Annotated in this window: 92 protein-coding genes and 2 pseudogenes (2 of these 94 only partly in view); 47 read left to right on the forward strand and 47 right to left on the reverse strand. The window is 60.0% G+C overall.

All coding sequences use genetic code 11. From position 1 onward, the window contains the following. Window positions 1-1,497: the 5' portion of a phosphoethanolamine transferase CptA gene (locus tag AC1Q6Y_RS08125; protein WP_492624348.1), read on the reverse strand. Its footprint begins 240 nt before the window's first position; only the first 1,497 of its 1,737 coding nucleotides appear in the window; its start codon is at window positions 1,495-1,497; its stop codon lies beyond the left edge, outside the window. Between the two features lie 198 nt (window positions 1,498-1,695). Further along, window positions 1,696-1,878 carry a DUF6026 family protein gene (locus AC1Q6Y_RS08130; RefSeq protein ID WP_340312014.1) on the reverse strand — a complete coding sequence of 61 codons (183 nt, stop codon included), beginning with the start codon at window positions 1,876-1,878 and terminating at the stop codon, window positions 1,696-1,698. A 272-nt stretch (window positions 1,879-2,150) separates the two neighbouring features. Between AC1Q6Y_RS08130 and gnd the strand changes: the two genes are divergently transcribed. Together gnd and zwf are read left to right on the forward strand one after the other, a co-directional pair. Further along, the gene (gene gnd, locus AC1Q6Y_RS08135) at window positions 2,151-3,131 is read left to right on the forward strand and encodes a phosphogluconate dehydrogenase (NAD(+)-dependent, decarboxylating) (protein WP_057714731.1); all 981 of its coding nucleotides are present in this window, start codon (window positions 2,151-2,153) and stop codon (window positions 3,129-3,131) included. Then, on the forward strand, window positions 3,128-4,651 hold the full coding sequence (gene zwf, locus AC1Q6Y_RS08140) for a glucose-6-phosphate dehydrogenase (protein WP_492624349.1): 1,524 nt from the start codon (window positions 3,128-3,130) through the stop codon (window positions 4,649-4,651). The genes gnd and zwf overlap by 4 nt, the downstream gene beginning before the upstream one ends. Before the next feature lie 171 nt (window positions 4,652-4,822). Here zwf and nhaB read toward each other — a convergent pair whose 3' ends face one another. The 3 genes from nhaB to AC1Q6Y_RS08155 all read right to left on the reverse strand — a co-directional run bounded on the left by nhaB (window position 4,823) and on the right by AC1Q6Y_RS08155 (window position 8,246). Then, entirely contained in the window at window positions 4,823-6,325 is a 1,503-nt protein-coding gene (nhaB, locus tag AC1Q6Y_RS08145) for a sodium/proton antiporter NhaB (RefSeq protein ID WP_492624350.1), read from the reverse strand. A 78-nt stretch (window positions 6,326-6,403) separates the two neighbouring features. Further along, window positions 6,404-7,693, reverse strand: coding sequence for an NHL repeat-containing protein (locus AC1Q6Y_RS08150; RefSeq protein WP_407515520.1), 1,290 nt, complete (start codon window positions 7,691-7,693; stop codon window positions 6,404-6,406). Between the two features lie 286 nt (window positions 7,694-7,979). Next, window positions 7,980-8,246, reverse strand: coding sequence for a hypothetical protein (locus AC1Q6Y_RS08155; RefSeq protein WP_492624351.1), 267 nt, complete (start codon window positions 8,244-8,246; stop codon window positions 7,980-7,982). Between the two features lie 342 nt (window positions 8,247-8,588). Between AC1Q6Y_RS08155 and AC1Q6Y_RS08160 the strand changes: the two genes are divergently transcribed. Then, entirely contained in the window at window positions 8,589-9,914 is a 1,326-nt protein-coding gene (locus AC1Q6Y_RS08160) for a sigma-54 dependent transcriptional regulator (protein WP_057714736.1), read from the forward strand. 60 nt (window positions 9,915-9,974) lie between these two features. Here the strand turns inward: AC1Q6Y_RS08160 and fapF are convergent, their stop codons facing one another. From fapF to pnuC, 8 genes are all read right to left on the reverse strand, one after another. Beyond that, on the reverse strand, window positions 9,975-11,264 hold the full coding sequence (gene fapF, locus AC1Q6Y_RS08165) for a fibril amyloid transporter FapF (protein ID WP_057714737.1): 1,290 nt from the start codon (window positions 11,262-11,264) through the stop codon (window positions 9,975-9,977). A gap of 46 nt (window positions 11,265-11,310) precedes the next feature. Continuing rightward, entirely contained in the window at window positions 11,311-12,072 is a 762-nt protein-coding gene (gene fapE, locus AC1Q6Y_RS08170) for a fibril amyloid subunit FapE (RefSeq protein WP_079246748.1), read from the reverse strand. A gap of 26 nt (window positions 12,073-12,098) precedes the next feature. Beyond that, entirely contained in the window at window positions 12,099-12,779 is a 681-nt protein-coding gene (gene fapD, locus AC1Q6Y_RS08175; protein ID WP_057714739.1) for a fibril amyloid maturation endopeptidase FapD, read from the reverse strand. A gap of 61 nt (window positions 12,780-12,840) precedes the next feature. After that, window positions 12,841-13,707, reverse strand: coding sequence for an amyloid-like fimbrin subunit FapC (gene fapC, locus AC1Q6Y_RS08180; RefSeq protein ID WP_057714740.1), 867 nt, complete (start codon window positions 13,705-13,707; stop codon window positions 12,841-12,843). A gap of 63 nt (window positions 13,708-13,770) precedes the next feature. Continuing rightward, entirely contained in the window at window positions 13,771-14,349 is a 579-nt protein-coding gene (fapB, locus tag AC1Q6Y_RS08185; RefSeq protein ID WP_340312001.1) for a fibril amyloid subunit FapB, read from the reverse strand. Window position 14,350: 1 nt separating this feature from the next. Continuing rightward, complete coding sequence (fapA, locus tag AC1Q6Y_RS08190) at window positions 14,351-14,788, reverse strand: functional amyloid chaperone FapA (protein WP_057714742.1); 438 nt, start codon at window positions 14,786-14,788, stop codon at window positions 14,351-14,353. A gap of 357 nt (window positions 14,789-15,145) precedes the next feature. Next, the gene (locus tag AC1Q6Y_RS08195) at window positions 15,146-15,670 is read right to left on the reverse strand and encodes an AAA family ATPase (protein WP_340311999.1); all 525 of its coding nucleotides are present in this window, start codon (window positions 15,668-15,670) and stop codon (window positions 15,146-15,148) included. Then, window positions 15,667-16,230 (reverse strand): nicotinamide riboside transporter PnuC, encoded by a 564-nt coding sequence (pnuC, locus tag AC1Q6Y_RS08200; protein WP_429521061.1) that lies wholly within the window; start codon window positions 16,228-16,230, stop codon window positions 15,667-15,669. Before pnuC ends, AC1Q6Y_RS08195 begins: the two co-directional genes overlap by 4 nt. 294 nt (window positions 16,231-16,524) lie before the next feature. Between pnuC and AC1Q6Y_RS08205 the strand changes: the two genes are divergently transcribed. Further along, window positions 16,525-17,355, forward strand: coding sequence for an undecaprenyl-diphosphate phosphatase (locus tag AC1Q6Y_RS08205; protein ID WP_492624352.1), 831 nt, complete (start codon window positions 16,525-16,527; stop codon window positions 17,353-17,355). Beyond that, entirely contained in the window at window positions 17,352-17,780 is a 429-nt protein-coding gene (locus tag AC1Q6Y_RS08210; protein WP_492624353.1) for a DUF1294 domain-containing protein, read from the forward strand. The genes AC1Q6Y_RS08205 and AC1Q6Y_RS08210 overlap by 4 nt, the downstream gene beginning before the upstream one ends. An 11-nt stretch (window positions 17,781-17,791) precedes the next feature. On the opposite strand, the gene AC1Q6Y_RS08215 is transcribed toward AC1Q6Y_RS08210, so the two are convergent. Together AC1Q6Y_RS08215 and AC1Q6Y_RS08220 are read right to left on the reverse strand one after the other, a co-directional pair. Next, window positions 17,792-18,151, reverse strand: coding sequence for an MmcQ/YjbR family DNA-binding protein (locus AC1Q6Y_RS08215; protein WP_057714747.1), 360 nt, complete (start codon window positions 18,149-18,151; stop codon window positions 17,792-17,794). After that, window positions 18,148-19,056: a LysR substrate-binding domain-containing protein gene (locus AC1Q6Y_RS08220; protein WP_090455344.1), complete on the reverse strand. Its 909-nt coding sequence runs from the start codon at window positions 19,054-19,056 to the stop codon at window positions 18,148-18,150. Before AC1Q6Y_RS08220 ends, AC1Q6Y_RS08215 begins: the two co-directional genes overlap by 4 nt. A 131-nt stretch (window positions 19,057-19,187) precedes the next feature. Here AC1Q6Y_RS08220 and AC1Q6Y_RS08225 point away from each other — a divergent pair, with 131 nt between their 5' ends. Both AC1Q6Y_RS08225 and AC1Q6Y_RS08230 read left to right on the forward strand, forming a co-directional pair. Then, on the forward strand, window positions 19,188-19,799 hold the full coding sequence (locus AC1Q6Y_RS08225; RefSeq protein ID WP_492624354.1) for an FMN-dependent NADH-azoreductase: 612 nt from the start codon (window positions 19,188-19,190) through the stop codon (window positions 19,797-19,799). 167 nt (window positions 19,800-19,966) lie between these two features. Continuing rightward, the gene (locus AC1Q6Y_RS08230; RefSeq protein ID WP_090455340.1) at window positions 19,967-21,004 is read left to right on the forward strand and encodes an alpha/beta hydrolase family protein; all 1,038 of its coding nucleotides are present in this window, start codon (window positions 19,967-19,969) and stop codon (window positions 21,002-21,004) included. Window positions 21,005-21,030: 26 nt separating this feature from the next. On the opposite strand, the gene AC1Q6Y_RS08235 is transcribed toward AC1Q6Y_RS08230, so the two are convergent. The 3 genes from AC1Q6Y_RS08235 to AC1Q6Y_RS08245 form a co-directional block, all read right to left on the reverse strand. Further along, a complete protein-coding gene (locus AC1Q6Y_RS08235; protein ID WP_090455338.1) occupies window positions 21,031-21,462 on the reverse strand; it encodes a tail fiber domain-containing protein in 432 nt (143 codons plus the stop codon). Window positions 21,463-21,633: 171 nt separating this feature from the next. Next, a complete protein-coding gene (locus tag AC1Q6Y_RS08240; RefSeq protein WP_492624355.1) occupies window positions 21,634-22,821 on the reverse strand; it encodes an MFS transporter in 1,188 nt (395 codons plus the stop codon). 282 nt (window positions 22,822-23,103) lie between these two features. Then, window positions 23,104-24,690, reverse strand: coding sequence for an ABC-F family ATPase (locus AC1Q6Y_RS08245; protein ID WP_033052720.1), 1,587 nt, complete (start codon window positions 24,688-24,690; stop codon window positions 23,104-23,106). Window positions 24,691-25,179: 489 nt separating this feature from the next. Between AC1Q6Y_RS08245 and lpxO the strand changes: the two genes are divergently transcribed. Further along, window positions 25,180-26,079, forward strand: a complete 900-nt coding sequence (gene lpxO, locus AC1Q6Y_RS08250) for a lipid A hydroxylase LpxO (protein WP_090455335.1) — start codon at window positions 25,180-25,182, stop codon at window positions 26,077-26,079. A gap of 54 nt (window positions 26,080-26,133) precedes the next feature. Here lpxO and ku read toward each other — a convergent pair. Next, window positions 26,134-26,984: pseudogene (ku, locus tag AC1Q6Y_RS08255) on the reverse strand (non-homologous end joining protein Ku). Window positions 26,985-27,177: 193 nt separating this feature from the next. Here ku and AC1Q6Y_RS08260 point away from each other — a divergent pair. Both AC1Q6Y_RS08260 and AC1Q6Y_RS08265 read left to right on the forward strand, forming a co-directional pair. Next, window positions 27,178-27,525, forward strand: a complete 348-nt coding sequence (locus AC1Q6Y_RS08260) for a hypothetical protein (protein WP_057714754.1) — start codon at window positions 27,178-27,180, stop codon at window positions 27,523-27,525. A 67-nt stretch (window positions 27,526-27,592) separates the two neighbouring features. Beyond that, window positions 27,593-28,744, forward strand: a complete 1,152-nt coding sequence (locus AC1Q6Y_RS08265) for a PQQ-dependent sugar dehydrogenase (RefSeq protein ID WP_057714755.1) — start codon at window positions 27,593-27,595, stop codon at window positions 28,742-28,744. 140 nt (window positions 28,745-28,884) lie between these two features. Here the strand turns inward: AC1Q6Y_RS08265 and AC1Q6Y_RS08270 are convergent, their stop codons facing one another. Then, complete coding sequence (locus tag AC1Q6Y_RS08270) at window positions 28,885-29,220, reverse strand: DUF2834 domain-containing protein (RefSeq protein ID WP_407515511.1); 336 nt, start codon at window positions 29,218-29,220, stop codon at window positions 28,885-28,887. Between the two features lie 247 nt (window positions 29,221-29,467). On the opposite strand from AC1Q6Y_RS08270, the gene ilvA reads away from it, so the two are divergent. Continuing rightward, window positions 29,468-30,481 carry a threonine ammonia-lyase, biosynthetic gene (gene ilvA / locus AC1Q6Y_RS08275; protein WP_492624356.1) on the forward strand — a complete coding sequence of 338 codons (1,014 nt, stop codon included), beginning with the start codon at window positions 29,468-29,470 and terminating at the stop codon, window positions 30,479-30,481. A gap of 64 nt (window positions 30,482-30,545) precedes the next feature. Here ilvA and eco read toward each other — a convergent pair whose 3' ends face one another. Beyond that, window positions 30,546-31,028, reverse strand: a complete 483-nt coding sequence (gene eco / locus AC1Q6Y_RS08280) for a serine protease inhibitor ecotin (RefSeq protein WP_090455325.1) — start codon at window positions 31,026-31,028, stop codon at window positions 30,546-30,548. 277 nt (window positions 31,029-31,305) lie between these two features. On the opposite strand from eco, the gene AC1Q6Y_RS08285 reads away from it, so the two are divergent. Further along, window positions 31,306-31,572 (forward strand): DUF1652 domain-containing protein, encoded by a 267-nt coding sequence (locus AC1Q6Y_RS08285; RefSeq protein WP_057714758.1) that lies wholly within the window; start codon window positions 31,306-31,308, stop codon window positions 31,570-31,572. Here the strand turns inward: AC1Q6Y_RS08285 and AC1Q6Y_RS08290 are convergent. The 13 genes from AC1Q6Y_RS08290 to AC1Q6Y_RS08350 all read right to left on the reverse strand — a co-directional run bounded on the left by AC1Q6Y_RS08290 (window position 31,569) and on the right by AC1Q6Y_RS08350 (window position 45,285). Further along, a complete protein-coding gene (locus AC1Q6Y_RS08290; protein ID WP_340311983.1) occupies window positions 31,569-31,964 on the reverse strand; it encodes a hypothetical protein in 396 nt (131 codons plus the stop codon). The genes AC1Q6Y_RS08285 and AC1Q6Y_RS08290 overlap by 4 nt on opposite strands. Window positions 31,965-32,055: 91 nt before the next feature. Continuing rightward, on the reverse strand, window positions 32,056-32,322 hold the full coding sequence (locus AC1Q6Y_RS08295; protein ID WP_218495713.1) for a DUF2790 domain-containing protein: 267 nt from the start codon (window positions 32,320-32,322) through the stop codon (window positions 32,056-32,058). Between the two features lie 307 nt (window positions 32,323-32,629). Further along, on the reverse strand, window positions 32,630-33,574 hold the full coding sequence (locus AC1Q6Y_RS08300; protein ID WP_492624357.1) for a carbohydrate kinase family protein: 945 nt from the start codon (window positions 33,572-33,574) through the stop codon (window positions 32,630-32,632). Window positions 33,575-33,587: 13 nt separating this feature from the next. Beyond that, window positions 33,588-35,084, reverse strand: a complete 1,497-nt coding sequence (gene xylB, locus AC1Q6Y_RS08305) for a xylulokinase (RefSeq protein WP_492624358.1) — start codon at window positions 35,082-35,084, stop codon at window positions 33,588-33,590. Window positions 35,085-35,239: 155 nt separating this feature from the next. Continuing rightward, on the reverse strand, window positions 35,240-36,712 hold the full coding sequence (locus AC1Q6Y_RS08310) for a mannitol dehydrogenase family protein (protein WP_492624359.1): 1,473 nt from the start codon (window positions 36,710-36,712) through the stop codon (window positions 35,240-35,242). Between the two features lie 16 nt (window positions 36,713-36,728). Beyond that, window positions 36,729-37,832 (reverse strand): ABC transporter ATP-binding protein, encoded by a 1,104-nt coding sequence (locus AC1Q6Y_RS08315; RefSeq protein ID WP_057714764.1) that lies wholly within the window; start codon window positions 37,830-37,832, stop codon window positions 36,729-36,731. Between the two features lie 164 nt (window positions 37,833-37,996). Beyond that, a complete protein-coding gene (locus tag AC1Q6Y_RS08320; RefSeq protein ID WP_492624360.1) occupies window positions 37,997-38,827 on the reverse strand; it encodes a carbohydrate ABC transporter permease in 831 nt (276 codons plus the stop codon). Window positions 38,828-38,835: 8 nt separating this feature from the next. Further along, on the reverse strand, window positions 38,836-39,762 hold the full coding sequence (locus AC1Q6Y_RS08325) for a carbohydrate ABC transporter permease (RefSeq protein ID WP_046042047.1): 927 nt from the start codon (window positions 39,760-39,762) through the stop codon (window positions 38,836-38,838). Window positions 39,763-39,915: 153 nt separating this feature from the next. Continuing rightward, window positions 39,916-41,226 (reverse strand): ABC transporter substrate-binding protein, encoded by a 1,311-nt coding sequence (locus tag AC1Q6Y_RS08330; RefSeq protein WP_057714766.1) that lies wholly within the window; start codon window positions 41,224-41,226, stop codon window positions 39,916-39,918. Window positions 41,227-41,586: 360 nt separating this feature from the next. After that, window positions 41,587-42,492 (reverse strand): AraC family transcriptional regulator, encoded by a 906-nt coding sequence (locus AC1Q6Y_RS08335; RefSeq protein ID WP_090455307.1) that lies wholly within the window; start codon window positions 42,490-42,492, stop codon window positions 41,587-41,589. A 61-nt stretch (window positions 42,493-42,553) separates the two neighbouring features. Continuing rightward, on the reverse strand, window positions 42,554-43,444 hold the full coding sequence (locus tag AC1Q6Y_RS08340) for a phosphatidylinositol-specific phospholipase C domain-containing protein (RefSeq protein ID WP_492624361.1): 891 nt from the start codon (window positions 43,442-43,444) through the stop codon (window positions 42,554-42,556). Window positions 43,445-43,549: 105 nt separating this feature from the next. Beyond that, the gene (locus AC1Q6Y_RS08345; RefSeq protein ID WP_492624362.1) at window positions 43,550-44,848 is read right to left on the reverse strand and encodes a glycosyltransferase; all 1,299 of its coding nucleotides are present in this window, start codon (window positions 44,846-44,848) and stop codon (window positions 43,550-43,552) included. Between the two features lie 74 nt (window positions 44,849-44,922). Beyond that, window positions 44,923-45,285 (reverse strand): response regulator, encoded by a 363-nt coding sequence (locus tag AC1Q6Y_RS08350; RefSeq protein WP_407515501.1) that lies wholly within the window; start codon window positions 45,283-45,285, stop codon window positions 44,923-44,925. A 247-nt stretch (window positions 45,286-45,532) separates the two neighbouring features. On the opposite strand from AC1Q6Y_RS08350, the gene AC1Q6Y_RS08355 reads away from it, so the two are divergent. The 5 genes and pseudogenes from AC1Q6Y_RS08355 to AC1Q6Y_RS08375 all read left to right on the forward strand — a co-directional run bounded on the left by AC1Q6Y_RS08355 (window position 45,533) and on the right by AC1Q6Y_RS08375 (window position 51,659). After that, entirely contained in the window at window positions 45,533-49,024 is a 3,492-nt protein-coding gene (locus AC1Q6Y_RS08355) for a response regulator (protein ID WP_492624363.1), read from the forward strand. Continuing rightward, complete coding sequence (locus tag AC1Q6Y_RS08360) at window positions 49,024-49,857, forward strand: CheR family methyltransferase (protein ID WP_057714771.1); 834 nt, start codon at window positions 49,024-49,026, stop codon at window positions 49,855-49,857. The genes AC1Q6Y_RS08355 and AC1Q6Y_RS08360 overlap by 1 nt, the downstream gene beginning before the upstream one ends. Beyond that, window positions 49,854-49,982 (forward strand): annotated as a pseudogene (locus tag AC1Q6Y_RS08365) (chemotaxis protein CheB); the annotation flags it as partial. The gene AC1Q6Y_RS08360 and the pseudogene AC1Q6Y_RS08365, both read left to right, overlap by 4 nt. A gap of 41 nt (window positions 49,983-50,023) precedes the next feature. Next, window positions 50,024-51,205 (forward strand): hybrid sensor histidine kinase/response regulator, encoded by a 1,182-nt coding sequence (locus AC1Q6Y_RS08370; RefSeq protein WP_492624364.1) that lies wholly within the window; start codon window positions 50,024-50,026, stop codon window positions 51,203-51,205. Between the two features lie 76 nt (window positions 51,206-51,281). Continuing rightward, window positions 51,282-51,659 carry a response regulator gene (locus tag AC1Q6Y_RS08375; RefSeq protein WP_057714773.1) on the forward strand — a complete coding sequence of 126 codons (378 nt, stop codon included), beginning with the start codon at window positions 51,282-51,284 and terminating at the stop codon, window positions 51,657-51,659. A gap of 4 nt (window positions 51,660-51,663) precedes the next feature. Here AC1Q6Y_RS08375 and AC1Q6Y_RS08380 read toward each other — a convergent pair whose 3' ends face one another. The 3 genes from AC1Q6Y_RS08380 to AC1Q6Y_RS08390 form a co-directional block, all read right to left on the reverse strand. Then, window positions 51,664-53,334, reverse strand: a complete 1,671-nt coding sequence (locus AC1Q6Y_RS08380) for a response regulator (RefSeq protein ID WP_492624365.1) — start codon at window positions 53,332-53,334, stop codon at window positions 51,664-51,666. Then, window positions 53,331-54,833 carry an ATPase domain-containing protein gene (locus AC1Q6Y_RS08385; protein ID WP_492624366.1) on the reverse strand — a complete coding sequence of 501 codons (1,503 nt, stop codon included), beginning with the start codon at window positions 54,831-54,833 and terminating at the stop codon, window positions 53,331-53,333. The genes AC1Q6Y_RS08380 and AC1Q6Y_RS08385 overlap by 4 nt, the downstream gene beginning before the upstream one ends. A gap of 116 nt (window positions 54,834-54,949) precedes the next feature. Further along, window positions 54,950-56,005 (reverse strand): tetratricopeptide repeat protein, encoded by a 1,056-nt coding sequence (locus AC1Q6Y_RS08390; RefSeq protein WP_057714776.1) that lies wholly within the window; start codon window positions 56,003-56,005, stop codon window positions 54,950-54,952. Between the two features lie 215 nt (window positions 56,006-56,220). Between AC1Q6Y_RS08390 and AC1Q6Y_RS08395 the strand changes: the two genes are divergently transcribed. The 3 genes from AC1Q6Y_RS08395 to AC1Q6Y_RS08405 are packed head-to-tail and all read left to right on the forward strand — an operon-like array spanning window position 56,221 to window position 59,516. After that, entirely contained in the window at window positions 56,221-58,356 is a 2,136-nt protein-coding gene (locus AC1Q6Y_RS08395) for an FUSC family protein (protein WP_492624367.1), read from the forward strand. Beyond that, complete coding sequence (locus AC1Q6Y_RS08400; RefSeq protein WP_032829912.1) at window positions 58,346-58,546, forward strand: DUF1656 domain-containing protein; 201 nt, start codon at window positions 58,346-58,348, stop codon at window positions 58,544-58,546. The genes AC1Q6Y_RS08395 and AC1Q6Y_RS08400 overlap by 11 nt, the downstream gene beginning before the upstream one ends. 4 nt (window positions 58,547-58,550) lie before the next feature. Next, on the forward strand, window positions 58,551-59,516 hold the full coding sequence (locus tag AC1Q6Y_RS08405; protein WP_492624368.1) for an HlyD family secretion protein: 966 nt from the start codon (window positions 58,551-58,553) through the stop codon (window positions 59,514-59,516). Window positions 59,517-59,723: 207 nt separating this feature from the next. Here AC1Q6Y_RS08405 and AC1Q6Y_RS08410 read toward each other — a convergent pair whose 3' ends face one another. The 4 genes from AC1Q6Y_RS08410 to AC1Q6Y_RS08425 all read right to left on the reverse strand — a co-directional run bounded on the left by AC1Q6Y_RS08410 (window position 59,724) and on the right by AC1Q6Y_RS08425 (window position 66,824). Then, window positions 59,724-61,145: an efflux transporter outer membrane subunit gene (locus AC1Q6Y_RS08410; protein ID WP_492624369.1), complete on the reverse strand. Its 1,422-nt coding sequence runs from the start codon at window positions 61,143-61,145 to the stop codon at window positions 59,724-59,726. Then, window positions 61,145-64,324 carry an efflux RND transporter permease subunit gene (locus AC1Q6Y_RS08415; RefSeq protein ID WP_492624370.1) on the reverse strand — a complete coding sequence of 1,060 codons (3,180 nt, stop codon included), beginning with the start codon at window positions 64,322-64,324 and terminating at the stop codon, window positions 61,145-61,147. The genes AC1Q6Y_RS08410 and AC1Q6Y_RS08415 overlap by 1 nt, the downstream gene beginning before the upstream one ends. Before the next feature lie 12 nt (window positions 64,325-64,336). Next, window positions 64,337-65,590: a multidrug efflux RND transporter periplasmic adaptor subunit MexE gene (mexE, locus tag AC1Q6Y_RS08420; RefSeq protein WP_057714781.1), complete on the reverse strand. Its 1,254-nt coding sequence runs from the start codon at window positions 65,588-65,590 to the stop codon at window positions 64,337-64,339. 316 nt (window positions 65,591-65,906) lie between these two features. Beyond that, window positions 65,907-66,824, reverse strand: coding sequence for a LysR family transcriptional regulator (locus tag AC1Q6Y_RS08425; RefSeq protein ID WP_090455287.1), 918 nt, complete (start codon window positions 66,822-66,824; stop codon window positions 65,907-65,909). Between the two features lie 270 nt (window positions 66,825-67,094). Here AC1Q6Y_RS08425 and AC1Q6Y_RS08430 point away from each other — a divergent pair, with 270 nt between their 5' ends. From AC1Q6Y_RS08430 to pgm, 4 genes are all read left to right on the forward strand, one after another. Beyond that, window positions 67,095-68,117: a zinc-dependent alcohol dehydrogenase family protein gene (locus AC1Q6Y_RS08430; RefSeq protein ID WP_090455285.1), complete on the forward strand. Its 1,023-nt coding sequence runs from the start codon at window positions 67,095-67,097 to the stop codon at window positions 68,115-68,117. Window positions 68,118-68,665: 548 nt separating this feature from the next. Next, a complete protein-coding gene (locus AC1Q6Y_RS08435; RefSeq protein WP_492624371.1) occupies window positions 68,666-70,156 on the forward strand; it encodes a hypothetical protein in 1,491 nt (496 codons plus the stop codon). A gap of 40 nt (window positions 70,157-70,196) precedes the next feature. Then, the gene (locus AC1Q6Y_RS08440) at window positions 70,197-71,597 is read left to right on the forward strand and encodes an aminotransferase-like domain-containing protein (protein WP_057714785.1); all 1,401 of its coding nucleotides are present in this window, start codon (window positions 70,197-70,199) and stop codon (window positions 71,595-71,597) included. A 112-nt stretch (window positions 71,598-71,709) separates the two neighbouring features. Continuing rightward, window positions 71,710-73,356 (forward strand): phosphoglucomutase (alpha-D-glucose-1,6-bisphosphate-dependent), encoded by a 1,647-nt coding sequence (pgm, locus tag AC1Q6Y_RS08445; RefSeq protein ID WP_218495762.1) that lies wholly within the window; start codon window positions 71,710-71,712, stop codon window positions 73,354-73,356. A 91-nt stretch (window positions 73,357-73,447) separates the two neighbouring features. Here the strand turns inward: pgm and AC1Q6Y_RS08450 are convergent, their stop codons facing one another. Then, window positions 73,448-74,143, reverse strand: coding sequence for a pirin family protein (locus tag AC1Q6Y_RS08450; protein ID WP_492624372.1), 696 nt, complete (start codon window positions 74,141-74,143; stop codon window positions 73,448-73,450). Between the two features lie 279 nt (window positions 74,144-74,422). Here AC1Q6Y_RS08450 and AC1Q6Y_RS08455 point away from each other — a divergent pair, with 279 nt between their 5' ends. Further along, entirely contained in the window at window positions 74,423-76,897 is a 2,475-nt protein-coding gene (locus tag AC1Q6Y_RS08455; protein ID WP_492624373.1) for a UvrD-helicase domain-containing protein, read from the forward strand. Window positions 76,898-77,067: 170 nt separating this feature from the next. On the opposite strand, the gene AC1Q6Y_RS08460 is transcribed toward AC1Q6Y_RS08455, so the two are convergent. Further along, the gene (locus AC1Q6Y_RS08460) at window positions 77,068-77,340 is read right to left on the reverse strand and encodes a DUF1652 domain-containing protein (protein ID WP_057716601.1); all 273 of its coding nucleotides are present in this window, start codon (window positions 77,338-77,340) and stop codon (window positions 77,068-77,070) included. Between the two features lie 266 nt (window positions 77,341-77,606). On the opposite strand from AC1Q6Y_RS08460, the gene AC1Q6Y_RS08465 reads away from it, so the two are divergent. The 4 genes from AC1Q6Y_RS08465 to AC1Q6Y_RS08480 all read left to right on the forward strand — a co-directional run bounded on the left by AC1Q6Y_RS08465 (window position 77,607) and on the right by AC1Q6Y_RS08480 (window position 81,407). Then, a complete protein-coding gene (locus AC1Q6Y_RS08465) occupies window positions 77,607-78,422 on the forward strand; it encodes a helix-turn-helix transcriptional regulator (RefSeq protein WP_090455277.1) in 816 nt (271 codons plus the stop codon). Window positions 78,423-78,472: 50 nt separating this feature from the next. After that, window positions 78,473-79,879: an NAD(P)/FAD-dependent oxidoreductase gene (locus AC1Q6Y_RS08470; protein ID WP_492624374.1), complete on the forward strand. Its 1,407-nt coding sequence runs from the start codon at window positions 78,473-78,475 to the stop codon at window positions 79,877-79,879. Window positions 79,880-79,908: 29 nt separating this feature from the next. Further along, entirely contained in the window at window positions 79,909-80,250 is a 342-nt protein-coding gene (locus AC1Q6Y_RS08475) for a cupin domain-containing protein (RefSeq protein WP_492624375.1), read from the forward strand. Between the two features lie 71 nt (window positions 80,251-80,321). Beyond that, window positions 80,322-81,407, forward strand: coding sequence for a polyamine ABC transporter substrate-binding protein (locus AC1Q6Y_RS08480; protein ID WP_492624376.1), 1,086 nt, complete (start codon window positions 80,322-80,324; stop codon window positions 81,405-81,407). A gap of 43 nt (window positions 81,408-81,450) precedes the next feature. On the opposite strand, the gene AC1Q6Y_RS08485 is transcribed toward AC1Q6Y_RS08480, so the two are convergent. Continuing rightward, window positions 81,451-82,107 carry a lysozyme inhibitor LprI family protein gene (locus AC1Q6Y_RS08485; RefSeq protein WP_057714793.1) on the reverse strand — a complete coding sequence of 219 codons (657 nt, stop codon included), beginning with the start codon at window positions 82,105-82,107 and terminating at the stop codon, window positions 81,451-81,453. 573 nt (window positions 82,108-82,680) lie between these two features. Between AC1Q6Y_RS08485 and AC1Q6Y_RS08490 the strand changes: the two genes are divergently transcribed. The 8 genes from AC1Q6Y_RS08490 (at window position 82,681) to AC1Q6Y_RS08525 (ending at window position 96,168) form a co-directional block, all read left to right on the forward strand. Further along, the gene (locus tag AC1Q6Y_RS08490) at window positions 82,681-84,138 is read left to right on the forward strand and encodes a serralysin family metalloprotease (RefSeq protein ID WP_492624377.1); all 1,458 of its coding nucleotides are present in this window, start codon (window positions 82,681-82,683) and stop codon (window positions 84,136-84,138) included. 81 nt (window positions 84,139-84,219) lie between these two features. Further along, window positions 84,220-84,633, forward strand: coding sequence for an AprI/Inh family metalloprotease inhibitor (locus AC1Q6Y_RS08495; RefSeq protein WP_492624378.1), 414 nt, complete (start codon window positions 84,220-84,222; stop codon window positions 84,631-84,633). A gap of 161 nt (window positions 84,634-84,794) precedes the next feature. Then, window positions 84,795-86,570, forward strand: coding sequence for a type I secretion system permease/ATPase (locus AC1Q6Y_RS08500; protein ID WP_492624379.1), 1,776 nt, complete (start codon window positions 84,795-84,797; stop codon window positions 86,568-86,570). Window positions 86,571-86,605: 35 nt separating this feature from the next. Further along, complete coding sequence (locus AC1Q6Y_RS08505) at window positions 86,606-87,916, forward strand: HlyD family type I secretion periplasmic adaptor subunit (RefSeq protein ID WP_492624474.1); 1,311 nt, start codon at window positions 86,606-86,608, stop codon at window positions 87,914-87,916. Between the two features lie 2 nt (window positions 87,917-87,918). Further along, the gene (locus AC1Q6Y_RS08510; protein WP_090455261.1) at window positions 87,919-89,286 is read left to right on the forward strand and encodes a TolC family outer membrane protein; all 1,368 of its coding nucleotides are present in this window, start codon (window positions 87,919-87,921) and stop codon (window positions 89,284-89,286) included. A gap of 154 nt (window positions 89,287-89,440) precedes the next feature. Then, a complete protein-coding gene (locus AC1Q6Y_RS08515; protein ID WP_492624380.1) occupies window positions 89,441-92,488 on the forward strand; it encodes an autotransporter domain-containing protein in 3,048 nt (1,015 codons plus the stop codon). A gap of 23 nt (window positions 92,489-92,511) precedes the next feature. After that, window positions 92,512-94,212 (forward strand): polyurethane esterase, encoded by a 1,701-nt coding sequence (locus tag AC1Q6Y_RS08520; RefSeq protein ID WP_492624381.1) that lies wholly within the window; start codon window positions 92,512-92,514, stop codon window positions 94,210-94,212. Window positions 94,213-94,314: 102 nt separating this feature from the next. Next, window positions 94,315-96,168: a polyurethane esterase gene (locus AC1Q6Y_RS08525; RefSeq protein WP_218495786.1), complete on the forward strand. Its 1,854-nt coding sequence runs from the start codon at window positions 94,315-94,317 to the stop codon at window positions 96,166-96,168. A gap of 122 nt (window positions 96,169-96,290) precedes the next feature. On the opposite strand, the gene AC1Q6Y_RS08530 is transcribed toward AC1Q6Y_RS08525, so the two are convergent. Further along, entirely contained in the window at window positions 96,291-96,515 is a 225-nt protein-coding gene (locus AC1Q6Y_RS08530) for a YgdI/YgdR family lipoprotein (protein WP_057714802.1), read from the reverse strand. A 197-nt stretch (window positions 96,516-96,712) separates the two neighbouring features. Here AC1Q6Y_RS08530 and AC1Q6Y_RS08535 point away from each other — a divergent pair, with 197 nt between their 5' ends. The 4 genes from AC1Q6Y_RS08535 to AC1Q6Y_RS08550 all read left to right on the forward strand — a co-directional run bounded on the left by AC1Q6Y_RS08535 (window position 96,713) and on the right by AC1Q6Y_RS08550 (window position 103,701). Further along, window positions 96,713-98,380 (forward strand): VRR-NUC domain-containing protein, encoded by a 1,668-nt coding sequence (locus AC1Q6Y_RS08535; protein ID WP_492624382.1) that lies wholly within the window; start codon window positions 96,713-96,715, stop codon window positions 98,378-98,380. Further along, entirely contained in the window at window positions 98,377-100,656 is a 2,280-nt protein-coding gene (locus AC1Q6Y_RS08540) for an ATP-dependent DNA helicase (RefSeq protein ID WP_492624383.1), read from the forward strand. The genes AC1Q6Y_RS08535 and AC1Q6Y_RS08540 overlap by 4 nt, the downstream gene beginning before the upstream one ends. A 125-nt stretch (window positions 100,657-100,781) precedes the next feature. Further along, window positions 100,782-101,684: a zeta toxin family protein gene (locus AC1Q6Y_RS08545; protein WP_492624384.1), complete on the forward strand. Its 903-nt coding sequence runs from the start codon at window positions 100,782-100,784 to the stop codon at window positions 101,682-101,684. A 100-nt stretch (window positions 101,685-101,784) separates the two neighbouring features. Then, complete coding sequence (locus AC1Q6Y_RS08550) at window positions 101,785-103,701, forward strand: hybrid sensor histidine kinase/response regulator (RefSeq protein WP_492624385.1); 1,917 nt, start codon at window positions 101,785-101,787, stop codon at window positions 103,699-103,701. Here AC1Q6Y_RS08550 and AC1Q6Y_RS08555 read toward each other — a convergent pair. Then, complete coding sequence (locus AC1Q6Y_RS08555) at window positions 103,679-105,040, reverse strand: cation:proton antiporter (RefSeq protein ID WP_492624386.1); 1,362 nt, start codon at window positions 105,038-105,040, stop codon at window positions 103,679-103,681. The two genes, AC1Q6Y_RS08550 and AC1Q6Y_RS08555, sit on opposite strands and share 23 nt — an antisense overlap. 198 nt (window positions 105,041-105,238) lie before the next feature. After that, entirely contained in the window at window positions 105,239-106,393 is a 1,155-nt protein-coding gene (locus tag AC1Q6Y_RS08560) for a MalY/PatB family protein (protein ID WP_154909072.1), read from the reverse strand. Between the two features lie 289 nt (window positions 106,394-106,682). On the opposite strand from AC1Q6Y_RS08560, the gene fdnG reads away from it, so the two are divergent. The 6 genes in view from fdnG to selB are tightly spaced (at most 51 nt apart) and all read left to right on the forward strand, a layout consistent with a single transcriptional unit that may run on beyond the window. Then, window positions 106,683-109,748, forward strand: a complete 3,066-nt coding sequence (fdnG, locus tag AC1Q6Y_RS08565) for a formate dehydrogenase-N subunit alpha (protein ID WP_223502529.1) — start codon at window positions 106,683-106,685, stop codon at window positions 109,746-109,748. Continuing rightward, window positions 109,749-110,684: a formate dehydrogenase subunit beta gene (gene fdxH / locus AC1Q6Y_RS08570; protein ID WP_057714811.1), complete on the forward strand. Its 936-nt coding sequence runs from the start codon at window positions 109,749-109,751 to the stop codon at window positions 110,682-110,684. Continuing rightward, the gene (locus tag AC1Q6Y_RS08575) at window positions 110,681-111,346 is read left to right on the forward strand and encodes a formate dehydrogenase subunit gamma (protein WP_349734228.1); all 666 of its coding nucleotides are present in this window, start codon (window positions 110,681-110,683) and stop codon (window positions 111,344-111,346) included. Before fdxH ends, AC1Q6Y_RS08575 begins: the two co-directional genes overlap by 4 nt. A 3-nt stretch (window positions 111,347-111,349) precedes the next feature. After that, the gene (gene fdhE / locus AC1Q6Y_RS08580; protein ID WP_492624387.1) at window positions 111,350-112,276 is read left to right on the forward strand and encodes a formate dehydrogenase accessory protein FdhE; all 927 of its coding nucleotides are present in this window, start codon (window positions 111,350-111,352) and stop codon (window positions 112,274-112,276) included. A 51-nt stretch (window positions 112,277-112,327) separates the two neighbouring features. After that, on the forward strand, window positions 112,328-113,758 hold the full coding sequence (gene selA / locus AC1Q6Y_RS08585; RefSeq protein WP_057714814.1) for an L-seryl-tRNA(Sec) selenium transferase: 1,431 nt from the start codon (window positions 112,328-112,330) through the stop codon (window positions 113,756-113,758). Further along, window positions 113,755-115,343 carry the 5' portion of a selenocysteine-specific translation elongation factor gene (gene selB, locus AC1Q6Y_RS08590; protein WP_492624475.1) on the forward strand. The gene runs 319 nt beyond the window's last position, so the window shows 1,589 of its 1,908 coding nt (coding positions 1-1,589); the start codon lies at window positions 113,755-113,757; its stop codon lies beyond the right edge, outside the window. The genes selA and selB overlap by 4 nt, the downstream gene beginning before the upstream one ends.

Below are 115,343 nucleotides of genomic sequence, written 5' to 3' on the forward strand. Positions count from 1 at the left end.
GGTTGCGCGCCATTTCGGCGATGCCCAGGCCATGAACGGAATGGTGTACATCGGTGCTGTCGGCTTGTTCTCGTTGCGCCCCAAGGTGTTGTGGCCCACGGAATCGAACACGTCCTCGCCATGGTCGGACAGGTACAGCAGGAAGCCGTTCGGATCGGTCCTGGCGTAGTCCTTGATCAGGCTGGACACCACGAAGTCGTTGTACAGCACGGCATTGTCGTAGCTGTTGTACGTCGGCAACTGGTCATCGCGAATCCCGGCAGGCACGCCCTCACGGTCCTGGAACTTGTCGAAGGTCGACGGGTAACGGTACTGGTAGCTCATGTGCGTGCCGAGCAAATGCACGACGATGAGTTTGCGCGGTGCCCCGTCGGCCAGGGCCTTGTTGAAGGGCTCGATCACGTCGCCATCGTACTGGGCGGCGTTCTGGTTGCGGTTGTTGTTCAGGTACACCTGTTCGTCGGCCTGTTCGGAAAAGGTCGTGAGCATGGTGTTGCGCTTGGTCATGGTCTGCTGGTTGGTGATCCAGAAGGTCTTGTAACCTGCCTGTTTCATCATGCTGACCAGCGATGGCGTCGACAGGTACAGGTCGGGGTTTTCTTCGTCGGCGAAGGTCAGGACCTGCTGCAGCGCCTCAATGGTGTAGGGGCGCGGCGTAATGACGTTGTCGAAAACGTCCAGTTGATCCTTGAGCTTGTCCAGTTCCGGCGTGGTTGCCCGGGGGTAGCCGTACAGGCTCATGCGCTGACGGTTGGTGGATTCACCGATCACCAGCACCAGGGTCGCAGGCGTGTTGGCCATTGCGTCCTTCAGGTTGTGCAGCGGTGGAATCTTGCTGGCGTTATTGAGCATGTCCTGCATGCCGGCCAGGGTTTCCAGGTAGCGGTGATAGGCCACGGCCATTTGCCATGGCACCGCCGGCTCGATGCGGGTTTCGAACTTGTCGAAGCCTTCGGCGAAACTGCCGGTGCGTGCGGTTTGCTTGATCAGCGGATAACCGACGACCGCCACGACAATGGCCACCGCGGCCAGGATTGCCTTGCCACGGGACAGGTACACCGGGCGCAGGCGTGTCCACAGGAACCAGGAAAAAGCGGTGTGGGCCAGGAACGCCGGCACCATCCACCAGGCAAAGTACTGGGTCATGTATTCGCCGGCTTCAGCCACGTTCGACTCAAACATGATGAAGATGACGCTCTGGGAAAACTCCTGCTGATAAATGAAGAAGTAACCCAGGCTCGCCATGGAGCACGCCCACAGTACGACGCCGATCACGGCAGCCATGACGCGGGTTTGCCGGGGGAACAGCAACATCGGCGCCAGCCAGAAGGCGCTCATGACGAAGGCCTGGCGGAATCCGCTAAAGCCGGAGGTGCCAGTCAACTGGATCAGTAGTTGGGTGATGCCGGAAAAGTACCAGAAGAATACAAACAGCCAGACAAATCCGGCCCAATCAAAACCTGCCGCAGTCGTGTTGCTGCGTTTAAACAAAGACATTCAGCGCTCCAGCCGAGAGTTCACTACCACCGCCGAGACTTGGATATCACGGACGACGAACGAGGGCCGCGCGGAATCGGGCGACCTAAACGAGTAATTGTCGTGTAACAATTGTGAAAATTTTGTGAGTTGCCAGGGATGGCAGGGCGTGAGCCGGTGCGGAAGCAGTGCAGACTGCTCCCGCTTCAAAGGAGGGGGTCAGGCGAATGGGGTGTGTTGCACCACAGCCAGGGGCTGCGCTTGATTGGTTTGCAGCAGCAGCCGCAATTGCGCCAGTTCCTGCTTCAACTGATCGCGTTCGTCTTTCAACTGGCGCAATTCGTCACGACGGATTGTGACGTAAAGGGTTTGTGCTGGCAGTGCGGTATGTACTGTGCCCATTGCTCACCTCGCAAATGGCGTGTCTCAACTGTAGGTACGCCTCGAAATCCGGGGCTGACCTACTATCGGCGCCAATTTTGATTTCTTTTGCCCCAGAAGGGAACTTTTTTATTTTTCATGGTCGTTGTGTCTTCGGTTTGATTCCCGACGTTATCCATCAGGATCGGGCACAATGCCCGGAAACTTCGTGCCAACGCTCTGGACTAACCTCATGAGTCGCGTTGGGCTATAACCTTTGACACACTTTAATTTGTAGTAGGGAGCATCAGCACATGCAACTCGGGATTATTGGACTGGGCCGCATGGGCGGCAATATTGCGCGGCGCCTGATGCTCAACGGGCACACCACCGTTGTTTACGATCGCAATACCGCCTTTGTCGAAGCCTTGGCTACAGAGGGCTCCACGGGCGTCACCGATCTGCCGGCGCTGGTCGCCGGCCTGGCCAGGCCGCGTGCGGTCTGGGTCATGCTGCCAGCTGGCGCGCCGACCGAAGAAACCATCGACACCCTGAGCACCTTGCTCGACGCCGGCGATACCATCATCGACGGCGGCAACACCTTCTATAAAGACGATATCCGCCGGGCGAAGACCCTGTCGGAAAAAGGCCTGCACTACATCGACGTCGGTACCTCCGGCGGTGTCTGGGGCCTGGAGCGCGGTTACTGCATGATGATCGGCGGCGATGCCGAGACTGTTAAGCGCCTCGACCCGCTGTTCGCCACCCTGGCCCCTGGCCTGGGCGACATCCCGCGCACCAAGGACCGCAAGTCCGACGACGATCGTGCCGAGCGTGGTTACATTCATGCAGGTCCGGCCGGTTCCGGGCACTTCGTGAAGATGATCCACAACGGCATCGAATACGGAATGATGCAGGCGTTCGCAGAAGGCTTCGACATCCTCAAGACCAAAAACAGCGAGAGCCTGCCGCAAGACCAGCGTTTCGACCTGAACGTCGCCGATATCGCCGAAGTGTGGCGCCGTGGCAGCGTGGTGTCCTCGTGGTTGCTGGACCTGACTGCCGACGCCTTGGCCAGCGATCCGAAACTCGACGGTTTCTCCGGGTCCGTGGCCGACAGCGGTGAAGGTCAATGGACCATCGAAGCTGCCATGGAACAAGCGGTGCCGGTGCCGGTGCTGTCGAACTCGCTGTTCTCGCGCTACCGTTCCCGTGGGCAAGGCACCTTTGGCGACAAGATTCTCTCGGCCCAGCGCTTCGGCTTCGGCGGCCATGTGGAGACCTCGAAAAAATGACCCACGCGATCCGCAGAAAATCCAAGGCTGAACCCGCGCCGCCGACCACGCTGTTCCTGTTCGGCGCCCACGGCGATCTGGTCAAGCGCCTGCTGATGCCGGCGCTGTACAATCTCAGCCGTGACGGTTTACTCGGGAATGGACTGCGGATCATCGGCGTTGACCACAACGCCATCAGTGATGAAGGCTTCGCGAAAAAACTCGAAGACTTCATCCGCAACGAGGTGGCCACCAGGACCGGCAAGGGCGATCAAGCCCTTGACCCGGCGCTGTGGGCCAAACTCGCCAAAGGCATCAGCTACGTTCAGGGCGATTTCCTGGACGACAGCACTTATCAAGCGCTGGCGGCAAAAATCGCCGACAGCGGTACTGGCAATGCGGTGTTCTATCTGGCCACCGCGCCGCGTTTCTTCAGTGAAGTGGTGCGCCGTCTTGGCTCGGCCGGCTTGCTGGAAGAAAACCCCGAGGCCTTCAGAAGGGTGGTGGTCGAAAAACCCTTCGGTTCCGACCTGCATACGGCCGAAGCCTTGAACGCTTGCCTGCTCAAGGTGATGACGGAAAAGCAGATCTACCGCATCGACCATTACCTGGGCAAGGAGACCGTACAGAACATCCTGGTCAGCCGGTTCTCCAACAGCCTGTTCGAAGCGTTCTGGAACAATCACTACATCGACCACGTCCAGATCACCGCCGCCGAAACCGTGGGCGTTGAAACCCGTGGCAGTTTCTATGAGCACACCGGCGCGCTGCGGGACATGGTGCCCAATCACCTGTTCCAGTTGCTGGCGATGGTGGCGATGGAGCCGCCCGCCGCGTTCGGCGCCGATGCGGTGCGCGGCGAGAAAGCCAAGGTCGTTGGCGCGATCAGGCCCTGGACGGTGGAGGAAGCCCGCGCCAACTCGGTGCGCGGCCAATACACCTCCGGTGAGATCGACGGCAAGGCACTGCCGGGCTACCGCCAGGAAAACAACGTCGCACCCGACAGCAATACCGAAACCTATGTGGCCCTCAAGGTCATGATCGATAACTGGCGATGGGTCGGCGTGCCGTTCTATCTGCGTACCGGCAAGCGCATGAGTGTGCGTGACACCGAGATCGTGATCTGCTTCAAGCCGGCGCCCTATGCGCAGTTCCGCGATACCGAGGTCGATGAGCTGCAGCCGACCTATTTGCGCATTCAGATCCAGCCGAACGAAGGCATGTGGTTCGACCTGCTGGCCAAGCGTCCCGGTCAGGCCTTGAAAATGGACAACATCGAGCTGGGGTTCGCCTACAAGGACTTCTTCGAGATGCAGCCTTCCACCGGCTACGAAACCCTGATCTACGATTGCCTGACGGGTGACCAGACGCTGTTCCAGCGCGCCGATAACATCGAAAACGGCTGGCGCGCCGTGCAGCCGTTCCTGGATGCCTGGCAGCAGGATTCCAGCGTGCAGAGCTACGCTGCCGGGGAAAACGGCCCCAAGGCCGGCGAAGAACTGCTCACCCGTGACGGTCGCGTCTGGCACCGCCTCGGATAACACCTATCTCCAGTAGGAGCGAGCTTTTGTGGCGAGGGGGCTTGCCCCCGTTCGGCTGCGAAGCAGTCGCCATTTCATCACTCGGTGTACCTGCTACAGCGTAGTAGTAGGTTTTGGGGCCGCTGCGCAGCCAACGGGGGCAAGCCCCCTCGCCACAAAGGCTCGGCGGTGTCAGAGCCAGTAGCTTACCGCATACCAGCCCAATGTCCCCATCACCACGGTGTACGGCAGCGCCATCCAGACCATCCGCCCGTACGACAGACGCACCAGCGGTGCAATCGCCGAGGTCAGCAGGAACAGAAACGCCGCCTGACCGTTGGGCGTCGCCACGCTCGGCAGGTTGGTACCGGTATTGATCGCAATCGCCAGGGTTTCGAAGTGCTCACGGGTCATCTCACCCGCCATGAACGCGCGCTTCACTTCGGTGATGTAAATGGTTGCAACGAACACGTTGTCGCTGATGGCGGACAGCAGGCCGTTGGCAATGAACAGCATGCCCGGTTGTTGGTCTGCCGGGAGCGTCAGCACCCAGTGGATCAGTGGGGCGAACAGTTGCTGGTCGTGAATCACCGCGACCACGGCGAAAAACACCACCAACAATGAGGTGAACGGCATGGCGTCCTTGAACGCTGTGCCCAGGCGGTGTTCGTCGGTGATGCCGGTAAAGGCGGTAATCAACACGATCACCATCAAACCGATCAAACCCACTTCGGCGATGTGGAACGCCAGCCCGGCAATCAGAATCAATGCGGCAAAGCCTTGCACCAGTAGCGCTGCTGCTTGGCGCGTGGTGCGCTCGGCATTGTCTTCGGCGGCGTAGTTGGCCAGCACCGCACGAACGTTATCCGGCAGCAGCGTGCCGTATCCGAACCAGCGCAGCTTTTCCAGGAGGACGCAGGTTACCAGCCCGGCAACCAGTACCGGCAGGGATACCGGCGCAACCCGGGTGAAGAACTCAGCGAAGTGCCAGCCCATTTCATGGCCGATCAGCAGGTTCTGCGGTTCACCGACCAGCGTACAGACACCGCCCAGCGCGGTGCCCACGGCACCGTGCATCAGCAGGCTGCGCAGGAAGGCGCGGAACTGTTCCAGATCACCGTGATGCAGGGTGGGCAGATGTTGGTCGTCGCTGAACTCGCTGTCCTGGCGCGGATCGTTGCCCGAGGCGACGCGGTGATACACCGAGTAAAAACCTACGGCGGCACTGATGATCACGGCGGTCACAGTCAAGGCATCGAGGAACGCCGACAGAAACGCCGACAGAAAGCAGAACATCAGGGACAGCAGGGCTTTGGAGCGGACCCCGAGCAGCAGGCGCGAGAACAGGTAAAGCAACAGGTCCTTCATGAAATAGATACCCGCCACCATGAACATCAGCAGCAGGATCACCGGGAAGTTGTGCAGCAACTCGTCGTACAGCGCCTGGGGCGTGGTCATCTTCAGCAGCAGGGCTTCAATCAACAGCAGGCCGCCGGGCATCAGCGGATAGCATTTGAGTGCCATGGCCAGGGTGAAGATGAACTCCAGCACCAGTAGCCAGCCGGCAACCACCGGGCCTGCGGTCCAAAGCACCAGGGCATTGAGGATGAGAAAGCCGACGATGCAGGCCTTGTACCAACGGGGCGAGTGCCCGAGAAAGTTGTGCGCGAACGCCTGGGCCATTGAACCGGACATCGGCTGCTCCTTGTCTTGAGAAGCGCGCAAGTTGCCGCAAGCGCGCGAGAAGATCAAGCGCAGGAAAAATGCCGGTGTTTATCCCTGGAAACGAGCGATGACCGCCTTGTAGTTTCCGTGCAGCGAATAGCCTCCCACTACAATGTTTCCATCGGCGTGCGCGGCGACACAGGTGGCGGTATCCAGGCTGGGGCCCAGGCGCGTACGTGTATAGCCGCTGCCTTTGCCAAAACGGCGATCGGGAAGGCCGTTGGGCAGGTATCGCCCGAGAATGAAGTCTGCTTCGACGCCGCCGATGGTGGCGCCCGCCGTGAGCACACTGCCATCAGGTTGTAACTGTGCGGCGGTCCACTGGCATCCGCTGTAACCGATTTCCCGCCGCTGCGGATGTCCTCCGTTGCAATGACTGTCGGGGCGCCCGTTGCTGTGCATCTTAAATGTCAGGCAGTGCATCGGCTCGCGACTGCTGCCAAAACACAGGATTTCGCCTTCGTTTTGCTGGACCACCCGGCTGACCCGGGCGCCATGCCCTTGCGCCTTGAAGGTCATGAATCCATCCACGGCAAATCGGTCGTCGAGGCGCCCGTCCGGGTGATAGCGTGCCAGTAAGCCTTCCTCGGGAAAATTGATCGATCCACCGACCAGGATTCGGCCATCACGTTGTACCGTCAGGCTGCTGAGCCAGGTATTCATCAGCAGGTGCCTGACCATCACGAAGCCGCGGTCGTTGAACGAGCAGTCCAGCGAGCCTTCGACATCCAGGCGTATCAACATGCCGACGTGATCGGCCAGTTCGTAGTGATGGTTGGCCAGGATCAGGATCCGGCCGTCTTGCTGTATGGCCACATCGCAGGCTTCTGCGCCCGGCACACCCAGAGGCAACCGGATATCGCGCATGCCCAGAGACAGATCGCCAGGCAATCGCACGACACGGCGGCCATTATCGCCAAAGCCTTGCACCAGGCGGCCATCTTGATCCAGCAATGCCAGGGCCGGGAGCGTGCGGTGCGCGTTTACGTATTGCAGGCCAGCCAACAGGATGTTGCCGTCGGGCAGGATCAGGACCTTGGTGCCCATGGCTTCGAACCCCGGTTCGAATTGCCCGATGACACTGCCTTGTTTGCCGAACGTCAGGTCTGCGCAACCATCCGCCAGCAAGCGGGCCAGGCCAAAGCGGATGCCATCGGCCATGCCGACTTTTGCGGCTACCAGCAAGCGACCTTGCGCATCGATCGCAACGTCATTGGCCAAGCTGAAAAGGCTGTCGGCGAAATAGACCTGGGTTTTGCCGTTGGCGGCAAACGTCGTATCGAGGGCCCCGGCGTTTTTCCGGGCTGCGGAGTAGGCAAAAGCGGACTGGCTTGACATGCACCGCATCTCCTTGCGAGTCGTCCTGATCCGGAAGTTTGGGTGGCGACTTGATAGGAAGATTATTCAATCCCTGAATGAAGGGATGCACAACGGTAAGAACTAACAGACGGAGGGTCGCTGTGTGCCACAACAGTGTCTTTTCGAACCAATGGCGAGCCTGCAAAGTATCAGGCGTAAGTGAAGTTCGAATTAAACAGTGTCACGTAGTGTGCACGGCCAGAAAAAACTGCGAACTAAAGACAGGGAAAAGGCGCGGATTACCCCGGAGTAATCCGCAAAACGATTAGTGCGGCATCGACCACGACTGCAGTGTGTAACCTTCCTCGCTCAATTCGGCGCGAGCCTGTTCCAGCAGCAGTTCGAGTTGCGCGGGATCGGAATAGGCGCTGCTTGGGATCTGCTTGCGGCCAATGCGGGTGCTGGTGCGGTCGATAACGGTCAGGCTGAGTTCGCCATTGCCGTCTTGTGGGGCCCAGGCCACGCATTTGAATGGTTTAAATGCGCAGTCGGCAATCAGAAGTGCTTCGTTGATACGGAGCGGGGCGTTCATAGGGTCTTCTCTCTGTATGCCCAATCAAGTGATAGGCCGACGGTTGGGCTTACCGTTCAGCTGGTTACTTGTACTGATGCCCGCAACCGGGGTTCGGGTCACACACAATCAAAAGAAATTTCCACTTTATTTCACAGATTCAAGGAAGAGCCTGACATTGAAAGCTGAATGAAAGGAAAGAGTCGTTAGGCAACTAACGTAATCGCAACTTATAACTGGTTTTGTGACATCCCTATAGTCAAACAGTACAAGGCCCTGTCAAATTCTTGCTAATGTTACAGCCAGGTCTGCCAAATGACTGTTTTTATTAAATTTTCATAAATTTGGCGCCAAGGATCAGTCATGAGTGATGCGCCTGCCTTACGACGTTTGTTAGTGGTGGACCCCTGTGACGATTGCTATCGCCTGGTCCCTGGATTGCGCGCCATCGGTTGGGACGTTGACAGCTGCACGCTGGAGAACGCCGTTGACCGAACCTGTGACGTGGGCTTGCTGCGCTTGCAGCCTTATCACCTTGAGCACCCGGAGGCCGTCAAAGAGCTGATCAGCCGCAGCGGCACCGAGTGGATAGCCGTACTCAACCAGGAAGTACTGCGGTTGCAAAATGTCGGCGACTTCGTCTGTGAGTGGTTTTTTGACTTTCATACCTTGCCGTTCGATGTGTCCCGGGTCCAGGTAACACTGGGCCGGGCGTTTGGCATGGCGCGTTTGCGCGGGCAGGGCACGGTCTATGTCGACCAGCCCGAGCACGAATTGCTGGGCGACAGCAAACCTATTCGTGAGCTGCGAAAGCTGTTGAGCAAACTGGCTCCGACCGAATCTCCGGTGTTGATTCGCGGTGAAAGCGGCACTGGCAAGGAACTGGTCGCACGAACGCTGCATCGTCAGTCCCAGCGTCACAACAAACCCTTCATTGCGATCAATTGTGGTGCGATTCCCGAGCATTTGATCCAGTCCGAGTTGTTCGGCCATGAGAAAGGCGCATTTACCGGCGCGCACCAACGCAAGGTCGGACGGATAGAAGCCGCCAACGGTGGCACCCTGTTTCTCGACGAGATCGGTGACCTGCCACTGGAGTTGCAGGCCAACCTGTTGCGGTTCCTCCAGGAAAAACACATCGAGCGGGTGGGTGGCAGTCAGCTGATTCCGGTGGATGTGCGGGTTCTGGCGGCAACGCATACCGACCTTGAAGCCGCCATCGAGAAGAAGCGCTTTCGCGAAGATTTGTATTACCGCTTGAACGTACTGCAAGTGGCGACCGTTCCGCTGCGCGAGCGCCATGGCGACCTGGCGGTGTTGGCCAACCACTTCTCCCATTTCTATAGCCATGAAACCGGGCGCCGGCCACGCAGTTTCAGCGAAGACGCGTTGATTGCCATGGGCAAACACGACTGGCCAGGCAATGTTCGCGAACTGGCCAACCGCGTTCGTCGCGGGCTGGTGTTGGCCGAAGGCCGGCAGATCGAGGCCCGTGACCTGGGGTTGATCAGTCAGCATACGTTGGCAGCGCCGATGGGCACCCTTGAAGAATACAAGTCTCGGGCCGAACGCCAGGCGTTGTGCGATGTATTGAGTCGCCACAGCGATAACCTGAGTGTCGCCGCCAAAGTATTGGGTGTGTCGCGACCGACCTTCTACCGGTTGTTGCACAAGCACCAGATTCGCTGAACCCCGGCCGCAAACCAAAACCCCGCTGCGATTGCAGTTGCAGCGGGGTTTTTGTTCGGGTCAGAAGTAGTAGGGGAGTTTCAGGCTGAACTGGAAGTCCGGGGCATCGTCCGTCATGCCGATGGACAGGTTGGGCACGATGGTCAGGCTGTCGGTGGCCGCAATGGTCATGCCGATGTTGAAGTAACCAGCGTTGGCATCGCTGGAGACCACCGCTTGCCAATCCCCGCCATCTTCCTTGAGCTTGCTTTTGCGTTGCACCAGATCAGAGACCGAGAACGACATACTCATCTTTTCGTTCAAGGCGAACGCAATGCCGGCGCCGATCTGGAAGCTGTCGCCAATGCGGACTTTGCCCGGTGTCTCGACCGCCGGGTTGGAGCTGATGTCGTCGAAAGACTCTTCCATGTTGTACGTGTAGGACAGGCTGCCGAACAGCACCGCCGGGTCGAACGTCTTGACCAGGGAGATCCCCGGCGTAATCGACCAGACGCCGTTACCGGTAGGCAAGGATTCAGGCACGGCCAGGTTTGAGTTATCGGCCACCCGAACCAGCTTGATGCCGAACGGGTCTTTGCCGGTGGGCGCCTTGACGCGCAAGGTCACCACGGCATCCGGCGTGTTGGCCGATTCGTCGAGGAATTTGTAGGCGACACCGAAGTTGACGTCACCTATGGTCGGGTCTTCCTTGACGGTGTCTTCGGTCGTGACGTTTGCGGCGCCGCTATTGCCGCCACCGGACTGGTACGTGGACTCACGGTAGACAACCGGTACGTTCAGGTCGAACTGCCAGCGATTGTTGAAGTTGTAGCGACCGGTGAGGTCAAGCGTCCAGGTGTCGGCCTTGATCCGGTCCAGGTTGATAGCGCCCAGGAAGATCGAGTCCAGGGCTAGAAAACCGTTGAGGACCAGTTGGCGAGAATCGTAGCGGGAGTAGGTTATCCCGGTTTCGACGCTGAACTTGCCACCGCCGAAAAACCCGCTGGCCTCGTCATACAGATTCGAAACGCTTTGCGCCGGTTGCGAGTCATTGGCCAGCGATTGTCCATAAGAGCTGCCGCTCCCCCCCGAGGCGGCTGCGGCGCCGGTGCCGACGCCTGGATTGCCCTTGAGATCCGCTGGCGACTTGGCCAAGCGTTTGGGAGCGGGCGAGGCGGGCTGCTCTTCGACCTGGCGGACCCGTTGTTCGAGAACCGCCAGGGCTTTTTGCTGTACTTCGTATCGTTGTTTCAACTCCAGGAGCTCTTGTTTGAGAGCCTCCAGTTCCGGGTCAGGTGCTGCCTGCAACATCGCCGCCGGGAGTAGAGCACTCAAGCATGCAACTGCACGCAGTGATACTGATCGGTACATGAAATATGCCGTCCATTTGTGCCCAATGGTCCAGACTCAGCGTAGTTCAATAGCCCATGGTCCGTAATGCAGCGAGTTGGTTGAGGTTGCAGTCCAATGCCCCCGCACTCGGGCCATTATTGTTGAGCACTACGTTGAGTTGAGTCATGTTGTCGACCACATTGCTGCTGCCCAGCAACCGGGTGTTTTGCAGCAACCCGCCTTGGGCGACTTGTTGCAGGCTGGTGCCCTGGTTGTTGTTGGCGGTAATGGCCATCTGAACGCCGCCGCTGGTCGCGGATACCGCGACACTGCCTGCGGCATTACTGCCGGTGATGGTTTGACCGGCTATCAGCGCCTGGCCCTGGCCCGCCACCAGTGCAGGGGCCGTGCTGGCCTCTTTGACGTTGATGGCGATGTTGTTGTTTGCGCTGTTGCCATCACCTGCGGCCCGTGTGACCTGGGTTATCCCCCGGGAAGTGCTCAGGGCTGCGCCCCCCGACACGTGACCGCTGCCCGACCTGGACGTACCGCCATGACCCGATTGCTTGATGGTCGAAACATAGAACTCGGGCTTGACCGTTGCGGCTTGAAGCTGCATCGAGGTGGAGGCTCCGATCAGGTCACCACTGGCATTGCGCCAGGTACTGCTCATGACGACACCGAAGCTGATGACCCGCCCCGGCATCACATATCGGCCACGCAACTCGGCCAGTTCCTGGTCCTTGATTTCGATGGGTCTGAACTCATCAGCAAAACCTGAAGTGTTCGCTGCCAGACAGACAGCGACCACCCAATACGAGGTTTTCATTTGCTGCTCCCGGAGCATCCTGCCCCCTATCATCTTGTTGGCGATTAAAAGAAGTCGCTCTGTATGAAACCAAAATCCATCAATTCGGCATCTTTGACCGGGTTGAAGTTATCCATCTTGTTCTTGGCTGTCAGCGGTTCCGGTGGACTGCGTAACGCATTGGTCTTGTCGTAACCGGGACCGACGATAGCGAAAATAATGCCATTCCAGCCTTTGACAAAGTCATCATGGGAGTAGCGTTTGTGACCGAGTACCGGATCGCCGATATACACCCAGTTCTTGTCCGCCCGCTGCAACACCACGAAGTGCTTGTAGCCGCGAATTTCCATCAATACCACCACCGGAATCGTCACGGATTCGAGTCTTTCCGGTGGGATCCTGTAACCCCGGGCGCGCATGCCGATGCGCTCTATGTAGCGCTTCATGTCCAGCATGGAGAAACCCTGGGTACGCACAAGGTCCTGGTCTGCGGTGACCAGCATGCCCTTGATGATGTGCTCCTCATCGACGTCGAGCCAATAGGCCTGGCGCAGTATCGTTGCCAGCGCGGCGGCGCCACAGCTGAAATCGGTTTTTTGTTCGACGATGTCGCTGAACTTGCGCTCGCGCAAACTCTGTACGTGCTTGTACACCAGCACGCCGCCCGGCAGGGCGGCAACCGGCATCTGTGCAGCCTGGGTCAGGCCAGACAGGCAGAGCAGGGCGAAAAGGACAGTCTTACGCATGATCGATACGCCTTGGGACTGTGGAAAATCCCCGTCGCCGGGGCTTTCATTGCAATCGCGATTACAGACAGGACTTGCAACCCGCGGCGATGGACAGCGAGTTGCTTTGCTGGTTGCCCACACCAGACGATACGTTGGCTCCGCCGTTGCCGGAGAAGTTGTTCATCGAGCCCGTTATCGACGCATTGTTGGTTACAGGGGCTTTCCAGCCCTCTGGCGTGATCACTTGTTGAGTGGTTACACCCGCCAGACCGAGTACACCCACGGTAGCGAAATCAGTCTGGGTGCTGTCGTCATGGTTGGCGTTGTTGGTGACGTTCAGTCCGGACGTGCTTTGGTTGGCCGCCGCCGCCGCTTGCGCTACACGACCGCCCGAAACGGCAATCGCCAGGTTGTTTTTCTGTTGGTTGAAGTCCCCGGTGGTCACGTTGATGCCGATGTTGCCGGAACCGCTGTTACCTGCGTTGTTGAGCGTTGTGTTGTTGGTGCTGGAGTGTTTCCTGGCGGTGTTGCCGGTGCTCTTCTGAGTCGCGCTGGAGGCGGCGACCGCGGTGCCGAAGATGAAGCTTTCGTCAGCCGTAGCAAGGGCGGCGGCGTTGTCTTGCTGGTTGCCGTTACCGGCTGCAACGTTGGCGCCCATGTTGCCGTTGGAGTTGTTCAGGGAGTTATCGACTCTAGCGTCGTTCCTGGTGTCCCGGCTCAATACGCTGCTGTCACTGCTTTCCTGCGAGTCCAGCACGGCGGCCCCGGCGCCTGCTGTAATCTGCAGAATTTGTTCCAGCGTCGGGCCTTTAGGCTGATGGTTGTTGCTCTGGCCGTCGCTCTGGCCGTTGCCTTGATCATCATCAAGGCTGCCTGCTTGTGCTGCGAATGCCATCACTGCTGCCAGAGCGAAAGCCAGAGGTTTGAGAGCAGTTGTCGGGTTCATGGTGTTTCTCCGTGCTCATTAGTTGGTCAGGTGTTGGTACTTCCCTAATCGCACTGTTTCGGGTCAGTCAGCGACCCGGATGCTCAAGGTGTTAGCCATTCGGTTCCCCACCCCGGCACTCTGGTTTACCTGGATCACTCCCCGGCTGCCGGTGAAGGCCTGGTCGCTTGTCACGACCTGGCGACTGCCATTTGGGGCGCCAGTTGCTCCCGAGTTCGGTAACAACGCCACGTTCTGTTGAGAAAGGGCACTATCGTCGATGGCTTGCGGTGCGGCGCTGATGCTGATGCGCATGGCGTTGGCCATCTGGTTGTTCGCCCCGGCGCTCTGGTTGACGCCCAGTACGCCGTTGCCATTACTGAAGGAGGAGCCGCCGATAGTGGCCGTCGCGTCCATCGACGGATTGGCGGGCGTAGTGATTTTCTGCCGGACGCTGGTGATCGCACCGGCTTGGGTGCCAATGGCGATCGCGCGGACGTTGGCCTGCTGTTGTTGATCGCCAGCCGCCTGGTTGACGTTGAAGTTGCCGCGGTATTGAGTACCCGAATCCTGGAGGGTGGCGTTATTCACCGAACTGACGCCCGAGTCGGCCATCACACTGGTGCAGCCGAGCAGGGCAAGTAACAGCAGGGATCGACACATCTCATTGGCCTCCCGCCATTCTGCCCAGTGAACCGAGGCCGCTGCTCATGGCGCGGTTGATGGTTCCGGAAATGGCGCTGCCACTGCCACCACCGTGACCGACAGACATGCCGGGCATACCGTTGGGGTTGGTGACGGCGTTGAGGCCTTGCAGGCCACCCAGGCTTTGCCCGTTGTTGTGGCGAAGGGCGGTTCCGGTGGTGACCCCGGCGATGTCGGCATCACTGAGTTCGCCGGTGACGCGGGCCGATGGGTTGGCATTGAGGGTGTTGGGGTTTGGATCCCTGCCGCCGCTGCGACCGATGGGCGTCGGGTGAATGGTGCGATCAAGCACGATGACGCCGTTGCCTTCGGCTTGAACGTCAAAACTGATAACCGCGCCTGCAGCGCTCGCGAAAAGCAGCAGGCACGTCAAGGCATGTTTATCGAGTATCCCCACGACAGTCTTTCCTTCTCATGTGGGCTGGCTCTGGTCGGCTTTTTGAAGGAGAGAGCGAAAGCTGTGCCGGTTTTTGAATATCTCGTTGATTCAATGGCTTATGGATATTGTCCGGATAGCCTTTGCCGAGAATGTTTCAAAGGTGAGACGAAACCCTGCGCAGGCAGCCCTTATTTGCGGATAAATCGCTCTGGAACAAGGGTTTCAGCGGTGCTGTATCAATGACTTAACAAATCCGATGATCCAGCGGTGAAGGGCGCTTAAACAGGCGGTTTGAGGCGGGAAGGGTGTTTCAGGACCGGACACTTTTCCCCCGGGACAGGGGGGGATAGTGGGGAAGTTGCCCCAAAAGGCCGGTCAGGCGCCGAGCAATCGGGTCACGGCGTTCAGTGCCTGGAATCGGCGTTCTGCCCAATCTCCGCGCAGTACTTGAACCGGTTGGGCGTGGCGCTCAAGCCAGGCCAGGGTCTGCTCGAAAAATGCCTGGCGCTCACTCAATCGGGGTTGGCAACGCTGGCCATCATCCGTCCATTCGACGTGTTCCGGCGACAGCAGCAAGTGCAAGTCGTAATGCCGGGCCAGTAGCGCTTGTTCGAGCCAGGCGGGGCAGTCGCCAAACAGGGTTTGGCTCCAGAGGATATTGCTCAGCAGGTGCGTGTCGAGGATGAGCAAAGACGGTTGTTGCGCACGGGCTTCGTCTTCCCATGCCAATTGACCGCGGGCGATGTCCGGAATGTCGGCCAAGGTGGTGTCCCGGGGATTGTGCTCGATGAACCAGCGTACATACTCGTCCACCAGGATCCCGCCGAAACGCTGTTGCAACTCGGCCGCCAGCCAGCTTTTACCGCTGGATTCAGGGCCTGTGAGTACCAGGACTTTCATGCGCGCAACGCCGGATCGGCGCGCCATTGGCGCCAGCCCTGCACGGCGATAACGGCGAACAGCCCGTACAGGGTGGCGGTCAGGTACAGGTCCTTATAGATGAACAGCCCGACGAAAATCACATCCAGGGCGATCCATAGCGGCCAGCACTGGACACGTTTTTGCGCCATCCAGACCTGCGCCACCAGGCTGAATCCGGTCAGCGCCGCATCGAGCCAGGGTTGCGCGGCGTCGGTCCAGTGGGCCATGGCCGCCCCCAGCAACAGGCTGCCGAGTGCGCCGATGGCCAGGCTCAACGCCACGGAACGGAAATCGAGCCAACTGACTTCGCGGCCATGGGTCGTTTCGCCACCCCGTGTCCACTGCCACCAGCCGTAAAGCTGCAAGGCGGCATAGACGACTTGCAGCAACATGTCCGAATACAGCTTCACCTCAAAAAAGATCCAGCTATAGAGCAGCACCATGACCAGACCGATGGGCCAGCACCAGGTGTTCTGTTTGACCGTCAGCCAGACGGCAATGACACCGAGGGTGGCGGCAAACAGTTCAAGCCCGGACATGGAGGTTCCTTGGTGAAATCGAAGAGGGGCCGATTGTAACCGGATTGGCGTCGGGAATCCCGTGGAGCAGGATGTGCTTCGTTGGTGCGCGATAACGCGGCAGCGCCAATCGGACTTGTCTGATAGGATTTCGGCCCCGCGCGGGTAAACCCGGATCAGGATTGTTTTTTCACAGGATTTTGACGGTTCCGTGGTGATCCTTGATGCGCGGGGCTTCAGCTAGGCTGATCGCAATTCAAGCTTTGGAAAAATATTAACGGGGCATGCCGGCGCGCATAGCCTTTTGGGGGATTGATGGATCTTTGGACCGCCTTTCAGGCATTGATACTTGGGGTTGTAGAAGGGCTGACCGAGTTCCTGCCCATTTCCAGTACCGGCCACCAGATTATCGTGGCCGACATGCTCGGCTTCGGGGGCGAGCGGGCGATGGCGTTCAACATCATTATCCAGCTGGGTGCCATCCTGGCGGTGGTATGGGAGTTTCGACGCAAGATCTTCGATGTGGTCATCGGCCTGCCGACCCAGCCGAGCGCTCGGCGGTTTACCGCGAACCTGTTGATTGCGTTCTTCCCGGCCGTGGTGCTGGGCGTGATCTTCGCCGACATGATCCACGAGTACCTGTTCAATCCGATCACTGTGGCAGCGGCGCTGGTCGTGGGCGGGTTCGTCATGTTGTGGGCCGAGCGCCGGCAGCATGAAGTCCACGCCGAAACGGTGGATGACATGACCTGGAAAGATGCCCTGAAAGTCGGCTTAGCCCAATGCCTGGCGATGATTCCGGGCACTTCGCGTTCGGGCTCGACGATCATCGGCGGGTTACTGTTCGGCCTGTCGCGCAAGACCGCTACCGAGTTTTCGTTCTTCCTGGCGATGCCAACCATGGTCGGCGCAGCGGTGTACTCGGGCTATAAATACCGTCACCTGTTTGTCCCGTCCGATTTCCCGGTGTTCGCGATCGGCTTCGTCACCGCGTTCGTCTTCGCGATGATCGCGGTTCGCGGGCTGCTCAAGTTCATCGCCAACCACAGCTATGCGGCGTTTGCCTGGTATCGCATTGTGTTCGGCCTGATCATCCTGGCGACCTGGCAATTCGGCTGGGTCGACTGGAGCGCGGTCAAGCCGTGAGTGACTCAAGCTCGCGCAATAACCCCGGGCGCCAGCCCGGGGGACAGATCCGTAATCCACGGCTGAAGTGGCTGGTGTTTGCAATCCTGTGTGCGTTGCCGCTGTCGGGGTCGGTGTCTTCATGGCTGCACGGGGTGTCGCTGATTCCCTTGGCGGCCTACGGCATCGTCAGCGTCGTGACGTTTTTCCTGTACTGGAGCGACAAGCGCAAGGCCCGCGCCGAGCAATGGCGTACGCCGGAGAATGTCCTGCATGCGCTGGAGCTCGCCGGCGGCTGGCCCGGTGCCTTGCTGGCGCAGCAAGCGTTCCGGCACAAAACCCGCAAAATCTCCTACCAGTTGGTGTTCTGGATCATCGTGCTCATGCACCAGGTGTTCTGGATCGACCACCTGTTCCTCGGCGCACACCTGTTCGCCTTGTTCTGATCGACAAGGCCCTAGAGTAACAAGCCGACTTGAGTACGCTTGGGCAGTTTGCTCACCACCAACTGGTGGGAGCGCTGCAACAAGCCCTGCAGTTCTTCGTTGCCGAGCGGGTAGGGCGTTTCCATGATGATCCACTGGGCGCGCGCCAGATAAGGCGCCGGATGAATCCCCGGGCGGTCGCAATGACCGAGAAACAGATCCTTGTCGACCTTGAAGGCCAGGGAATCACCCCGCAGGCCCTGCAAGGCGAACATCTTGTTCCCGGCAATCGAAAACACCCGCACGCCTCCCCATTTATAGTCTTCCCGCGCTCCGGGCAGGGTAAGGCAGAATTTCGCGACATCCTCTTCGCTCATCCGTCCGGCTTTCATAACAATCGCTCCCCGCAGGCATTGAATGACTCGACCAGATGGTCAATCCAGGCGCGTACCGCCGGCATGACCCCGCGTCGATGAGGATAGACCGCTTGCAGCCAGCCACCGGGTAACGACCAGTCGGGCAACAACTGCACCAGTGCGCCGTTTTCCAGTTCCTGCTCGCAATACATCATGGGCAGCATCGTAAAGCCCAGGCCAGAGAGGGTGCTGGCCTTGCGCACGATAAAGTCATCGATGCCCAGCCGGGCCTCGAGCGCCAGTTCACAACTTTTGCCTTTTTGATCCAGCATGCGGATGTGCACCATGCGGTCGGCCTCGAGGGCGCCGAGCACCGGCAGGTTTTTCAGATCGTCGGGATGGTTGATCTCTCGGCCAACGAGGAAGCCGGGACTGGCGACCATCAGCATCTGCGCCTGACGCAGGCGGCGGGTCACCAGCAGCGGGTCTTCGTCGCCCAGCTCCCGCACTCGCAGGGCCACGTCAATGCCTTCGTTCACCAGGTCGACCCGGCGGTTGAGCAGCATGACCTCCAGCTGGACTTGTGGAAACCTTTCCAGAAAGTCGCTGATCACCCCCGGCAATATTTCATGGGCCAGCCCAACCGGGCAGGACACCCGCAAACGCCCGCGGGGCTCGCTGGACATGCTGGCCACGGCCTCATCGGCCATTTCCGCCTCCAACAGCATCGCCTGACAGTGCCTGAGGTAACGCTCACCGACGGCAGTCAGTTTCAGTTGTCGGGTGGTGCGTTGCAGCAGTCTTGCGCCGAGTCGCTCTTCCAGTTCGGCGATGCGCCGTGACAATCGGGACTTGGGGATGCCCAGCAAACGCCCGGCCGCGGCGAACCCCCCGGCTTCCACGACTTTGGCGAAGTAATACAGGTCGTTGAGGTCTTGCATGATGTGAATCCAATTGTCCTATCTATGGGACGAACTATCGCATTGTTACCGTCTAATCAGCTATTGGTTTCGTGTGTAGGATTAGTCCCATCAGATCGCCCTTGTGGGCGATCCTCACTTGGAGATCCCACATGAAACTGCTGCATATCGATTCGAGCATCCTGGGCGACAACTCGGCTTCCCGTCAGTTGAGCGGTGAAGTCGTTAAAGCCTGGCAAGCCGCCGAGCCAACCGCCGTGGTGACTTACCGCGACCTGGCCGCCGACGCCATCAGCCATTTCTCCGCCACCACCCTGGTCGCCGCCGGCACCACCGCTGAACTGCGCAACGCCGCACAACAGCACGAAGCCGAACTGAGCGCCTCGACCCTGGCCGAATTCCTGGCTGCCGATGCCGTGGTGATTGCCGCACCGATGTACAACTTCACCATCCCGACTCAACTCAAAGCCTGGATCGACCGCATCGCGGTGGCCGGCCAGACCTTCCGTTACACCGAAGCCGGCCCTGAAGGCCTGTGCGGTGGCAAGAAAGTCGTGATCGTTTCGACCTCCGGCGGCATGCACGCCGGTCAGGCAACCGGTGTTGCCCACGAAGAGTATTTGAAGTTGCTGTTCGGTTTCATCGGTATCACCGACATCGAAATCGTCCGTGCCGAAGGCCTGGCTTACGGTGACGACGTACGCAGCAAAGCCATGAGCGCTGCCCACGCACAAATCAGCGAGCAGTTGTTCGCCGCTGCGTAAGGCTTGGGTAAAAGTAAGCAACCGTTCAGGTAAAGCCCAAAAAACTCTGTATTCTGGCTACGCAAGTACCAGTTACGGAGTTTTTTGTTTCTGGTCGTTTCAGATTGTGGCCCGACTCATGCAGTCCAGGGCGTACGTCTCAAGTCCGGTAACAAGGCGGGGCATCCATGATGCGTCTTTGTGCAACTTTACTGATTTGCCTGCTCAGCAGCTTGAATACAGTGCACGCCGCGCCTGCACCGCATCCTCACTGGAGCGTCGGCTTCCACGAGATGACTTTTCTCGACCCGCTGGACTTGCAGCCGATGCGCGCCATTGCTTTCTATCCTTCCAGTGATCGGGAGCACACCAGCAAGCTCGAGGGTTACACCGTCGAAGCCGGGGAGGACACCAAGGTCGCCATCGGCCGGTTCCCGATGCTGATGCTGTCCCACGGAAATACCGGTACCCCGCTGGCCCTGCACGACCTTGCCACGTCGCTGGCGCGCAAAGGCTTTGTCGTGGTGGCGGTGATTCACCCCGGTGACAACTCCAGGGACCACAGCCGACTCGGTACTTTGAGTAACCTGTACGGCCGGCCGATCCAGATTTCCGAAGCCATTACCGCGACCTTGGGCGACCGTATGCTGTCGCCGTTCGTCAATGCCGATCAGGTGGGGGTCATTGGCTATTCGGCCGGTGGCGAGACCGCATTGATTCTATCCGGCGCGACCCCGGACCTGGATCGCCTGCGCCGTTACTGCCAGGAGCGCCCGGATGACCGCGATGCCTGTAACACCCAGGGCGAATTGATTGTCGACCGCGATGACCTGCAACCGGTGGCCGATCCACGCGTCCACGCCTTGATGCTGATGGCACCGTTGAGCCTGAAGTTCGGTCGCCACACCCTGGCCGATGTGCATGTGCCGGTGCTGCTTTACAGCGGCGATGGCGACAAGCTGGTGGCTGTCGACAAGAACGCCGCGGCGCTGGCGCGCAAACTGCCGACCGCGCCCGACTTCAAGTTACTGGCCGGGGCAGGGCACTTCGTCTTCATGGCGCCGTGCAATGACGAACAGATCGTAATCATGCCTGCGCTGTGCACCGATGCCGATGGCGTCGACCGGCAGGACATTCATCGCAATCTGATCTCCGAAGCCGGACGCTTCTTCACGCGTACCCTGGGCAGGCCGACCCGGGCGGGGATGCAGACCGCCGATCAGTGAGGGAGATCGGCGGTTTTTATCGTTAGTTACTTATCAGCTAAAGCAGTTTCCAGTGTTACTACTCTGGCATTAAGTTCACGCACAGATTCGATAAGAGGCGCCACAAGTTTTTGGTAATCAACTTGCAAATGACCGCGATCGGTGCGCACTAACTGTGGATAAACTTTCTGCACATCCTGGGCAATCAGACCGACATCGGCTTGGTCGTTTTGCTTCCAGTTGAACGTTACACCATGGAGTTTCAGGAGGTTTTCCGTCGGGTTTTCCAGACGTTGAACGTTGCTTTTCAGTCGTTCATCACTGAAGAATGGGCAGCACTCATCTCCTATATCGCCGCCAATGTCCCAGCATTGGCCGTTATGGCAGATTTGCTGCGACGTCGAGCTTTGAGCATGGACAGTACCGTAGAGGGAAAACAGCAACGTCGTGGCGAGCAGGCTTAAAGGCAATATACGCATATTTATCAATTTCCATTTGTCGATTGTTATGTAAGAGCGACGTGAAGAATCTGTCAAAGTTGATGCTTCACACAATGCTGGCTCTTTGTATCAATCGGTGCGGAATGTTGCGTTTGAATTATGCGGTAAAGTTTTGATGTATTACCTTGTTAGTGCCAGCTTTCAATGGTTTTAGCGCGCACTTTGACGTAACAGGATCAACGTCAGGCAAAGGCCGGTGACCGACAACAACGCAGCACTGAAGAAAATCCACGCATAACCCAGGTTCAACGCCACTGCGCCCATCAACGGGCCGGCAATCGCCAGCGCCAGATCGAAAAACACCGCATAAGCACTCAAGCCCGCCCCCCGGCTGGAGTTGGGCACCTGTTTGATGGCCTCGACACCCAGCGCCGGATACACCAGAGACAGGCCAAATCCAGTCAGGCCGGCGCCAATGAGCGCATACCCGGTCGAAGGGGCCAGCCACAACAGCACCAGGCCAACCGTCTCAATGCACATGCAGGCAATGGCCGACGTGAACCCGCCAAACCGACCGATGGCGGATATGAACAGCAGCCGCGACAGAATGAAACACACGCCGAACACGGTCAGGCAGTAGGCCGCGCCGGTCCAGCCACGATTGACGTAGTAAAGAGTGATAAAGGTCGTCAGGGTGCCGTAGCCAATGGACGCCAGGCTCAAGCTCGCGCCGAACGGCGCAATGCGCCCGAACACCGCCCAAAACGGCAGGCGCTCGCCGCGCACCACGGGCACCGAGGGCTTGTTGCGAATCAGCAACAGTGCGGCCATGGCCAGCAGCGACAGGGCGATACCCAGGCTGGCGAAACCCAGTTGTTGCACCATGACCACACCCAGCGGCGCACCAATGGCAATCGCCCCATAGGACGCGATGCCGTTCCAGGAAATCGACCGCGCGGTATGCTCGGCGCCCACCTGGCCCATGCACCAACTGATGGTGCCGACACCGATCAACCCTTGGGCGATCCCCAGTAGCAGGCGCCCGGCGATCAGGATCAGCAGGCTGAGCAAGGGAAAGCCTTGCAACAGGGTCGACAGCAAGGTCAGCACGCCGCTGAGCACAATCCCCGCCAAGCCATAGATGATTGCGCGCTTGGTACCAACGCTGTCCGACATCCGCCCGGCCATGGGCCGGCTGAGCAGGGTGGCGAGGTATTGCGAGCCGATGGTCAGCCCGGCCACGATGGCGCTGAACCCGAGTTGTTCGTGGACATAACCCGGCAATACCGCAATCGGCAAACCGATGCAGAGGAAGGCAATGAAGGTATAGAAAACGATGGAGACGATCTGCAGGGTGATCGCCAATGAGCTTTGCGGAGCAACTTGCTGCACAGACATGAGGGCTCGTTCGCGGGCGGCGGTGGGAGACCTGCATCATGGCGCGGCGCTGGGATAAAAGAAAGCAGGCTAACTACTTTTGCCGTGACATTATCGTTGTTCCTCATGGCCTCATCGCGAGCAAGCTCGCTCCCACATTTTGAAATGCATCCCCCTGTGGGAGCGAGCTTGCTCGCGATGATTCATGTACCAACAAGAAACCTTGGCCCGGAATGCAAAAAGCCCCGTCATCAGGACAGGGCTTTTCACTTGAAGCTTGTAGCTAAAGGCTTGTAGCTACCTTTAGAACACCACACCCTGGCTACGCAGGTAATCGTCGTAGGTGCCGCTGAAGTCGGTCACGCCGTTAGGGCTCAACTCGATGATGCGGGTGGCCAGGGACGATACGAACTCACGGTCGTGGCTGACGAAGATCAGCGTGCCCGGGTAGTTCTCCAGCGCCAGGTTCAGCGCTTCGATCGATTCCATGTCCAGGTGGTTGGTCGGTTCGTCCATCACCAGTACGTTCGGCTTTTGCAGGATCAGCTTGCCGAACAGCATGCGGCCTTGCTCACCACCGGAGATGACCTTGACCGACTTGAGGATCTCGTCGTTGGAGAACAGCATGCGGCCCAAAGTGCCGCGAATGATCTGCTCGCCCTGAGTCCACTGGCCCATCCAGTCGAACAGGCTGACGTCGTCTTCGAAGTCGTGGGCGTGGTCCTGGGCGTAGTAGCCCAGCTCCGCGCTTTCGGTCCACTTCACGGAGCCGGCGTCCGGGGTCAGTTCGCCCATCAGGGTGCGCAGCAGGGTGGTTTTGCCGATACCGTTCGGGCCGATGATCGCCACGCGCTCGCCGGCTTCTACGGTGAAGCTGAAGTTCTTGAACAGGGTCTTGCCGTCGAAGCCCTTGGACATCTGCTCGATGGTCACGGCCTGGCGGTGCAGCTTCTTGGTCTGTTCGAAGCGGATGAACGGGCTCACGCGGCTCGATGGCTTGACTTCGGCCAACTGGATCTTGTCGATCTGCTTGGCGCGGGAAGTGGCCTGCTTGGCTTTCGAGGCGTTGGCCGAGAAGCGGCTGACGAACGTTTGCAGTTCGGCGATCTGGGCTTTCTTCTTGGCGTTGTCCGACAGCAGTTGCTCGCGGGACTGGGTCGCCGCAGTCATGTACTCGTCGTAGTTGCCCGGGAACAGGCGCAGCTCACCGTAGTCCAGGTCGGCCATGTGGGTGCAGACGCTGTTGAGGAAGTGACGGTCGTGGGAAATGATGATCATGGTGCTGTTACGCACGGTGAGAATCGATTCCAGCCAGCGAATGGTGTTGATGTCCAGGTGGTTGGTCGGTTCGTCGAGCAACAGCACTTCCGGATCGGAGAACAGCGCCTGGGCCAGCAATACTCGCAGTTTCCAGCCTGGAGCCACTTCGGACATCGGGCCGAAATGCTGTTCCAGGGGAATACCCAGGCCCAGCAGCAGTTCGCCGGCACGGGATTCGGCGGTGTAGCCATCCATTTCGGCGAATTCGGTTTCCAGCTCGGCCACGGCCATGCCGTCTGCTTCGCTCATTTCCGGCAGCGAATAGATGCGATCGCGCTCGGCCTTGACCTTCCACAGCTCTTCGTGACCCATGATCACGGTGTCGATCACGGTGAATTCTTCGTAGGCGAACTGGTCCTGGCGCAATTTACCCAGGCGCACGTTCGGCTCCAGCATGACCTGGCCGCCGGACGGCTCGAGGTCACCGCCGAGAATCTTCATGAAGGTCGACTTGCCGCAACCGTTGGCGCCGATCAGGCCGTAACGGTTGCCACCGTTGAACTTGACCGAAACGTTTTCGAAGAGCGGCTTGGCGCCGAACTGCATCGTGATGTTAGCTGTAGAAATCAAAGGTTTTTCCTGCGAAGCATTCAGAGTAGCTAGGGTTGCGGCAGTACCGGTTCAGTACCTGTTTCCACTGTTGGGCCCCCGGGACATTCATCCCGATCGGCAGTGGAAGATCCATCTGGCATCAAGTGGACAGCAGCATGTGGCGCGCCTGGCCCGAGACAACGTGCGCTGAAAGGGGATTTTCCCGCTCTCAACCTGGGGGCGCGTAAAGTTTGGCGGCGATTGTACTGGTCTGGCTCTTTAAACGATAGGGCGATGGAGGCCTCTGCAACGCTTTGGCGGTTTTTGCGGACACATTTTCACAGTTGCGGGTTAACTATTGGTTACAAACTGTGGCTAAAATGCCATCCATCAGCTGAAGGCCGACCATCGGCGTGGTTCGATGGCATTACGGGGCCGCTGTTTCGCATTCAGTCGCTGCACAAGACCCGGGGACCGGCATGCCGGTAAAGGGCGCAGTTTGTTTATTTCCAACCTGTGACGATTTCCGTGAAACTGATCATTGCCGTTATCTACGTTGTCTCTATTGCGTACGTTCACCTGCGTGGTCGAGTGCGCCACAAGCTGGGGCGCCAGTTGAGTGATCACTCGACATTCCTGGCGCCGATCAATTGCTTTCTTTATCTGTTTTCGAAAATCCCCAACAAACCGTATCTCGATCCGGCTGATTTTCCCGACCTGAGCCCGCTGCAGGCGCATTGGGAAGAAATTCGTGCCGAAGGCCAGAATTTGCTTCACGCCGGCGAGATCAAACGTTCGAACCAATACGATGACGTCGGTTTCAACTCGTTTTTCAAGACCGGCTGGAAGCGTTTCTATCTCAAGTGGTATGGCGATAGCCACCCGTCGGCCATGAAGCTCTGCCCGCGTACCACCGAACTGGTACAGGGCATTGGCTCGATCAAGGCGGCGATGTTCGCCGAGTTGCCACCGGGCTCGAGACTGGTGCGCCACCGCGACCCGTATGCCGGTTCGTACCGTTATCACCTCGGACTGGACACACCCAACGCTGAAGGTTGCTACATCAATGTCGATGGCCAGAACTACCATTGGCGCGATGGCGAAGCGGTGATGTTCGATGAGACCTTCATTCATTACGCAGAGAACACCACTCCACGCAACCGCATCATCCTGTTCTGCGACGTCGAGCGGCCGATGAAGTATCGGTGGGCAGCGGCATTCAATCGCTGGTTCAGCCGCACTGTCATGTCGGCGGCAGGTGCACCGAACGAGGACGGAGACCGCACCGGTGGGATCAACCGGCTGTTCAGCAAGGTCTACAAGGTTCGCCTGCGCGCCAAGGAACTGAAAAAGCGCAACCGCAAGCTTTACTACCTCCAAAAATGGTCGATCTTTGCCGGGTTGCTGGCGGTCTTCATTCTGATCTGATTTTTTCGGTGTAGCGTACCAAGGCTTCGCGAGCAGTCCGGGACATCCAACGGATCACTTACTGACTTTCTTCCTGGCAAGCGGTTTGCTGCCCGCCTTCGGCCTGGACGCTGCTTTACCGCTGCCGAGGTGCGCTTGAGCAGTTCGGTCAGGTCAATGACATCCGCCGTTTTGCGCTCCTCTTCACCAGAAGCGGTTTCGACGTCTTCGATCTTGCCTTCACGGGCCTTCTTGTCCACCAGGGCCATGATCTTGTCTTCGAAGCCGTCCCGATAGTCGTCCGGCGTCCACTCGGCACTCATGTCCTCCACCAGGCGTTTGGCCATGTCCCGTTCGCCCTTGGCCAGTTCGGGGCTGGTCACTTCGCTGCCCAGCGCCAGTTCTTCGAGACTTCGCACCTCGGCCGGCCAGCGCAGCATCACCAGGACCAGTGCCGATTCCAGCGGCATCAATGCGGCCAGGTGCTGGCGGGTATGCAAGACCACGCGAGCGAGGGCGACCTTGCCGGTTTTGCTCAGGGTTTCGCGCAGCAGTGCATAGACCTTTCCGCCGCGTTTGTCGGGAGCCAGGTAGTAAGGCGTGTCGATGTTCTGCAAGGGAATCTGCTTGCCGTCGACAAAGGAGAAAATGTCGATGGTCTGGGTCGAGAGCGGATGAGCGGAACGGATCTCCTCTTCACTGAGCACCACGTACCGACCCTTTTCGTACTGCACGCCCTTGACGATATGCTCCTTGGTGACTTCCTTGCCCGTCACCTTGTTGACACGCTTGTAGCCCACCGGGTCCATGCTGCGGCTGTCGAGCCAGTCGAAATCGACGCCTCGGGAGGACGTTGCGGAGACCAGCGCCACGGGGATGTGCACCAGTCCGAAGCTGATTGCGCCTTTCCAGATTGCCCGTGCCATGGTCGTCTACTCGCGAGTGATGTTCAGGTGACCTGCGGTCCTTTGCAAAAGTTTCTGTGGTCTGCGCGCCGGTTCCCCCGCCGGATCAACCGGGTGCCAGATCGTGACGGGGAGTTTTTGGTTAACAAATCCGAACCTCGGGCGTAGCGTGGTATCGAAGTCCTTACCCACGCGGACGCAGAGAGGCACCCCCATGAACCGATACGTGTTTGGCGCCATTGCACTGGCCTTGAGTGGCGTACTTGGCTCCTTGGTCCAGGCCGACGTCTCTGCTTCGTTGCAGTTGGCCCAGAACCTGCCGGGCAGCACCAACAACAACCCTTATAACAGTCCGATTCGCCGGGCCAATCCCAACAGCATGCAAGGCACCCAACCCAGCACCCCGGCCATACGAGGACCCAATACCGTGCCGGTCCCGCGCCCGCCGACACTGGACAACGGTGGCATTGGTAATCGCTACCCCGACCGGACAGCGCCCGCCAGCCCACCGAAATTCATTCCCAATCCACCGCCTCGAGACACTGGTAGCAGCAACCGTTGAGTGGCAGGCATGACGTCTGCCCGCTACTTTTCACCAAGTCCCATTTCCATCAGAAAAGGAATCCTGCATGTTGCGTAAAAGCCTGTTGGCAACCCTCTGTGCCGGCGTATTGATCAGCGCCGCTGTCCCTGTGCTTGCCGCACCGGCCCAGACGATGAAAAGCGAAGATGGCACCCTTGAGGTCACCCCCATCGTGACGGGGCTGGAGCACCCCTGGGCCCTGGCATTCCTGCCGGATAGCAAAGGCATGCTGGTGACCGAACGGCCCGGCAACCTGCGATTGGTGACCGCTGAAGGCAAGTTGTCCGCACCGCTCAATGGCGTACCCACGGTCTGGGCCAAGGGGCAGGGTGGATTGCTCGACGTGGCGCTGTCGCCCGACTTCAAGCAGGACCGGATGGTCTATCTGTCCTATGCCGAAGGTGGCGGTCAGGGCGGCAAGGCCGGCACGGCGGTGGGCCGCGGCCGGCTCTCCGACGATATGACGGCGCTCAAGGATTTCCAGGTGATCCTGCGTCAGGAACCCAAGCTCTCGGTGGGCAACCATTTTGGCTCGCGGCTGGTGTTTGATCGCGACGGCTATCTGTTCGTGACCCTGGGGGAAAACAACGACCGCCCGACCGCCCAGGACCTCGACAAGCTGCAAGGTAAAGTGGTGCGAATCTACCCGGATGGCACTGTGCCCAAGGACAACCCCTTTGTCGGCCAGGCCAACGTGCGCCCGGAGATCTGGTCCTACGGGCAGCGTAACCCGCAAGGCGCCGCGCTCAACCCGTGGAACGGCACGCTGTGGGAAAACGAACACGGCCCTCAGGGCGGCGATGAAATCAACATCATCGAGCGCGGCAAGAATTACGGCTGGCCGCTGGCGACCCATGGCATCAACTACTCCGGTCAACCGATTCCCGAAGCCAAGGGTGAAATCGCCGAAGGCACCCTTGTCCCGAATCATGTCTGGGAAAAGTCCCCGGGCCTGAGTGGCATGGCGTTCTACGATGCCGATCGTTTCAAGGTCTGGCAGCGCAACGTGTTTGTCGGCGCGCTGATCAGCCAGGAACTGATCCGCCTGGAGTTCGATGGCGACAAGGTGATCCACGAGGAGCGCTTGCTCGGGGAGCTGAAAAAACGCATTCGCGACGTACGGCAGGGGCCGGACGGATACTTGTATGTTTTGACCGATGAGGAGAACGGCGGGTTGTACAAGGTGGGTTTGAAGTAACCAGCCGTGGGCTTGTCCTGCAGCCGCCATAGTGAGCGGCTGCAGAACGGGTATTGAGTTTCAGGGCATCGGTTTTTCAAGTCTCGTGTAGGAGCGAGCTTGCTCGCGATTGCAATTTAAACCTCATTACGGGAGGTCGGTCAGATCTGTCGAGTCGCGGCAACTGAACGCTTTCGATTCTGAAACCCACGTACCACCAGATACAATAATGGCCCAATCGACACGAACACAGCGGTAATCAGTAGATATGGCACCACCGAAACCGCCGACTGCCCGCGCTTTCGCGCATCCTGGTACATCCAGATCGCTGCCAGCGTCGCCAGCAGGTAAAGATCGATCACCACTTGCGCAGTATCCGGGCGTGACATCAGGCTGATGCCGAAATCGATCAGCGATTGTTCGGCCTGGAGCATCACTGAAACCGTATAGCCGGCAAAAGCGATCAAGGCGATAAGGGGCAGGGTAATGGCCTTCATGTTTTCCTTCCTTGGGCAATGAATAGAACCGGTAGCCTATAGCGACCACCGCAAACTTGCCATTGACTTGCCATCAACGTCCGGCTAATTTCGAGCCATGACTTCCACCGTATTGCGCTGCCAGCCAAGCATTATTACCGCCATTCCTCATTTGGCGGGCTAGCTCACGACTGCAGCACCCAACCCGCCCTCGAGGCGGGTTTTTACTTTCTGTCTCCCGGGCCCCGATCAATGTCAGGAGACGACGATGAGTTTCACAACCGATCAACAGGCCTTGCTTGAAGGCTACGTGAAAAAAATCCTTGCCGCGCCGGTCTATGAGCTGGCCGTGCGCACGCCTTTGCAACCGGCACCGGCCTTGTCCGAAGCCTTGGGCAACCAGATCCTGCTCAAGCGCGAAGACTTGCAGCCGACCTTTTCTTTCAAGATCCGCGGTGCCTACAACAAGCTGGTGCAACTGAGCGAGGTGCAAAAGGCCCGCGGCGTGGTCACGGCTTCTGCGGGCAATCATGCGCAGGGCGTGGCACTGGCGGCGCGGGAGTTGGGGATCAACGCCACCATCGTCATGCCCTGCACGACGCCGCAGTTGAAGGTCATCGGCGTGCGCAGTCGGGGCGCCGATGCGGTGTTGCACGGCGAAAGCTTTCCGTTCGCACTGGCCTTTGCGCTGGATTTGGCCCGGGAAACCGGTCGCACCTTTGTTTCGCCCTTCGACGACCCGGAGGTGATCGCGGGGCAAGGCACGGTGGCATTGGAAATCCTGCGCCAGCATCAGGGGCCGCTGGATGCGATCTTCGTGCCAGTGGGTGGCGGGGGGCTGATCGCGGGTATCGCCGCCTACGTCAAATACTTGCGGCCGGAAGTTCGCGTCATTGGCGTCGAGTCGGAACATTCCGCGTGTCTGCAAGCGGCGATGCATGCCGGCGAACGGGTCGTGTTGCCGAGCGTCGGCACCTTCGCCGATGGGGTGGCGGTGGCGCAGATCGGCGCTTACGGTTTTGAGGTCTGCCGGTTTTGCGTCGATGACGTGGTGACGGTCAGTAACGATGAACTTTGCGCCGCAATCAAGAATATCTACGACGATACACGCTCGATCACCGAACCTTCCGGTGCGCTGGCCGTGGCCGGGATCAAGAGGTACGTCGCGCAGACCGGTGCATTGGGGCAGACCCTGGTGGCGATCGACTCGGGTGCCAACATCAATTTCGATAGTCTGGGGCACGTGGCCGAGCGCGCCGCGTTGAGTGGCGCCCCGGCATGATGCCTGGGCAGGTCGACAGCGGACGCCGCAAACGGGCGCCGCGAGGGGCCGCCGGATGGCCGGGTTATTCCTGAATGGCTTTCTCGACCTTGGTCGACGCCGACCAGATCCGATAGCGCACTTCGATGTCCTTGGGTACGTACAGCACGAGCGGCAGCTTGCTGTTGTAACGCAGCAGGAAGCCGTCACCGACCACCGGTACAAAACCCTGTTTGCTCGTGCCGCCCGGGCAGGCCATCAACGTGCTCATCGGTCCGATGACTTTTTCCAGGCGATAGAACGGATAGCCCCAACCCTCGAGGTTCTTCTCCTCGAGAATACCGCCCAGGCGCGGGTTGTTGCAGTCGACGGTCATCGTCTTGCCGGCCAGGATCTCGACCTGGAAGTCGCTTTCCCGGGTCTGTGGCGCGAGGTGAATCACCTGGCGGGTAAATCCGCTTTCGGCCTTCGGATAGGGTGCGGTGTCTTCGAGTTTGGCGGCGTGAGCAACGCCGGCAAGCCCCAGTGCGAACAGCGCTGTGCAAGCGTTAACGGTCAAAGAATTCATGATGCCTCCTTGCTTGAAGTGAAGGGCGGCATTTTCACTGTCGTGTGCAGTGAATGCAAACCCGGGATCCCCCGCGTGCAAATTGCAGGGTCGCCAGGGGCGTTCATTGCAAACCGCATGGCAGGTTTAAGGTGATTCGTCTAAATCCTTGAAGTGCCGATGAACTGCACCACGAAAATCAAGGTATGTTTTATGCTGTAGGTGCCCTTGAAGCTTGCCGGGATTTCAAATGAGCAAGCATTGATCGTCGGGCCGTTTCACAAAGGAGGGAGTTGCCATGTTTCTTTCTGCCTTGGAAATTCGCAATATCATCGAAAGCAGTTTTCTGCCCAAGCGCTGCCAGTGCACGCTGTCACCGGACCTGTCGATGACCGTCAAGGTCTATGCAGACGGGCAAACCGATCAGCTCGATCTATTGGTCACCGGCATCGATGCTTCCGGGCTCAATGGTTGTCGGGAAATCAACGAGCTGATTGCCCAACTGCGTTCCAGGCAGCATCACGTAGAGGTCGAACCGCACTCTATGCTGGGCAAAGCACTCTAGTCTGCTGTTTCGGGTTCCAGGGGCACGCGCCGGGTCTGGAAGAACGCCAGGCCCAGCGCCAGTTCAAACCCGACCGCCAGTAAAATGCCCGGCCCGACATGGCCGTTGAGCCATTCGGCAAAACCCAGCACGGCCAATCCCCAGCAGCCGACGACGAAGCCGAGGCTCAGCGCATTGCGGGTTGCGCAAGGAGGGGCGTTGCGAACCAGAAAAGAGAACACGCTTAACGCCCCAAACAGCACGGCGGTGCGTCGCGCGACCAACCCCACCGCGAATGAAAACTCGATATCCCAGAACGACAATAACCATTGCGGTGTCAGACCCCAGACCAGACTGAGCAAAAGACATAGGGCGGCGCAAAACAACGACAGCGTGCGAAACGACAACTGCATGGCGAATCCTTGCGGGCAGAGAGGGAGGCGCTAGAGCATAGCGCCGCGACCCTCAAAGGAATACTGCCAAGTACCAAATCAGATTTTTCGGTCAGCCCTGGTTCTCGCAAGCGTCGGAAAGTTTACGGTAGGAAATTTCTGCGGTTTTTCCCGTGTCATCGATGTACTTCATCTCGGCCTTCACCACCTTGCACTCCAGGGTGTCCGGCTCGGTCAGTGAAATCACTTTGCTGACATGCAATGGCATGCCGTAGTGATAGGGCACGGCTTGAGAGGTCGTGGTGTCATTGGCCTGAGCCAGGCCGGCAAACGCGGTGCAGGTGAGGGCGGCGGTAACCAGCAGGGTGCGAGTGTTCATCAGCGATCTCCGGTGCGGACGGAATGTCAGTTCGATGTGTCGCTTGTCGAACTTGCCGCACTGGGCGTCAGAACAGTCTGAGGGCGTGCGGTCCAGTGAAGTGTTGGATCGCACGGTTAAGCGAGGGTTAACCCGGCTGAACACCGCCTGTCGCGGATGCGCGATCCTGTATATCAGTTAAGACCATCGGGCGCCTGATAGAAAGTCATCGCGAGCAAGCTCCCACAATGCCCGAGCGTCGACACAAATGTTGTGAACGACCCGCAACACTGTAGGAGCGAGCCTGCTCGCGAAGAGGCCCTAGAATTCAGCGCACATCCAGTTGCTTGCGATAAGGCAAATCCGGCCCGGTCTTGCTGCACGTCAGTGCCGCCGCCCGCACCGCGAACTTCAGCATGCGGTCGATCTGCTCGCGGCCCAGTTGCTTCACGCCCTCCACCGAATCCAGCTGGTGTTCGGTCAACCAGGTAATCAGCGCCGCCTGAAAGGTATCGCCCGCGCCCACGGTGTCGGCGATTTTTACCGTAGAGGCGGGGGTGGACCACGAACCATGTGCCCGACTGAATACGGTCGCGCCTTCGCCGCCCCGGGTCAGGAATACCAGCTGACAGCGGTGCTGCAACCAGCCCTGGATCACTTGGGCCGGGTCCTGGCCGGGGTACAGCAGATGCAGGTCCTCGTCGCTGACCTTGATCAGGTCGGCCAGTTCCACCAGTGTCGCGACTCGTTTACGCCACAGGTCGATGTCCGGCTCCGGGTTCAGGCGCACGTTCGGATCGAGGCTGATCAGGCGCTTGCCGCTTTCCCGGCGCACCAATGCCAATAGCGTGTCGGCAATCGGCTGCACCACCAGGGAAAACGAGCCGATATGCAGGCCGCGTACCTCAGACCCGAGTGTCGGCAGGTGCTCCGGTTGCAATTGTCGATCCGCGCAACCTTCGCCACGGAAGCTGTACTGCGGCGAGCCATTGGCCCCCACGGCGACCATTGCCAGGGTGGTCGGCGCGGCAAACTCCAGCAGGTAGTCCAGGCACACGCCCTCATCTTGCAGCACTTGCAGCAGGCGCCGGCCCAAATAGTCGGTGGACAACCCGGCCAACAGCGCCGCGTCCACGCCCAAGCGGCGCAAACCCACCGCCACGTTGAACGGCGAGCCACCGGCAATGGCCTTGAAGTTCACTTTGGACGCCAGCCCACTGGCGTCGTTTTCACTGAAAAAATCGAACAGCGCTTCGCCACACACCAGGTACATAGTTGTTCACTCTTCAAAGGGTTGCGACATGCTGTTGATAGCGTTCATACGCCTGCTGACAGGCTTGCACATTGTCGGCGACCGGCAGGGTTTCACTGGCCGGGTCGAGTTTTACGCAGCGCTCGCACAGTTGCGCCAGGCTGTCTTCGTGCCCGTTCGCCCGGGATACGCACCAGGCCGCCTGAATCGCCGCGCCCAAGGCTGCGGCCTCGCTTTGTTCGGTGCAGATCACCGGTGTATTCATGGTGTCGGCGACGATTTGCCGCCAGACCGCACTTTTTGACCCACCCCCAATCAGCCGAATGCTGCGGCTTTGTAAGCCATTGCGGCGTAGCAGGTCCAGTCCGTAACGCAAACCGAACGTCGTGCCTTCGACCACCGCGCGGCACAGGTTGGCCCGGGTCAGGTTGGTCATGGTCAGGCCCGACAGGCTGGCGCTGGCATGGGGCAGGGCGGGCACGCGTTCGCCATTGAAGAACGGCAGCATGCACACACCGTCGGCACCGATTGGCGCCTGGGCAACGAGGTCGTTGAATTGATCGATGTCGAGGTCCAGCAGTTCGCGAATCAGGCTGGTGGCATTGGTCAGGTTCATGGTGCAGATCAAAGGCAGCCAGCCGCCACTGGAAGAACAGAACGTGGCAACGGCGGCATCCGTGGCGACGTTCGGCTGATCGGCGTAGGCGTACACCGTGCCTGACGAGCCGAGGCTCATGGTGATTGCACCAGGCTGGATGTTGCCGGTGCCGATGGCGCCCATCATGTTGTCGCCACCGCCACTGGACACCAGTGCCCGAGGGTTGATGCCCAGATACTCGGCGATGCCTGGCAGAATCGTGCCGACCGCCTGATGGGGGGCGATCAGCTCCGGCAGCGCCGCTTGCAGGCGCCCGCTGGGGTCGATGTCACGCAACAATTGCGAATCCCACTGGCGCGTACGCACATTGAAATACCCGGTGCCCGAGGCATCGCCGTATTCGCTGCAACTGCGGCCAGTGAGCCAATGGTTGAGGTAGTCGTGGGGCAGCAAGATGCGGGCGATCCGGGAGAACACTTCGGGATGCTGCTCTTTGGTCCATAACAGCTTGGACAGGGTGTAGCCCGGCGCGATGACGACGCCCAGGCGTTTCAGCGAACCCTTTTCGCCACCCAGGTGGGCCAGCAGTCGATCATTCTCCGGGGTGGTTTCGGTGTCGCACCAGAGTTTAGCCGCACGCAACACCTTGCCCTGATCGTCGAGCAGCACCAGGCCGTGTTGCTGGCCGGACACGCCAATGCCGAGGATCGACTGGCCATTGGCTTTGGCCGCGAGCAATGCGCGGCGAGTGGCGGTGGCGAAGGCTTCCAGCCACTGCTGGGTGTCCTGTTCGCGGCGGCCATCGGGGCCGCTGATCAGGCTGTGGCTGGCGGCTCCCTGACCGAGCACTTCACCATTGGCCGAGTCGAGGATGATGGCTTTGGTGCCTTGGGTTCCGCAGTCGATGCCGAGGAAGAGTTGTCGGGTTGTCATGCAGTATTCCTGGTCGTCAGCTAGATACAAGTCTGGATTCACTATCCCCGGTGCCTGTCAGGCCGCCTTCGCGAGCAAGCTCGCTCCCACAGGGCACAAAACTCCTTGTGGGAGCGGGCTTGCTCGCGAAGGCGGCAGCAGGTCCACCGCAGGACTTACGCCAGCACCCGTTCCAACGTCCGAGACACCCCAACCTCGCGCAAACTGTTGCAGCACCACTCAAACGCCGCGACAAACTCCGGTGAGCGCGCAATGGCCGTACCAAAAATCTCCTCGACCGCCAGCAAGCGCTGGGTAATCAGCACATCATCGGCCACCAGCGCCTGGCAGAACGCCGCCCGTGGATCCGCAATAGTGTAGGTCTCGCCCTGTTCATCCACGCCTTTGAGATACAGCGCCCACGCCGCCACCACCAACGCCGCGCGCCGGGTATCGCAGCCATCGGCGATCAAACGGTTGATGGTCGGTACGGTGAATTTCGGAAACTTCGACGAACCGTCCGAACACACCCGTTCAAGCTGATCGGCAATCGCCTGATTGGAGAACCGCGCCACCAGGGTGTTCTTGTACTCGGCCAGGTCGATTCCCGGCACCGCCGGCAGCTGTGGCGTCACGTCCAGGTCCATGTAGGCGCGCATGTAACGCACGAACAGCGGGTCGTTCATGGTTTCGTGGACGAAGCGGTAACCCTTCAGGAATCCCAGGTACGTCAGCGCCAGATGACTGCCGTTGAGCAGCTTGATCTTCATTTCTTCGTAGGGCGTGACGTCGTCGGTGAATTGCACGCCGACTTTTTCCCAGGCCGGGCGACCGTTGACGAACCTGTCTTCCAGCACCCATTGCGCGAAGGGTTCGCAGACCACCGGCCAGGCATCGTCCACGCCATGCCGGTCCGCCAGTTGCAGGCGATGGAGGGTGCTGGTCATCGGTGTAATGCGGTCGACCATGGCGTTGGGGAAACTGACGTTGGCGTCGATCCAGTCGCGCAACTGGCTGTCGTGCAAGGCGGCAAAGGCCAGCAGGGCCTTGCGGGTGACGGCGCCGTTGTGCGGCAGGTTATCGCAGGACATCAGGGTGAAGGCTGGTGTGCCACCGGCGCGGCGCTTGGCCAGTGCGGCACACAGGAAGCCGAACACGGTTTTCGGTGCGCCAGGGTGCGCCAGGTCATGCTGGATCTGCGGCAAGTGCGCCATGAACTCGCCGGTGCTGTCGTCGATGCAGTACCCGCCTTCGGTGATGGTCAGCGAGACGATACGGATCTCGGGGCTGGCCAGCTTGTCGATCAATGCCTGGGCACTGTCCTCGGCCAGCAGCATGTCACGAAGGGCGCCGATCACCCGCACTTCGGTGTCGTCGCTATCGCCGAGTTCGAACAGGGTGAACAGATAATCCTGATCCTTGAGATCGTCACGGGCGCGACGGTCCTCAGCGCGCAGGCCGACACCGCAGATGGCCCAGTCCAGGCCTTCACCGGTATTCATCAAGGCGTCGGTGTAGTACGCCTGATGGGCACGGTGGAAACCGCCGACCCCGATGTGCGCGATACCTTGGCGGGTCTCGCCCAGAGCGTAGGCGGGCAGGACCACTTCAGGGGCGAGGCGGTTGAGGTTGAGTTGGTTCAATTTCATCGCAGGCTCTCTGAAATCAGGCAGCGACGCGCAACGGGCGGGTCAACGCCACGCCGTCGGCATCGAATAAATGGCAGTGTTGCGCATCCAGATGCAGGCTCAGGGTTTCACCGTAGCGGCTGGCCAGATCGCCGCGAACGCGCATGGTCAGGGCTTCGCCGGATGCCGTCCGGACGTGGCAGAAGGTGTCGCTGCCCAGGCGCTCGCTGACATCGGCGGTGACCTGCAAGGCGCAGTCGCCGGGTTTGGCCAGTTCCAGGTGCTCTGGGCGAATACCCAGCGTCACCGCACTCCCGACGCTCAGATGCCTGCCGCCCAAGGGCAGGCTGACGCGGGTTCCGGCGTCGAGTTGCACTTCACAGCCCTGGCTGTCGACGCGGGTGATCTTGCCCTTGAGGAACCCCATTTTCGGTGTGCCGAGGAAACCGGCGACGAACAGGTTGGCTGGCTGGTGATAGAGATCCAGCGGCGAGCCGACTTGCTCGATCTTGCCGCCATTGAGTACGACCACTTTGTCGGCCATGGTCATCGCTTCGACCTGATCGTGAGTCACGTAGATCATCGTGGCTTGCAGTTCTTTGTGCAGGCGCAACAGTTCCAGGCGCATCTGCACCCGCAGGGCGGCATCGAGGTTGGACAACGGTTCGTCGAACAGGAAGATTTTCGGGTTGCGCACGATGGCCCGGCCAATCGCCACGCGCTGGCGCTGGCCGCCGGACAGTTGCTTGGGTTTGCGCTCCAGCATCGGCCCCAGTTCGAGGATGCGCGCCGCTTCGCTGACCTTCTTCTCTACTTCGGCTTTCGCCACACCGGCCAGGTCGAGGGCGAACGACATGTTCTTGCGCACGCTCATGTGCGGGTACAGGGCGTAGGTCTGGAACACCATCGCCAGATCGCGCTTGGCCGGGCTCACTTCGGTGATGTCGCGGCCGTCGAGTTCGATGGTGCCGCCGCTGACTTCCTCCAGCCCGGCGATCAGCCGCAGCAGCGTGGATTTACCGCAGCCCGACGGGCCGACGAATACCACGAACTCCTTGTCGTTCACTTCAAGGTCGATGCCCTTGATGATGGAAAAGCCTTCGAAGCCTTTTTGCAGATTCTTGATTTTCAGGTTGGCCATGGTGATGGGCCTCCGTTTGTTTTTATTCAGTTGAACCAGGTGGGCTTTTTTGTGGGAGCGAGCTTGCTCGCGATGAGGGTGTATCCGTCGGCATTGATGCTGACTGACCCACCGCTATCGCGAGCAAGCTCGCTCCCACAGGAGTCGCATTCGGTTAGCGGTATTCATTTCACGGCGCCGAACGACAGGCCGCGCACCAGTTGTTTCTGACTGATCCAGCCGAAGATCAGGATCGGCGCACAGGCCAGGGTCGAGACGGCCGACAATTTGGCCCAGAACAGCCCTTCGGGGCTTGAGTACGAGGCGATCAATGCGGTCAGTGGTGCGGCTTTCGACGAGGTCAGGTTCAGCGACCAGAACGCCTCGTTCCAGCACAGGATCAACGACAGCAGCACCGTGGATGCCAGGCCGCCCTTGGCGATGGGCAGCAACACCCGGAGCATCTCCTGTGCCAGCGTTGCGCCGTCCAGCCGCGCGGCTTCGAGGATGTCCTTGGGGATGTCCTTGAAGTAGGTGTAAATCATCCAGACCACGATCGGCAGGTTGATCAGCGTGTAGATGACGATCAGCGCGATCCGTGTATCGAGCAGGCCGAAACTCTTGGCCAGCAGATAGATCGGCATCAGCACGCCCACCGGCGGCAGCATCTTGGTGGAGAGCATCCACAGCAGCGTGCCTCTGGTGCGCCGGGTTTCGTAGAACGCCATGGAGTAGGCCGCCGGCACCGCGATCAGCAGGCACAGCGCGGTGGCGCTGAAGGAGATCACCACCGAGTTCCAGGCGAAACTGAAATAGTCGCTGCGCTCGTTGATGTGCAGGTAGTTCTCCAGCGTCGGCATGAAGATGAACTGCGGCGGCGTGGCGAAGGCATCGATCTCGGTCTTGAAACTGGTCAGTACCATCCAGAAGATCGGAAAGAAGATCAGGATCGCAATGGCCCAGGCCAACGTACCGAGCAGCAGGCTTTGCAAACGACGGGATTGTTGAAGAGTCATGGCAGGCCTCAGGCTTTGTCGGTCAGGTTTTTGCCGATCATCCGCACCAGGATGATCGCGGCGATGTTGGCGATGACCACGGCGATCAGGCCGCCCGCCGAGGCCATGCCGACATCGAACTGCACGAGCGCCTGGTTGTAGATCAGGTAGGCGAGGTTGGTCGAGGCGTAGCCGGGACCGCCGTTGGTGGTGGTGAAGATTTCGGCGAACACCGAGAGCAGGAAGATGGTTTCGATCATCACCACCACCGCAATCGGCCGCGCCAGGTGCGGCAGGGTCAGGTGCCAGAAAATCGCGATGGGCCCGGCACCGTCCAGGCGCGCGGCTTCTTTCTGTTCCTGGTCGAGGGACTGCATGGCGGTCATCAGGATCAGGATCGCGAAGGGCAGCCATTGCCACGAGACAATGATGATGATCGACAGCAGCGGGTAGTGCGCCAGCCAGTCCACGGGTTGCGCGCCGAACAGCTTCCAGACGTAGGCGAGAATCCCCGACACCGGATGGAAAATCAGGTTCTTCCAGATCAGTGCGCCCACCGTGGGCATGATGAAAAACGGCGAGATCAGCATCACCCGTACAATGCCGCGACCGAAAAACTCACTGGCCTCCAGCAATGCACTGATCAGCACGCCGAATACCACACTGATCAGCAGCACGCTGCCCACCAGCAACAGCGTGTTGGTGGCGCCGGGCAGAAAGCCGGAGTCGGTGAGGAAGTAGGTGAAGTTTTCCAGGCCGACGAACTCGTTCTCGCCGGGGTTGAGCAAGTTGTAGCGAATCGTCGAGAAGTAGACGGTCATACCCAGCGGTACGATCATCCACAACAGTAGCAATGCCACCGAAGGGCTGACCAGAAACCAGCCGGGATTGGCCACGCGGCTTTTGCGCTGCGGCTGGGCAATGTCCATGTGAGCTTTTGCAGTCGATGTATTCATGGTGTTAAACCGAATGGGTACAGGCAATGAAGATCAACTGTGGGAGCGAGCTTGCTCGCGATAGCAATCTGTCAGCCGACATCACTGGTGAATGTCATGGACTCATCGCGAGCAAGCTCGCTCCCACGGGGAACAGGGGCAGGCTACTGCCGGTTACTTGGGATAACCCGCGCGCTTCATCTCGCGCTCGGTGGTTTGCTGGGCCGCCGCCAACGCCTGGTCGACCGTGGTCTGGCCGATCAGCGCCGCCGAGAAGGATTTGCCGACCTGGGTGCCGATACCCTGGAACTCGGGAATGGTCACCAACTGGATGCCGATGTACGGCACAGGTCTGGTGCCCGGTTTGCTAGGGTCCGCGGCCTTGAGCGATTCCAGCGTGACCCTGGCGAACGGCGCGGCACTCATGTACGCCTCGCTGTAGGTCGAGGCTCGGGTGCCCGGCGGCACGTTGGCGATGCCGTCTTTTTCCGCGACCAGTGCGCCGTATTCTTTGGACGTGGCCCAGGCGCTGAAGGTTTTCGCTGCGTCCTTGGCCTTGGAACTGGTCGGAATGGCCAGTGCCCAGGAGTACAACCAGGCCGAGCCCTTGTCAGTGACCTGATGCGGCGCATAGGTGAAGCCGACGTGATCGGTGACCTTGCTCTGGGACTTGTCGGTGACGAACGAACCGGCGACGCTGGCATCGACCCAGATCGCGCATTTGCCACTATTGAACAGCGCCAGGTTTTCATTGAAACCGTTGCTCGACGCCCCCGGCGGGCCGGATTTCTTCATGGTGTCGACATAGAAGTTGAGCGCGTTTTTCCATTCGGGACCGTTGAATTCCGGCTGCCACTTTTCATCGAACCAGCGCGCGCCATAGGCGTTGGCCACGGTGCTGATCAGCGCGATGTTCTCACCCCAGCCGGCCTTGCCCCGCAGGCAGATGCCGTACTGTTCCTGTTCGGGTTTGTTCAGTTTGGCGGCGAATTCACCGATCTGCTCCCAGGTCGGGCGCTCGGGCATGGTCAGGCCGGCGTCCTTGAACAGGTCGGTGCGGTAATAGGTGATCGAGCTTTCGGCGTAGAACGGCAGGGCGTACAGCTGGCCTTTGACAGACAGGCCTTCACGCACCGACGCAAACACGTCGTCGAGGGCATAACCAGCCGGCAAATCCTTCATCGGCTCCAGCCAGCCCTTGGCGCCCCAGAGTGCCGCTTCGTACATGCCAATGGTCAGCACATCGAATTGCCCGCCCTGGGTGGCGATGTCGGTGGTCAGGCGCTGGCGCAGGACGTTTTCTTCGAGGACCACCCAATTGAGCTTGATGTCCGGATGCTCGGCCTCGAAGGTTTTCGAGAGCTTTTGCATGCGGATCATGTCGCTGTTGTTGACGGTGGCGATGGTCAGGGTCTGTGCGCCAAGGCTGACGCTGCTGAGGGTCATGCAGGTGAGGGCAAGCAGGGCTTTTACCGAAGGTTGCATCGTGCACTCCTTTTCTGCAGCCGGCGGGCTACAGAAGGACAGTTATTGTTTTTGTGTCTTCCGAAGGCAGGAAGAATGTGCGCTGATTACATCCTTCAATCGAGGGCGAGACAAATCATCCATCGCACTTCAATCGATACTTTTTTGCACTGAAGTTTTGAGGGGTAGACGCAGGGAAGGGCTTTTCAGCGAAGGAGGGGTATTGAATCCGTACAGGTTTCAGGGGGTAACGCTGTACCTGTGAGAGCGAGCTTGGTCCGGGCGGCGATCCGACGATGGCGGTGTATCAGGTTAATAAATGTCGACTGACACGGCCTCATCGCGAGCAAGCTCGCTCCCACAGGAATTTGAGGCGTGTCTTCAACCCAGGTTTTGCTCGGTCAACCGCTGTACCACCAGCCGCCGGTAATGCGAAGGCGTCATGCCCTTGAGCTGCTGGAAGCGCCGGTTGAAGTTGGAAATATTGTTGAAGCCCGATTCGAAGCAGACGTCAGTCACCGGCTTGTCGCCATCGGCCAGCAACTCGCAGGACTTGCTGATGCGCAGGCGATTGACGAATTCGATGAAATTGCGCCCGGTGGCCTGCTTGAATACCCGGCTGAAATAAGTCGGCTTCATGCCCAGGTGCTCGGCGACCTCTTCCAGCGTCAAGTCCCGGGCGTAGTGGGCAAAAATGTAATCCACCGCGCGGTTGGTGCGATCGATGTTGTGCTCGTCCGCCAGTTGTGGGGTCGTGGCACCAGAGAGCAATTGGTAGTCGTCGGTGGCCGCGAGCAACTCCAGCAGAATGAAAAAGTGCCCGAGCCGGGTCATACCGGTGGTATCGGCGATGCGCTGCATCAGGTCCATCGCCTTGTCGATGGTGTGCTTGCAGCGAAACTCGATGCCGTACTGCGCGCGCTCCAGCAGCGGTGCCAGGGCCTTGAGTTCGGCGAACACCTGATAGCCGCTGTCGAACAACTCGTCTGTGAAATTGACCAGCATGTCACGCTTGGGCACCACTTCATCCTCGGCCACCTGGCTGATCCAGTTGTGGGGCAGGTTGGGGCCGGTGAGAAACAATGTCCGGGGATAGAAGTTGCCGATGTAGTCGCCGATGAACACCTTGCCGGAACTGGCGACGATCAGGTGCAGTTCGTATTCCTTGTGGAAATGCCAGCGCACCAGAGGGCAGGGGAAACCGTGCTGGCGATAGATGATGGACAAGCCGTTGTGGTCGTCCATCAACTCATAGGAAGGATCGGTGACTCTGGCGGTACGGGTCATGTCAGGGCGCTTGTGTAGTTATCCCGCCCCGATCATGCCTCTTGCCGGATGGATAGCGCTACTACCGCCGGTACGTCTGTTCGTGCAAGGCACGGCCGTAAACCGCTTTCATGCTGGTGGCGCTCCAGCAATAACGAACGATGTCGGACTCGTCGAAAAAATCGGTGCTGATGATGCTGCAACGCGTGACCCAGTTTCTCGTGGTGTCGAACCAGTCGTTGATCTGCCGCTTGATATTTCCGGGTCCGCCGAGCAGCGAGTAGGTGGTCGCGGACAGTGACCAGAGGAAGGTTTCGTAGGGCGCATCTTCCAGGGTTTGCGCGATGTAGCGTTGCAGCTCGGCGGGGGCGGAGAACGCGTTGTCGCGCCATTTGTGCGGGATGCGAGGCCAGAAGTACTCGCCATCGAGCGCCGACAGGGCGGGTGCCGCCATGATCACCCGGCGATGTGGGCTCGCACTTTTGAGTTCTCCAACCGTTTTGAATCTGTCGCCTGGAAGGACGGCCCGCAGCCCTAGACGTCGCACGAGCCAGTCACTGAACCTTTCATGATCGAAAGGTTTATTGCCATCAGCCAGTTGATGGAAGTCCAGCACGATAAATTCGTCCGGGTTTCGATCAAGGAACAGCAGTACCGCGTCGATCAGATCGTCCAGGGCGCGGTGCGAGCGAAAGCCGTTGTGGTGAAAGTAGAAGCCCGATCGAGCCGCACCGGCGGTGTAGCCCAGACGGATATCAAAGGCGCGGGCGCCGTTGGCCAGTTGCCAGGAAAAAGTGTCGTTCTGACAAATCGTCCAATGGCCGAGCACCGCATCGTGGTTGGGCGCTTTTTTGTCCATTCCGGCGTTATGCACGCCAGGCCAGACGATATCGGTGAGTTTGAGTTGATTGATTTCGAGGGTGCTGCTCATCCAGGTTTGCTTGTCGAGCAAACCACGCGTATTGCTGGTCATGGCCATTCCTTGTGCGAATCACCCCATCCATTGGGTGTGAAGCGGTCAGATTAACCGGTCGGGCACAGCAATGGCGGTAACTATGTATTGCACAAGAAAAGTGGGCTACTCCTGATTCAGCCGGTTCTTCGCCTCAATCCATTGCGCCATGAATTGAGTGCTCTTGTGCTGGTGATGACGCAGCATGCTGCCGGTAAAGTTATCTCGTCTTATGTTTGCCAGATTCTGCTGGCAATCGACCAGCCGCTGGATCAGGGCCGGGCCATGAACGGATTTTCGGTAGCGACTGGCAAGCAGGGTTTTCCCGTGGGCCTGGGCGTCCAGCCAGCGCGTCTTGTCGTTGTGCAGTTGCACGGCATGATCGGCGAACTCGCGTGCCGAACGGGTCACTGCACCGGGCCATGCCTCTTGACCATGCATCGCCTCGGCACCCACTGGCGTCGTCACATTCGGCGTGCCACAGAGCATCGCATCGACAATCTTGCCTTTGATTCCCGCCCCAAAACGCAGCGGTGCCATACAGACCCGCGCCGACGACATGACTTGCAGGGCGTCTTCTGCCCAGTTCATCACATGAAAACCCTGGGCCGGGTTGTGCAGGGCAGTCGCCTTGGGTGGAGTGTAGGCACCATAGATATGCAATTGAGCGCCGGGTATCTGCTCGCGAATCAACGGCCAGATAGCACTTTTCAACCAGAGCACCGCATCCCAGTTGGGCGCATGGCGAAAGTTACCGATATGAAGAAAGTGTGCCCGCTCTTCGAACGGTACCGATGCACGGGACGGAACATCGACCATCAACGGGCACCAGTGCAACAGGTTGCGGGGAAACCTGAACTGCTCGACCAGCAATTCGACTTCCACTTCGGAAACCATCAGCGTCAAATCACAACGATAAAATGAGGCGATCTCGCGCTTCGCCAGATCGGTATCAGCCATGTGTTCGAACTCTTCGCGCGCCGCCGGGGCGAACAGTTCGTTGAAGTCATTGTTGTCGTCACTGGCCTTCAAACGCTCCTTGAGGCGTTGATGCCGACCCAGCCTCAGGCTTTGCAGGTCGCAACTTTCGAGCACGCGCAAGGCATCGGGGCAATGCTTCTCGACCCGCCAGCCGAACTGTTCCTCCATCATGAATTGATCGAACAACACGATGTCAGGCGCCAGTTCGCTGATGAATGCGTCGAAACTGCTGTTGTTCAGCTCGATAGGTACTTCGTCAATACCCAACGCTGTCAGGTCCGCACGTTGCTCGCCGAAGCCTGCCGGGCTGCTGAACGTGATGTCCCAGCCCTGGTCCAGGAAAACGTCGAGAATCTGCATGACATGCCCGCTGGCCGCGGAAGAGCGGGGCTCGGGCCAGACGTAACCAATGACCAGGACTTTGGTTGCGCGGGGCTCAATCATGTACGGGATATCCTTGAAGCGAAGACAGGGCAGGGATGAAAAAGGCGCGCATTAAACCACAGCGCAGCGCTGCGTCACTCGAGAATGCTTTTGACCTTGTCGCGCAACTGATCAATGGAGAAGGGTTTGCCGATCAGGTGCATGTCGACGGGCACTTCGATGTTTTCGGCATAACCGCTGGCGAACAATATCGGAAGGGTTGGACGTAAAGCTCTTGCTTCATTGGCCAGTTCGCGGCCGTCCATGACCGGCAGGCCAACATCAGTCATCATCAGGTCAATGTGTTGGTTCAAGTCCTTGAGCATCACCAGTGCCTGTTCGCTGCCATCGGCTTGCAGCACCTTGAATTCCAGTTCTTCCAGGACGTCGACGATCAGCATGCGCACGATGGCATCGTCTTCGACGACAAGGATGGTGGAGCCGTTGGCGGATGACATGGTCGAGTTCCCGAAAAAGATTGGCATTGCCGGTCGCTGGAAATCACCGGCCTCTTGCATGAGTAAGTGGCGGATCCCGACAAGTTCCCTGCGCGATGGAAAAAGGATTGGCGGTACAGGCCAGGCAAGGATAACGCGGGAGCAGTGCAATGTAGGACCTTGCGCGCAAACATGTCAGATAATTGGATCAATTTGCCAGTTTTGGGGCAAACTCCTTGCATTCTGACAGTTCGACAAGGCCTGCCCCATGACCTCAGCGTCCTCGGTTGATGAGCAACGATTTCGTAAACTCCTGAGCCGTAACATCAGCCTGCCGTTGGGTCTGGGTCTTATCAGCGCTGTGTTTTTCGTGTCGCTGATCAGCTATTTGCTGTCGACCATCCAGTGGGTGGAGCACACCGACCGGGTGATCAATAACGCCAATGAAGCGGTCAAGCTGACCGTGGATCTGGAAACCGGGATGCGCGGTTTCCTGCTCAGTGGCGACGAGCATTTCCTCGATCCCTACGAAACCGCCAAGCCGCGCATCGCCGTGGCGCTCGATACCTTGCTTGAACTGACCGCCGACAACCCGGTGCAGACTGATCGCTTGCTACGGTTGCGGGCCTTGCAGCTGGAGTGGACCAACTACGCGCAATCGATGATCGATTTGCAGCGCAGCAGCGGCGATTATCGCGCCATCGTCAAGGCCGGACGCGGTAAACGCCTGACCGATGAAATTCGCAAGCAGTTCGAGGCGGTGATCGACACCGAACAACAGTTGCGCGCATCGCGCAATGACGAAGTGCGCGGCACCACCATCATGAGCATCAGCCTCTACCTGTTGTTCATAGCCGGGGTCAGCGGGTTGCTGGCGTACGTCGGGCGCCGCGATTTGTTGACCCTGTCGCAGAACTACAGCGTCAACCTTGCCGCCCAACAGGCCAGCGCCCATCGTCTGGAGCAACAGGCCTGGCTGCGTAACGGCCAGACCGAGCTGGCCGAGCAGGTGCTGGGACAATTGAGCCTGAGCATGCTGGGTCGCAATATCCTGCAATTCTGCGCGCAGTACCTGGGCACCGCCGTGGCGGCTATTTATGTGCGCGAAGACCATGGCGGCCTCAAGCGCATCGCCACCTATGGTTTTTCCCGTGAACAGGAAGGGCGTGAACAGCAGATCTACAGCGAAGAAGGCATTGTCGGCCAAGTGGCGCAACAGGCACGGCTGATTCGCCTGGATGAGGTGCCGGGAGATTACTTCAAGGTCAGCTCCGGCCTCGGTGACGGTTTGCCGTGCAGTGTGCTGGTGGTGCCAACCAGCGACGACGAGCGGGTCAATGGCGTGATCGAGTTGGGCTTTCTGCGTCCACTGACCGACCGTGACGTTGAATTGCTTGAGCTGATTGCCGGCAACATCGGCACCTCGATCGAGGCGGCACGTTATCGCCAGCGTTTGCAGGAGGTGTTGGCCGAAACCCAGCAACTCAACGAAGAACTGCAGGTTCAGCAGGAAGAACTCAAGACCGCCAACGAAGAGCTCGAAGAGCAGTCGCGGATTCTCAAGGAGTCCCAGGCGCACCTGGAAACCCAGCAGGTGGAGCTGGAGCAGACCAACGAACAACTCGCCGAGCAGGCAGAAGTACTGGCCGAGCAGCGCGACGCCATGGACCTGAAGAATACCGAACTCAATCAGGCCCAGATCCAGCTCGAAGAACGCGCGGTAGAATTGCAGCGCTCGAGCAAGTACAAGTCCGAATTCCTCGCCAACATGTCCCATGAGCTGCGCACGCCGCTGAACAGCTCGTTGATCCTGGCCAAGCTGCTGGCGGAAAACCCGGAAGAGAACCTCACTGCCGAGCAAGTCCAATTCGCCGAGTCGATCTACTCCGCCGGCAACGACTTGCTCAACCTGATCAACGACATTCTGGATATTTCCAAAGTCGAGGCCGGCAAGCTGGAAATCCGTCCGGAGAACACCAGCGTGGCGCGCCTGGTGGATGGCCTGCGCGGCCTGTTCCAGCCATTGGCAACGGACAAGCAACTGGATTTCCGGGTGGGTATGCAGGACGGTGCGCCGTTGATGCTGTTCACCGATCGCCAGCGTCTGGAGCAAGTGCTCAAGAACCTGCTGTCCAACGCGGTGAAATTCACGCAAAGCGGCAGCGTCAGCCTGTCCGTTGCCACGGCGCCGAATGACGGCATCGCGTTCAGCATCCGCGACTCCGGAATCGGCATCGAGGTGGATCAGCACGAAAGCATCTTCGAAGCGTTCCGTCAGGCCGACGGCACCACCAATCGGCGTTACGGCGGCACCGGGCTGGGGTTGTCGATCTCCCGTGACCTGGCGGCCCTGCTCGGCGGCTCCATCAGCGTGACCAGCACGCCGGGGCAGGGCAGTGTGTTTACCCTGGTCTTGCCACAGCAGTACGTGGAACCGGGCGAAGCACCTGTCGAACCGATGCGAGCCGTTCCTGTGGCGGCTGTGTCGAGTGTATTGCCGCCCACGTTGTCGCCATTGGTGGCCGAAGTCGACATTCCGCGCTTCGACGACGACCGCAACAAAGGGCCGTTCACCAAACGCTGCATTCTGGTGGTGGAGGATGAGCCGAACTTTGCGCACATCCTCTACGACCTGGCCCATGAACTGGGTTATCAGTGCCTGGTGGCTCACGGCGCCGACGAAGGCTACGACCTGGCCAAGGCGTTCATCCCCGATGCGATCCTGCTGGACATGCGCCTGCCGGATCATTCCGGCCTGAGCGTGCTGCAACGTTTGAAGGAACACGCCGAAACCCGGCACATCCCGGTGCATGTGATTTCGGTCGAAGACCGGGTCGAGGCGGCGATGCACATGGGCGCCATCGGCTACGTGGTCAAACCGACCACCCGCGAGGAACTCAAGGACGTGTTTGCACGCCTTGAGGCCAAGCTGACCCAGAAGGTCAAGCGCGTGCTGCTGGTCGAGGACGACGACGTGCAGCGCGACAGCATTGCCCGCCTGATCGGCGACGATGACATCGAGATCACCGCCGTTGGCCTGGCGCAGGAGGCGCTGGACCTGCTGCGCTCATCCGTCTTCGATTGCATGATCATCGACCTCAAGCTGCCCGACATGCTCGGCAATGACTTGCTCAAGCGCATGTCCACCGAAGACATCTGTTCCTTTCCGCCCGTCATCGTCTATACCGGGCGCAACCTGACCCGGGATGAAGAGGCCGAACTGCGCAAGTATTCGCGTTCGATCATCATCAAGGGCGCACGCTCGCCGGAGCGGTTGCTGGATGAGGTGACGCTTTTTCTGCACAAAGTCGAATCACGGTTGTCCCATGAACGGCAGAAGATGCTCAAGGTCGCCCGCAGCCGCGACAAGGTCTTCGAAGGCCGCAAGGTGCTGCTGGTGGATGACGATGTGCGCAACATTTTCGCCCTCACCAGCGCGCTGGAGCAAAAGGGCGCAGTCGTGGTCATTGGCCGCAACGGCCGCGAAGCGATTGAACGATTGAATGAGGTGCAAGACATCGATCTGGTGTTGATGGACGTGATGATGCCGCAAATGGATGGTTTTGAAGCCACCGTTGAAATCCGCAAGAATCTGCGCTGGCGCAAGCTGCCGATCATCGCCGTGACAGCCAAGGCCATGAAGGACGATCAGGAGCGCTGCCTGCAGGCCGGCGCCAACGATTACCTGGCCAAGCCCATCGATCTCGATCGCCTGTTTTCGCTGATTCGTGTGTGGTTACCGAAGATGGAACGTATCTAGTGGAGCGCAATTTTTCAGTGGATCGAAACAGCGAAATCGAACTGCGGTTGTTGATCGAGGCGATCTATCTCAAGTACAGCTACGATTTTCGCGATTACTCCGGCGCTTCGATCAAACGCCGGGTCGACCATGCGTTGAGTCAGTTCGAGTGCAACACCATCTCGGCGTTGCAGGAAAAGGTCCTGCACGATCCCGCCGCGTTCATGCAACTGCTGCAGTTGCTGACCATTCCGGTCAGCGAAATGTTTCGCGATCCCTCGCACTTCCTGGCCATCCGCAAGGAAGTGGTGCCGCTGCTGCGAACCTACCCTTCGATCAAGATCTGGATCGCCGGATGCAGCACCGGTGAAGAGGTGTATTCGATGGCCATTGTGCTGCGCGAAGAAGGCCTGCTGGACCGTACCATCATCTACGCCACCGACATCAATCCGCGCTCGCTGGAAAAGGCCAGGCAAGGGATTTTCTCGATGGAGAACGTCCGCGCCTACACTGCTAATTACCAGCAGGCCGGTGGCCAGAGTTCGTTTGCCGACTACTATACGGCGGCCTATGGGTACGCGATTTTCGACAAGACCCTGCGCGAGAACGTGACCTTTGCCGATCACAGCCTGGCGACGGACAGCGTATTCTCCGAAACTCAATTAATTTCATGCCGTAACGTACTGATTTATTTTAATAAAAGTCTTCAGGGTCGAGCGTTCGGGCTGTTTCATGAGTCCCTCTGCCATCGCGGTTTCCTGGTGCTGGGCAGTAAGGAAACCCCGGATTTCTCAGCCTTCGGCGATCAGTTCGAGCCGCTGGTCAAACAAGAACGGATCTATCGAAAATCATGAAAAGTGCAACGAAAATGCCGGCTATCGAAGCGATCGTGATCGGTGCCTGCGCCGGTGGCGTCGAGGCGCTGTTGAACATCCCCGGCCCGCTGCGCGAAGGCTATGCACTTCCGATCATTCCTGTACGCGGCATCGGCCGTCTGCTTGTCGAGCTGGAACGAATCGCATGCTGAGTAATTTCCAGGCCAAACTGCTGATCGTGGACGATCTGCCGGAGAATCTGCTGGCACTCGAAGCGCTGATCAAGCGTGAGGACCGCATTGTGTACAAGGCGCTGTCCGCCGACGAGGCCTTGTCCCTGCTGTTGCAACACGAATTCGCCTTGGCCATCCTCGATGTGCAGATGCCCGGCATGAATGGCTTCGAGCTGGCCGAGTTGATGCGCGGCACGGAAAAAACCAGGAACATCCCGATCGTTTTCGTCAGCGCCGCCGGGCGTGAACTCAATTACGCCTTCAAGGGCTATGAAAGCGGTGCCGTGGACTTCCTGTACAAACCGCTGGACCTCCAGGCGGTCAAGAGCAAGGTCAATGTGTTCGTCGACCTCTATCGCCAGAGCAAGGCGATGAAGGAACAAGTGCTGGCCCTTGAGCAAAGTCGCCGCGAACAGGAGACCCTGCTCAAGCGATTGCAAAGCACTCAACTGGAACTGGAGCAGGCGGTACGCATGCGCGATGACTTCATGTCCATCGTCGCCCACGAAGTGCGCACGCCGCTCAACGGCCTGATCCTTGAAACCCAGTTGCGCAAGATGCACCTGGCCCGGGACAACTCCGCCGCCTTCACCCTGGACAAGATGCACGCGATGGTCGACCGCGACGAGCGGCAGATCAAAAGTCTGATTCGATTGATTGAAGACATGCTCGACGTCTCGCGCATTCGCACCGGAAAGTTGTCGATCCGACCCAAGCGCTTTGACCTTTCAACGCTGGTTGGCGAGTTGTTGCACAACTTTTCCCAGCAGATCGACGCCGCCGAAGCGTCGGTCTCGCTCGATGCCACGCAACCGGTGATCGGAAACTGGGACGAGTTTCGAATTGAACAGGTCATTTCCAACCTGCTGACCAACGCCTTGCGCTACGGGGCCAAGAGCCCGATCTCGGTGAAGGTCTACTGTGAAGGTGGCCAGGCGCTGGTGGACGTGCAGGATCGAGGGATTGGCATCAGCGAGGAAAACCAGAAGCGGATCTTCCAGCAGTTCGAGCGGGTATCGGCCAGGCACGCCGTCGCCGGGCTGGGCCTGGGATTGTTTATTTCAGAGCAGATTGTGGCCGCCCATGGCGGTACTATTACCGTCCAGAGCAGGATCGGCGAAGGCGCCTTGTTTCGCGTTTGTCTGCCGCTGTAGGAAAACAACCGGATAAACGCAACCTCTGGTCGACCCCACGGTCTATCAGCAGCAATTGACCGAGCAAAGGCTTCCCATGAGCGAAGATGCACAAGATGTAGTACTCGTCGTCGAGGACGATCCCTCGATTCTGATGGTGCTGTCCGCTTATCTGTCGGGCGAGGGTTACCGCGTATTGCAGGCCGAAAACGGCGAGCAGGCTTTCGAAATCCTGGCGAGCAAACCGCACCTGGACATGATGATCACCGACTTCCGCCTGCCCGGAGGAATCTCCGGTGTACAGATCGCCGAGCCCGCCGTGAAGCTGCGACCGGAACTCAAGGTGATCTTCATCAGCGGCTATGCTCAGGAAATCCGCGAGACCGACAGCCCGATTACGCACAAGGCACCGATCCTGGAAAAACCTTTCGATCTGGATAAATTGCAGGAATTGATGCAGGACATGCTTTCGTAAGCCTTCAGGCCCTGATCATCTCCCTGACCTTCGCCGTCAACAGGTCGAAGGTAAACGGCTTGGTGATCATCTGCATGCCCGGATCGAGGAACCCGCCACGCACCGCGGCGTGCTCGGCGTAGCCGGTGATGAACAGCACCCTCAGCTCGGGACGCAACTGCCGGCCGATTTCCGCCAGTTGCCGGCCATTCATACCGGGCAAGCCGACATCGCTGATCAGCAGGTCGATGCGCTGGGCCGAATCGAGTATCGGCACCGCGCTATCGCCATCACAAGCCTCGACGTAGGCATAGCCCAGATCGCTCAACACCGTGCTGACCAGCACCCGCACCGCCGGATCGTCCTCGACAATCAACACCGTCTCGCCACTCCTGGCCAAAGGTGAATGTTCGACGTCCGATGGATGATCCCGGGGCAGGTCTCCACCGAAGCGTGGCAGGAACAGGCTCACCGTGGTGCCTTCGCCCACGACGCTTTGGATGGCGACGTGACCTCCCGATTGTTTGCTGAAACCATAGATCATTGATAACCCCAGCCCGGTGCCCTGGCCGATAGGCTTGGTGGTGAAGAAGGGGTCGAAGGCGCGGTTGATGGTGCTTTGCGGCATGCCACAGCCGGTGTCCGTCACGCTGAGCACCACATAGTCACCCGCATCGAGATTGCTCTGGCCTTGGGTGAAATCCTCGTCAAAGTGCTGGTTCGAAGTTGAGACCACCAGACTGCCGCCATTGGGCATGGCATCGCGGGCATTGATCACCAGGTTGAGCAGGGCGCTTTCCAGTTGATTGGGGTCGGCTTCGGCCACCCACAGGTGCTCGTCCAGTTGCATGTCCAGACGAATGGTTTCGTTGATGCTGCGTTGCAGCAGTTCATCCATGGAGATCACCAGGGTGTTCATCTCCACGGGTTTCGAATCCAGCGACTGGCGCCGGGAAAACGCCAGCAGGCGGTGGGTCAGGCCCGCCGCGCGGTTGGCCGAAGTCACCCCCAGATCGATCAGGCTGTCCAGGTCTTCGGTTCGCCCCCGGGCCAGGCGTCGACGCAACAACTCCAGGCTGCCGATGATACCGGTCAGCATGTTGTTGAAATCATGGGCGATGCCGCCGGTGAGTTGGCCGACGGCTTCCATTTTCTGCGACTGGCGCAACGCTTCCTCGTTGTGACGCAGTTGCGCGGTGCGCTCTTGCACCTGCTGTTCAAGGGTTTCGAGGGTGTTCTGCAGGCGCAATTCGCTCTGGCTCAGGTCGATCAACCGATCCCTGGCTTCGTACTGTCGTCGCCGCCCGCGCAGGGCCGTGGTGACCAGGCTGATCAGTGTGACCGGGTGAAATGGCCGTTCGAGGAAGGTCACGTTGCCCAATTGCGGGCCGAAGCGCGATGCCGGGTTCTGTTGCGGGCCGCCATGGTGTGTCATCAACACGATCGGCAGATCCGACCATGCGGGCTGCTGTTCGATCAGGCGAATCAGCGGTTCCAGATCAGCACCCAACAGCGCCTCGCAAGAGATCAGCAGCAGGCCGGCACCCTGTTCCAGTTCGGCGCACAATCCGGGCAGGTCGGGGCTGATCACCCCGTGAACCCCGGCCTCGTTGAGCATCATCAGGGCTATCTGGCCGTCGCGCCCTCGCGGCGCAAGGATGATTGCGCGCTCGGACGTCGCTTGCATGTCCGTCACGGGATTTCGTCCGCGAGCAACGGGTTGCCGGCGCCGAGATACGTGGGTACGCCGCGCAATACGCCCTGAAAGGCTTCCAGGGGCTCGCCGATGGTCATGCCCTGGGCGCTGATGCGGTATTCACGGATGGTCGACTCATGGCTGCCGGTACGTTTCTTGATGATCGAAATGGCGCGGCGCACCTTGCCCAGGGCTTCGAAGTAACGCAGCAGAATGACTGTGTCGGCCAGGTAGGTGATGTCGACCGGCGCCTGCATGTCGCCGACCAGGCCGTGCTGGGCGACCGTCATGAAGGTTGCGGCGCCCTGGCGATTGAGGTACAGCAGTAGCTCGTGCATGTGCAGCACCAAGGCGTTTTCTTCCGGCATCGCCGCCTGATAGCCGTTGATGCTGTCGATCACCACGGTCTTTATATTGCCTTCGTCCACGCAGCGCCGGACCCGGTGGGAGAACTCGCCGGGGGACAGCTCGGCCGCGTCCACTTGTTCGACCAGCAAATTGCCGCTGTCTTGCATTGCCTGCAAATCGATGCCGATGTTCTTCATGCGCTCGAACAACAACCCCAACTCTTCATCGAAAATGAATAACGCGGCTTTTTCGCCCCGGGCCACGGCCGCGGCGGCGAACACCATGGCGATCAGCGATTTGCCGGTCCCCGCCGGGCCGAGAATCAAGGTGCTGGAACCCGTCTCGATACCGCCGCCCAGCAGCGCATCCATTTCCCGGATGCCGCTGGTCAATTGCTGACGCAGGTATTGACCGCGATGTTCGGCGGCCACCAGGCGCGGGAATACACGCACGCCATCGCCCGTGATGGTGAAGTCATGGAAGCCGCCGCGGTACTTCTGGCCGCGGTACTTGACCACGCGGATGCGACGTCGCTCGGCGCCGTAGTTCGGGGTCAATTCTTCCAGGCGAATCACGCCGTGGGCCACGCTGTGCACGGTTTTGTCCAGGGACTCGGCGGTCAGGTCATCGAGCAGCAACACCGTGGCGTCGTAACGCACGAAATAATGCTTGATGGCCAGAATCTGCCGACGGTAGCGCAGCGAGCTTTGCGCCAGCAGGCGAATCTCGGAAAGGCTGTCCAGGACAACGCGGGTCGGCTTGACCCGCTCGACCACCTCGAAGATCTGGCGGGTGGCTTCGCCCAGTTCCAGGTCGGAGGAATAGAGCAGTGTCTGCTGCTGTTCGACATTGAGCAGGCTTTCCGGGGGCGTCAGTTCGAAGATATGGACGTTTTCGTCCATCTCCCAGCCATGGGACAAGGCGCCCTGGCGCAACTCGCGTTCGGTTTCAGAGAGGGTGATGTACAAGGAGCGTTCGCCGGCTTGCGCGCCTGCCAACAGGAAGTGCAGCGCCACGGTGGTCTTGCCGGTGCCCGGCTCGCCTTCGAGCAAAAACACATGTCCGCGGGACAGTCCGCCATTGAGGATATCGTCCAGACCTTCGATACCGGTGGCGGCCTTGTCTCGGTTCAAATCGTTGGATAGAGACAAACAAGCGTCCTCATATGGCCAGGGTCAACGAGGCAGCCGCTGCGAAGCGCCATAACGGGCTGCCTGTTCACTTGACCCCTGGCCAGGACGACGGTTCAACGAAATTTCAGTCGGGGTCAAAGCCCTTGTTGCAACGCCGGATCATCGGGGTTCATCTGTTCGAGTTGGGCCAACAGGATCTGCACATTTTGCAGCTGTCCGCTTTCCTTCCAGTAGTTGATCAGCAGCACCCGGGCCTTGCGATCGTTCGGGTGGCGTTGAACGATTTCCTGCAACTGTTTCTGCGCCGCTTCGAGCTCCTGCTCACCGTGCAACGTGGTGGCCAGGTCGTAGCGGTAGTCCCGGTTATTGGGCTCAAGTTCAACGGCCTTGGACAGGCCGAGCAGGGCGAATTCGCTTTGCTCGTGATGCAGCAGCCAGAGCCCCAACGCGTGTTGCAGGTAGGCCGAGTTGGGTTGTGCCTGCAGTTGCCTGGCCAACAGTTGCCGGGCAGCGTCGTTCTGGCCCTGTTTATCCAGCACTTCGATTTGCAGTACCAGCGCCGGCAGGTTGTCCGGCGCCAGGCGCAGGGTGTTGTCCAGCGCCTGTTGCGCTTGCTTGAGCTCGGCGTTGTGCAAGTGCAGTCGGGCCAGTTGGTATTGGTTTTCGGCACTTTGCGGCGCGCTCTTGAGCACTTGCTCCCAGGCATCGATGGCTTGCTCCAGCGGCCCGAAATACAAACCCAGTTCATCCGGGGACAACCCCAGCAGCGCGTTGATCGCCGCCAGCCGCACGCTTTGTTCGCTGTCATCGAGCAATGGCCCCAGCAACAGACTGCGCTGGCCGTTCGGTACCAGGCCGCTGATGCTTCTGATCGCCGCGATACGTACCTCGGGCGACTCGTTCTGCAGGTCGGCATCCGCCAGCTTCAGGGCCACCGAGCTTGGATAGTTGGGCAGCTCGGCATGCAACCCGATACGACGTTTGGGGGACAGGTCCGGACGGGCCAATTGCTGATAGAGCACCCGCGCCGCACCCGGTTGGCCGGCCCGGGCAGCCGCCAGCGCTTCGCTGTAGCCGTGCTGGATGGCTTCGGGAACCACCGGGGTGGTATCGCGCAGGGAAAACCAGACACCGCCGATGACGAGCAGGGCGAAGAGGCTGATAAACAGAAGGCGGCGGGACTTGGGCATGCAGGAATCCGGAAGCTGGCAAGCTTTTGCAAAGGCGCAAGCTTCGGTCAGGCCAGGCTTTGAGTCAAACCTTGACGCCGTTCTCGCTCGATTCAAACCGTTGAACAGCCCTTCAGCCGACAATCCACGGGCCGGCAAGCTGCGTCGACGGCAAAACCTCTCGAGGCACCGCAGCAGTGACTACGCTTGCTGGAGGTGTCTCGACGAGTGTTCCCATGCAAGCGTTGTTGCAATACTTCAAGGCGATTTTCAACCCCGGCCCCGGGGTGTTGCTGTTTGCCTTGCGAACCATCGCGGCCGGGTTGTTGACCCTGTACCTGGCGTTTTTGTTCGATCTGGACCAGCCCAAGTGGTCGATCATGGCCGTGGTCATCATCAGCCAGCCACTGGCTGGCATGGTGCTGGCCCGCAGTTTTGGCCAGGTGATCGGCACCACGCTGGGGGCGGCCGTGGCGGTGTTGATCATGGCGATCTTTCCCCAGGCACCGCTGCCGTTCATCACCACCCTGGCGTTGTGGCTGGCGCTGTGCACCGCCGGTGGCACGCTGTTGCGCTACACCAGTTCCGGGGCATTCGTGCTCAGTGGCTACACCGCCGTGGTCATCGCGTTGCTGGCGATTCCCGATCAGGACGGCACCTTTTTGCTGGCAGTGACCCGCCTCACCGAAACCTTGCTGGCGGTTGCCTGCGTGTGCGTGGTCAGCCTGCTCACCGCCAGGCCGGAAGCCGTGGCCCGGGATTACTTCGCCAAAATCGACCAAATCACCCGGTTGCTGGCCACCCATGCCAGCGCCGTCATCCGCACCGAAGAGAGCGAAGCCGAATTCCAGCAGCGGCAAATGCAGCTGCTGGGCCAGATCAGCGGCCTGGAGGGTGTGCGCAGGCACATGTATTACGATGCGCCCCGGTTACGCAGTGCCAACGGCCTGGTGCAACTGTTGGGTAACCAATTGGTGTTGTTGACCGCGCGGCTGACCGCCCTGCGCCACCAGCGGCTGCTGTTGACCGAGCGCTGGGAGGGCGAGCTGCCTGAAGAGATTCAACGGCTGCGTGCCGAAGAGCTGGACTTTCTCGATGAACTGGCGCGGGAGGGGCGTTCGCTGTCCAGTGAAAAGCGCCATCATTTCACATCGCTGCAACAACGCTTTGATGAGCTGGCCTACAGGGCCGAACAATTGACCGAGCCGCTGCCGGCCACCTTGCGTTCGCTGGCCTGGTCGCTGCGCTGGGAGCAGGCGCGCCTGTTGCAGCAGCTTGAGCAGATTCTGGAGCTGAGCGATGCCATCCAGAGCGGGCGACCCGCTAGCAGCGTGTTTCGCGGGCGGGAAAATCCGCTGCATCTGGACTTCACCCTGGCGACGATGAATGCCGTCCGGGCCTTTTGCGCGCTGTTGATCGCCGGCCTGATCTGGATCGAAACCGGCTGGGACGGTGCGCGAGCCGGGATGGTGCTGGTGGGCATCCTTTGCTCGCTGATGTCGACGTTTCCCCGGCCGCTACTGGCTGTTCAAAGCTATGCCAGGGGGTTCGGGCTGGCACTGGTGGTCTCGGCGCTCCTTCAGTTCATGTTTGTGCCGATGATCAGCAATTTCGAGATGCTTGCCTTGCTGCTGGCGCCCTTGCTCTACGCCGTAGCGGTGGGGCTGGCCAGTCCACCCACCACAGGTACCGGGATTGGCCTGGGGCTCACGACGTTTTTGTTGCTTGGCCCGTTGAACGTGGGGATTGGTCAAAACACCGCCAGCCAGTGGTTCGAGTTTGCCGGGGCCTATACCTGTGCGACCGTGCTGGCTTTGAGTGTCTATGCGCTGATCTTTCCGTTCAGGCCGGATTTTCGCATGCGCCGGCTCTACAAAGAGAACTGCGAGCAGGTGTACGCCTTGCTGAAAACGTCGGCGAGCGATGAACAGCAGTTTGCGTTCGAGAGCCGTATGGTTGATCGCCTGACCATGATGTTGGGGCTGCTGCCGGCGACCCGGGAGCCACAATCGCGCGAGCTGTTTCAAGTCAGCCTGGCCTGCATGGCATTGGGTATCGCCTTGAATCAGCTGCGGCAGCAAGGGCAGAACAACGCACTGCTGAGTCCGGATCTGCAACGTCGCCTGTTCTCGACAGTCCGGGAAACGGGCAGGCTGGTTGCCGGTCGGCCCGGGGTCGAAGTGGTGCAGGTGCTTGATAGCCTCCACACCTTGGGCGACGACCTGGATGCCCTGCACACCGATGTTCACGAGCACCTGTGGTCGGTGTTCCGCATGCGTGTGGCGCTGCTGATCGTGGTGTCGTTCGTGGAACGCTATCGCGGCCACTTTCAACCCTCAGGCCTTGAAGGAGACCCTGTCCTTGCCCATTGATCTGGAAGTGGGTGGTGCCTATCTGCCCCCGATTGCCCAGGCGCTGCTGCTGGGCTTGCCGATTTTCCTGTTGCTGGACTGGACATTGCGGCGCCTTGGCGTGCTGCAGTTTGTCTGGCACGAGGCGTTGTTCGAAGGCGCGTTGTACGCCTGCGTCTGCGCCACGTTGATTCTGGTCATGGGAGCCTGAAGCCTTGAAGAACATCCTTTCCCGACTCACGACGGTGGCGGTGGTATTGCTGGCCTTCATCCTGGGCTGGTTCGCCTGGGAGCATTACACCCGCGCACCCTGGACCCGGGATGCCCGGGTGCGTGCCGATGTGGTGACCTTGTCCGCCGACGTTTCGGGGCGAATCGTCAGCCTGGCCGTGCAGGACAACCAACATGTGAGCAAGGGTCAGGCGCTGCTGGAGATCGATCCGGCGCGCTACACCCTGGCGGTGGAGCATGCCAGGCGCGCGGTGGAGGTGGCGAAAGCCTCGCTCGGGCAGGCCCAGGCGGCGATTATCTCCAGCGAAGCATTGCTCAAACAACGTCAGAGCGAGGAGCAACGCCGGCGCACGCTCAAGGATCGTTCAGCGATTTCCGGCGAAGAGTGGGAGAAAGCCAGCACCGACGTGTCGGTGGCCCAGGCCGACTTGATGCGTAATCAGGCCAGTCTGGTGTTGGCCCAGGCCAACGTGCAACTGGCCATCGCGGCATTGACCCAGTCCGAGCTCGACTTGCAGCGTACCCATGTCGTCTCCCCGGTGACCGGCTATGTCACCAATCTGCTGACCCGGGAGGGTGATTACGCCTCGGCTGGTGGCCCATTGTTGGCGCTGGTGGACAGCGAGTCGTTCTATGTCAGCGGTTACTTCGAAGAAACCAAGTTGCCGCGGATCGGGGAGGGCGACCGGGTCAAGATCGAGTTGATGAGTGGCGAAACGATCGGCGGCAAAGTGCAGAGTATTGCCTTCGCCATTGCCGACCGGGAAAACCTGCCGGGCGGCCGTCTGCTGGCCAGCATCAACCCCAGCTACACCTGGATCAAACTTGCGCAACGGGTGCCGGTGCGGATCGAGATCGATGCCGACTATGCCGGTAAAAACAACCTGCGGGCGGGGACCACGGCTACCGTGACCGTCCAGGAAACCCGCAAATCCAAAGACCAGCACTAACCCCCCTGTGGGAGCGAGCTTGCTCGCGATAGCGGTGGATCAGTCAACATCATTGGTGAAGGTGCTTGCGCCATCGCGAGCAAGCTCGCTCCCACAGGGGGTGTGTACTGCCTTTTTCAGGGCAAAAAAAGCCCCGCGACCGAATGAGACGCAGGGCAAGGAAATTGGTTGGTTGCGGCCAACCAAAGGAGCGCTTTAAAAACCGTATTACTTGCTCGCGACCGTCTCCGGCTGCCAGCCACCACCGAGGGCCTTGTAGATCGCGACGATGCCGCGATACAGGTCAACCTCGGCCTGGGCCTGGGTGTCTTCGGCCGCCAGGCGTTCACGCTGGGCGTCAAGCAGTACGAGGAAATCGGACGTGCCTTCGCGGTAGCGGATTTGCGCCAGGTCGGCAGCCGAGCGGCTGGACTCGCTCTGGCGAATCAGCGAGATCAGGCGCTGTTGGCGTTTGCCATAGTCGCTGAAAGCGTTTTCCGATTCTTCCAGGGCCAGCAACACTTGCTGCTCGTAGGTCGCCAGGGCGCCTTCGGCATCGGCGTCGGCGCCACGTATGCGGGCTTTTACGCTACCCAGGTCAAACGCGGCCCAGGTGATGCTCGGGCCCAGCGCCCAGGCGTTGGCCGCCGAAGAACCAATCTGCGAACCACGTCCGGCAGTCCAGCCGAGGAAGCCGCTGAGGCTGACCCGCGGGAACAGATCCGCCTTGGCCACGCCGATACGCGCGGTGGCCGAAGCCAGTTGGCGTTCGGCACTGAGAATGTCCGGACGACGTTGCAGCAGTTCACCCGGATCGCCGATCGGCAAGGCCTTGGCAATCGCCGGCAGGTCTTTCGGGCTCAGGTCCACGGTCAGCTTGTCCGGACGTTCACCCAGCAGGGTGGCGATGCGGTTTTTCTGCCGAACCTGTTCGGCCTGCAGCTGCGGCACGCTGGCCTCAACCGACGCCAGTCGCGCATCGGCGCGCTCCACATCGAGCTGGTCGCCGACGCCGGCATCACGCAGGCTGACCGTGATCTTGCGCGACTCCTGCTGGTTCTCCAGGTTGGCCAGGGCGATTTTCTCCCGCAACTGCGCGCCGCGCAGCTGCCCGTAGGAGTCCACCAGTTCGGCAATCATGGTGACTTGCAGTTGGTACAGATCGGCCTCGAATGCCTGTTGCTCGGCGTTGGCCGACTCCAGATTGCGCTGGATACGGCCGAACAAGTCGATTTCCCAGGCCATGTCCAGGCCCAGGTCATAGCGTTCGCTGTTGACCCGGTCGGTGGTCTGGCCCGGAATCTGGCCTTTGCCCAGGTCACTGCTGACGCGGCTGGTGATGGTCGGCATGGCGTCATTGCTGACGTCATCGCGGATCGCCCGCGCCGCTTTCCAGCGGGCGAAGGCGACGCGCATATCACGGTTGCCTTGCAGGGATTGCGTCACCAGCTGGTTGAGGGTCGGGTCTTCGAACTGTTGCCACCAGATGCCTTCGAAACGCGAACGGTCAAAATTCTTCTGGCCGGCGGCGCCGTCGGTGGCGGCCGTGATGTTGGCCGCCTCGGTGGTTGGCGTCTTGTAGTCCGGGCCCACGGCACAGGCACTCAGGGCCAGTACCAGCAGGCTCGGCAGGAAGGCTTTCAAACTCATCAGTGCGACTCCAGCTTCAGGGTGGCCTTGGCAGCTTTGCGTGCCTGGCCGCGCTCGACAAAGTTACGGATCAGTACGTAGAACACCGGCGTCAGCAACAGACCGAAGAAGGTCACCCCAAGCATCCCGGAGAACACCGCGACACCCATGGCGTGGCGCATTTCGGCACCGGCACCGCTGGAGAACACCAGGGGCACCACACCCATGATGAACGCGAAGGAGGTCATCAGGATCGGCCGCAGACGCAGACGGCACGCTTCCAGGACCGCAGCCAGCGGGCTCAAGCCTTCCTCCTGTTTATCCTTGGCGAACTCGACGATCAGGATCGCGTTCTTGCAGGCAAGCCCCACCAATACGATCAAACCGATCTGGGTAAAGATGTTGTTGTCACCGCCGGAGGCGATCACACCGGTGATGGCCGACAGCAGGGTCATCGGTACGATCAGGATCACCGCCAGTGGCAGGCTCCAGCTTTCGTATTGAGCCGCCAGTACCAGGAACGCCAGCAGCACACAGAGCGGGAACACGAACAGTGCGGTGTTACCGGACAGGATCTGCTGGTAGGTCAGGTCGGTCCATTCGTAGGTCATGCCGTTGGGCAGTTCTTCCTTGAGCAGTTTCTCGATGGCTTTTTCGGCCTGGCCGGAGCTGTAGCCGGGGGCTGCCGCACCGTTGATTTCAGCGGTGATGAAGCCGTTGTAGTGCATCACGCGGTCCGGGCCCGAGGTATCGCTGACCTTGATGAAGGTCGCCAGCGGGATCATCTCGCCCTTGTTGTTTCGCACTTTCAGCTGGCCGATCTGGTCGGATTCGAGGCGGAACTGTTGTTCGGCCTGAACGTTGACCTGATAGGTGCGACCAAAGCGGTTGAAGTCGTTGGCATACAGCGAACCCAGATAGATCTGCAGGGTGTCGAAGATGTCGCTGACGGCGACGCCGTGGGTCTTGGCTTTTTCCCGGTCGATGGCGGCATCGACCTGGGGCACGTTCACGGTGTAGCTGGTGAACAGGCCGGCCAGTTCCGGCACGTTGTGGCTCTTGTTGATGATGTTCATGGTTTCCTTGTACAGCTCTTCGTAGCCCAGGTTGCCCCGGTCTTCGATCTGCAGGCGGAAACCACCGATGGTGCCCAGGCCTTGTACCGGCGGCGGCGGGAAGATCGCCATGTAGGCTTCCTGGATATTCGCGTACTGGCCGTTCAAGGCACCGGCAATCGCACCGGCGGACATGCTCGGGTCTTTACGTTCGTCGAACGGTTTGAGGGTCACGAACACGATGCCGGCGTTCGGACTGTTGGTGAAACCGTTGATCGACAGGCCCGGGAAGGCCACGGCGCTTTCCACGCCGGGCTGTTTCAGCGCCAGCTCGGACATGCGCTTGATCACGTCTTCGGTACGGTCCAGGCTCGAGGCATCCGGCAGTTGCGCGAAGGCCACCAGGTATTGCTTGTCCTGGCCGGGGACGAAACCGGTCGGGGTGCTGGAGAAACCGAAGAAGGTCAGGACCATCAGGCCGGCGTACAGCAGCAGGGCGATACCGCTTGAGCGGATCACGCGGGCAACGGTGCCGACATAACCATGGCTGGCCTTTTCAAAGAAGCGGTTGAACGGACGGAACAACCAGCCACCGAAAATCTTGTCCAGCACCTTGGAGAGTCGGTCCTTCGGCGCGTCATGGCCCTTGAGCAATACCGCGGCCAGCGCCGGCGACAGGGTCAGGGAGTTGAAGGCCGAGATCACCGTGGAAATCGCGATGGTCAGGGCGAACTGTTTGTAGAACTGGCCGGTCAGGCCGGAAATGAACGCCGCCGGAACGAATACCGCACACAGCACCAGCGCCGTGGCGATGATCGGGCCGGTTACCTCGCCCATGGCTTTTTTGGTCGCTTCAACCGGGGTCAATCCGAGTTCGATGTTCCGCTCGACGTTCTCCACCACCACGATGGCGTCGTCCACCACGATACCGATCGCCAATACCAGGCCGAACAGCGACAAGGCGTTGAGCGAGAAGCCAAACAGATGCATCACGGCAAAGGTACCGATCAGCGATACCGGCACAGCGACCAGCGGAATGATCGAGGCGCGCCAGGTTTGCAGGAACAGGATCACCACGAGTACCACGAGGATCAGTGCTTCGAAGAGGGTGTGAACCACCGCCTCGATGGAGCCGCGCACGAAGATCGTCGGGTCATAGACGATGCTGAAGTCCATGCCTTCGGGGAAGCTCTTCTTCAGTTCGGCCATTTTCGACCGCACTTCGTTGGAGATTTCGATGGCGTTGGAACCCGGACGCTGGAAGATCGGGATCGCCACCGCCGGCTGGTTGTTCAGCAAGGAACGCAGGGCGTACTGGCTGGAGCCCAGCTCGACGCGAGCGATGTCTTTGAGGCGAGTGATTTCACCGTTGTCGCCAGAGCGAATGATGATGTTCTCGAACTCTTCCTCGGAAACCAGACGGCCCTGGGTGTTGACCGACAACTGGAAGGCCGTGGCATTCGGTGCAGGAGGCGCACCCAAGGCACCGGCCGCCACTTGACGGTTCTGCTCACGAATCGCCGTGACCACATCGGTGGCGGTCAGGTTGCGCGAAGCGGTCTTGTTCGGGTCGAGCCAGACACGCAGGGAGTAATCGCCCATGCCAAACAACTGCACATCACCGACACCACCCAGACGCGCCAGCTCATCCTTGATGTTGAGCAAGGCGTAGTTGGACAGGTAGAGCATGTCGTAGCGTTTGTCCGGCGAGGTCAAGTGCACAACCATGGTCAGGTCGGGCGAAGCCTTGTCCACGGTGATACCGATGCGCGTCACTTCCTCGGGAAGTTTTGGCTCGGTCCGCGTCACACGGTTCTGCACCTGCACCTGTGCGTTGTCCAGGTCAGTGCCCAGGGCAAAGGTGATGGTCAGGGTGATCTTGCCGTCGGCGGTGGACTGCGAGGACATGTACAGCATGTTCTCGACACCGGTGATGGCTTGCTCCAGTGGAGCGGCCACGGTTTCACCGATGACTTTTGGGTTGGCACCCGGGAAGTTGGCACGAACCACAACGGTCGGCGGTACCACTTCCGGGTATTCGCTGATCGGCAGCTGGAACAGCGAGATGGCGCCGGCGATCAGGATCAGCAGCGAAAGCACCGCTGCAAAGATCGGCCGTGAAATGAAGAATTGGGAAAAATTCATCGTAAAAATCCCTTAACCGCGTGGGGTCGTGGCAGCCAGTTTCACAGCCGTGCCCGGCGCAACCCTGGCAGGCGCGACTTGGGGCAGGTTGCTGGCTTCCAGCGCTTGGCGTTGTTGTGCGAGTGCCGCGAGGGTTTGTTCGCTGGCCATCGGAATCACTTCAGGGGTGACCGGTGAGCCAGGGCGCACCCGTTGCAGGCCCTTGACGATGATGGTGTCGTCCTTGTTCAGGCCATTGCGCACAATGCGCAGACCTTCGATCTTCGGACCGAGCTCCACCGCGCGGTAGGCGGTCTTGTTGTCGGCATCCATCACCAGCACGAACTTCTTGCCCAGGTCGGTGCCGACCGCTTCGTCATTGATCAGCATGGCGCTGTAAGTGCCGCTGCCCACCAGTTTCAGGCGTGCATACAGGCCCGGGGTGTAGCTGCCATCGCTGTTGTCGAACACGGCGCGCCCACGAATGGTGCCGGTCTTCGGGTTGACCTGGTTGTCGACGAAGTTCATCACGCCCTGGTGCGGGTTACCGTCCTCGTTGGACAGGCCCATGTAGACCGGGGTGGTGGCGCCGCGCTTGCCCTGGCGAGCGAGCTCGGTGTACTTGAGGAACACACGCTCGTCCGCGTCGAAGTAGGCGTACACCTTGTCAGTGGAGACCACGCTGGTCAGCGGGGTGGTGTCGGCAGTCACCAGGTTGCCGGCGGTGATTTCCGCACGGCTGACGCGGCCGCTGATTGGAGCAGTCACACGAGTAAAGCTCAGGTTCAGCCTGGCCAGATCCAGCTGCGCTTGCAGGGCGCCGACCGCGGCGCGGGCTTCCTGGGCGGCGCTGGTCCGCGAGTCGGCCAGTTCGGCGGAAATCGCGTTGCTGGTGCGCAGACGCTCACCACGCTGGGCTTCGTTTTCGCTGCGGGTGGCATTGGCGCGCGATTGTGCAACCAGTGCTTCGAGGCGGCGGACCTCAGCCTGGAACGGACGCGGGTCGATCTGGAACAGCAGGTCGCCTTTCTTGACCAGGGCGCCTTCCGTGAACGCCACTTCATCGATCTGGCCGGAGACCCGTGGACGAATCTCGACGGTTTCCGGCGCTTCGAGACGGCCGGTGAATTCGTCCCATTCGTTGACCGGCTGTTCCAGCACCTTGGCCACGCTGACCTTGGCCGCTGGCATGCTGGCGGCGGTTTCCGGGGCCTTGCCGCAAGCGCTGATCACCACTACGGCCAACAAAGCCAACGGGAAGCGCAAATGTTTGAGTGACTGTTCCATGGATGCATCCGCCAATGTGTTGAGATTGGCGAATGATGCGCGGCGGGTTTGTATCTCACGAATCGAATGGGGCGAAGGTAACTATCATCCGGAATGATATAAGACCCAAGCCAGCCCTCTAGCCTGCACCTTGTGTTCGGTCGTCATCAACTGGATTGATGACAATTGTGTGTTGCATTGGATGCAATGGTCAGATTTGGAACCGTGTTGCGGCCATCGCGAGCAAGCTCGCTCCCACATTGGATCTTCGCTGTTCCCAAATCCCTGTGGGAGCGAGCCTGCTCGCGATAGGGCCAGAAGCCCTGCAAAATCAGGATCAGGCCAGACTGTCCGGATCCCCAAAAAACATCTGAATCCGCGACCGCAACCAACGCTCCCCCGGATCATTATCCTGGGATCCGCGCCACGCCATGTGCAACTCGAAACTGCGCACCGGCAACGGCGGATCTTCGGCCCGCACTCCGCCAGCGGCAGTCAGTGCATCGGCTGTGTAGTCCGGCACCGTCGCCACGATGTCGGTTCCGGCGAGCAGGGTACTCAACCCGTTGAACTGGGGAACGGCGAGCACCACATGCCGTTTGCGCCCGAGCTTTTCCAGCTCTTCATCGATGAAGCCGCTGAGGTCGCCAGCGAACGACACCAGTGCATGGGGGCGAGCGCAGTAATCATCCAGGCTCAACGGCCCCGGCACGGTGTCGGCGCGCAACAGCTTCGGTTGGCTGCGGCGCAGTACCTTGCGTTTGGCGTTGGCCGGCAGGTCGGTGGTGTAACTGACACCGATGGATATCTCACCGGATGCCAGCAACCCCGGCATCAGGATGTAGTTGACCCGACGTACCACCAGCACAATCCCCGGCGATTCGGCACGCAGGCGCTTGAGCAGCATCGGCAGCAAGGCGAACTCGACGTCGTCCGAAAGGCCGATGCGGAACACGGCGGTACTTGTGGCAGGATCGAACTCGGCCGCACGGCTGACCGCGGTGGAAATCGAATCCAGTGCCGGGGAGAGCAGGGCGAAGATCTCGACCGCCCTGGCGGACGGTTCCATGCTGCGGCCGGTACGCACAAACAAGGGGTCATCGAACAGGCCGCGCAGGCGCGAGAGCGCCGCACTGATGGCTGGCTGGCCGAGGAACAGTTTTTCCGCAGCACGGGTCACGCTGCGTTCGTGCATCAATGTTTCGAAAACGATCAACAGGTTCAGGTCGACACGACGCAGGTCATTACGATTCATCTGGAGTCCTGGCAGAGTCAGCAAGCTTGACGTGGGCGGCCATATGAGAACAATGGCCAGCAGGAATATTACGGGGAAAGACTGGTACTCTGCACCGGGTAATTCAGTTTTTCCTACATAGGCTGCTTCGGTTTCTTACGACATTTGACGATGTTGCCGCCGCTGCGGAATCAATGACAGGCATGTCGACTATTAATAGCCACAGATAGTGTTGGGTTGAAAGCCCGGCTAGAGTTCATGGCATTAGAGGTTTATTTGGCGAGGTTTGCGATGTCCCGCACGATACGTTTTCACAAGTTTGGTCCAGCCGAGGTGCTCAAATGCGAAGAGCATGCGACGGCTCTGCCTGCACCGGGCGAAGTGCAGGTGCGCGTCGAGGCGATTGGCATCAGTTGGTATGACACTCTCTGGCGTCAGAACCTGGCCCCGTCCCATGCCCGACTGCCTTCAGGCCTTGGCCAGGAGATGGCCGGTATCGTCACCGCTGTCGGTGATGGCGTCGATGACTTGGAGGTCGGTGACAAGGTCGCCAGCTTTCCGGCCCAAAGCCCGAACGACTATCCGGTCTACGGCGAGCAGATCGTTCTGCCGCGCTCGGCAGTCACCCGTTATCCGGATGTGCTTACCCCGATTGAAGCGAGCGTGCACTACACGCCGTTGTTGATCGCCTATTTCGCTTATGCCGATCTGGCACGGGTCAAGCCCGGGCAATTTGTTCTGGTGACTGACGCGAGTCATTGCGCCGGACCTTCGTTCGTACAACTGGGCAAGGCCTTGGGTGTTCGAGTGATCGCCGCGACCAAGACCGAGGAGGAACGTGAATACCTGCTGTCGCTGGGTGCCGAGAAAGTGATCGTCACCGAGGAAGAAGATCTGCTGATGCGGATCAACAAAATCACCGATAACCGTGGCGTAGATGTGGTGTTCGATGGTTTGGGCGGTCCGCAGATGTCGTTGCTGGGCGATGTGCTGGCGCCTCGCGGCAGCCTGGTGCTGTACGGCCTGCAAGGTGGCAACCAGACACCTTTCCCGGCCTGCGCAGCGTTCCAGAAGAACATTCAGTTCTTCGTGCACTGCATCGGCAACTTCACGGGCAAGCCGGAACTGGGCATCACCCAGGACCAGGCCGCACTGCAACGTGCCTTGCGCGATATCAATCAGCTGACCGCCGACCGCGTTCTGCTGCCGCTCAAGACTCGGGTCTTCCCGTTTGCCGAGTTTGTCGAAGCACATCGCTACATGGACGAATGCCCGTGTCGCGAACGGGTCGCGCTGCAGGTCGAGCCGGCGTAGCACTTCCAGTCCTCCCAAGAGTCCGTGCCCACACGGACTCTTTCGTTTGAGCCCCCCGAAAGCCGTCGATCCGCAGGCCGGTCCAGCAACTGAACTGGTTTTTGCCCGTAATCTGTAGCTTCTAATCAGCCACTAAGCCCTGATAATTGAATGATTACTTTCATCTCAAGGAATGAGTCATGGCCGGGTGTCAGGCTGAAACTTTTCAATGTGCGCCATCGGTGCAAATCTCCAAATTAGTTGGCCGTTGGCTAGTTTCCAAAAAGACAGCTGCAACTTCCTTCCTTGTTTCTTGTATTAAGTGTCTGTGGGACTTTGTCGGATATTTCCTAGGACTCCGATTTCAAATCAGCAAACCCTTGCCAGTAGGGCGTTCCAGCCCCACCTTTGTCGTTAAGTCGAGGGGGTGCTGCGATCGTTTCAAATGATTTCAAGAAAATTCAAGTGTTAGCATTTGGCAATAAAGTCCATGACTCCATTCGCGCCGACAGTCCAACGGGATTTGCTGTCTGCACGATATTGAACTTACGAGTATCAGGTAAATAAAGATGACCAGCATCCATGACCAAGCGATGAACTATGTCTATCAACAAGTGCTGCAGCGATTGCTGGGTTTTTTTTCCCGTGCCGAACGCACTGCATTGCAATTGTTGATTCAGCGCCTGGCAGTAGCGGCCGGGGGCATGGAGCACATTGGCGATTACAAGGTGTTGGCGATCCAGTCCGGGGCTCGTGACAACTGCTACACCCTGGCTTTGTTGCGTGCTGCACAGTTGACCATCGCCACGCGGACACCGGCGACATTCCAGTTGCGCATCGCCTCGTTACGGTTGAACGGCACAAGCGGCGCGGCCGTGGAAAACATGCACCGGACCAACAGCGCATTGTTTGTCTATGACGATCCCCGGGTCGAGGTACTGATGGTCGATGATCGGGAAGTCTTGCCGTTCAACCACTTGGCGCCGATCTCCGACGCCGGCCGCGAGTCCAGCCGCCTGAACCTGCTGCTGATCGGCCATCGCCGGGAGTGGCGCGGCGGGTTCGACCTTTGGGATGACGGTTATCTGGCCACGGGAGAGTTCTACGGACAAATCGCTCGCTGGGATGGCGGTGTCGACGCCTTGCTCATCAGTGACACGCCGCGTCAGCAAAAGCAGTTCATCGACGGCTTGAGGCGCGCCGCCACCAAGGCAGGGCTCAAGCCTTCGCCTGCGGGCGAGCCGGGTTATGCGGGGTTGTTTGCATTGCTCGATGAACTGGGCAGCGACTGTTATCACGGGTTCTACGCCGATTACGGCCAGGCCCGGTGGCGTCCGCAAGAGCGCTTCGAAACCTGCCGTCGTACGGCCTGCATCGACATTCACGACCTGCTGGTCAGCAACCTGGAAGAGCGTTGGCCATTGTTGACGGAGTTTCTCGGCTTCCAGCCTGACGAACTGTCCGCGCAGATCAGCGACAACGAATTCGTCAGCCCGTCGATCACGGCGCACGTCCGAGGGTTGCATGCGTGCTTCGTGCAGAATCGCAATTACGAATCCGGTGTTGCGCAATACCTGCAACGGGCCTTGGTGATGATGCGCCGCAAGCACTTGCCCGAGCGATTGTGCGAGCAGGCCATCGAGGTCTTCGGCAATCCGGCGACACTGGTCGAACTGCGCGCCCGAGCGGCGGCCGAGGCACAAAAGAATCTGGGCCTGAGCGAAGCACAACTGGTGTGCCTGCTGTTTGCGCCCTTTACCGAAAAAGGTGCGGGGCTCGAGCGTTTTCTGCGTCAGTGCCATCCGGGCATGCTGGTGGCCATGCCCGAGTTGCACAAGGCCATGCAGGGGCACCCGGTCGCCGAACAGATCATGCAATGGATGATTGATGTCAGCGGATTGCCTGTCAGCCTGATTGGCCGGCTTTACCGCATGGAGTGGACGCCCGCAGACGCTGGCGGGGCGGCTGAAGCAATCATCCCAAGGGCCGTGTCGAAAAATGCGCTGGACGATCCTGATGCTGACAGCACGTTGGTGGATGAATGGTCAGCGGGTCACTGAACGTGGGCGGATTTTCAGTCAATGCAAATGGCCTTCGCCGATGAAAGGTCCACGAGAAACGGATTTCGCCTATCAAGCGGTTTATCGATATCTGGTCAGCCTGATCAACGAGTCTGAAGGGGATTCGCGCATCCGCCTGCCGTCGCTGCGGCACCTGGCTGAGCGTCTGAATGTGTCGATCTCGACCATTCAGTACGCCTATTCGCTGCTGGAGAAAGAAGGGCGGGTGTATTCGGTGGCCAAGTCCGGTTACTACGCATTGCCAGTGTCCGCAATCAACCTGCAGGACAGCGGCAGCGACTTGCTGGAAGCGGTCTACGTCAATGCCAGGCGCCCGGGGATGCTGGTCATGAGCGCCGATGAACCGGCGTTATTGCAGCCACTGGACAGCCCGTTGTTGCTGCTGGAGCGGGAGTTGCTGCGCCAGTATCCCCGCCAGCCGCAGTCGCCTTCGCAACCCTGCGGCGAACTCGAACTGCGTGCCGCCCTGGCAGCACGCTACACCACGTCTCCCATGCGTTACTGGCACGCCGATGATGTCTACATCGGCGCCGACCTGCGCGGTGTACTGGAAATCCTGATCGCCGTGCTGGGATTGAAAGACGCTACGGTGGTGGTCGAATCGCCGTGCGACTGGACGATCCTGCGTTTGTTTCAAGCCGCCTGCGTGCGGGTGATCGAGTTGCCCGTACAAGCCGATGCCTGTCTGGATCCGGAACGTCTTGAAATGCTGCTCGATACCGAACCGGTAAGGCTGGTGATGCTGTCATCGGCCCTGAACATGCCCCGTGGCAGCCTGGCGCCTGACCACAACAGGCAGGCCATTGCCCGGCTGTTGGCCGCGCATGACAGTTGGGTGCTGGAAAACGACTGTTATGGCGAACTCGGATTCGACCTGGGCACCCTGCGCTTTCGAGACTTGCTGGACCCTGAACGGCTGATGGTGTTTTCCACGTTCGAGAAAGTCATCGGACCTGAAGCGCCCTACGGTTTTCTGCTTTCAAGGCATTTGAGCGCGGAGTTGCAACGGCACTTTCTGCTGCGGTCCTTCCGACTCTCGCCGATTCGCCAGAAAGCCATTGCCCGTTTGTATAGCAGCGGTCGCATTGATCAACACCTGCTGGTGCTGCGGCGGCTGCTCAATGAACGCAAGAATCAAATGACCCTGTTGTTGCAGGAGCGATTGGGTGATGCCTTGCATTTCGTCGAGCCGCAAGGGGGTGCAACGATCTGGATGCGCTCATTGCGTCGGGTCAATGTCCGTCGTGTGTTCCAGCGCCTGCTGGCGCATCAGGTGGTCATCGCACCAGGCGAGTTGTTCAGCCTCCACGGTCTGCACGGACAGCATCTGCGCCTGAGCCATACCTTCGGTGGCGATCACAATCTGGCGGCCGCGCTGGGATTGCTGGGGGATGCGCTGCGCCTGGAATCAATCGAGTGAGTGAGACAAAAAATAACAACCTCCACTGTGCGGATCGATCCCATCGCCTTGCGGTCAAACTGCCAGTAAACTGCGACCCAATTCCTGAACCACTCTATTCCAGAGGTTTTGCATGACACTCAGTCCTTTTGCGGGTAAACCGGCACCGGCACAATTGTTGGTCGACATCCCGCGACTGGTAACGGCCTATTACACCGGCCAGCCTGATGCCGCGATTTCCACCCAGCGCGTTGCCTTCGGCACGTCGGGGCACCGTGGCAGCTCGTTCGACTTGAGTTTCAATGAATGGCACGTGCTGGCGATCAGCCAGGCGATCTGCCTGTACCGCGAAGCTCAAGGCATCGATGGCCCGCTGTTTGTCGGTATCGACACCCACGCGCTGTCCACGCCGGCCGGCGCCAGTGCCCTCGAGGTACTTGCAGCCAACGGCGTGACCGTGATGATCGCCGAAGGTGACGAGTACACGCCGACACCGGCCATTTCCCATGCGATTCTCTGCTACAACCGTGGACGCACCACCGGCCTGGCGGACGGCATTGTCATCACGCCGTCCCACAACCCGCCGCAAAGCGGTGGCTACAAGTACAACCCAACCAACGGTGGCCCGGCCGATACCCACATCACCAAGTGGATCGAAGCCAAGGCCAACGAACTGCTGGCCAACAAGCTCGCTGGCGTCAAGCGCATCAGCTACGAGCAGGCACTTAAGGCCAGCACTACCCATCGTCACGATTACCTCAACACCTATGTCGCCGACCTGATCAACGTGATCGACTTCGACGCGATCCGCGATGCCAAGCTGCGCCTGGGTGTCGATCCACTGGGTGGAGCAGGGGTGCGCTACTGGTCGGCGATTGCCGAGCATTACCGCCTGGACCTGGACGTGGTGAACAAAGAGGTCGACCCGACCTTCCGCTTCATGACCGTCGACTGGGACGGCCAGATCCGCATGGACCCATCGTCCAGCCACGCCATGCAAGGCCTGATCGGCCTGAAAGAGCGTTTCGACGTGGCGTTTGCCTGCGATCCGGACCACGACCGCCATGGCATCGTCACGCCGTCCGGTGGCTTGCTGGCACCGAACAACTACCTCGCCGTTGCCATCGACTACCTGTTCCAGAATCGTCCGCAATGGCGCGCCGATGCCGCCGTGGGTAAAACCGTGGTCAGCAGCGGCCTGATCGATCGCGTGGCCAAGCGCCTGGGTCGTCGCCTGTACGAAGTGCCGGTGGGTTTCAAATGGTTTGCCGACGGCCTGTTCGATGGCTCCCTGGGTTTCGGCGGCGAAGAAAGCGCCGGTGCCTCGTTCCTGCGCAAGGACGGCGGTGTCTGGAGCACCGACAAGGACGGTTTGATTCCGGCCCTGCTGGCCGCCGAGATGACGGCCCGGACTGGTCGCGACCCGAGTCAGGCGTATCGCGCCTTGACCGATGAACTGGGTGAGCCGTTCTCGGTACGGGTCGACGCCAAGGCCAATCCGGAGCAGAAAGCGCTGCTGAGCAAGCTGTCGCCGCAACAGGTCACCTCGACTCAACTGGCCGGCGAGCCGATCCAGAGCATCCTCAGCCACGCACCGGGCAATGACCAGGCCATTGGCGGTCTCAAGGTCATGACCGAGAACGGCTGGTTTGCGGCGCGTCCGTCGGGCACGGAAGACATCTACAAGATCTACGCCGAAAGCTTTGTCAGCGACGACCACCTCAAACAACTGGTGGCCGAGGCGCAAACGCTGGTGGATGGTGCCATTTCCGCAAAATAAACGGCGTAATTCCCACAGGGGTTGGCTGCAGCCACTTAAAGGGGGTGACCAATGCGGTCGCCCCTTTTTATTTGCGATTGCGCTCAGCGAATCAAGCCAGATCCACCAGAACAATCTCGCTGTCCTCGATGGCCGTCACCCGCAGCACCCGCTCATCGGCAACGGCTACACCGTCTCGAGCTTGTGCACGCAAGCCATTGACCTCAATGACACCCGTGGCCGGTACCAGGTAGGCGCGACGACCGTTGTCCAGGTGATACTCGGCGGATTCGCCGGCCTTGAGGTTCGCGGCTACCAGCCGGGCATCGGCCCGAATGCGCAGGCTCTGATCGTCGCCTGCCTTGCCGCTGGCCAGGGTGACAAAACCTTCGCGGTTACCTTTCGGGAACGGCTTGGCGCCCCAGGACGGCGCCAGGCCGGACTCGTTCGGGATGATCCAGATCTGGAAAATCCTGGTCGGCGTCGCTTCCAGGTTGTACTCGCTGTGGGCGATCCCGGTACCGGCGCTCATGACCTGGACGTCACCCGCTTCGGTGCGCCCCTTGTTGCCAAGGTTGTCCTGGTGGGTAATGGCGCCTTCGCGGACATAGGTGATGATTTCCATGTCGCGGTGCGGGTGTTGCGGGAAACCGGTGCCGGGCTCGATCACGTCGTCATTCCAGACCCGCAGGTTGCCCCAGTTCATGCGCTTGGGATCGTAGTATTCGGCGAACGAAAAATGGTGGTGGGCATCCAACCAGCCGTGGTGAGCACCGCCGAGCGAGTTGAAAGGTCTGAGTTCAAGCATGATCGTCTCCAGAAAAGGTTCGTCATGGGGCGAAACGCCTGGGCCACGAAGCGAGACCGGTGAGTGATGACGGCCATCATCCAACAGGCAACAATCGATAAAAAGCGTAAAAAATGCAGCATTCCTATCGAATGGATTGATATGAAATAACTTCGAAAGTTTCTCATCCAACCTTCACTTCATTGCATAAGCCAATGAGTCATAAGCAATTGACTAGAACTCAACGGCAAATGCAGACACCATAGCGCTCAACAGCCTCACACCCTGGAGTCAGTCCGCGTGCCGCAACACACCCCCGATCTCCCTCCCGAACTTCGCCCCCTGGCCGAGATGCCGCTGATCAAGCGATTGCTTGCCCGATTCTTCGGCTACAGCCTGACCCGCCTGCACGCACAACATCGGGCGTCGTGGTTGCATGGCCAGGCTGACGGTTTTCGCAGTGGTCACAGCGCCGGGGTCGATTACGGCTATAGGGAAGGCAAGCTCGAGGGGCTGGAAGAGGGCCGGCAGGTCCTGCTGATCCGCGACTCGCGCTGCACTGAACACCGACCGCCGAATGTCGATGACCTGTTGTTCGACGACTGGCGCCTGCCGTTGAGCGCCGAGCTGAAGAAGCGCATGAAGGCCGATGTCGCCCGATTGTTGCCGGCCCATGCCCAACCCAGTGCCGCACAGTGGAAAATGATCTTCAGCGACACCCCGTCCACCTCGGTGATCGCGGGGGCCGGTGCGGGCAAATCGACCACGCTGGTGCTGCGTATCTTATTGTTGACCCACTACCTGGGCTTCGAACTGAGTTCGATGACGGTGGTGACTTTCACCCGCGAGTCGCGCAAGGACTTCATCAACAAGCTGATCGAACTGTTTGCGCTCTGGGGCCGCGGGATCAGTTTCAAGGAGGCGCGGGACTTGGTACGCACCTTTCACTCGCGGATCCTGCCGATGGTGCGCAGCCTTCCGGGTTTCGAGCGTTTACAGGCTTTCGAGAACCTCAGCCTGCGGGCTGCACAGGGTGATGAGGAGGTCGACAGCAATCCGTTCGATCTGCGCATCAACGACGCCCAACGCCAACAGCTCAACGCCTGCTATCACCGTCTGCACCGTGACGATGAGCGTTTTCGCGAGTTGATCAAGCCATTGTCCCGGCATGCCCTGCAACTCAAGGAGCTGGAGCGCGATCACCCGGATGTGCAAAAACGCATGGGCGTTACCGAGCTTGCGGCCAAACGCGATGAGGAGCTATGCGACGCCATCGAGGACCTGTGGTTTCGCGCCGGTGCCTGGCCCATCAAGGGCATCGAACCGAATCGCCAGTCGTTCGATATCAACGGTTCGACATTCCATTGTCACGGCTACATCCCGTCCCTGGATGCCTGGGTGGTGCTGGGGTTCGATCCTCGGGAGAACCCGCAGGTCACGCGACCAAATGCCAAGCTGACGGTGCGCGCAGAGTGGGCAGTAAAGCGCACCCTGTTTCAAGCTTTCTGTCGTAAGCCATTGATATGGCTAGATAGTTACGAATCATCAAAACGTGTTCTGGCCTCGCTCGCCGGTGATGCCAGCGCCGGGCCGGGTTTCGATTACAAGGTCAAGGGCGAGCTCGCTTCAGCGCCACTGCTCGATTGTTTTGTCGCTGCCGCCGGGTTCATCGAAAACCTCGGGCTGGACGTGCCGGGCGCCGTGGCCCGGATGAGTTTCGCCAAGGACGATCCCGACCGGTTCTTCTTCGAAGCCTTGAGTCTGTACTGGCGGGCGCTGGAAGATCATTTGCTGGATCAGAAGCCGCCGATCATGACCTACAACCGAATGTTCGCCCTGTTCAGCGAACATTCGCCGGAGAATCTCAAACTGCTCGGCGATGAGCTGCTGCGGCCGCTGTCACACCTGATGATCGACGAATTCCAGGATGTCTCGCCGCAGATCGTCTCCTGGATCAGGGCCAGCCTGGCAGAGATCCGCAGTCGCGGGCCAGCCATGCACGTCGGGCGCGCAGCCCAGCGTTCCTCGTTGCTCTGTGTGGGCGATGACTGGCAGTCCATCTATGGGTGGCGCGGCAGTTCGCCGACCTACTTCATGGATTTCAACAAGGAGTTCCCGTCGCCGAGCACCACCAAGGTCATGCTCAGCGACAACTACCGCAGCCACCAGCACATCATCGATGCCGCCGAGCACATCGTGCGCGCAGCACCGGCGATTGCCGGGAAGAAAGCCAAGGCCAGCGGTGAACCCAAGGCATTGCTGCCGGTGAACGTCCTTGATCGTGATGACCAGGGCATGGCCCAACGCCTGATGGAGCATTACCGAAAGGGCGATTCGATCTTGATGCTTTATCGAAAAAGTAGCGATAAGTCATTGATAGAAGAGCATATTCAATCAGTACTTAATGTTGATTCCAGCTTGCCGTATGAGGCTCGCAGGCTCAAGCAGTTGACGTATCACAGCGCCAAGGGCCTCCAGGCCGATGCGGTGTTTTTGCTGGGCGACTGCCAGCACCTGACCAGTTCACCTTACAAGAATCAGGTTTACCGGATGGCGGGCCTGGGCAAGGCCGGCGACAGCGAGCCCTATGACAATGCCCAGAAGGACGAGATCCTGCGGTTGGCCTACGTGGGTATTACCCGCGCTGTCAGCCATTGCTACTGGTACGTCGACGCACAAGAATCCCAGGCCGCGAACATGCCCAAGGCCTCCGACCGGATCGGCAAGGGCAAAGCGTTTTTTGTCGACCATCGTAAAAGCCAAATCACCGCCTGACTTCTGTAGGTGTAGGAGCGAGCTTGCTCGCGATGGATTCAAGAGCGCCGTGGTTAGCCAGTAAATACGCGTTATCGTTAACGACCATCGCGAGCAAGCTCGCTCCTACAGGTACAGGGAAGCGTTCAACAAAAAGCCCACATAAAGTGGGCCTTTTAACAGCTGAGCCTTCAGGCATAACTCTTGAAGGCCTCCGGTGGGATGAAGGCTTCAAGCTCGTCCTCCACCGCTTCGATTATTCGTTCTACATCCGCGGCATTCATGACGGTGGCGCACGGAATACCGGCAATGGCGATCATGGTCTCGCCAGTGGCACGATCAAAAAGACGGGCAATCATACTGCCCGGCGCGTCCATGCTCGCCTCGAAACCCATGGGATGAAAATGCCAGCGCATCAGCTGGCAGGCGTTTGGAAACGTAACCTTACTGAACCCTTTATTCATGTGTTGCCCGCCTTCATTATCGAGCGCGTCCGTTAGCTCATGGTAGGAGGGAAGAACCTTCATTGGTTCAACCAGTGACAGTTTTTAAAAGTAGCATCCGGATGTGAAAACAATGTGGAGTTTTCAGGTCGTTTGGCGATTGCCGGCGCTTTTTTTGATTCAGGTCACGCTTATCGGCCATTTGCGGGCACAAGCCATCATCGGTTTAGTCGTTGAAGACAAAACGGAAGTTGGGCAAGCTCGGTCTTTTCCCGTCGAGATGTTCAATGCACGCCGATGATGATGGCCCACTGCAAACCCAGGCCACGGGCGAGACGGTCATGCGCTATCACTTGCGCTGGAAGCACCGGGATCTGGATGGCGTCATGGCGCTTTATCACCCTGAAGTCCAGTACAACGACTTTTTCCAGAACCGGGTCATGGGCCTGGCCGAATTGCGCGAATATGTGCGCAGCAGCATGCCCCGGGATCCGGATGAAGCGCTGGAGCACTCCGACCGCATTCGACTGGACGGCAACACTGCGTTCATTCAGTACCGCATCACCTTGCGCGGTGGTGAAGGGTTGGTGTCGTTCCGCGCCAGCGAAGCGATCACCGTCAAGGACGGGCTGATCTGGCGGGTCAATGAATATGCTTCATTGGTGCACGAACAACCCGGCAGCAAAACGTCCGGCAACCAGCGCCCGGCGGTCAGCCGGCTCGGTCTGTCGCCTCGCCAACTGAGCTTCATGGCCGATGACCTGCAGCAGTATTTCCAGCGCCAACAGCCTTATCTGGACCCGGAGCTCGATCTGCAACGAGTGGCGAAGGAGTGTGGCTACAGCCGCAACCAGATTTCCTACCTGTTGAATCAGGTGCTGGGCCAGAGCTTCTACCGCTACGTCAACCAGGCGCGCCTGCAACATTTGCTTGCGGCGCTGGATGCCGCCCTGCCGCCAGTGCGCATCGACGAACTGGCCTTCGCCGCCGGATTCAATTCGCTGTCGGCGTTCTACAGCTGTTTCCGCCAGCATACCGGCCAGTCCCCCAAGGCCTACGTCAAACAAATTTCTTTGCGTGCACGCGCGCAAGACAGCGCCTGAGCCCACGCACTAGGATCGACGCCATCGAAGTTTGAGTGGCGGAGTCTTGCATGCCGGCGTGGCGCACTATCAGTTTGTGGATGGACCAGCTCGAAGAACCGCTAATGGCGCGTCCGGCGCTGGAGCGGGACCTGGATGTCGACGTGGCGATCATCGGCGCGGGTTATACCGGACTCTGGACCGCGTACTACCTCAAGCAGCACAAACCTGACCTGAACATCGCCATCGTCGAAGCGCAAACCGCCGGTTTCGGCGCGTCGGGGCGCAATGGTGGCTGGCTGATGGGCAATTTGCTGGGAGAAGACCGCCTGCTGGCCAAACTGTCGGCCGAAGCGCGCCGCGCCTCCTACGATTTGCTGCACAGCATTCCGGATGAAGTGGAGATTGTCCTCGAACGTGAGGGAATCGACTGCGATTACCGCAAAGGCGGGGTGCTGTATTGCGCCGCACGCTATCCGGAGCAGGAGGCCAGCCTGCGTCGCTACCTGGACGATCTCCACCGCCAGGGCCTCAACGACAGCCACTATCGCTGGCTTACCCCGGAACAACTGGCGCAACAGATCCGCGTCGCCAAACCCTACGGCGGTATCTACGCGCCGCACGTGGCGACCATTCACCCGGCCAGACTGGTACGGGGGCTGGCCCGGGCGGTGGAGCGCCTGGGCGTCAGAATCTACGAAAACAGCCCGGTCACCCATTGGCAGCCCGGCAGCCTACGCACGGCCAAAGCTTCGGTGCGCAGTCGCTGGGTGGTGCCGGCGGTAGAAGGCTACTCCGTGACGCTGCCGCCATTGGGGCGTTATCAGTTGCCGGTGCAGAGCCTGATCGTCGCGACCGAGCCCTTGTCGGCGGCCATCTGGGACGAAATCGGCCTGAGTCACGGCCAGGCATTCAGCGAGGCCAGTCGCCAGGTCACCTACGGTCAACGCACCGCTGACAACCGATTGATCTTTGGCGCCCGTGGCGGGTACCAGTTCGCTGGCAAGCTGCGCCACGACTTCGACCTGAGCGCTGACGAAATACACCTGCGGCGTTATCTGTTCGGCGAACTGTTCCCGCAGTTGAAGAACGTGCAGATCACCCATTCCTGGGGCGGCAACCTGGGCATGTCCCGGCATTTCCAGCCACACATGCTTTGCGACCGGACCAACGGCATTGCCCTGTCGGGCGGTTACGGCGGGGAGGGCGTTGGCGCCAGCAACCTGGGAGGCCGCACGCTGGCCGACCTGATCCTGGGGCGCGATACCGATCTGGTACGCCAACCGTGGGTCATCCCCCAACGCGGCCTCGACGCACTGCGGGCCTGGGAGCCGGAGCCGATCCGCTGGCTCGGCTACAACGCGATCATCCGCAGCTTTGTCCACGAGGACCAGACCCTGGCCAACCCGGCCACAGCGCCCTGGCGGCGCAGGCTGGCCAGCGGGGTGGCCGGTTTCATGGAAGGTTTCATGCACTAAACAGCGTCTCTACATCGACAGGTATCGCCATGAGCATCACGCAATTCAAGAACACCGCAACCCTGAAACTGGACGAATCCAATCCGGTCGCCGTGCCCCTGGGAACTCCCGTGGCCGTGGCTTCGACCACCAGCGTCGAACGCGACGACGGCGTCGAGACCGGTGTCTGGGAATGTACCCCCGGGCGCTGGCGGCGGCAGATCGTCGCCCAGGAATTCTGTCACTTCATACAGGGCCGTTGCACCTTCATCCCGGACGGCGGCGAGCCCCTGCACATAGAAGCCGGCGACGCACTGATGTTGCCGGCCAACAGCCTCGGCATCTGGGATATCCAGGAAACCGTGCGCAAGACCTACGTTTTGATTTTTTGAATGCTTTTGAAATTTGAAAGCTGATCATTTGATTGCCTGCCAATAACAACAACCTCTACAGGAATCGACTCATGATCCGAAAGACCCTGACTCTGGCTCCGCTGATGCTGGTTGCATCCATCAGCCAGGCCGCCGAAACCGTCAAAATCTACAACTGGTCGGATTACATCGCGCCAGACACCACGAAAAACTTCCAGAAAGAAACCGGCATCGGCTTCACCTACGACGTCTACGACAGCAACGAAACCCTCGATGGCAAGCTGATGACCGGAAAATCCGGTTACGACGTGGTGTTTCCGTCCAACCACTTCATGGCCCGGCAGATTGAAGGCGGCGCACTGAAGAAACTCGACAAGAGTCAGCTGCCGAACTGGAAAAACCTCAACCCGGTATTGCTCAAGGCATTGCAGACCAACGATCCGGGCAACGAGCACGGCTTCCCTTACCTATGGGGCAGCACCGGCATCGGCTACAACATTGCCAAGGTCAAGGCGGTGCTGGGCGACAACGCCCCGGTGGATTCCTGGGACCTGATCTTCAAGCCCGAGAACATGCAGAAGTTGCACAAGTGCGGCGTGGCCATCCTCGACAACGGCCCCGAACTGCTGCCGGCCGCGTTGAACTACCTCGGTTTGCCGCATCACAGCAAGAACCCGGAAGACTACAAAAAGGCCGAAGCCCTGCTGATGAAGGTGCGGCCGTATGTCAGCTATTTCCACTCGTCCAAGTACACCAGTGATCTGGCCAATGGCGACATCTGCGTCGCGGTCGGTTTCTCCGGCGACATCCTGCAAGCGGAAAACCGCGCCAGGGAAGCCAACAATGGCATCGACATCGGCTACTCGATTCCCAAGGAAGGCGCAGCGATCTGGTTCGATATGGTCGCGATGCCGGTCGACGCCCCGGACGACAAGGCCGGCTACGCCTTCATGGACTACCTGCTGCGCCCGGACGTCATGGCCAGCGTCAGCAACTACGTGCATTACGCCAATGGCAACGAGCAGGCCGACAGCCTGATCGACCCTGCGATCAAGAACGACACCAAGGTTTACCCAAGTCCTGAAATGATGGGCAAGCTGTTTGCGCTGGAAGCCATGCCACTGAACATCGACCGGGTGCGTACCCGGGTCTGGAACAAGATCCGCACCGGCAGCTGACAAGCTGCATCAGGCCACCGGGAAAGGATGTCCCGATGCGCCATCAGCCAACTGGCTCGAGCGTACAACGCATTTGCCCCGAGCCCGGGATCTGTAACAGGGCCTCGTCACCGGTTTGCCAAAAGCCGTAGCTACCCCGCAAATCCTTGCCGTTGTATTGGCTTGCATAATCGTTCGGTACCTGGATAAGGGTGGCAGAGGTATTCGCCCATTTCAGGTACACCACACGCGGCTCGACATTGAAGAAAGTAGCGGCAATCAACGCGTTCAATCCTGCGCAACGAAAGGCTACGGGACCATCGGTGAGCCTGCTTGGATCCTTGGTCCTCGCAATGGCCGAACCCTGGCGAAGCTGGTGTGCGCGTTCGGCATAACTGCGGATCGTGCAGGCCTTGGGCTCTGCCTTGGTGGCACATTGATTTCGCGCGTCGACCCAGAAGCGCTGTTCGATCTCGACCTTGTCGGGGCGCGGTACCGAATGATCGTCCGTGAGCGCCAGGCGATAAAGGCGTGTCAGTTCAATCTCCATCCGCTTCAGCTGTGGGTCGCGACAGATCAGCTTCTCGACGGATGCGCTGGCCCTGGCGCAGTCGAAGCTGGTTGCCAGGACCGTAGTCGTCCCGGCATTCGCACAAATGCTCATTACCGCACACGCGCTGGCGGCGATGAGAGCGGCCAAAAGAGGCGTGACCATTTTCATGTCGGCTTCACCCGGATCATTTCGTGAGGCCCGTGGTGTAAGGCAATCCATCGAACCCTTGCACCGTCATTCGTTCATGGGCTGTATCGCAGTTTAAGGCAGTGTGCAAAACCTGCCACACCGGGGAGGGTTCCAGTGGGGCGACAACGCCGGTTGTGCAGCCTTTGCGGAGCTGAAATGGTTATTGCCTGATGGTCATTCGTTGCCTGCTCGCGAAGAACGATAACCCGGTATTCAGAGGTGATCACTTCATTGAAATGTTTAACGGATTAAACATAAATAGTCGGACGATTCGAGTGCCCGGAAATTTACCTATATTTAATAATTAAATTGTCGATTGTCCGACAATAACTCCCGTCTAATATTTTTTTAACTCAATACTTTCTCAGTACGCCCACTGTTTACGGGCACATTCCTGAATGCGCAAATTTGACGTCAAAAAAGTAGTGGACGTTTGATTTCTAATTGTGTCAGTTTTCCTACGCCTTCATTGGGCGAGTGATAGGACGATCTCGCCAGGGATCGTCTTTATCTGACAAAAACTGTTCCATAGCTAAACAAGGAAGTGTGTTTATGTCGAAAGTAAAAGATCACGCTATTGATTCCGCCGAACAGGTGCTGCTGCCACTGTCAGCATTGGCGGCAAGCAGTTCTGCATTCAATCAGATCAATAGTTTCAGCCATCAGTATGATCGGGGCGGCAACCTCACGGTCAATGGCAAACCGTCGTTCTCCGTCGATCAGGCAGCCAACCAATTGCTGCGCGACGGCGCTGCTTACCAGGACAAGGATGGTAGCGGCAAAATAGAGCTGACCTATACCTTCCTGACTTCGGCATCGTCCAGCACGATGTACAAGCACGGGATTACCGGATTCAGTCAGTTCAGCGCGCAGCAGAAAGCCCAGGCCGTGCTCGCCATGCAATCCTGGGCCGACGTGGCCAATGTTACCTTCACTGACAAGGCCAGCGGCGGCGATGGCCACATGACCTTCGGCAACTACAGCGGCGGTCAGGACGGTGCGGCTGCGTTTGCCTACCTGCCTGGTACCGGGGCCGGTTACGACGGGACTTCCTGGTACCTGATCAACAGCAGTTACACGCCCAACAAGACCCCGGACCTGAACAACTATGGCCGGCAAACCCTGACCCACGAAATCGGCCACTCCCTGGGCCTGGCCCACCCCGGCGACTACAACGCCGGCGAGGGTGCACCGACCTACAATGACGCGTCCTATGGGCAAGACACCCGCGGCTACAGCGTCATGAGCTACTGGAGTGAAAGCAATACCAGTCAGAACTTCAGCAAGGGCGGCGTCGAAGCCTACGCGTCCGGCCCGCTGATTGACGATATCGCTGCCATTCAGCAGCTCTACGGTGCCAACACCACCACTCGCACCGGCGACACTACCTACGGTTTCAACTCCAACGCCGGTCGCGACTTCCTTGGCGCGTCTTCTTCGGCGGACAAGGTGGTGTTTTCGGTCTGGGATGCAGGCGGCAAGGACACCCTGGACTTTTCCGGGTTTACCCAGAACCAGAAGATCAACCTCAATGAAACGTCGTTCTCGGACGTCGGCGGCCTGGTGGGTAACGTCTCCATCGCCAAGGGTGTCACCGTCGAGAACGCCTTTGGCGGTTCGGGCAACGACTTGCTGATCGGTAACAACGTGTCCAACGAGCTCAAAGGCGGTGCCGGCAACGACATCCTTTACGGCGCTGGCGGCGCGGACAAACTGTGGGGCGGCGCAGGTTCGGACACCTTCGTGTTTGCGGCCAGCAGTGACTCCAGGCCAGGTACGGTCGACCAGATCCTCGACTTTGTCAGCGGTCTGGACAAGATCGACCTGACCGGCATCACCAACGGCGCGGGCCTGCACTTTATCAGCGCCTTCACCGGGGCGGTGGGCGATGCGGTGCTCAGCACCGCGGGCGGCAACAGTTTGTTGTCGATCGACTTCTCGGGGCATGGCGCGGCTGATTTCCTGGTCAGTACCGTGGGCCAGGCGGCGTACTCGGACATCGTGGCTTGATGTGAGGTGAACAAGGAGGGCGGCGCCCGATGCGCTGCTCTCTTACCGTAAGCAGGGTTGCGGCCCGGAGTACAAGAACCTATGACGCACCGCGTCTTTTCCCGCAAGACAAGCGCGTGGCTACTGGTAGCGTTGATGATGTTTTTTGGAGAGGAAACCATGGCAAGCAGTCTGAAACTGGCGGATCCGTCAGAGTTGGCTGGCAATTGGCTGGCTACGCTAAGAGCCGCGCAAGACACGGACAAATCACCGCTCGTTGCTTCGAATGAATGCTTGATCGACTTTCAGCCAAATCAAACCCTGGGTGCTGGCGCGGACTGTTTCACCGCCTGGCTTGGGGAGCAGGCGATCGGCTGGTTTCCCGAACCGGACGGCATTGCAATCACCGGCAAGGAAGGCTCAAAAATCCTGTTTTTCAACCGTCAGTTCGAAGGGCTTTATCAAGGTACTTTGCAGTCGGGTCGGATCATTACCCTCAAGCGGCCGACGCGTTAGCCGCAAAAGCAGTCAAGCGCAATCCCCCGGCACTTTATCGATCACTAAACATTGTTCGTTATTTGTAAACGATAACGGGCAAACAATGTCTCGACCGTGTGCGGACAGTTAACTGGAACCTCGCCCGCGCGTGGCGATAAATATCAGCTCAGGAATAACCAATGAAGATGGCGAAGGCCCCAGCCACCGCACCATTAATAAAGGCACTGGGGGACTATAAGAGCATCTTGATCAGCGTCGGTTGTTTTACCGCCCTGATCAACATTCTGATGTTGGCGCCCTCTATCTACATGCTGCAAGTCTATGACCGGGTACTGTCTTCGCAGAATGAAACAACACTGGTCATGTTGTCGCTGATGATTGTCGGGTTCTTTGCCTTTATCGGTTTGCTGGAAGCTGTCCGCAGTTTCATCGTCATCCGTATTGGCAGTCAGTTGGAGCGACGGTTCAATCTGCGGGTCTATCGGGCGGCGTTCGAGCGCAACCTGTTCAAAGGCGAAGGCAATGCGGGACAGGCGCTGGGGGATCTGACACATATTCGCCAGTTCGTCACCGGCCCGGCGTTGTTCGCGTTTTTCGATGCGCCGTGGTTCCCGGTGTACCTGTTGGTGATTTATTTGTTCAACATCTGGCTCGGCGTTTTTGCCACGGCGGGGGCTCTGCTGCTGATTGCGCTGGCCTGGCTGAATGAGTCCATGACCAAAAAACCGTTGGGCGAAGCCGCCGCGTGTTCCCAGCAATCCAGCCAATTGGCCACCAGCCATTTGCATAACGCCGAAACCATTCAGGCCATGGGCATGCTGGGGGCGTTGCGCAATCGCTGGTTTCAGGTGCATTCACGGTTCCTCGGCCTGCAAAACCAGGCCAGCGACACGGGCGCCGTCATCAGTTCCTTGAGCAAAACCCTGCGCCTGTGCCTGCAATCGTTGGTGCTGGGCCTTGGCGCATTGCTGGTGATCAAGGGTGACATGACTGCGGGAATGATGATCGCCGGTTCGATCCTGATGGGCCGTGTGCTGAGTCCAATCGATCAGTTGATCGCCGTATGGAAGCAGTGGAGCGGCGCCAAGCTGGCTTACCGCCGTCTCGACGCCTTGCTGCAAGCCTTCCCGTCGGGCGACGAGGCCATGGCGTTGCCCGCGCCGAAGGGCCAGATCACCTTTGAGCAGGTTAGCGCGGCGCCTCCGGGGCAACGGGCGGCGACCCTGTACCTGGTCAGTTTCAGCCTCGCAGCGGGTGAGGTGATGGGCGTGCTCGGTGCTTCCGGTTCCGGTAAATCGACACTGGCACGGGTACTGGTGGGTGTCTGGCCGACGCTCGGTGGTACGGTGCGGCTCGACGGTGCGGACATCCATCGCTGGAACCGCGACGACCTCGGGCCTTACATCGGTTACCTGCCACAGGACATCGAGTTGTTCAGCGGCAGCATCGCGCAAAACATCGCGCGTTTCCGCGAGGCCGATCCACAGCGCGTCGTGGCCGCCGCACAGCAGGCCGGGGTGCATGAACTGATCCTGCGCCTGCCGCAAGGGTACGACACCGTGCTCGGCGAAGACGGTAGTGGCCTTTCCGGCGGGCAGAAACAACGGGTGGCCCTGGCCCGTGCGCTGTACGGCCAGCCGCGCCTGGTGGTGCTGGATGAGCCGAACTCCAACCTCGACACCGTGGGTGAAGCGGCGCTGGCCGGCGCGATTGCGCAAATGAAGGCCCAGGGCACCAGTGTGATTCTGGTGACCCATCGTTCTTCCGCGCTGGCCCAGGCGGACAAGTTGCTGGTGCTCAACGAAGGCCGCTTGCAGGCGTTCGGTTCGAGCCAGGACGTGCTCAAGGCACTCTCGGGGGCTCAGCAAGCACAACATGAAAAAACCGCGCAAGCGCCGGGCGGGCTCAGCATGAGCTGGCAGTCTCAGCCCGCGACAAGGAGTTCGGGCGTATGAGCCGCAGGCAGGTAAACCCTCAAAACGAAGCGACGATGGAGCAGGACTACCTGGCTGGACAGCCTGAACGCGATGCGCGTTACTTCGCTCGCCTGGGCTGGATACTGGCGATTGTCGGCGCTGGCAGTTTCTTCACCTGGGCCAGCCTGGCCCCCCTCGATCAGGGCATACCGGTACAGGGCACAGTGGTGGTTTCGGGCAAGCGCAAGGCCGTGCAGTCGATGAGCAACGGTGTGGTCAGCCATATTCTGGTGAGCGAAGGCCAGCGGGTGAAACAGGGCCAGCCGCTGTTCCGGCTCGACCAGACCCAGGTCGCCGCGGACGTGCAATCGCTGCAAGCGCAGTACCGCATGGCCTGGGCCAGCCTTGCCCGTTGGCAAAGCGAGCGGGACAACCTCAAGCAGGTGAATTTCCCCGCCGAGCTAAGCAATGATCCCGACCCGCGTCTGGCGTTGGTGCTCGAAGGCCAGCGCCAGTTGTTCAGCAGTCGTCGCGATGCCTTCGCCCGCGAGCAGGCCGCGTTGCGCGCCAGCATCGAAGGCGCCGGCGCGCAACTGGCCGGCATGCGCCGTGCCCGTACCGACTTGAGCGCTCAGGCCGATTCCCTGCAACAACAGCTAAGCAATCTGACGCCACTGGCGGAAAACGGCTACATCCCGCGCAATCGGTTGATGGAGTACCAGCGGCAACTGTCGCAAGTGCAACAGCAGTTGGCCGAAAACCTCGGCGAAAGCGGTCGGGTGGAGCAGGGCATTGTCGAGTCCCGCTTGAAGTTGCAACAGCATATCGAGGAGTACCAGAAAGAAGTACGCACCCAACTGGCCGAAGCGCAGCTCAAAAGCGTGACGCTGGAGGAACAGTTGACCTCCGCCGGGTTCGATCTGCAGCACAGCGAGATCATCGCCACGGCTGACGGCATTGCGGTCAATCTGGGTGTACACACGGTAGGCGCGGTGGTGCGCCAGGGCGACAACCTGCTGGAGATCGTGCCTCAGGACACGCGCCTGGAAGTGGAAGGGCACCTGCCGGTCAACCTGATCGACAAGGTCGGTCCGCACCTGCCGGTGGATATCTTGTTCACCGCCTTCAACCAGAGCCGCACCCCGCGAGTACCTGGTGAAGTCAGCCTGGTCTCCGCCGACCAGTTGCTCGATGAGAGAACCGGCGCACCGTACTACGTGCTGCGCAGCAGCGTCAGTGACCAGGCCATGGAGAAACTCAATGGCCTGGTGATCAAGCCCGGTATGCCGGCGGAAATGTTCGTGCGTACCGGTGAGCGTTCGCTCCTCAATTATTTGTTCAAACCGCTGCTCGACCGGGCAGGCTCCGCGTTGACCGAGGAATAAGGATGTTCGGCTGTATGAAAAAGCTTTCGATGCTCGGGGCGGCGTTGATGTTGTTCGCGGGCAACCAGGCCGTGGCAGCCATGGGACCGTTCGAGATCTATGAACAGGCACTGCACAATGATCCGGTATTCCTCGGCGCCATCAAGGAACGCGATGCAGGCCTTGAGAACCGTGCCATCGGCCGCGCCGGGTTGTTGCCAAGACTGGGTTACAACTACAACAAGGGCAGGAACAGCTCCAAGGCCACCTACCTCAACGAGCGCGGGCAAAACCAGAGCGATGACCGCAACTACAGCAGTTACGGTTCCAGCCTCACCTTGCAACAGCCGTTGCTCGACTACGAGGCCTACGCGGCTTATCGCAAGGGCGTCGCGCAATCGCTGTTTTCCGACGAAAATTTTCGTGGCAAGAGCCAGCAATTGCTGGTGCGGGTGCTGGAAAACTACACCAAGGCGTTGTTCGCCCAGGACCAGATCGATATCGCCCTGGCCAAGAAGAAAGCTTTCGAGCAGCAGTTCCAGCAGAACGAGCAGATGTTTCGCCAGGGCGAAGGTACTCGCACGGACATTCTCGAAGCCGAATCGCGCTATGAGCTGGCCACCGCCGAAGAAATCGAAGCACGTAATGAACAGGATGCATCTCTGCGCGAACTCGGCGCGCTGATCGGTGTGCCGGCGATCGACATTGCCGACCTTGCACCACTGGATCAAAACTTCCAGACCTTCACCCTGCAGCCGGCCAATTACGACACCTGGCATGAGATGGCCGTGGCCAACAACCCCAACCTGGCTTCCCAGCGCCAGGCGCTTGAAGTGGCGCGCTACGAGGTCGAGCGCAACCGGGCCGGGCACCTGCCCAAGGTCAGCGCCTACGCCACGGTGCGTCAGAATGAATCGGAAAGCGGCAACACCTACAACCAGCGCTACGACACCAACACCATCGGCATCGAAATCAATGTGCCGCTGTACGCCGGCGGTGGTGTTTCTGCATCGACCCGCCAGGCAAGCCGTGCGATGGAACAGGCTGAGTACGAACTGGACGGCAAGACCCGGGAAACCCTGATCGAATTGCGACGGCAGTTCAGCGCCTGCCTGACAGGGGTGAGCAAGCTGCGTGCCTATCAGAAGGCCCTGGTCTCCGCCGAAGCGCTGGTGGTCTCGACCAGGCAAAGCATTCTGGGCGGTGAGCGGGTCAACCTCGATGCGCTCAATGCCGAGCAACAACTGTTTACCACCCGCCGGGATCTGGCCCAGGCCCGCTACGACTATCTGATGGCCTGGACCCGGTTGCATTTCTACGCCGGGACCTTGAGCGAGCAGGACCTGGCCAAGGTGGATGAGGCCTTCGGCCAGGGACCGAGGGTGCAGTAGCTATTAAAAACAGTATGGAGAGGACTCAAAAAATGCCTGTCTGTTGAGGAACTGAACACCGCAGCCCCTGTAGTGGCGCGTTTTAACCAAGAGGAATTGAGGCAAGGCTTCTAACAACAAGGATTTTGGCAACACAACTAAGGAAGGTAGCTCGATGAATAACAAGTACAACAATCTAGCCGTGCTCTGCGCGTTGGCCACACTGGGCACCGCACACGCGGCACCCTACGTGGAAAACGGCAGGACAGGCGATCCCGAAAGCTGGCGCAGCACAGAGTTCAGCGCTGACTGGGGCCTGGGGGCGATCAACGCGCAGGATGCCTATGCGGCCGGTTACACCGGCAAAGGCGTGAAGCTGGGGATCTTCGACCAACCGGTGTACGCCTTGCACCCGGAGTTTTCCGGAGCCAATAAGGTCATCACGCTGGTGACCAGCGGTATCCGCGAGTACACCGACCCGTACATTCCGGTCAAGGTCGAGGACGCCTTTCTCTATGACGGTTCGCCCTCGGTGGGCTCCAACGGCAAACTCGGTGCCCACGGCACCCACGTTGGCGGGATCGCCGCCGGCAGCCGCGATGGCGGACCGATGCACGGCGTCGCCTTTGGTGCACAGATCATCAGCGCCGACAACGGCGACCCGGGCCCGGAAGACGGTATCGTACGCGGCAACGACGGCGCGGTGTACAAGGCCGGTTGGGACGCCCTGATCGCCAGCGGCGCGCGGATCATCAACAATAGCTGGGGCATCGGCATCACCGACCGCTTCGACCTCGGCGGTCGGGACCCGGCGTATCCGCACTTCACCGTGCAGGATGCACAACTGCAGTTCAACGAGATCCGGACCTTGCTGGGGACCAAACCCGGCGGTGCCTACGACGGCGCCATCGCGGCGGCCCGCAGCGGCATCGTGACGATTTTCGCCGCCGGTAACGACTACAACCTCAACAACCCGGACGCCATCGCCGGCCTCGGTTATTTCGTCCCCGAGATCGCGCCGAACTGGATGACCGTCGCGGCCTTGCAGAAGAACCCGGACACCAACAGTCCCGCCCCCTACAACATCAGCACCTTCTCGTCGCGCTGCGGCTACACCGCGAGTTTCTGCGTGTCGGCGCCAGGCAGCCGGATCTACAGTTCGATCATCAGCGGCACCGATGCCGCTGACCTGACTACCGGCTACGCCAATTACAACGGCACCTCCATGGCGGCACCGCACGTTGCCGGCTCGGTGGCGGTGTTGATGGAACGCTTCCCGTACATGACCGGCGCACAAGTCGCCAGCGTGCTGCGTACCACCGCCACCGACCTCGGCGCACCCGGCGTCGATTCGCTGTATGGCTGGGGCATGATCAACCTGCGCAAAGGCATCGACGGCCCGGCGATGCTCGTCACCGAGCAGGACATTCCCGAAGAGTTCCGTATCGACGGCGCCTACGGCTCCAGTCAGTTTGTCGCGGACTTGCCGGGTATCGGCGCGATCATCGACGCCGGCAAACCCACCGAGCGTGTGTGCAACGACGTGCACTGCGGGCTCGACGTCTGGCGCAACGACATATCCGGCCACGGCGGCCTGACCAAGCAGGGCATCGGCACGCTGGTGCTGACCGGAGCCAACACCTACACCGGCCAGACCCTGGTCAATCAGGGCCGATTGGCCGTCAACGGTTCGCTGCTATCGGCCGTCACCGTCAATGACAATGGCATCCTCGGTGGTAACGGCAGTATCGCGGCACTGACTGCGAAAAGCGGCGGTACCGTGGCGCCCGGCAACTCCATCGGCACCTTGCAGGTGACGGGCGACATGACCTTCGAGCCCGGCTCGACCTACGCCGTAGAGGTGTCGCCCACCCGCAGCGACCAGATCATTGCCGGCGGCACAGCCACCATCGAAGGCGCAACGGTCAGCCTGACCCTGGAAAACAGTCCAACGCTGCTGACCACCGGCGAGGCGAAAACCCTGCTGGGCAATCAGTACAACATCCTGCAAGCCGCTGGCGGGATCGAAGGGCGTTTCGGGGCGGTGTTGCCGGACTACCTGTTTATCGGTGGCACCCTCGGTTACACGACGGACAGCATTCAACTGGCGGTGGAGCGCAATGCGACATCTTTCACCAGTGTAGGCCTGACCCCGAATCAACGGGCCGTGGCCGCTGCCGCCGAGCAACTGGGCACAGGCAATCGGCTCTACGAAACCCTGCTGTTGTCGCCGACCGCCGCTGTCGCGCAACAAGCGTTCCAGCAACTGTCCGGTGAGATTCATCCGGCGATCGGCACGCTGCTGATCAACGACAGCCGCTACCTGCGCGATGCGGTCGGCGAACGTCTGCGCGAGCGTGATCTGTTCGACGCCAGCGCACCGACCGATGACCGCAGCAATGCCTGGCTCAAAGTGCTCGGCGCCTGGGGCAAGAGCGATGGCGGGAATGACAACGCCAGTTCCAACAGCTCCATCGGCGGGCTGCTGGCCGGCGTCGATGGCTTGATCACTGAAGACACACGACTGGGTTTCGTTACCGGTTATAGCGACAGCTCGTTGAGCATGGGCGATGGCACGCACTCGTCGGCATCGGTCGACAGCTACCACTTGGGCGCCTACCTGGGCCACGAAATCGACGCGCTGCGCCTGAGCGTCGGCGGTGCTTACAGCTGGCATCGCATCGACGTCAAACGCGACCTGCAATTCGGTGACGTCAGCGGCAAGCAGAAATCCAAACGCGATGCGACCACCGCGCAACTGTTCACCGAAGCGGCGTATCGCCTGGACCTGCAACCGCTGGCACTGGAGCCGTTCGTCAACCTGGCTTACGTGCACCTGAACAGCGACAGCTTCAGCGAAAAAGGTGACGCCGCCGCACTCAAGGGCGGTGAAAACAACCGCGACGCGGTGCTCTCGACCCTTGGCCTGCGGGCGAGCAAAGCCATTGCGCTGTCCGATCAGCAACAACTGGAATTGTCCGGCACGCTCGGCTGGCAGCACAACCTGGGCAACACCCGTTCCGAAGACCACCTGGCCTTCGTCAATGGCAACACCGCGTTCAGCGTGCAAAGCGTGTCCATGGACCGCGATGCCGCGGTGGTCGGTGCCCGGGCCGGCTGGGCGCTGGGACGCGATACCCGTTTGAACCTGGACTACAACGGACTGCTCGGCTCCCGGGAAAAAGACCATGGTGTGGGCCTGACCCTGGACTGGCAGTTCTGATTTGACGCAAAGGAAGCAAGAAAATGGGACTGTTTGATTACAAAAATGCCGGCAGTGAGGCCGGCAAGGCGTTGTACTCCGACGCGATCGCGCTGGCGCTGTACGCGTATACGCCTACCGGCCAGCCACTCCCGGCGACCGCCTGGGCGCCAATTGGTGCCTCGACCTTGGGCTATCAGGGCAAGGTTGGCACCCAAGGTACCTTCTATGGCGAGAAGGACGGCTTCACCAGCGCCGAAGCCGAAATCCTCGGTAAATACGACGGGGCCGGGAACCTGATCGGCCTGGGCATCGCCTTCCGTGGCACCGGTGGCCTGGGGTACAGCGACACCTTCGGCGACATGAAAAACAACCTGTTGGCCGCAGTCGGTCCGGTGGATTATGCGAGCAACTACGCGAAAAACGCTTTCGACAGCCTGCTCAAGAGCGTCGCTGCATTCGCCATCGCCCACGGCCTGAGTGCCAGGGACGTTGTGGTCAGCGGGCATAGCCTTGGCGGTTTGGGGGTCAACAGCCTGGCGGAGTTGAGTGGCAATGACTGGGGCGGTTTCTTCAAGGACGCCAACTACATCGCCTTCGCTTCGCCAACCCAAAGCGCCACCGGCAACAATGTGCTCAACATCGGTTATGAGAACGACCCGGTGTTTCGGGTGCTCGACGGCACTACCTTCAGCAGTGGCTCACTGGGCAAGCACGATGGTCATCAGGATTCAGCGACCAACAACGTCGTCAACTTCAATGACCAGTACGCCTCCACCGCGCAGAACCTGGTGCCCTTCAGCATTCTCAACCCGCTGAACTGGTCGGCCCATGGATCGCCGGGTTACGCCGACGGACTGAACCGGGTGATCGACTCTGCCTTCTATGACCTGACCGGGAAGGATTCGACCCTGATCGTCTCCAACCTGTCGGCGTCGTCTCGCGGCGCAACCTGGGTCGAGGACCTCGGGCGCAGTGGCGAGCCGCACACGGGCAGCACGTTTATCATCGGCACCGACAGCGCCGATTGGCTCAAGGGCGGCGCCGGCAATGACTTCATCGAAGGCCGGGACGGCAACGACCGTTTCCGCGACGACGGCGGCTTCAACATACTTTTGGGCGGCAAGGGCAACAACACGTTCGAACTGCTCAAGCCACTGCAGAACTTCAGCTTCGCCAACGATGGCGATGGCACGCTGTTCGTGCGTGACGCCTATGGCGGCATCAGCATGACCCGGGACATCGGCGCGCTGGTGAGCCAGGAGTCCGGATCATGGTGGAGCACCAGGGACATCACCTGGACCGTCACCGGCAACGGCCTGCTCAACGGCAACGAACTGACCCGCTACAGTCATTCGCTCAACGGCGATGCCCTCGGTAATACGCTGTTGGCCGACACCCAGGGCGACTGGCTGTTCGGCAACGGCGGCGATGACGTATTGCGCAGCGACAAGGGCCACGTGACCTTCGTCGGCGGCAACGGCAACGACGTGATGCATTCCACCGGGGACGGCAGCAATACCTTCCTGTTCAGCGGCGCTTTCGGATTTGATGCGATCAATGGCTACCAGGGCAGTGACACCCTGGTGTTCATGGGCGTTGAAGACGCGGGGCAGGGCTATGACTACCGACAGCATGTCTCCCAGGCCGGTCAAGACACGGTGCTGAAGGTTGGCGACTTTTCCGTGACCCTGGTCGGGGTGGGGCTGGATAACCTGTCGACTTCCGGTTTTGTGTTTGCCTGACAGATTTTTGTAACAGCACTGGAGGCTCCGGGCATCTCGCGATCGAGGTGTCCCGGCTGTGAGCTATCTCTGACAATTCCAACAAAGAGAGAGGCAATACCCATGGGTGTGTACGACTACAAGAACCTTGGTACAGAAGACGCCAAAGCGTTGTTCACCGACGCGATGGCAATCACGCTGTACTCCTATCACAACCTCGACAACGGCTTTGCCACCGGTTACCAGCACAACGGTTTCGGCGTGGGCCTGCCGGCAACGTTGGTGACCGCGCTGATTGGCGGCACCGACTCCCAAGGGGTGATTCCCGGTATCCCCTGGAACCCCGATTCGGAAAAGGCCGCACTGGACGCGGTACAGAAAGCCGGTTGGACACCCATCACCGCCGCGCAGCTGGGTTATGACGGCAAAGTCGATGCACGGGGAACCTTCTTCGGTGAAAAGGCCGGCTATACCAGCGCCCAGGTGGAAATCCTCGGTAAATACGACGCCCAAGGGCACCTCACGGAAATCGGCATCGCCTTTCGCGGCACCAGTGGCCCTCGTGAAAGCCAGATCAGTGACTCCATCGGCGATGTCATCAATGACCTGTTGGCGGCATTGGGTCCACAGGATTACGCGAAAAACTATGTGGGTGAAGCGTTCGGCAAGCTGCTCGCCGACGTCGCGGCGTTTGCCCGGGCTAACGGGTTGTCGGGTAATGACGTGCTGGTCAGTGGTCACAGTCTCGGCGGGCTGGCAGTCAATAGCCTGGCGGATTTGAGCCGCGAAAAATGGGGCGGTTTCTTCCAGGATTCCAACTACATTGCCTACGCCTCGCCAACTCAAGGCAGCAGCGACAAAGTGCTGAACGTCGGCTATGAAAACGATCCAGTGTTCCGCGCGCTGGACGGTTCGGCGTTCAACCTGGCATCGGTCGGTGTGCACGATGCCGATCAAGCCTCGGCCACCAACAACATTGTCAGCTTCAATGACCACTACGCGTCGACCGCATGGAATCTGCTGCCGTTTTCCATCCTCAACATTCCGACCTGGATTTCCCACTTGCCGACCGGTTATGGCGACGGCATGACCCGGGTGCTGGAGTCACGGTTCTACGACCTCACCAGCAAAGACTCGACCATTGTTGTTGCCAACCTCTCGGACCCGGCGCGGGCCAACACCTGGGTCCAGGACCTGAACCGCAATGCCGACATCCACAAAGGCAGCACTTTCATTATCGGCAGTGACGGCAACGACCTGATCCAGGGCGGCAAGGGCAACGACTATCTGGAAGGCCGCGACGGCAACGACACCTTCCGTGATGCCGGTGGCTACAACGTCCTTTTGGGCGGCAACGGGCACAACGTGCTCGACTTGCAGCAGTCGGTGAAAAACTTCGACTTTGCCAACGACGGCGCCGGCAACCTGTACATCCGCGATGCCAATGGCGGCATCAGTATCACCCGTGACATCGGCAGCATCATGAGCAAGGAGCCGGGCTTTTTATGGGGGCTGGTCAAGGATGACGTGACCCACAGCGTCACCGCAAACGGGCTGGCGGACGGCAACCAGCTGACCCGGTACGAGTCGTCGATAAAGGGGGGCATGGGGAACGATACGCTCAAGGCGCAGGCGGTCGGCGATTGGTTGTTCGGTCTCGACGGCAACGATCATTTGATCGCAGGCAAGGGCAACGACGTCTTGATCGGCGGGGCCGGCAACGACCTGCTGGAATCGGGGGGCGGGATCGATACGTTCCTGTTCAACGGCGCGTTTGGCCACGACCGGGTGTTGGGCTATCAGTCGAACGACAAACTGGTGTTTCTCGGGGTACAGGGTGTTACGCCGGCCGACGACTTCCGGGACCATGCCACCGTGGTGGGGCAGGATACCGTGCTGACGTTTGGCAATGATTCAGTGACATTGGTCGGGGTCGGGCTGGACAGTTTGTCGGGTGCGGGGTTTGTGATCGCCTGATGGTGAGTTGGCGCCGGTAAGGGCCTCTTCGTCGGAGCGCCGCCCGGACCAGGCCCACTCCCGCAAGGTTGGCGCATACCCTGTGGGAGCGGGCTTTCCCGCGATGAACGATAACGCGAAATTCAGTCTTCCCTGCGAATCGTGGCCACTTCATCGGCCTTGACTTTCACTTTCGCCCCGGAAATATCTTCGAACTCGAAGAAGCCATCCTTTGTCTTGGTTTCCGGCATGTCCTTGGTCAAATACTGGGTGCCGTTCTGCAGGGTCACCACCGTTGGCGTCGAGCAACCGGCCAGCATCAGCAGGGCCGCCGCCGCCAAGGGCAAGCCCAATGTCTTGATGTCCATAATCACCTCCCGTACGTTTTGAAGCAGCACCATCAGCTCGAGGCTGTCACCGTTTCTCTCTGGCGGTTGGTGCCGCCCGGGGGCAGAAAGTTCTACTGCCCGGAAAAAATACCGTACAGCGCCGCCATTTATCCTTTTCCGATTGCGCCGCGCAGGGCGGAACTGGTATCTGTACGCATAACCAGTATTCGCTCGCCATGGCCCATTTCCCTGTGACTGCAAATCCCCTCGACGATCCGTTCTACTACTTGAACAACTTCATGCAAGTGCTTGATTGGCTTGAGCAGCGCTTTGCCGATGTGCTGAGCGTCGACGAGCAGCGTTTCATTCATGAGTTTAAGCGCTTACCCCGTGAGTCGCAGGCACTGCTGGTCAGAATGGTCATGCGCAAGGGTGTTCATTTCAGGGCGAGCAAACTGCACTATGACGAAATCGGCGATACCGGCTGCGCCGTCGGGCCGTTGTTAGCGCTCGGCTGGGTCGATGAGCGAATGCCGTTGGCGGTCGAAGCGCTGTTCGAGGTGCTGCTCAAGGGTGAAATCCTCCAGGCCTTTGGCCCGGTCATCGATCAACCCAAAGGCAGGAAAGCCGATTGGTTGCCGGCGCTGTGCGAGCAGTTTCCCCAGGTGCAAAGCTTCAACGACTGGTGTCCGAGCCTGGACGAGCGTCTGTTCAGCCTGACCATCATGCAATTGTGCGATCGCCTGCGCCTGATGTTTTTCGGCAACCTGTATCAGGACTGGTCGGAGTTCGTATTGGCCGACCTCGGTATCTACACCTACGAAAAAGTCGAATTCTGTGCCGAGTCCCGTGGCTTGCGCAGCCGCGAAGACGTGGATGCCTGCGTCCTCCTGCACGCATACCAGCAACAATTCGAGGCCGGTGAAGCGCTGGAAGAGGTGGCCGAGCGGATCAAGGGCCTGGCGCTGGACAATCCGTGGTTGCAGCGCCGGCGCGGCAAGCTGCTGTTCCAGATGGCCCAGTACTGCGAACGCATCGCCGATTTCTCCATGGCCCTGAACCTGTACCGCGAATGCGCTTTTCCCGGCGCGCGTGCGCGGCTCATTCGCGTACTGGAACGCAGCGGCCAGTTTGAACAGGCGATGGACCTGGCCGTGCAGGCTGAACAGGCACCGCAAAGCGCCGCGGAACACCAACAGTTGCTCCGCGTCCTGCCACGTCTGCGGCGCAAGCTCGGCGGGCCGCCCATCAAGCGGGCAGCGCCTCGGGAAATGCAGCGCCTGGACCTGCAATTGCCCAGGACAGACCCGGCATTATCGGTGGAGTTCTATGTTCAGGCGCATCTGGCGCAAGATTCGGCGCCGGTGCACTACGTGGAAAACAGCCTGGTCAATTCATTGTTTGGCCTACTGTGTTGGCCCGCGATCTTCGCGCCTTTGCCGGGGGCGTTTTTTCACCCGTTCCAGCGCGGGCCGGTGGATTTGCTCAGCGAAGACTTCCATGTCCGCCGGGCCGAACTGTTTCAGGCTTGCCTGGCCGAACTCGACGACGGGCGCTACCGGCAGACCATCCGCGAACGTTATGCCGCCAAGTGGGGCGTGCAGTCGCCGTTCGTGTTCTGGAGCGTGCTCAGCGAAGAGTTGCTGGAGCAAGCCCTCGATTGCCTCCCGGCCGAGCACCTCAAGCACTGGTTCAACCGCCTCTTGCTGGACATCAAGGCCAATCGCGCCGGCATGCCGGACCTGATCCAGTTCTGGCCGCAGCAAAAGACCTACCGCATGATCGAAGTCAAAGGCCCGGGCGATCGCCTGCAGGACAACCAGTTGCGCTGGCTGGAATTCTGCCATGAGCACCAGATGCCCATCGCCGTGTGCTACGTGCAATGGGCGGAGCAGGGCGATTGAGCTACAGCATTGCGGTGCGGGCGCTGTGCGAGTTCACCGCCAAGGCCGGCGACCTCGATCTGCGCTTCACGCCGTCACCAACCGCGCTGGAAGGTATCGTCGGGCACCGTACGGTGGCCTCGCGACGCAGCGAGGGTTACCAAAGCGAAATTGCCCTTGAGGGCCAGTATCAAACCTTGACGGTCAAGGGCAGGGCGGATGGCTATGACCCCGGGCAAAACTGCCTGGAGGAGGTCAAGACCTACCGCGGCGACTTGAGCAAACAACCGGCCAACCACCGCCAATTGCATTGGGCCCAGGCCAGGATCTACGGCTGGTTGATGTGTCGGAAACTGGACCTCTCGCGGATCAGTCTGGCACTGGTGTATTTCGACATCGTCAGTGAAAAGGAGACCTGCCTGGTCGAGTCTTTCGACGCCATCGAGCTGCAACAGTTCTTCGAACGGCATTGCGCGCAGTTCCTGCAATGGGCCGAACAGGAAGTCGCCCATCGAGAAGGGCGCAATCTGGCTGCGCAGGGCCTGGCCTTTCCCCATGCCGGTTTTCGACCGGGGCAGCGTCATCTGGCCGAGTCGGTGTTCAAGGCCGTCAGCACGGGGCGCTGCCTGATGGCCCAGGCGCCCACGGGCATCGGCAAGACCCTGGGCACTTTGTTCCCCATGCTCAAGGCACTGGCGCCGCAGCAACTGGACAAGGTGTTCTTCCTTACGGCGAAAACCCCGGGACGGCAACTGGCCCTGGACGCCGCGCACGTGATGCTTGCCAGCGCCGATGCGCCGCCGTTACGGGTGCTGGAGATGATCGCCCGGGACAAGGCCTGCGAACATCCGGACAAAGCCTGCCACGGCGAGTCCTGCCCACTGGCCCGGGGGTTCTACGATCGCCTGCCCGCCGCACGGCAGGCGGCCGGTCAACTGAGCCTGTTGAACCAGAGCGCCTTGCGCGAGGTCGCCCTGGCGCACGATGTCTGCCCGTATTACCTGAGCCAGGAAATGGCGCGTTGGGCCGACGTGGTGGTTGCCGACTACAACTATTATTTCGATTTCAGCGCGTTGCTGTTCGGTCTGGCGCAGGCCAACAACTGGAAGGTCGCGGTGCTGGTCGACGAAGCTCACAACCTGGTGGAACGCGGCCGCCAGATGTACAGCGCCAGCCTCGACCAGGCGACCTTCAACGGCGTGCGCAAAACCGCGCCCGAAGCGCTGAAAAAACCGATGCAACGGGTCAGCCGCGAGTGGAATGCCCTGCATAACGCGCAAACCGGCGCCTATCAGGCCTATGACAAGGCGCCCGAAAAGCTCCTGCAGGCGCTGTCATCGTGCAGCGCCAACATCGGTGACTACCTCAACGATCACCCTCAAGGCCTGGACAGCGCACTGCAGGGATTTTACTTCGACATGCTGCACTTTTGCCGGGTCGCCGAACTGTTCGATGAGCAGTTCCTGTTCGACATCAGCAAGCGCGACCTCGAGCGCCAGCGCAACCTCTCGCAACTGTGCCTGCGCAATGTAGTCCCCGCCGGCTTCATCCGCCCGCGCCTGACCGCCGCGCGTAGCACGGTGCTGTTTTCCGCGACCCTCAGCCCCCGGCACTATTACGCCGATTTACTGGGAGCGCCGCAGGACACGGTGTGCATCGACGTCGAGTCGCCGTTTCACGCCGATCAACTGCAAGTGCACATCGTCGACCAGATCTCCACGCGGTTCGTACATCGCCAGTCCTCTCTCGAACCGATCGTGGACTTGATCGCCAGACAGTTCTGCAAACGCCCCGGCAATTACCTGGCGTTTTTCAGCAGTTTCGATTATTTGCAGCAGGTGGCGCAGTTGCTGGCCGAGCGGCACCCGCGGATCAAACTGTGGTCGCAATCCCGTGGCATGGGCGAGGCACAACGCCAGGACTTTCTCGACAGGTTCACCGAAGACGGCGAGGGCGTCGGCTTTGCAGTGCTCGGCGGTGCGTTCGGCGAAGGCATCGATTTGCCCGGCGCACGGCTGATCGGTGCGTTCATCGCCACCCTGGGGCTGGCCCAACTGAACCCGGTCAACGAGCAGTTGAAACAGCGAATGGCTGCGATTTTTGGCGCTGGCTACGATTACACCTACCTGTTTCCCGGTGTGCAGAAAGTGGTTCAGGCCGCTGGACGGGTCATCCGTACGCAACAGGATCAAGGGGTGGTGATGTTGATCGACGACCGTTTTGGCGAGCACAAGGTCAGGCAATTACTGCCGCGCTGGTGGTCGATTGCGCCAACGAATTCTCGCTCTGCGCCGTAGGAATCTTTACCTTTAAAAACAAATACATACCTTGATCAAAACAACGAATTGAACAATCAACGCCAGCACGCTTTATTGGAAAGGCTAGATATCACAACCCAATTCTTTGATAAGGAAATCAAGGTATGTCAGAAGCACCGAAATACAACTATTCCTCAGACGACGTGATCAAGGCGTTCGACGAGATCTTCCCTGCGCTCTTCGTCGGCAAAACTGCTGAAGCCATCCCAAAGTTGCTGATCACCGCCGGAGTGGAGGGCTCGGGCAAGACTTACTTGTTGGAAAAGAGCTTGCTGCCATCCGGGAATTACGGGAACTACATTCGACTGTACCTGCCTGAATATCGAAAAAAACACCCGCATTACGCCGACATGATCAAGCTCGGCGTTTTGCACGCCTACGAACATACAGAAGCGTTTGCCAGGGAGCTCGGTGAGAAAATCTTCGCCAACGCGCTTTCTCAAAGATGCAACATCATCATGGAGTGCGCGTTCGATGACATCGGTTTTGCCGGATTGGCAAAATTTGTTCCCGGTTATCAACTCGAAGTCCATGTCGTGGGCTGCAATCACGCGTTCGCCCATCTGTCCAGCATCAAAAGAGCATTCTCCAGCCTGGAAAAGCAGGAGATGGAACGGTTTGTCAGCTATTCGAGACTCGAGTCGAGCATCAGTAACGCCCCTGCGGTTCTCGTTGCGTTCGAGTTCATCGCAAAGACAGTGAGTGGCTCGCAAATCTTCTTGTACGAGCGCGGTCTGGGCACGCTGAGCGAACGGGTACTGCGTGCTCACAGCACCTATACCCTGGACTCAAATGGGAATCTGAACGAAGTTTCAACGTTGCAGCCATATGCGTACAGCGCCTATGACACTATCCTCAGAAGGTCCGTCTATTCGATGGAGGAGCGTGACGAGATGGTCAGGGAATGTCATCTGCAGCTGCTTAAAACCAGCAAATATGACAAACAGGTTCCCGATTTTGTCTACAACGACCTTTACTCCTATATCACCAAATACGTGTATCGCTAAGCCGGGATTGCAGGCTATGAAGCAAACTGCCGCAGTCATGGCTTTCCAAATTGGCAGTTTGTCTCATACTCCAGAAAAACAATCATGACGCGAGAACTCAATGAGCGAGGATCGAAACAGGCCGAGTACCGTTGAGGACAAGCGCTTTCGCCTGTTGATCGATGCAGTGATCGACTATGCGATCTACATGATTGATCCCGACGGCATCATTACCAGCTGGAACGCCGGCGCCAGGCGTTTCAAGGGCTACGAGGAGGCCGAGATCCTCGGTCAGCATTTCTCGCGCTTCTACACCGATGACGATCGCCGTGCCGGCTTGCCCCAGCGGGCACTGGACACGGCGATTCGTGAAGGGCGTTTCGAGGGCGAAGGCTGGCGGGTACGCAAGGACGGCACACATTTCTGGTGCCATGTGGTCATTGATCCGATCTTCGACCCGTCGGGTACGTTGCTCGGTTTCGCCAAGATCACCCGGGACCTGACCGATCGCAAAATGGCCGAGGAAGTCCTCAAGCAAAGCGAGCAGCAGTTTCGCCTGCTGGTGCAGAGCGTTACCGACTATGCGATCTACATGCTTTCTCCGGACGGCCGGGTGAGCAACTGGAACCCCGGCGCCCAGCGCATCAAGGGTTACTTGCCGGAAGAGGTCATTGGCCAGCATTTTTCGATGTTCTACACCCCGGAGGATCGCGATGCCCGCGAGCCACAACGGACGCTGGAAATCGCCGTTCGTGAAGGGCGCTTTGAAAACAAGGGCTGGAGGATGCGCAAGGATGGTACGCGGTTCCTCGCCCATGTCATCGTCGACCCGATCTGGGGCGACACCGGCACATTGCTCGGTTTTGCCAAGATCACCCGGGACATCACTGAAGTCACCCAGGCGCAGCAGGCGCTGGAGCAAACCCGTGAGGCCTTGTTCCAGGCGCAGAAAATGCAGGCCATCGGCCAGCTCAGCGGCGGGATCGCCCACGACTTCAACAACCTGCTGACGGTGATCCTCGGCAATCTGGAAATCGTGCGCAAACGGGTGACGGATGACCCCAAAATAACCCGCCTGATCGACAACGCCACCCAAGGTGCCTTGCGCGGTGTATCCCTGACCCAGCGCATGCTGGCGTTTGCCCGACGCCAGGAGCTCAAGTCGGTACCTGTGCGGATACCGGCGTTGGTGGAAGGCATTTCCGGGCTATTGCGCAGCTCCCTGGGGCCTTCGGTGAAAGTCGAAACACGCTTTCCCGAGGATCTTGAACCGGTGATGGCGGACATCAATCAACTGGAACTGGCCGTACTGAACCTGGCGACCAACGCCCGCGACGCCATGCCCCACGGCGGGACCATCATCTTCAGTGCCAGGACCGAGGAGGTCACCGGCGGCGCCTCATCATTGGCCGCGGGGCGTTATGTGTGCCTGAACATTGCCGATACCGGCGAGGGCATGGATGAAACCACGCTGGCCTCGGCGATGGACCCCTTCTTTACCACCAAGGGCGTCGGTAAAGGTACGGGCCTGGGGTTATCGATGGTCCACGGTTTTATCGAGCAATTGGGTGGGCGCTTCATCCTCAAAAGCAACAAGGATCAGGGTACGACGGCCGAGTTGTGGTTGCCGGTTGCCACCCGGGGTTCGGTGGCTGAGCCTGTAGCGCAAACGCAGACCGTGGAAGTGCCCCGCCTGTGCGTACTGGTGGTGGACGATGACAGTCTGGTGTTGACCAGCACCAGTCTGCTGCTCGAGGACCTCGGGCACCGGGTCATCAGTGCGCCTTCCGGAGCCAGGGCGCTGGAGCTGTTCGGCAGTGAACCGGGTATCGATCTGGTGATCACCGACATGGCCATGCCACAGATGAGTGGCGCGCAACTGGCCAACGCCATCAGGCTCATGCGACCGAGCGTGCCGATCATCCTCGCCACCGGTTTTGCCGAACGCCTGGAAGGCATTGCCGCGCGTCTACCTCGTTTGTCGAAACCCTTTACCCAGCTCAACCTGGTGGAAGTCATTGCCTTGGCGATGAAGTGACGCGGCGGTTATGCCGTTCATAGCGGGCAAGCATCGGCTGGGTGCTGATGCCGTGGACCAGAATGCTCAGGGCGACCACCGAGAGCGTCAGGTCGGCACACACCGTTGCCACTGAGGGCAGCAGACCGTGGTTCAAGGCATAGAAAAGGTAGTAGAAACTCCCGATGCCGCGAATTCCGAACCAGCCAATCAACCAGCGTTGCGGGCCATTGAGCAGCGAACCCCATGGCATCAGCCAGACCGTCAGCGGGCGAATCATCCCGAACAGCACCAACGCGACCAGCAACGCCCGCCAGTCCCAGTGCGCGATCAGCACAATACCGAGCAAGGTGACCAGAAAAACTTCCATGGCCCGTTCCACCAGACTGCCGAACGACAGCATGTCGCCCATCATGATCCCGGCGGCGACTTGCGTGTCTTCCAGGTGCTCCACATTGCCGAGCACGGCCGCCTCGGGTTCGACATGCTGATGACCTACCACCGCTTGAACCAGGTGTTCGGCCGGTGTGTGGGCGTCACTGCTTGTCCTGACCTCGGCCCGGCGCAAGCCCAGGCCGGCGGCAAACACCGAGAGGAACCCGTAGCCGCCGATGGTTTCGGCCACGACGTAAGCCAGTGCGATCAAGGCCAGGGCAAGGTAGTCATTGGGGGAAAACGTGCTGTCGGCATTCTTGATGCGCATGAACAACGTCAGGTGACCAATACCGCGCCCCATCCAGTAACCGGTCAGCAGTCCGACGGGCACGCCCCACAACAGGCGCTTGAAAAACCAGTCATCCAGACCGCTGCCAAAGCTGCCGTTTTGCTGCAAAAACAACAGTCCCAGAATCACGAACGGGAAAGCGATTCCGTCGTTAAGTCCTGCCTCGCCCGAGAGCCCGAACCGCACCGGATCATCATCCTTGGCGTCATTGACCTGAACCAGCGAGGCCAGGACCGGATCGGTCGGCGCCAATATCGCCCCGATCAGCAGCGACGGCCCCCACGCCAGTCCGAAAGCGAAATGCAGCAGCAGGCAGACGCCGACAATGGTCAGCACCATCACCGGTCCCGCCAGGACGAACGCCACTCGCCATCGGCGATCACGAAGAGGAGGTCGCAGCTTGAGCCCGCAGACAAACAATGAAAACAGCACCGCGACTTCCGTCAGGTGCTCGATCCAGAACGCCGCCTCCTTGATATCCAGCCTGAGCATACCCAGGCCCGCCGGCCCGATGGCGATGCCCAGGACCAGGCACACCGCCGAAGTGGTTACCGGCATCCAGCGCAGGTACGACGAAGTCAGTGCCAGGGTCAGCAACACCGCGCCCAACACCGCCACCCAGGCAACGAAACTCATGGCTCAGATCCCGAAACAACCGTCAGTGCAGGGCTATAGGCTGTTGAGCATTGAAGGGCTGCATCGGTTCAATTATTACCTGCAGGAGTGAGCCTGCTCGCGATAGCGCCGTGTCAGGCAACACATTGCCGACTGACAGGACGCCATCGCGAGCAGGCTCACTCTCACAAGGGGATAGGTATGGCTAGAGGGGGCGGGTCAGGCCTTGAGATGGCGCAAACTGCGCTCCATCCGCGCAATGCCTTCTTCCAGCAGCGACCTTGGGCAGCCGAAGTTCAGGCGCACGAACTGTTTGCAGCCATTGCCGAAGTCCAGGCCGGCGCTCAAACCCACCTTGGCCTGTTCGAGGAAAAACTGCTGCGGGTCGTCCAGCCCCAGTGCCGTGCAGTCGAGCCACGCCAGGTAGGTGCTTTGCGGCAGGTTCATGGTGATGCCCGGCAGGCGGGTGTGTACGGCCTCGGCCAGGTAATCCCGGTTGCCTTGCAGGTAGACCTTCAGCTCGGCGAGCCATGGCGCGGCTTCGCTGTAGGCGACGCGGGTGGCTTCCATGCCCAGCGGATTGACGCTGTCGACCATGCCGCAACGGGCGTGGTTGACCTTCTCGCGCAGGTGGCGGTCCTGGATGATCATGAAGGAGGTCTTCAGGCCGGCGATGTTGTAGGCCTTGCTCGCCGACATCAAGGTGATGGTGCGCTGGGCGACCTGTGGGCTCAGGGTCGCCATCGGAATGTGCTGGCGGCCGTCGAAGCACAACTCGGCGTGGATCTCGTCGGAAATGATCCAGGCATCATGCTCAAGGCAAATGTCGGCAATGGCTTGCAGCTCTGCGCGGGGGAAGGCCTTGCCCAGCGGGTTATGCGGGTTGCTCAGCAGCAGTGCGCCACCACCTTGCAGCGATTGGCTCAGGGTATCCAGCGGCGTGGTGTAGGTGCCGTCGGCTTGCGCATCGAAATTCAGTTCGACCTTGTTCAGCCCCCAATGCCCGGGCGCATGACGCAGCGGTGGGTAGTTCGGCACCTGCACAACGACATTCTGTGGCGCCTGCACCAGTGCCTTCAGTGCCATGTTGAAGCCGGACTCGACGCCCGGCAGGAATATCAGCTCCTGGGGCTCGACGCGCCAGGCGTACTTGTTCCAGAGGTCGGCAACGATTGCCTCGCGCAGGTCATCCTGGGCCACGCTGTAGCCGACCATCGGGTGTTCCAGTCGTTTTTGCAGGGCCTGGATGATCATCGGCGGCGCGGCGAAATCCATGTCGGCGACCCACATCGGCAACACATCGGCGGGGTAGCGGCTCCACTTGGTGCTGCCGGTGTTGTGGCGGTCGAACACCTGATCAAAATCGAAAGTCATGCGGGGTCTCGTAACGGCAGGTTGGTTATGGCGCCATGATAAGCGCCAACCCCCTGTAGGAGCGAGCTTGCTCGCGATGGAGTGTCAGTCGACACTCACTCAGCTGATACACCATCGCGAGCAAGCTCGCTCCTACAGTGGGTAGTGTCTGGAGGGCCGACGGTCGGCTGTCATGGTGAATTCGACAGCATTGACTACAGTTTGTAGTGTCGGCAGCCAGACTGCCCCGACCGTGGTTGTTCGAAAAAGCCCGGCCATGTACCGGGTCCCACCTGATCAGGAGTGCACGATGGATCTCAGCCGTCGTCAGTTCTTCAAGGTCGCCGGCATCGGCCTTGCAGGCTCTAGCCTGGGTGCGTTGGGCATGGCCCCAACGCTTGCCTTTGCCGAACAGGTGCGTCACTTCAAGCTCGCCCACACCCATGAAACCCGCAACACTTGCCCGTATTGCTCGGTCGGTTGCGGCTTGATCATGTACAGCCAGGGCGATACGGCGAAGAATGTCGCGCAAAACATCATCCACATCGAAGGTGACGCCGACCACCCGGTCAACCGCGGCACCCTTTGCCCTAAAGGCGCAGGCCTGCTGGACTTCATTCACAGCCCCGGCCGCCTGCAATACCCGCAGGTGCGCAAACCCGGCAGCACCGAATGGACCCGCATCTCCTGGGATGAAGCGCTCGATCGCGTCGCCGACCTGATGAAGGCCGACCGCGACGCCAACTTCATCGAAAAGAACGCCCAGGGCCAAACGGTGAACCGCTGGCTGACTACCGGTTTCCTCGCGGCATCGGCGGCGTCCAACGAAGCCGGCTATATCACCCATAAGGTGGTGCGCAGTCTCGGCATGCTGGGGTTCGATAACCAGGCGCGTGTCTGACACGGCCCGACGGTGGCAAGTCTTGCCCCGACGTACGGCCGTGGTGCCATGACCAATACCTGGACCGATATCGCCAACGCGAATCTGGTCCTGGTGATGGGCGGCAACGCAGCAGAAGCGCATCCGTGCGGCTTCAAATGGGTGACCGAAGCCAAGGCGCACAACAAGGCGCGGCTGATCGTGGTCGACCCGCGTTTTACCCGGACCGCCTCGGTGGCCGACTATTACGCGCCGATCCGCACCGGCACCGACATTGCCTTCATGGGCGGGCTGATCAATTACCTGCTGACCGAAGACAAGATCCAGCACGAATACGTGCGCAACTACACCGACGTGTCGTTCATCGTCAAAGCCGGCTATGGCTTTGAGGACGGGATCTTCAGCGGCTACGACGCGGCCAAGCGCCTTTACACCGACAAGTCCGGCTGGGGCTATGAACTCGGTGAAGACGGCTTTGCCAAGGTCGACCCGACCCTGCAAGACCCACGCTGCGTCTATCAACTGATGAAGCAGCATTACAGCCGCTACAGCAAAGAACTGGCGAGCCAGATCTGCGGCATGCCGGTCGATGCCATGCAAAAAATCTGGGAGGAAATCGCCACTTGCTCGACACCGGGCAAGACCATGACCATCCTCTATGCGCTGGGCTGGACCCAGCACTCGATTGGCGCGCAGATGATTCGCAGCGCGGCGATGGTGCAACTGCTGCTCGGCAACGTCGGCATGCCGGGCGGCGGCGTGAACGCCTTGCGCGGGCACTCCAACATCCAGGGGCTGACTGACCTGGGGCTGCTATCTAACTCACTGCCGGGCTACCTCACGCTACCCGGCGATGCCGAACAGGACTACAACGCCTACATCGTCAAGCGCACGCAAAAGCCTTTGCGTCCGGGGCAACTGTCCTACTGGCAGAACTACGGCAAATTCCACGTCAGCCTGATGAAAGCCTGGTACGGCGCCAACGCCACGGCCGAGAACAACTGGGCCTACGACTACCTGCCGAAACTGGACATTCCCCAATACGACATCCTCAAGGTGTTCGACCTGATGGGGCAGGGCAAGGTCAACGGCTACATGTGCCAGGGCTTCAACCCCATTGCCGCATTGCCCGACAAGAACCGGGTGATGGCGGCGCTGGCCAAGCTGAAATGGCTGGTGGTGATGGATCCGCTGGCCACCGAGACCTCGGAGTTCTGGCAAAAGGTCGGGCCGTATAACGACGTGAACAGCGCCGACATCCAGACCGAAGTCATTCGCCTGCCCACCACCTGCTTTGCCGAAGAGGACGGTTCGCTGGTCAACAGCAGCCGCTGGCTGCAATGGCACTGGAAGGGCGCCGACGGACCGGGTGAAGCGCAGACTGATATCCGCATCATGAGCGAGCTGTTCATACGTCTGCGTCAGCGTTATCAGGCCAATGGCGGCAAATACCCCGACCCGATGCTCAAACTGTCGTGGCCGTACAAGATCCCTGAGGAACCTTCACCGGAAGAGCTGGCCAAGGAAATCAACGGCTCCGCCACCACGGACTTCACCGACGCGACGGGCGCGGCGATCAAGGCCAATGCGCAACTGGCCGGGTTCGGCCAGCTCAAGGATGACGGCAGTACCGCGTCCGGTTGCTGGATTTTCTGTGGCAGCTGGACTGAACTGGGCAACCAGATGGCACGGCGCGACAACAACGACCCGTACGGCATGCACCAGCATCAAGGCTGGGCCTGGGCCTGGCCGGCCAACCGGCGGATCCTCTACAACCGCGCCTCGGCGGACCTGCAAGGCAAGCCGTGGGATCCGAAAAAACGCCTGGTGTGGTGGAACGGCAAAGCCTGGGCCGGCACCGATGTGCCGGACTACAAGGCCGACGTGCCGCCGGAAGCGGGGATGAATCCGTTCATCATGAACCCCGAGGGCGTGGCGCGATTCTTCGCCGTCGACAAGATGAACGAAGGCCCGTTCCCCGAGCATTACGAGCCGTTCGAGACGCCGATCGGCATCAATCCGCTGCACCCGCAAAACAAGAAAGCCACCAGCAACCCGGCGGCGCGGATCTTCGATTCGGTGTGGGATTCCCTCGGCGTGGCCAAGGATTACCCGTACGCCGCGACCAGTTACCGGCTGACCGAGCATTTCCACTTCTGGAGTAAGCATTGCAAGCTCAACTCGATTACCCAACCGGAGCAGTTCGTGGAAATCGGCGAAGTGCTGGCCAAGGAAAAAGGCATCGTCGCCGGCGACCGGGTGCGGGTCAGCAGCAAGCGTGGCTTCATCGAAGCGGTGGCGGTGGTGACCAAGCGGATTCGTCCGCTGCAGGTCAACAATCAGGTGGTGCACCAGATCGGCATTCCGTTGCACTGGGGGTTCACCGGCCTTACGCGCCACGGTTACCTGACCAACACCCTGGTGCCGTTCCTCGGCGATGGCAACACCCAGACCCCGGAGTCCAAGTCATTCCTGGTCAACGTGGAGAAAGTCTAAATGGCCAGCCAAGACATCATTGCCCGCTCGGCCACCACCACACCTGCGCCCTCGGTGCGCGGCATGGAGGAAGTCGCCAAGCTGATCGACACCACCAAATGCATCGGCTGCAAGGCCTGTCAGGTCGCCTGCTCGGAATGGAACGAGTTGCGTGACGAGGTCGGCCATAACCATGGCACCTACGACAATCCTCAGGATCTCACCGCAGAAACCTGGACATTGATGCGCTTCACCGAGCACGAGACCGACGCCGGTAACCTGGAATGGCTGATCCGCAAGGATGGCTGCATGCACTGCGCCGAGCCCGGTTGCCTGGCGGCATGCCCCAGCCCGGGGGCAATCATCAAGCACGCCAATGGCATCGTCGATTTCGATCAGGATCATTGCATCGGTTGCGGCTATTGCATCACCGGGTGTCCGTTCAACATTCCACGGATCTCGCAAAAGGATCACAAGGCCTACAAATGCACCTTGTGCTCGGACCGGGTGGCGGTAGGGCTGGAGCCGGCCTGCGTGAAAACCTGCCCCACCGGTGCCATCGTGTTCGGCTCCAAGGACGACATGAAGGAACATGCGGCCGAGCGTATCGTCGACCTCAAGAGCCGGGGTTTTGAAAACGCCGGCCTGTACGACCCCGAAGGCGTTGGCGGTACCCACGTGATGTACGTGTTGCACCACGCCGATACGCCAAGGCTGTACGCCGGCTTGCCCGATCACCCGGCGATCAGTCCGTTGGTAGGGCTGTGGAAGGGCATCAGCAAACCCCTGGCACTGTTGGCCATGGGCGCGGCGGTGCTGGCCGGGTTCTTCCACTACGTGCGCGTCGGTCCGCAAATCGTCGAAGAGGATGAACATCCGGAGCCGCCGGACAACGCCGTGCACGAAGTCGATCCATCGGTGCACACCTTCGATCCCCGAGGGGAGGGCAGGCCATGAGCGACAAGACGATCCTGCGCTACACCAGCAACCAGCGCACCAATCACTGGCTGGTGGCGATTCTGTTCCTCATGGCCGGATTGTCCGGGCTGGCGCTGTTCCACCCGGCGCTGTTCTGGCTGAGCAACCTGTTCGGCGGCGGGCCATGGACACGCATCCTGCACCCGTTCATGGGCGTGCTGATGTTCGTGCTGTTCCTGGGCCTGGTGTTTCGCTTCTGGCGCGCCAACTACTTCATCGCCAATGATCGCCTGTGGCTAAGGCGCATCGACCGGGTGATGAAAAATGAAGAGGAGGGCGTCCCGCCCATCGGCAAATACAACCCCGGGCAGAAGCTGCTGTTCTGGACTTTACTGCTGTGCATGCTGGTGCTGTTGTTCAGCGGGCTGGTGATCTGGCGTGCGTACTTCAGCGAGTATTTCGGCATCACCACCATACGCTGGGCGATGTTGCTGCATGCACTGGCCGGTTTCGTGCTGATCCTGAGCATCATCGTGCACATCTATGCCGGCATCTGGATCAAGGGCTCGGTCAGCGCCATGTTGCACGGCAGGGTCAGCCGCGGCTGGGCCAGGAAACACCACGAACTCTGGTATCGCCAAGTGACTCAAGATGAGACCCGCGACGAAGCGCCCAAACGACCGATCACCAAAAAGGGCTGACATTTGCCAACCATCCTTGAACCCGGAGAAATCGAAGCGGCGGCCAGTTCGCCGCCGTTTCTGTACATGCCACCGCATAACCTGTTCAGCCTGCGTGGCCAGCGCCTGGAAACGCTGGCCGAAGGGCACCCGATGGCCGATTACCTGCGCCTGATCGCCGGGTTGTGCCGGGTGCAGCAACAGGTGCTGGACGACCCGCCGCCAAGCGACCCCCTTGACCGACAACGCATCGAGTTGTGCCAGCAACACGGCTTGCCGCCGTTCGCGGCCGACAGCCTGGCGCGCGAAGACGATTGGCAGCCTTACCTCGATGCCTTGCTGCAGTGCTATAGCGCACCGTCACAATCCGCCGTGGCCGATGCCGTGGACACCTTGCGCCTGGCCGGTGCCGGGCAACGGCGTGCCTGGGCGGTGGCGCTGGTCAGTGGCCAGTATTCGCTGGTGCCGGCGGCGCTGGTGCCGTTTCTCGGTGCGGCGCTTCAAACAGCCTGGAGCCACTGGCTGTTGAGTACGCCGAACCTCGCGCTAACTCCCGGCGACAGCCTCAGCCAGTGCCCGGCCTGCGGCTCGCCGGCCATGGCCGGGGTGATCCGTCATCGCGGCAAGCACAACGGCTTGCGTTATCTGGTCTGCTCGCTGTGTGCCTGCGAGTGGCATGTGGTGCGGGTCAAATGCGTGTATTGCGAACAGAGCAAGGGCCTGGAATACTTCAGCCTTGAAGATGATCGCCATGCCGCCAACCAGGCACCGTTGCGCGCCGAAGTCTGCCCCGGTTGCAACAGTTATCTGAAGTTGCTCTATCTGGAGAACGATGCGGACGCCGAAGCGTTGTCGGCAGACCTGTCCAGCCTGATGCTCGACATGCGCCTGACCCAGGACGGTTATCAGCGTCTGGCACCCAATCTGTTGCTGGCGCCGGGAGACGAGTAACCGCAGCGTCTACACTCTGGCGCGAGGGCCATTCGTTTTCAGGAGCGCCAGATGTCTGCACGCAGTGCCAGCCAACCCTTGCGTCTACCTTCCATCGACAGTTTGTTGCGTCACCCGGCGTGCCGGCCGTTGGCCGAGCGCTATGGACGCGACGCCTTGCTGGGCGCCTTGCGGCTATTGCTGGATGAACTGCGCGAAGGCGTACGGCAGGGTTTGCTCGAACCTGTGGAAGTCAGCGCCGACGTGCTGGCGGGCAGGGTCGGCGAGCGATTGGCAACCGAGCATCGCAGCCATGTGCGTCGGGTGTTCAACCTCACCGGCACGGTCTTGCATACCAATCTCGGCCGGGCGTTGTTGCCCGAGGAAGCGATTGAAGCGGTGCAAATGGCCGCGCGCTATCCGCTCAACCTTGAGTTCGACCTGCGCAGCGGCAAGCGCGGAGATCGCGACGACCTGATCGAAGGCTTGATCCGCGAATTGACCGGCGCCGAAGCGGTGACCGTGGTCAACAACAATGCCGCAGCGGTGCTCTTGACCCTCAACAGCCTGGGCGCACGCAAGGAAGGGATTATTTCCCGGGGCGAACTCATTGAAATCGGCGGTGCCTTCCGCATTCCCGACATCATGGCCCGCGCCGGGGTGAAGCTGGTTGAGGTCGGCACTACCAACCGCACCCATGCCCGTGACTACGAGACTGCCATCGGCCCGCGCAGCGGCTTGATCATGCGCGTGCATGCAAGCAACTACAGCATTCAAGGCTTCACCACGAGTGTGGCGACGGCTGAACTGGCGCAAATTGCCCACCAACATGGACTGCCGTTGCTCGAAGACCTCGGCAGCGGCAGTCTGCTGGACTTGACCCGCTGGGGGCTGCCGGCAGAGCCGACGGTGCGCCAGGCCCTGCTCGATGGCGCGGACATCGTCACCTTCAGTGGCGACAAACTGCTCGGCGGACCACAGGCCGGGTTGATTGTCGGCCGCAAGGAATTGATCGCCAGGATCAAGAAAAACCCGCTCAAGCGGGCACTGCGGGTCGACAAAATGACCCTGGCGGCCCTGGAAGCGGTGCTGGGTTTGTACCGAAACCCGGACCGACTGGCCGAGCGTTTGCCGAGCCTGCGCCTGTTGACCCGGCCACAGGCCGAGATTCTCGCCCAGGCCGAGCGTTTGCGGCCGGCGCTTGCCCAAGTGCTGGGTGACGGCTGGAGCGTCAGTGCCATGCCGGCACTGGGCATGATCGGCAGCGGCAGCCAACCGGTGGCGAGGCTGGCCAGCGCAGCGCTGTGTCTGCGCCCGCTGACGTCCAAGCGCTTGCGCGGGCGCTCGTTGTTGACGCTGGAAGAAGCCTTTCGCGACTTGCCGATTGCGGTCCTGGGGCGCATCGACGATGACGCCCTGTGGCTGGACCTGCGGCAACTGGACGACGAGCCGGCATGGCTGGCGCAACTCGAACAATTACACGTGGAGGGCCGGGCAGGGTGATTGTCGGCACCGCAGGGCACATCGACCATGGCAAGACGGCGCTGCTCCAGGCGCTGACCGGTCAGGCGGGTGACCGGCGCCGCGAAGAGCGTGAGCGCGGCATGACCATCGACCTTGGCTACCTGTATGCCGAGCTGGAGGCGGATGCGCAGCTGACCGGGTTCATCGACGTTCCCGGCCATGAGCGCTTCACCCACAACATGCTGGCCGGAGCGCAGGGCATCGATCTGGTGTTGCTGGTGGTGGCCGCCGATGACGGGGTGATGCCGCAGACCCGCGAGCACCTGGCGATTGTCCAGTTGCTGGGCATCCCCCGGGCACTGGTGGCGATCAGTAAGTGCGACCGGGTCGACAGTGCCCGGGTACAGATCGTGCGTGAGCAGGTCCGTACCTTGCTGGCGCCCGGAGCGTATGCCGATGCGCCGCTGATTGCGCTGTCGAGCGTGACCGGCGAGGGCATCGAAACCCTGCGCCAACAATTGCTGCAAGCCCAGCGTGAAGTACAGCAGCGCAGCACTGAAGGCGGTTTTCGCCTGGCGATCGATCGGGCTTTCAGCGTGGCCGGGGCCGGTATCGTGGTGACCGGCACGGCACTATCCGGCCAGGTCGCGGTGGGCGATACCCTGCTGTTGGGACCACAGGGCAAACCGGTGCGCATTCGCGGCCTGCACGCGCAAAACCAGGCCGCCGACCACGCTTTCGCCGGCCAGCGCGTGGCCTTGAACCTGAGTGCCGAACGGCTGGCCCTGGAACACATCCATCGCGGCCACTGGTTGCTCGCCGAAGGCCTGTATGCGCCCACCCGGCGCCTGGACATCGACATGCAACTGCTGGCCGGCGAACCCCGGGCTTTCGAACACTTTCAACCGGTGCACGTGCACCTCGGCACCCAGGACGTGACCGGGCGCGTCGCCTTGCTGGAAGGCACCAGCCTGGCGCCCGGTGGACGGATGTTTGCGCAACTGCTGCTCAACACAGCGGTGCATGCAGTGAAGGGGGATCCGCTGATCCTGCGTGACCAGAGTGCCCAACGAACCCTGGGTGGCGGCCGGGTGCTCGATCCGTTTGCCCCGGATCGGCAACGCCGCAGCCCCGAACGTCTGGCGCAACTGAGTGCGCTGGCGAACAGTGCCGGGCTGGAAGATGTTTTGCAGGCGTTGCTGGCCCACAGCGACACCGGACTCGATCCGCAGCGCCTGGAGCGGCAGTTCAACCGACCGCGCAGCAGTTGGGTGTTGCCCGCTGATGTGCGCCTGATCGATACCCGTCAAGGCCCATTGCTGTTCAGTGCAAGTCGCTGGGAATCCTTGAAAGCGCCCTTAGTGGATCAGCTCGCGCATTTCCATCAACTCGAACCGGATCAAATGGGGCCGGACCGGGATCGCTTGCGTCGATTCATCGGCAGCACACTGGAACGCCCAACGTTTATCAGCCTGCTCGACGAGTTGTTGGCCAGCGGCGACATCGCCAGCAGTGGCCCGTGGTTGCACCTGCCCGAACATCAGGTGCGTTTGAGCGAAGAGGACGAAACCCTGTGGCTACAATTGCAGCCGCTATTCGAACAGGCCGGATTCGCCCCGCCCTG

This window comes from Pseudomonas sp. GW823-FHT06E10 (assembly GCF_058794995.1).

What these genes read in the sequence shown, in the direction of transcription:
- AC1Q6Y_RS08130 (WP_340312014.1), bottom strand. Translation starts at nt 1,878, where the DNA reads ATGGGCACAGTACATACCGCACTGCCAGCACAAACCCTTTACGTCACA.
- gnd (WP_057714731.1), top strand. Translation starts at nt 2,151, where the DNA reads ATGCAACTCGGGATTATTGGACTGGGCCGCATGGGCGGCAATATTGCG.
- zwf (WP_492624349.1), top strand. Translation starts at nt 3,128, where the DNA reads ATGACCCACGCGATCCGCAGAAAATCCAAGGCTGAACCCGCGCCGCCG.
- nhaB (WP_492624350.1), bottom strand. Translation starts at nt 6,325, where the DNA reads ATGTCCGGTTCAATGGCCCAGGCGTTCGCGCACAACTTTCTCGGGCAC.
- AC1Q6Y_RS08150 (WP_407515520.1), bottom strand. Translation starts at nt 7,693, where the DNA reads ATGTCAAGCCAGTCCGCTTTTGCCTACTCCGCAGCCCGGAAAAACGCC.
- AC1Q6Y_RS08155 (WP_492624351.1), bottom strand. Translation starts at nt 8,246, where the DNA reads ATGAACGCCCCGCTCCGTATCAACGAAGCACTTCTGATTGCCGACTGC.
- AC1Q6Y_RS08160 (WP_057714736.1), top strand. Translation starts at nt 8,589, where the DNA reads ATGAGTGATGCGCCTGCCTTACGACGTTTGTTAGTGGTGGACCCCTGT.
- fapF (WP_057714737.1), bottom strand. Translation starts at nt 11,264, where the DNA reads ATGTACCGATCAGTATCACTGCGTGCAGTTGCATGCTTGAGTGCTCTA.
- fapE (WP_079246748.1), bottom strand. Translation starts at nt 12,072, where the DNA reads ATGCTCCGGGAGCAGCAAATGAAAACCTCGTATTGGGTGGTCGCTGTC.
- fapD (WP_057714739.1), bottom strand. Translation starts at nt 12,779, where the DNA reads ATGCGTAAGACTGTCCTTTTCGCCCTGCTCTGCCTGTCTGGCCTGACC.
- fapC (WP_057714740.1), bottom strand. Translation starts at nt 13,707, where the DNA reads ATGAACCCGACAACTGCTCTCAAACCTCTGGCTTTCGCTCTGGCAGCA.
- fapB (WP_340312001.1), bottom strand. Translation starts at nt 14,349, where the DNA reads ATGTGTCGATCCCTGCTGTTACTTGCCCTGCTCGGCTGCACCAGTGTG.
- AC1Q6Y_RS08195 (WP_340311999.1), bottom strand. Translation starts at nt 15,670, where the DNA reads ATGAAAGTCCTGGTACTCACAGGCCCTGAATCCAGCGGTAAAAGCTGG.
- pnuC (WP_429521061.1), bottom strand. Translation starts at nt 16,230, where the DNA reads ATGTCCGGGCTTGAACTGTTTGCCGCCACCCTCGGTGTCATTGCCGTC.
- AC1Q6Y_RS08205 (WP_492624352.1), top strand. Translation starts at nt 16,525, where the DNA reads ATGGATCTTTGGACCGCCTTTCAGGCATTGATACTTGGGGTTGTAGAA.
- AC1Q6Y_RS08215 (WP_057714747.1), bottom strand. Translation starts at nt 18,151, where the DNA reads ATGAAAGCCGGACGGATGAGCGAAGAGGATGTCGCGAAATTCTGCCTT.
- AC1Q6Y_RS08220 (WP_090455344.1), bottom strand. Translation starts at nt 19,056, where the DNA reads ATGCAAGACCTCAACGACCTGTATTACTTCGCCAAAGTCGTGGAAGCC.
- AC1Q6Y_RS08225 (WP_492624354.1), top strand. Translation starts at nt 19,188, where the DNA reads ATGAAACTGCTGCATATCGATTCGAGCATCCTGGGCGACAACTCGGCT.
- AC1Q6Y_RS08230 (WP_090455340.1), top strand. Translation starts at nt 19,967, where the DNA reads ATGATGCGTCTTTGTGCAACTTTACTGATTTGCCTGCTCAGCAGCTTG.
- AC1Q6Y_RS08235 (WP_090455338.1), bottom strand. Translation starts at nt 21,462, where the DNA reads ATGCGTATATTGCCTTTAAGCCTGCTCGCCACGACGTTGCTGTTTTCC.
- AC1Q6Y_RS08240 (WP_492624355.1), bottom strand. Translation starts at nt 22,821, where the DNA reads ATGTCTGTGCAGCAAGTTGCTCCGCAAAGCTCATTGGCGATCACCCTG.
- AC1Q6Y_RS08260 (WP_057714754.1), top strand. Translation starts at nt 27,178, where the DNA reads ATGAACCGATACGTGTTTGGCGCCATTGCACTGGCCTTGAGTGGCGTA.
- AC1Q6Y_RS08265 (WP_057714755.1), top strand. Translation starts at nt 27,593, where the DNA reads ATGTTGCGTAAAAGCCTGTTGGCAACCCTCTGTGCCGGCGTATTGATC.
- AC1Q6Y_RS08270 (WP_407515511.1), bottom strand. Translation starts at nt 29,220, where the DNA reads ATGAAGGCCATTACCCTGCCCCTTATCGCCTTGATCGCTTTTGCCGGC.
- ilvA (WP_492624356.1), top strand. Translation starts at nt 29,468, where the DNA reads ATGAGTTTCACAACCGATCAACAGGCCTTGCTTGAAGGCTACGTGAAA.
- eco (WP_090455325.1), bottom strand. Translation starts at nt 31,028, where the DNA reads ATGAATTCTTTGACCGTTAACGCTTGCACAGCGCTGTTCGCACTGGGG.
- AC1Q6Y_RS08285 (WP_057714758.1), top strand. Translation starts at nt 31,306, where the DNA reads ATGTTTCTTTCTGCCTTGGAAATTCGCAATATCATCGAAAGCAGTTTT.
- AC1Q6Y_RS08290 (WP_340311983.1), bottom strand. Translation starts at nt 31,964, where the DNA reads ATGCAGTTGTCGTTTCGCACGCTGTCGTTGTTTTGCGCCGCCCTATGT.
- AC1Q6Y_RS08295 (WP_218495713.1), bottom strand. Translation starts at nt 32,322, where the DNA reads ATGAACACTCGCACCCTGCTGGTTACCGCCGCCCTCACCTGCACCGCG.
- AC1Q6Y_RS08300 (WP_492624357.1), bottom strand. Translation starts at nt 33,574, where the DNA reads ATGTACCTGGTGTGTGGCGAAGCGCTGTTCGATTTTTTCAGTGAAAAC.
- xylB (WP_492624358.1), bottom strand. Translation starts at nt 35,084, where the DNA reads ATGACAACCCGACAACTCTTCCTCGGCATCGACTGCGGAACCCAAGGC.
- AC1Q6Y_RS08310 (WP_492624359.1), bottom strand. Translation starts at nt 36,712, where the DNA reads ATGAAATTGAACCAACTCAACCTCAACCGCCTCGCCCCTGAAGTGGTC.
- AC1Q6Y_RS08315 (WP_057714764.1), bottom strand. Translation starts at nt 37,832, where the DNA reads ATGGCCAACCTGAAAATCAAGAATCTGCAAAAAGGCTTCGAAGGCTTT.
- AC1Q6Y_RS08320 (WP_492624360.1), bottom strand. Translation starts at nt 38,827, where the DNA reads ATGACTCTTCAACAATCCCGTCGTTTGCAAAGCCTGCTGCTCGGTACG.
- AC1Q6Y_RS08325 (WP_046042047.1), bottom strand. Translation starts at nt 39,762, where the DNA reads ATGAATACATCGACTGCAAAAGCTCACATGGACATTGCCCAGCCGCAG.
- AC1Q6Y_RS08330 (WP_057714766.1), bottom strand. Translation starts at nt 41,226, where the DNA reads ATGCAACCTTCGGTAAAAGCCCTGCTTGCCCTCACCTGCATGACCCTC.
- AC1Q6Y_RS08335 (WP_090455307.1), bottom strand. Translation starts at nt 42,492, where the DNA reads ATGACCCGTACCGCCAGAGTCACCGATCCTTCCTATGAGTTGATGGAC.
- AC1Q6Y_RS08340 (WP_492624361.1), bottom strand. Translation starts at nt 43,444, where the DNA reads ATGACCAGCAATACGCGTGGTTTGCTCGACAAGCAAACCTGGATGAGC.
- AC1Q6Y_RS08345 (WP_492624362.1), bottom strand. Translation starts at nt 44,848, where the DNA reads ATGATTGAGCCCCGCGCAACCAAAGTCCTGGTCATTGGTTACGTCTGG.
- AC1Q6Y_RS08350 (WP_407515501.1), bottom strand. Translation starts at nt 45,285, where the DNA reads ATGTCATCCGCCAACGGCTCCACCATCCTTGTCGTCGAAGACGATGCC.
- AC1Q6Y_RS08355 (WP_492624363.1), top strand. Translation starts at nt 45,533, where the DNA reads ATGACCTCAGCGTCCTCGGTTGATGAGCAACGATTTCGTAAACTCCTG.
- AC1Q6Y_RS08370 (WP_492624364.1), top strand. Translation starts at nt 50,024, where the DNA reads ATGCTGAGTAATTTCCAGGCCAAACTGCTGATCGTGGACGATCTGCCG.
- AC1Q6Y_RS08375 (WP_057714773.1), top strand. Translation starts at nt 51,282, where the DNA reads ATGAGCGAAGATGCACAAGATGTAGTACTCGTCGTCGAGGACGATCCC.
- AC1Q6Y_RS08390 (WP_057714776.1), bottom strand. Translation starts at nt 56,005, where the DNA reads ATGCCCAAGTCCCGCCGCCTTCTGTTTATCAGCCTCTTCGCCCTGCTC.
- AC1Q6Y_RS08395 (WP_492624367.1), top strand. Translation starts at nt 56,221, where the DNA reads ATGCAAGCGTTGTTGCAATACTTCAAGGCGATTTTCAACCCCGGCCCC.
- AC1Q6Y_RS08410 (WP_492624369.1), bottom strand. Translation starts at nt 61,145, where the DNA reads ATGAGTTTGAAAGCCTTCCTGCCGAGCCTGCTGGTACTGGCCCTGAGT.
- AC1Q6Y_RS08415 (WP_492624370.1), bottom strand. Translation starts at nt 64,324, where the DNA reads ATGAATTTTTCCCAATTCTTCATTTCACGGCCGATCTTTGCAGCGGTG.
- mexE (WP_057714781.1), bottom strand. Translation starts at nt 65,590, where the DNA reads ATGGAACAGTCACTCAAACATTTGCGCTTCCCGTTGGCTTTGTTGGCC.
- AC1Q6Y_RS08425 (WP_090455287.1), bottom strand. Translation starts at nt 66,824, where the DNA reads ATGAATCGTAATGACCTGCGTCGTGTCGACCTGAACCTGTTGATCGTT.
- AC1Q6Y_RS08430 (WP_090455285.1), top strand. Translation starts at nt 67,095, where the DNA reads ATGTCCCGCACGATACGTTTTCACAAGTTTGGTCCAGCCGAGGTGCTC.
- AC1Q6Y_RS08435 (WP_492624371.1), top strand. Translation starts at nt 68,666, where the DNA reads ATGACCAGCATCCATGACCAAGCGATGAACTATGTCTATCAACAAGTG.
- AC1Q6Y_RS08440 (WP_057714785.1), top strand. Translation starts at nt 70,197, where the DNA reads ATGAAAGGTCCACGAGAAACGGATTTCGCCTATCAAGCGGTTTATCGA.
- pgm (WP_218495762.1), top strand. Translation starts at nt 71,710, where the DNA reads ATGACACTCAGTCCTTTTGCGGGTAAACCGGCACCGGCACAATTGTTG.
- AC1Q6Y_RS08450 (WP_492624372.1), bottom strand. Translation starts at nt 74,143, where the DNA reads ATGCTTGAACTCAGACCTTTCAACTCGCTCGGCGGTGCTCACCACGGC.
- AC1Q6Y_RS08460 (WP_057716601.1), bottom strand. Translation starts at nt 77,340, where the DNA reads ATGAATAAAGGGTTCAGTAAGGTTACGTTTCCAAACGCCTGCCAGCTG.
- AC1Q6Y_RS08465 (WP_090455277.1), top strand. Translation starts at nt 77,607, where the DNA reads ATGCACGCCGATGATGATGGCCCACTGCAAACCCAGGCCACGGGCGAG.
- AC1Q6Y_RS08470 (WP_492624374.1), top strand. Translation starts at nt 78,473, where the DNA reads ATGCCGGCGTGGCGCACTATCAGTTTGTGGATGGACCAGCTCGAAGAA.
- AC1Q6Y_RS08475 (WP_492624375.1), top strand. Translation starts at nt 79,909, where the DNA reads ATGAGCATCACGCAATTCAAGAACACCGCAACCCTGAAACTGGACGAA.
- AC1Q6Y_RS08480 (WP_492624376.1), top strand. Translation starts at nt 80,322, where the DNA reads ATGATCCGAAAGACCCTGACTCTGGCTCCGCTGATGCTGGTTGCATCC.
- AC1Q6Y_RS08485 (WP_057714793.1), bottom strand. Translation starts at nt 82,107, where the DNA reads ATGAAAATGGTCACGCCTCTTTTGGCCGCTCTCATCGCCGCCAGCGCG.
- AC1Q6Y_RS08490 (WP_492624377.1), top strand. Translation starts at nt 82,681, where the DNA reads ATGTCGAAAGTAAAAGATCACGCTATTGATTCCGCCGAACAGGTGCTG.
- AC1Q6Y_RS08495 (WP_492624378.1), top strand. Translation starts at nt 84,220, where the DNA reads ATGACGCACCGCGTCTTTTCCCGCAAGACAAGCGCGTGGCTACTGGTA.
- AC1Q6Y_RS08500 (WP_492624379.1), top strand. Translation starts at nt 84,795, where the DNA reads ATGAAGATGGCGAAGGCCCCAGCCACCGCACCATTAATAAAGGCACTG.
- AC1Q6Y_RS08505 (WP_492624474.1), top strand. Translation starts at nt 86,606, where the DNA reads ATGGAGCAGGACTACCTGGCTGGACAGCCTGAACGCGATGCGCGTTAC.
- AC1Q6Y_RS08510 (WP_090455261.1), top strand. Translation starts at nt 87,919, where the DNA reads ATGTTCGGCTGTATGAAAAAGCTTTCGATGCTCGGGGCGGCGTTGATG.
- AC1Q6Y_RS08515 (WP_492624380.1), top strand. Translation starts at nt 89,441, where the DNA reads ATGAATAACAAGTACAACAATCTAGCCGTGCTCTGCGCGTTGGCCACA.
- AC1Q6Y_RS08520 (WP_492624381.1), top strand. Translation starts at nt 92,512, where the DNA reads ATGGGACTGTTTGATTACAAAAATGCCGGCAGTGAGGCCGGCAAGGCG.
- AC1Q6Y_RS08525 (WP_218495786.1), top strand. Translation starts at nt 94,315, where the DNA reads ATGGGTGTGTACGACTACAAGAACCTTGGTACAGAAGACGCCAAAGCG.
- AC1Q6Y_RS08530 (WP_057714802.1), bottom strand. Translation starts at nt 96,515, where the DNA reads ATGGACATCAAGACATTGGGCTTGCCCTTGGCGGCGGCGGCCCTGCTG.
- AC1Q6Y_RS08535 (WP_492624382.1), top strand. Translation starts at nt 96,713, where the DNA reads ATGGCCCATTTCCCTGTGACTGCAAATCCCCTCGACGATCCGTTCTAC.
- AC1Q6Y_RS08545 (WP_492624384.1), top strand. Translation starts at nt 100,782, where the DNA reads ATGTCAGAAGCACCGAAATACAACTATTCCTCAGACGACGTGATCAAG.
- AC1Q6Y_RS08550 (WP_492624385.1), top strand. Translation starts at nt 101,785, where the DNA reads ATGAGCGAGGATCGAAACAGGCCGAGTACCGTTGAGGACAAGCGCTTT.
- AC1Q6Y_RS08555 (WP_492624386.1), bottom strand. Translation starts at nt 105,040, where the DNA reads ATGAGTTTCGTTGCCTGGGTGGCGGTGTTGGGCGCGGTGTTGCTGACC.
- AC1Q6Y_RS08560 (WP_154909072.1), bottom strand. Translation starts at nt 106,393, where the DNA reads ATGACTTTCGATTTTGATCAGGTGTTCGACCGCCACAACACCGGCAGC.
- fdxH (WP_057714811.1), top strand. Translation starts at nt 109,749, where the DNA reads ATGGCCAGCCAAGACATCATTGCCCGCTCGGCCACCACCACACCTGCG.
- AC1Q6Y_RS08575 (WP_349734228.1), top strand. Translation starts at nt 110,681, where the DNA reads ATGAGCGACAAGACGATCCTGCGCTACACCAGCAACCAGCGCACCAAT.
- selA (WP_057714814.1), top strand. Translation starts at nt 112,328, where the DNA reads ATGTCTGCACGCAGTGCCAGCCAACCCTTGCGTCTACCTTCCATCGAC.